This is a genomic window from Streptomyces sp. NPDC057486 (assembly GCF_042802415.1).
GTDB lineage: Bacteria > Actinomycetota > Actinomycetes > Streptomycetales > Streptomycetaceae > Streptomyces > Streptomyces yanii.
Genome location: NZ_JBHVEE010000011.1, coordinates 1 through 111,389 on the forward strand (window position 1 = coordinate 1; position 111,389 = coordinate 111,389).

The window sequence follows — 111,389 nt, forward strand, 5'->3', positions numbered from 1 at the left end:
GTTGATAGGCCAGATGTGGAAGCCCGGTAACGGGTGGAGCTGACTGGTACTAATAGGCCGAGGGCTTGTCCTCAGTTGCTCGCGTCCACTGTGTTAGTTCTGAAATAACGAACGGCCGTGTTGTTGTCCGGTGTTGGTTAATTTCATAGTGTTTCGGTGGTCATTGCGTTAGGGAAACGCCCGGTTACATTCCGAACCCGGAAGCTAAGCCTTTCAGCGCCGATGGTACTGCAGGGGGGACCCTGTGGGAGAGTAGGACGCCGCCGAACAATTATTCCGGGAAAGCCCCGCACCTCTGGTGCGGGGCTTTTCTGCGTTCACGGGGCCGTGTTCAGTCCGACGGCGACCATACGTAAGGGGTCGTCGTGGTCACTGCGTGAAAGCCGAGGCGGCGCAGGATCGGTGCGCTGTTGTCGGACGCGTCCACCTGCAGATATGGCACTCCGCGGGCTGCCGCAATTTCGGCGCGGGCAGCGACCAGAGCGCGGTAGATACCGCGTCCTCGCCAGGTGGAGAGCGTGGAGCCGCCCCACAGGCCGGCGAATTCGGTTCCCGTCCTGAAGACCAGCCAGGCAGCGGAGACAAGTTCGCCGTCTGCCTCGGCGACCAGGACGGTGATGTCGTCCGGGGCAGCGGCTATCCGGCCCACCAGGTCGTCCCCGATCATGCTCAGGTCCTGGCCCCAGATGACCGACTCCATCGCCGCTATGCGGTGCATGTCCGCGGCTTCGGTGACCCGGCGGAGTGCGACGCCGTCCGGGAGCACGGGCGGTGACGCCATGTCCTTCGTGAGGCCGATGAGGATGGTCTCCTCGTCCTCCGCGGTGAACCCGGCGGCGCGCAGGCGGTCGGTGAGGTCCGCCGGACGGTCGTGGCCTCGTATCTTCCACTCCACCGCCTCTCCCCGGGCAGCGAAGTAGTCACGCTGACGGGCGATCAACTCGTCGAGTTCGGCGCCCCGGATGCCCAGGTCGCGCGGGGCGCTGATGAAACCGCGGAACTGGCCGACGGTCCGTGTCAGGGGGCCGTCCTGTTCGTGGCTGACCCCTGCCGGGGGGTGGGGCGGCACGCCGCGCATCTGCTCGTCATAGGCCGCGAGCAGGCCATTCATGTCTGTCACGCGAGTAGACAGTACGAGCTGGTGCGGGCCCGGGAGCACGAATTCGATTGCCCGAGGACGGGATGCCGGACAGGATCGGTGGATGGACTATGTGATTCGCCCTGTACGCGCCGAGGAATGGCCGCTGGTCAAGGACATACGGCTCGCCGCCCTGCAGGATCCCGCGGCTCCTGTGGCGTTCCTGGAGACGTACGAGCAGGGCGTGGCTCAGCCCGACGAGTTCTGGCAGGGGCGCGCGGCCGGTGGGGCGGAGTCCAGTGGCGACGAGACACGTCAGTTCATCGCCGAGGCCACCGACGGGAGGTGGGCCGGCACGATCAGCGTGCTCATCGAGCGGCCGGACGAGGACCTGCGGTTCGGTGCGCCCGCCAAGGTTCACCAGGCCCATGTGGTCGGGGTCTTTGTGCGGCCCGAGGCGCGGGGCAGCGGGCTGGCCGACCAGTTGTTCCGGGCCGGGGTCGACTGGGCGTGGTCGCTGGGAGAGCCGCGGATCGAGAGGGTGCGTCTCTATGTCCACGAGAACAACCCGCGGGCCAGTGCGTTCTACCGTCGGTTCGGTTTCGTACCGACCGGGGAGACCCTCGCCGAGCCGGACGATCCGACGGTGTTCGACCAGGAGTACGAGATCGTTCGTCCGCTCTGATGGCTTGACGCACCGGATCGGCCGGCTGTCGTCCCGAGCGGTCGGGCTTTCCGGCAGCCTCGGTACCCGTCACATGACTCCTGGTGACTCCTGGTGCCGTGGGGGGCACTGGAGCGGGGACGACCAGCGGGCCCGGGCCTGTTCCTTCGAGCGGAGCAGGACGAGCGTCGGCAGGCCCTGGTCCTGGCCGGTCGACAGCAGTTCAGGGAGTTGGGGGAGCGGTGCCACAGCCGCGACGTCGTCGAGGATCAAGGCCATTGGTGGGTCGAGCCGACCGTCGGTTGACCGTGCGGCCAAGCGGCGGCCGTGCTCGACCACGTGTGAGGCGAGGGCGGTGAGGAGGGGCATCGCACCGGGTGCGGAGCGAGGATCCTCGATGGGTTCACCGACCACATAGAGCGTGCCCCCTTCGCCCGCAAAAGATTCCAGTACCAGCGAATCGGCCCGGTTCGGTGTGCAGGCCTCGCGGATGTGGACCGAGGAGAGTGCGGCGAACGCCCGTACCGTCAGCTCCTGGGCCATTTCCCGGCGTTCGGGGTGACCGGTGAGCGCGGACTCCAGCAGGCCGGCGAGTCCGGAGGACGCCTTGGGATGGGTACGGAGCAGGCGTACGGGTTCATGGGCGCTGCCGCTGAGGGCCCAGCGGTGGACCTGGCGGAACGGGCGACCGTCTATGGCGGCGGCGTGCAGCCAGCACTGGAGCAGGGTCTCCGCGGTCTCGGCCGTCATCGCGTCGATACGGGCCTGCGGCCGGACCGGGGCGAGGAGCGCGGCGGCGCGAGCGGCTGCCGTATCGGGCTGTTCGCATCCGGCGGTGGGGGACCAGTGGAGGCGGGCCGGGGTGTCACAGAGGTGGCCGGGGTCGTAGACGAGGACCGGGCCGAGTTTGGCGCGGGCGTCCTTCGTCTCCGCCCAGACGGTGGGGTCCGAGGTGATGACGAGGGCGGGTCCGTCCGCCTCCCGGATCGCCTGGACGACCGTGGGCCGGCGGGTGGCGGCTGGGCCGTAGACGACGAGAGGTGTGCGAGGGGAAGGGACGGCCGGCGCGAGGAGAGTGGGCGCGGGGCTCTCGGCGGATTCGGCCGGTGCCGGGCCGGCTGCGACAGCGGGGGCGGGTGTGGGCACAGGCGCGGGCGCAGGTGCGGGGACGGAAGCTTCCACCCCTGCGGGCTCCTCGCGCCTCGCGTGCGCCGTGCGTCTCGCGTCGTTCTCCACGTCCCGCGCTTCGACGGTCGGTGCGAAGCGCTCTTCGCGGCGCTCCTCCCGCCGATGTGCTCGTACCATGCGCCAGCGGGCCACCACGCCCATCACGAACACTGTCAGCACCATGAGCACCATGAGTTCGCCTATGAACAGGCCCCAGAACAGCCCGTACCCGGAGAGCTGGTCCGCCGGTGTGTCGGGCCAGGCTGCCGGGATGTCGTGCGGGGACGCCGCCAGCCGGCGCATGGCAAGCGGCGTCTCGGTGAAGGTGACGCCCTTCGGCCACGCGCCGTGCGTGAACAGTCCGGACAGACCGGTGGCCGTCCAGGCCAGGAGGGCCAGCCCGAGCAGGAAGCCCAGCAGGCCGACCAACAGACCGTCCGGGATGCCGCCGGTGCTCGGACCGGTCTGCTGCTCTGTACGCCCTGCCATGTCATGCCACCGTTGACTCGGACGACTCGTTCAGTCGTTGCTGGTGCTCGATGCGGGCCGCGCGCTGTTCGGTCTCCAGCTCTGCGGCCCGTACGTCCTCCGGCAGCAGATCGACTGCGGACGACTCGGTCATCGCGCGGTCGGTGAAGACCAGTGGCCGTTCCGCCTCGGTGATCAGGTGTTTGACGACCTGTACGTTCCCGTTGACGTCCCATACCGCGATGCCGGGGGTGAGGGTGGGGATGATCTCGACCGCCCAGCGGGGCAGGCCGAGTACGCGCCCGGTCGCTCTGGCCTCGTCGGCCTTCTGCGCGTAGATCGTCCGGGTCGACGCCATCTTGAGGATCGCCGCCGCCTCGCGTGCCGCGGCCCCGTCGACCACGTCGCTGAGGTGGTGGACCACGGCGACGAACGACAGCCCCAGCCGTCGGCCGAACTTCAGCAGCCGTTGGAAGAGCTGGGCGACGAACGGTGAATTGATGATGTGCCAGGCCTCTTCGACCAGGAAGATGCGCTTCTTCCGGTCGGGCCTGATCCAGGTGTGTTCCAGCCAGACGCCGACGATCGCCATCAGGATCGGCATCGCGATCGAGTTCCGGTCGATGTGCGAGAGGTCGAAGACGATCAGGGGCGCGTCCAGGTCGATACCGGCGGAGGTCGGGCCGTCGAACATGCCGCGCAGGTCACCGTCGACGAGCCGGTCCAGGACGAGGGCGACGTCGAGACCCCAGGCGCGCACGTCGTCTATGTCGACGTTCATCGCCTCGGCGGACTCGGGTTCCGGGTGGCGCAGTTGCTCGACGATGTCGGTCAGTACGGGTTGCCGCTCGTTGATCGTCTGGTTGACGTAGGCGTGCGCGACCTTCAGCGCGAAGCCGGACCGTTCGTCGAGGCCGTGGCCCATCGCGACTTCGATGATCGTACGGAGCAGGGCGAGCTGGCCCGTCGTGGTGATCGACGGGTCCAGCGGGTTGAGCCGGATGCCGCCGTTCAGGGCCGCGGTCGGGTCGAGACGGATGGGGGTGAGGCCGAGCTCCTGGGCGATGAGGTTCCACTCGCCGACGCCGTCCTCGCCCTGGGCGTCGAGGACGACGACCTGGCGGTCGCGGAAGCGGAGCTGACGGAGCACGTACGTCTTCTCCAGCGCGGACTTGCCGTTGCCCGACTCGCCGAGCACCAGCCAGTGCGGGGCGGGGAGCTGCTGGCCATACAGCTGGAAGGGGTCGTAGATGTACCCCTTGCCGGAGTACACCTCGCGGCCGATGATCACGCCGGAGTCGCCGAGACCGGGTGCGGCGGTGGGCAGGTACACCGCCTGGGCCTGGCCGGTGGAGGTACGCACGGGCAGTCTGGTCGTCTCCACCTTCCCGAAGAGGAAGGAGGTGAAGGCATCCGACAACGCGGACAGCGGATCTCGCATGGCGTGACTGCCCTCTCGGTTAGCGACGGATGCCGGTGGCGAACGGCAGGGTGTTCACAAAGGCGCGGTGGTGCTCGCGGTCGCACCACTCCAGCTTCAGGTACGACTTGCCGGCCGAGGCCCGGATCGTCCGCTTGTCACGGGCGAGGGACTCGGGTGATCGCGACGACACGGTGATGTACCCCACGAGGTTCACTCCGGCCGCGCCGCTCGCGAGATCTTCACCCCGCTGGTCGAGCCTGCCGTGGGCGGCGATGTCGCGCGGGTCGACGGTCCGGTTCATCTTGGCCTGGCGGCTCGCCTCGGCCTCGTCGTTCGTCTTCTCCGTGAGCATCCGCTCGATGGCGACCTCGGTCGGTTCGAGGTCCATGCAGACCGCGACCGTACGGATGACGTCCGGGGTGTGGACGAGGAGCGGGGCGAGGAAGTTGACGCCGACGGGCGTCATCGGCCACTCCTTCACCCACGCCGTGGCGTGGCACCAGGGTGCACGTGTCGCCGATTCACGGGTCTTGGCCTGCAGATACGTCGGCTCGACCGCATCCAGTTCGGCGGGCCAGGCGTTGCGCTTCGTCATCGCCTGGATGTGGTCGATGGGGTGGTCGGGGTCGTACATCGAGTGCACGAGGGAGGCGAGCCGGCTCTGGCCGAGCGGCTGACGCACCCGGATGTCGGCTTCGGCGAGGCGGGCGCAGATGTCGGTCAGTTCGCGCGCCATGACGACGGCGAGCCCCGCGTCCCGGTCGAGCTTGCGGCCTGCCTGGGGGCGGGCGGCGCGGGCCATGGCGTTCGCCTCGGCGGCCAGCTCGCGGTTGAAGTGCATGCACGCGACGAGGTAGGCGCGGTGCTGTTCGCTGGAGGTGGAGACCATCGACTGGAGCTGGTCGTACGACTCCTGCAGCCAGCCCGGGGCCGTCTTGTCGCCCCGCTGGGCGACGTCCTTCGCGTGCGCGTCGGGGTCGGCGGGCAGGGTGCGGGCCAGCATCTGGATGCGGGTCACGAAGCCGTCGCCGTTCGCCACGTGCTTGAGCAGCGTGCCGAACCGGTCGACCAGCGCCTCCTGGTCCTCGCTGTCGCGGAGTCCGACGCCGGGACCCTCGATCTCGATCGCCGCGGTGACGGTGCGGCGGTCGGCGTGCAGCAGTACGGCGATCTCGTCCGGGCCGAAGGGGGCGGAGAGCCAGTTGATCCGGCCGATGCCGGGGGGCGGCCCGACCTCGACCTCGCGGCCGTCGCCCCGTACGCCCGCTTCCATGGCGGAGGAACGGTAGGTCGCGCCGCGGCGCACCGACCGCTTGAAGCTGCGGTTGATCTCGAACCATTTGTAGAAGGTGCGGTGCTTGTACGGGACGTACACGATCGCCAGCGCCAGCAGCGGGAAGCCCGTGAGCAGCACGATCCGCAGGGACAGGACGGGGACGATCAGCCCGCTCATCATGCCGAGGAACGCGCCGACGATGATCAGTGCGATCTCGCCGGTTTCGCGGTTCTTGCCGACGATCGCGTTCGGCCGGGCCCGGCCGATGAGATACGTACGGCGGGGCGCGACCGGATGGGCCTGGGTCGTCAACGCCCTCCACCTCCTGTGCTGTTGTTACCTGCATTGCCTGTACCGCCGCCCCGGCTGGCGCGGCTGCTGTGCGGGGTGCCGGAGGCGGGGCCCGATCCGCTGCGGGGCGGAGGTGCGGCGGAGGGGACAGATCCGCCGCCGACCCCGCTCCCGCCGGTGTTGCGGGAGCTGTGCGCGGCCACACCGCCGCTGACCGGGTTGGCGGGCCTGCCGCCGCTGTTGCCGCCGCCCTGTCCGCCGTTGTCGCCGCCGCTCCGGCTGCTGTGGGTCTTGATGCCCTGGGAGACGAGGGCGGCGGGGGAACTGATCAGGGCTGCGGCCTGGGCGCCGTCGGTGGCCTGCTTGCGGTTGGTGCGGGCGCCCTGGATCTCGTCGCCGAAGCCCGGGACGAAGCGGTAGATCATCGCCGAGGCGAAGATTGCCAGGAGGATGATGGCGAGCCCGGAGACGACGGCGGAGAACGCGTTCGGTCCCCCGTCGGAGGAGAGCGCGCCGGCCAGCCCGAGCACGATGACGATGACCGGCTTCACCATGATCACCGCGATCATGATGCCCGCCCAGCGGCGGACATGACCCCACATGTTCTTGTCGACGAGCCCCGAGTAGACGACGACGCCGAGCAGCGCGCCGACGTAGAGCAGGGCGGCCCGGATCACGAGCTCCAGCCAGAGCACGCCCGCGGCGAGGATCGACACGAGCGAGACGACGATCAGCATGATCGGCCCGCCGCCGATGTCGGAACCCTTGCTCAGCGCCTCGGCGAAGGAACCGAAGAAGACATCGGTCTGCCCGCCGGAGGACGACGCGATGACATCGGTGACCCCGTCGGTCGCCGACACGACCGTGTAGAGGATGAGCGGCGTGAAGGCGGACGCGAGGACGGTCAGCCAGAGGAACCCGACAGCCTCGGAGATCGCGGTGGCCACCGGAACGCCACGGATGGCGCGCTTGGCGACGGCGAGCAGCCAGAGGACGAGGGTGAGCACGGTGGAGGCGGCGAAGATGACCGCGTACTGCTGGAGGAACTTGGGGTTGGTGAAGTCGACGTTCGCCGTGCCTTTGACTGCGTCGCTGAGCTTGCCGACGATCCAGGCCGCGGCGTCGGCGCAGCCACGGGCGAGGGAGGAGAGGGGGTCGAGGGCGTTGGCGGCGTCGTCGGGGGAGGTGGTTTTGGGGGCGCCTGCGTCGCCGTTTTCGCAGTAGTCCTTGGCGAGTCCGACGATGAGGTCACAGGCGTTGTTGGTCTTACTCGGAGATGGGCTCGGGGTCGGACTCGGTGCTGCGGTGGCACGGGACGCCAAGAGGACGATCGTGGCTGGGACGCTTCCCAGAACGGACGTGACAGAGATCGCACGGGAGCGACGGCTAGCGGGCATAGGTAAAGCCTCCGTACTGCTCAACCGCACCGGCGATGTCGTCTGCAGTCGATGCCCGATTGTCCCCGCTGACCGGTGTTGGGCCTTCTGTCTGGTTCGACGACTCGATCTTCCAGTCGTTCCCGACCCATTTCAGGTTCTCGGTGATGGTGAACCAGGTCTCAGTGACGGGCTTGGTGGAGCCTTGACCGGCCATCCCGACGAGGCCTGTGCACCAGACCTCGACGGTGGCTGTGTCCCCGGTCTGTTTGGTCACCTTGGTGCCCACAGGCACGGTCCGGGAGACGAACGTCAGTCCCTTGGGGGTGCTGCCGTCTTCGTTCAACCCGACATTGGCGAAGAGGCTTGCGGAGTATGCCTTGTCCATGTCGGCTTGGAGGCGGTCGACCACAGCCGGGTCGTGAGTGGCTTGCAGGATTCCCCGGCGTGCGGCGGCATTGAACATGTCGGCAGAACCGAGTGCTACGGCGTAATTAGTTGCAGCGCTCTGCGCACCCTGAGCATCGTGCGCGAACCCCGACGCGATCGTGCCGTTCTTCCCCGTCACCGGCTTCGTGCCCGTCGCCGCGGTAGGCGCCGAGCCCGCCTTGCTGCCGCCGCCGCTCCCTTCCGACGCCCCGCCGTCGTTCCCGCCCCCGCCCGTGTTCGCGAACGCGATAGCCGCGATGAGGAGGACGACCACGCCGACCACCATGACCAGGGACCGTGAACTGCGGGCCGGCCGACGGGAGCCGCCGTAGCCGTCGCCGCCCCCGCCGTCGGGGAATCGTGTACGGGTCTGGCGTGTTCCGCCAAGGGTGCTGTATCCATCGTCCGTACGGCCTGTGCCCGAGTCGCTGTAGCCGTGATCGTCGCCGGCACTCATGCTGCGTAGGCCCCCTCAACCGTGTGCGATTCCGCGTAGTACGACGGTAGCCGTGCTGGTTCCCGCGCGGACGCGGTGTGGTGACTCGACATCAGGGAGACGCAACCTCTGCCGGTGGGCACGACGGACGGATGGGGTGGAAGCGGAACGGAGGCGGCGGCAGCCTTCCGGGCAGGCTGACGGACGGCTAGATGGCCATCCCGTAGACGATGGTGAACAGGGTTCCCAGTGATCCAATGATGAACACACCGGTCAGACCGGCAACGATCAGGCCCTTGCCCTGTTCTGCGCTGAACGTGTCGCGCAACGCCGTCGCGCCGATGCGCTGCTTGGCTGCTCCCCAGATGGCGATGCCGAAGCAGAGCAGGATGGCAACGGCCATGACGACCTCGATCATCACTTTGGCTTCGTCGCCCAGGGCTCCGAACGGCCCCCACTTGGGAGCGATGCCGTTGATGATGGTGCTGATGCCGCCCTTATCAGTGTCAGCTGCCAGGACCATGTAAGTCACCGCCCCTGTTGGGTAGTTCACTGCCCCTGCCACGTGGCACGGGTCGCTCTCTATCTTCGCTGATGAATCTGCCCAGGTGGGACGACTTGGCACCTCTCTTTCATGGGATCTCGCACGTTTGACCGGTCCGACCGCCCTGACCTGCGGATCGAATCGGTGTGTGACCACATATGTATGGTTACTCTGTGTATCACGGAGGGTGACTCTGGGCAATCATCGTCTTCTCGCCACCCTGGCCGAAGCCTGCCCCCGGTCCCTTCTCGCGCCCATCGGAGCAGGCGGGTTGAGGGTCAGTCAGAGGACGGAACGGCAGGGTCCCGGCGGGCGGGGCGGTGTCGTCCAGCTCTTCGGTGGCCGGAAGTCGCACCAGGAGCCGTCGAAGGGAAAGGTTCCGGCCTCGACCAGTCGTGCGACTCTGGTGCCCTCGGCGCGGATCGCGGCCGCTTCATCGGCCGACCAGTAGACGGGGTGGCCGGTCTTCTCGGCGAAGGATTCCTCGTCCTTCCACTGCCAGGACCGGTCAGGTGCGACGTTGATGTCGAGCTCGTGGTCGGCGATGTCGATGTCGTCGCCGTGGTGGACGCGGCGCTCCAGATTCACGTACCAACCGCGGAACTTTCCCCTGCGGCCGAAGAGCCACAGTACGGAATGTGCGGCGCCGGTGGGCTGATAGAAGAGGGCGCTGCCCATCGGCCACCGATCGGGGACCACCGGATATCCAGTGGCGGGTCGGTCGTCCGGGGCGATGTCCCGGAGATGTGCGCCTCCCGGGAGCTCTGTGCGCCACATGGGCGCGCCCGTCTCCATCCATATCAGCTGGCCCTCGTCCGTGCGGTCGACGAGACGTACGGGCACCGAGGCACTCAAGTGGCCGCCGATGAAGAAGTTCCAGTGCAGAATCCGGCCCGGTACGTCGTCCGTGGTGTTGATCAAGCGCGCGAGACGGTTCATGGATCAATCCTTGCTGCCGGGACCCGATGGTGGGGATGTGGTCATTTGTTCCCGGTCAGGAGCAAGTTCAATGCGCGGAGAGGGTGGTGACGTAACGAAAGCCCGTCGGTGGGACGGGCGGCGAGCAGTGAGGAGCAGGCCGGCTCTTGCCGTCCGACAGGCAGGAGCGTGAGCGGTCAGGTCGGGGTGACCGGGCCCTCGCCGGCCGGCTCCGCGAAGTGGTCGAACTCGCCGGCCATGACGCCCTTGGTGAAGGCCTCCCATTTCGTCCGGGTGGTCGTGACGATGGTGGACGGGTCGCCGGTCTCGCGGAGGTGGACGAACCCGTCCGCGCCGAAGGCGATCTCGATCCAGGGCCCGGGGCCGTCCTCCCCCTCAGGGGCGGCGCGGACCCACGTGAGGTCGGCGGGTATGCGCTGGTCAGCCAGCTCCGCCTCCGAATCCACCAGGGCCGCGTCTCACCGGGAGAATCGCCCTGAGCCGTCGCGTCCGTCACGGGGCGGTGTCTTCAAGCACTTCCCCCAGATCCCGTACGAAGCGAAGGCCCGGGCGGCCGCCCAGCCGGACCTCGCCGGTGGGTATGAATCCGGTGCGGGCCAGTACGGCTCGTGACCCGGCGTTGTCGAGGGTCGTGACGGCCCGCAGCGTCGTCAGACGGTACTCCGCGGCAGCACGGGCGCAGATCTCACGGACGGCGGCCGTGGCCAGTCCTTGTCCGGCGCTCTTCTCGGCGATCCGGTATCCGAGTTCGGCCGAACCGTCCGCCACGTCGACCAGGTTGACCCGCCCGACCACCGCACCGCCGGCGTCCACCAGCACATGGAGGAAGTGCAGCCCTGAAGCCTGTTCCGCTAGCAGTTCGTGATGGCGCGCATCGAAGTGGGCGAAGTAGTCGTCGCCACGGTCGGGAATCGACGCGGCGAAATAGGTTCGGTTCTCCTGCTCGAACGCAAGAAGAGCCGGGGCATGGTCGACACGAAGACGCTGCAGTTCAGCCATGCAGGGATCGTACTGAGCCGGATGCGCGATGCCGGGTGCGCTGGACGCGGGATCTGTCGGGTGGCCCTGCGGCCCCCGACCCCGTCGAGATCCGCGAAACCACGTGCGCCTGCGGCCTGCAAGTCGTCCTCGACGGCCCGGCGATGCGGCTTCCGCCCGACTGAACCCGAACCCGTGAGGTCGGGTTACGCAGGTGGCGGTGGGCGCCAGATGTTACTGCCCCCGGTCCTCAAGGGCGGAGGGCGCTTGAGGACCGGGGGGTCGGGACGGTGTGGTTGCGGGGCTTCCAGGGCGGGTTGCCGGGCGCCCACACCGTGCTGGTGTGCGGCTCAGCCCGCTGCCTCGGGCTCGGAGGCCCACGTTCCCAAGGAGATCTCGGCGGTGATGCCCGGTCCGAAGCCGGCCATGATGCCGCGCTGGCCGTGCAGGGTCGACGCCTCATCGAACATGCGGGCCAGGGCGTCGAGTACCACCGCGCTGGCGATGTTGCCGTACTCGGTGAGCGTGGCCCGGCTGAAGCGGAACGCTTCGGGCGGCACATCGAGGAAGCGGCTCAGGTCGTCCAGGATGCGCGGACCGCCGGCGTGGATGATGTAGAAGTCCAGCTTGCTGGCGTTCCACTGGTGCTGATCCGCGAGGGCGCTCAGGGCCGGCGCAAGCGGCTCCATGGTTCCGGGCACGCGCTTGTCGAGCTGGAAGTGGAAGCCCGTGGACCGGACCGCGTAGGAGATCCATTGCTCGGTGTCCGGGATGATGTACGACCCGTTGCGTTCCAGACGGACTCCGGTGCCGCCTTTGCCCCGTACCACGGCGGCGGCGATCCCGTCGCCGAACAATCCGTTGGACAACAGGGACCCCACGCCCAGATCGGTGGGCTGGTAGCACAGCGAGCAGAACTCGCAAGCTATGACGAGCACGTTGGCGTCGGGGTACGCCGTGCAGAAGTCGTGGGCCCGGTTGACGGCTGCACCGCCCGCTGCACAGCCCAGCTGGGCGATCGGCATCTGCCGCGTCTGCGGCCGGAAGCCCATCGTGTTGATGAGCCACGCGGTCGGCGGAGGCATCATGAAGCCGGTGCAGGAGACGTAGATGATCAAGTCGATCTGCGACGGCTCGAGTTCCGCCTGGTCCAGTGCCTGGCGGACAACAGCCGGGACGCGGGCCTTGGTCTGCGCCTCGTAGACTTCGCTGCGCGCATCGAACCCCGGGTGCTGCAGCACCTTTTCGATCGGCTGGATCAGGTGTCGTTTCTGAACCCCGGTGTGTTCGATCAGACGCAGGACCAGAGGGAGCTGCGGATGGTCACCGTGCAGCCGTTGTGCCAGTTCGAGGGTTTCGTCGTTGGTGATGACGTACTCGGGAACTGCGATTGCGGGCTTGCAGAGTACCGCCATGGATCTCCTCCTAGCGGACGATGAACCACACGGCCGAGCCCTGACCGGATGCGGGGGCAGGTGTCGGCCGACGGTAGCCACTGCGGCACCGTGCGTGGAGCGGCGCGCGACAGACCTTTTGGTCGCGGCGCCGAATTCCGTGCCCCTGGGACGGGCATGGACGGGCCGATCGACGAATGCGCTGAATTCTCACCGTATGGGCGGATGAATTTCGGTCGCACCTGATCGGCCCTGGAGATCACGCTACGACAGGCGGATGAGGGTCGCACGTCGGACGGAACGCGCTGTGCGGGAGCCCCGGATTGTCCTGGGATTTTGCCCCCTGAGGGCCAATGGGGGCACCGCTGACCACCTTGTTCGTCCTCGGCCACGGCGAGCGGACCGCCCGTGGCCGGCCCTGCCCGGCGCGTGCACGACCGGCCTGCCGATGGGCCGCCCCACGCCGGGAGACGCACGGCTGCGGGCGACGGTCACCGATCCCGTGGACCGGTGACCACAGGGTGGAGCGGCCGCCCCTCGCCGTCGCACGGTGCGAGCCACGAAGCCGGGTACGGGGCGCCCTGCTGCCCGGACGGCATCGATTCACCCGCTCGGCGGCGCCCGGGCTGCGCGCGGCGGCCCGGGCCTTCCCGCGCTATGGCCGGACCCGGGCCGGAGCGCGATGGGTCTCCATGGGCGCCGCCTCAGCGGTGGCCCTGACCACGTACCGCGGTTGCACGTAGAGCCTGGTGCCTCATTGCTGATGATCTTTGCGCGATGTCGCGTCGCGGTTGCCCTTCGCTGCAGGTCAGGGCACGCGCTCCAGCGACATCACGCGGCGAAACTCAGTAGAGGACCTCGCAAAATGGGCGCCCGGCCCGCGGCGCCCATTTTGCGAGGTCCTCTGACTCGGGTATCGACGTCACCAGGCGACTGGCAGTGCGAGCGGATAGCGCCAGATCGACGTCGTGTTCCAGGCCACTTCCTCGGCCGGCTTTGCCAGCCGAAGGTTGGGGAAGCGTTTCAGGAGGGTTCCGAATGCGACGTGGAGCTCCGTGGCGGCGAGCGGGGCGCCGAGGCAGTGGTGGCCACCCCAGCCGAAGGTCATGTGGGACGGACCTGTGCGTTCCAGGTCCAGCTCGTCAGGCCGGTCGAACTTCCGGCCGTCCCGGTTGGCCGTCAGGTAGGAGACGTGCACGATGTCTCCCGCTCGGATCTTCACCCCGCTCAGTACCACGTCCTCGGTGGCGACGCGGGGAATGCCGACGCCCTTGCGGAAGGGGATGAAGCGCAGCAGTTCCTCGATGGCCTGCGGGAGCATCTCGGGGCGGGCGCGCAGCGTGGCCAGCTCCTTGGGGCGAGTGAGCAGGGTGTATGCGATGTTCCCGATCTCATACGTGGTGGTGTCCTGGCCGGTGATGAGCAGGACCATGGCCATGACGGTCAGTTCTTGATCGTTGAGGAGCTCGTCCCCGTCGCGGGCGGCGGCCAGCGCGCTGATCAGGTCATCGCCCGGGTTCTGGCGCCGGTGCGCCGTCAGCTTCGCGAAGTAGGCGCGGAGATCGGCCTTGGCGCGGACCGCGTTCTCCCGGTTGTCGATACCGACGTCCATCATGGTCCGTGCGTGGGCGCGCAGTTGCGCGTCGTCGCCCTCGGGGATGTCGAGGACCTCGCAGATGGTGGTCAGGGGCAGGGGGGCCGCGAGGTGCTCGAAGAGGTCGGCGGGGGAACCGTGCTCCTCCATCCGGTCCAGCAGCTCATCGACGACATGCTGGGTACGGACCCGCATGCGTTCCATGTGGCGCGGCGCGAAACCCTTCGAGATCAGGCTGCGCAGGCGGCTGCTGGCCGGCGGGTCCATCACATTGATCGCCTCGTCCTGAACGATGGGTTCAGGGGTCATCCGCGGGAAGTTCCGGCCGATGATGGCTCTGCGGCTGAATCGCCGATCGGTGGTCACTGTGCGTACGTCGTCGTAGCCGGTGACGAGCCATGCTTCCCCGTCGCCGTGGGGCAGCTGGATGCGGGAAACGGGTGCTTCGTTCTGCAGCTGCTTGAGCAGCGGATCGAATTCGAGGGCCTCGGCATAGTCGAATGGACAGTTCCGCGGCGTGGAGACTGGTTCCATACGGAGCTCCAGAAATCGGATCTGATGGATGATTCGTAACGTACTGGGATGAACAGGTCATCAGTACCCGATCGTCTTCCGAGGCACGCGCCGCTCCGGGGCAATTGGGCCATTGGAATTGACCGCCCGGTGATGCGGAAGGCTCTGCCCGCGGAAGGGGCGGGGCGTGCCGGTGCCGCACGATTGGTGTGCCTGGCACCGGTGACACCCAAGGGCCCGGGAGCGGGTACCCGAGGGCAACCCGCTCCCCACCCGATCTTTCTCAGCTGGTCGGCACGACGTTGGTGGCATCCACTGCGGGGCGCAGCCCTCGGGCGAGCTCGACGGCGTCGCCCACGGCCCAGAAATGGGTGAAGAACAGGCGAGGGTTCTCCGTCAAGTGGTGGTTGTGCAGCTCGACGAGCTTGATCCCGCCGCGCCGCAGGGCCCCCAGTACGTTCTGGACCTCCTCGGCGAGCATGACGCAGTCGCCGCTGAGCGCGGCCCGGCCGCCCCCCAGCGGCTGGAAGGTGAACGCGCTGGTCGATCCCAGACCGGGAGGCAGCACCAGGTGGCCGTCGCAGATCGTCTCGCGGCGGGCGAAGACGACCTTGTAGACCACGCCGTCGCTGGAACCCTTGGCTCCCAGCGCGGCCTCGATTCCGGCAATGTCGAGGTCGCTGGTGACCGGCGGGCCGGTCGGAACTGCCGGCGGGGTCCCTGTGAGGTCGAATCCCGCGCGCAGGCCGCGCGCCAGGGCCACTGCGTCGTGGCCGTGTCCGTGGACGTGGGTCCACCAGATGTCGGGTGATTGGCCGAGCAGATGCTTGTGGAGCGCGGTCTGCGCGATCCCGTGTGCCTGAAAGGCGTCGGTCACCTGCTGCAGTTCGGCCTCGGTGACTGCTACGTCGCCCATACACATCGTGCTGCCGTCGGCGTAACGGACGAAGGCCACGTGCGTGCCCAGGGCGAGCGCCGGTGTGATGGTGATGCCGTCCGAGACCACGTGAAGATCCCCGCGGGGGAAGGGCGTGTGGTAGGTCGTTCCCCGCAGCATGTTGCCTCTGCGGCCCAGCGTGTGTGCGACGTCCGCCCAGTCCGCCTCGGTGGTGGGCACCGGCTTGACCCGCCGGTGCCTCCGGTTCCAGGGCATCCCGGTCATCCCGGCCGGTACGGGTTCTGCGGCGGCCGCCCCTGCCCCGGCTCCGGCCAGCATCGGTGCCAGTGCCGCTGCGGCCAGCACGCGCCGCCGCGACGTAGTCACCTGTGTGCGCGTCTCCTGCTGTCGATCTTCAGCCATCATCTGATCGCCTCCATGGCGAGATGAAAGCATGCGAAACCGCAAGAAAGCGGATGCTTCGTCATGAGGCGGGTCCGGATGGACCAAGCGCGCACCGTCGTGCGGCGGGATCCTTCAGTGCGACGGCTGCCCGAGCCCCCGGTACGGGATGCGGCTTGCCCAGGGGATCACTGCGGAACAGAGCGAGCGGCTGGCGCGGGCGCCGGGGACATGGTCCGAGGGAGGGCCCGCACCGGCTTCTCGATGAGGTGGGTGCAGGCCATCGACTTCACACCTGGTTCTGCCTGGTCGGCACCGTCTTCGTTCGGCGATGTGACCACAGGGTGTGCCTCTCGTGAATCGGTGGCCGGCAGAGCGATGAGTTCCCCGGGGCTGCTCGGTACGTACGAGTGTCCATCCCGGAGAGAAGAGGAAGACCGTGATCGAGAACATCGCCACTGCTGCTTCGACGCAGTCCGAGGCTGCCGTACGAGAGGTGCTGCACATCGGCGAGGACGCCGCCGTGGTGATCAGCCGCAGCGGAATCCTGTCGGCGGGCGAGTCCACAATCCCCGCCGACCGCTTCGTACTCGCCACATGGGTCCTGGCAAAGGAGGCCGGCCAGGGGGCGGGGGAGGGATGGTTGGTCGCCGCTTACCACAACTGCCCGGCAGGCAAAGCCTGATCACACGTCCTCCGGCGGCCCATCGATCGGGTGAAATCCCGCTGGGGCGGGGCGGGGCTTCGGCCTTGCAATTCAGGGCCGAACCCCCACCCCGAGGGCCGACGCGCATGGCATGTCGGGTGCGCCGTCTTTGGGACAGTGCCGCTCCACGATCAAGGAGCGGGGTGAGCGGCGTGGCCGTGGTGAGCGGGCAGAGGCTGAGCGATCTGGGCGGGGTGGGCGGAGCTGGTGGCGGTGCGGGTGGTGGTGGCCGGGATGAGCTGAAGCACGGCGACGGCGCCTGGTTGCAGGCCGCCGGGGGAGCCGAGTCGCTGCACACGTTGCTGGGGCCGGTAAGGACCGAGCTGGAGACCGCGCACGAAGGGGTCGTGACGGGGACCGCCGGGCTGGAGGCGCTGGCCGAACTCCGTGCCGTACGCGAGTCGTGGCAGCGACGGATCGAGGCCGCGCGCGGCGAGTGCGGGAGCCTCGCCGGGAGACTGCGCGCCGTCGCACGGGCCCAGGGCGTCACGAACGAGACCGTGAAGTCGTCCTTCGCACGGGTCGCGTCGAGGACCGGTGGGCAATGACCTCGAAGATCACGTGGGCCCAACTGCGCGACATGAACTGCGCCGAACTGGAAAACGCGGCCGACGGATGGGGCCGGGCCAGCAACCTGGCCGACACCGGCCGGGACCGCGTCGACAAGCAGCTGTTGAACGGGTTGCGCGAGACGCAGCAGGGCGAGGCGGCCGACGCGGCCGTAGGGCGGCTGCGGCAACTCAGCCGGAACTTCCAGTACGTGTACACGGAGTGTGGTCTGCTCCGCACGACGCTGAACAGCATGGCTCACGAAATCAGTGGCCAGCAAAGGGCGTTGCAGGAAGCGTTGGACGACGCGGAAGCCCTGAAGTTCACCGTGCACCCGGACGGGTCGGTGACCTACCCGGAGGCCGGCGAGGGGCTGATCGACGGCAGGCTGATGCCGGGCGGCACGGCGACCGGGGGAGGAGTGCCGGGGCTGCTGTCGGCCTCGGGACTCGTCGCCCCCAACCCGAACGTTGCCAAGGCGCAGGACATCGCCGACCGGGTGGTCAAGGCCCTGCGGACAGCGGCCGACATCGACTGGCGGTACACGCGGATCCTGCGGAAGCTGAAGGCCGAGGAGGGCCTGAAGGTCCCCGACTCGACTTGGACGGACGCGGCGACGGACGCGGCAGCGGTACGGAACGCGGCGGGTGCCTACCTGAACGAAGCCATCCCGCGCGACGCGAGCCCGGCCGAACGCAAGGCGTGGTGGGCCGGGCTGACACAGGAACAGCGGGAGGAGTACCTCGCTGTGTACCCGGACCAGATCGGCAACCTGGACGGAATCCCGGCGGTCGTACGGGACGCCGCCAACCGGGACAACCTGCAACTGCTCATCGGAAAGCTGGAAGGGCAGGAGGGGGACAGGGCGGAGACGCAGTTGGCGGGATTGCGGGAGATTGACCGGCAGCTGCATGACGGCCGGAAGCCGCCGATGTTTCTGCTCGGGATTGGGGACGAGGGGAATGGGCGGGCGATTGTCTCATACGGGAATCCGGATACGGCTCGGAATGTGTCGGCTTATGTGCCGGGTTTGAATACGTCGCTGGATGAGGAATTCGCTAAGGGAGATCTTAAGCGTGCTCGTGACACGGCGATCGGCACCATTGAGCAAGAAGCTGCCAGCGCGGCAATCGTCTGGCTTGGTTATGACGCGCCGCAGACACCGGATGGCTTCGGGAGTCTGGCAGTGATGGGCAACGGCAGGGCCGAGAAGGGTGGACATGCGTTCAATGGTTTCATGAGTGGCCTTTTGGCTACGAACGAGAATGAGAACCCACACCTGACGGCCATTGGGCACTCTTATGGTTCGCGCACGGTAGGTGCTGCCACACAGCAAGGTAACGGAATCCCTGGCGTGGACGACATCATCTTGGTCGGCAGTCCGGGGGTTGGAGTGGACCACGCTGAGGACCTTGGGGTCGGAAAAGATCACGTCTTTGTCGGGGCGGCTGAGAATGACGTGGTGACCAAGCTCCCTTCCAAGCAGCAGGTAGCTGTCGGTGTTGTGGGATTGATCGCTGGAGGACCAGTCACTGCCTACGTGGCCGGGGATCTCGCCGATCCGGGGGATGACGACCTTTGGTTCGGCAAGGACCCGGCGAGTGAAGCGTTTGGCGCGAGGCGTTTTCCCGTGGATGAGGGTCCGGAGTTGATCAGCGGGGAAGGCATCTCGATCGATGCGCACTCTCAGTACTTCGACCCGGAAAGGGACGCGGTGTCAGCGAAAAGCATCACCCTGGTCGCTGCGGGGCGCTCTGAAAAACTCAAGATCGAGGAGTACCGATGAGGCTTCGTGTCTTAGCTGCGGCAGCGGGGCTGTTGGTCTCTGTGCCGATCTCCGGCTGCGTAAATGGCGAGAAAAGGGAAGATATGAACATGCAAGAGGCGGCCGACCGTGCTGACGGCATCCTTGACGCTGTTTTGAAAGTAATTGAGCCGGAAGTTCAGTGGGCGCATGGTCCGACCACCACGGGAAGCTGTGATGTGACTCGAAGGCGCGCAGTTATGACGATTGTGTCGGCCGGGCGTCGCGGTAGTTTTCTGGGCGTGGTGGATCGCTTCTGGCGTAAGAGCGGCTACCGAATCAAGGCAATCAATAATGACTTGGATGTCCCCGCCATCTTTGCCCAGACGCAGGACGGCTTCGGCGTCACCCTCAGCATCGGCGGCAAGGGCCAAGCCTTCTTCGAAGTCGACAGTCCCTGCGTGAAGGAATCGGAGGTGGCGGAGTCAACCACCCCGCCCAACGGTCCCGCGTACGAGGACGTCTATCCCCTCCCCCGCCCCAACGTGCACTCCGACTTCTGGTCCGCCGGAACACCCTGACGTCACATCAGAACAACGTGGCCTGAACCTCCAGACGCATCGCGCACTTTGAGTCTCGCATTGGGCCCTGGGGCCCATGCCCCGCCCGGTGCCCGTGTGGTCGCATACGTGGAGTGGCGGATCTGTCACTGCTCACTGCACCCACTCACGAGGTAGGGGGATTCGCCGTGTCTGGCATACGAGGGTTAGCGGTTCCGGGTGGCGTTGACCCGGATGCTGTCGTGGTCCATCCGGGCAGGCAGCCCCTGCCGAGCACGTTGCAGGCAGTGCTGATCCTCGTCCGTGTGCTCTTCGTGGTCACCGTCGTGGGTGCGATCGACGTGCTGTCGGTGGCGTCCTCGGTCGATGCGGTGGACGGCCGGCTGCTGGGGATGCTGCTGTACGCGGTGTTGCCAGGCACCGCCGGATTCGTGCTGTCGCTGTACGTCCGGACCGGCGGTGCGTGGATCCGGCGTGGACTTCTCGCCGTCCATGTCTGGCTCGCGCTCGGTGCGCTGGCGACGTTGAGCGGGGACGGTGGCAGGCAGGGTGTGCCCCAACTGGTGGTGCCGGTCGTCGTCGTTGGCCTGCTTCTTCGTCGGAGTCTACGCGCGTGGTTCGATCTGGACCCTGAACAGCGCGCCGCGCAGAGGCCGTTCATTCTCGCGCGGGTGATCAGGGCCCGTCGTGACCGTGGTCAGACCGCGATGGAGTACCTCGGCGCGGTCCTGGTGGTCGTGGCCCTTGTCGGTGCGCTCATGGCGACGCAGATCGGCGGGCAGCTGACCGGTGGGATCCGGAGTGCGATCTGCCAGCTGACCGGTAGCGCCTGCCCGGCGGCGGGCAGCGGCGTGGTTGCCGGCCATGGCACCGATGGCGGTGGTGCCTCTGGTGGTGGCGGTACGGAGTCCGGCGGTGTGGACTCCGGGGGGTCGACCGTGGCCGGAGGGGCTTCCTCGTCCGGTGGGTCGGGCGCATCCGGGGGGACGGACGCGGGGGGCTCCGCAGCATCCGGCGGATCGGACTCCGGTGGATCGGACTCCGGCGGTTCCGCAGCGTCGGGTGGTTCGGACTCGGGTGGCACGGATGCCTCGGGCGGGTCCACCGCGTCCGGCGGAGACGGCGGCAGCGCCACCCAGGCCGCCCAGGGTGGCGACGGTACGAGCGCCGGCGGTCACGCATCGGACGGCAGCTTCTTCACCGGGCTCGTCGGCGACGGTCTCTGGGGCGATGTCAGCGGTGCCGCTGACGCCGTCCTCCACCCCGTCGCGAACGGCAGGAACCTCGGCAACCAGGTCGCCCAGTACGCGCAGAACGCAAGCAACAAGTGGTCCCAGGGCGACCGTGCCGGTGCGGCGGGGGAGCTGATCAAGGGGGCCACCGGGGTCGGTGGCGTCGGCGCCGGGCTGCCCGGTTCCGGCTCCCGTGTCGGGGCGGCCGTCCAGGCGGACCAGCGCGACTATCTGAACGCCCGCATCCCGCGCAACGGCACTGCTGCCGGACGCAAGGCGTGGTGGGACGGTCTCACGCAGGACCAGCGTGACCAGTACCTCGCCCTTTCCCCGGATCAGATCGGCGGCCTCGACGGGATCCCGGCGGCGACCAGGGACGCGGCCAACCGGAAGAACCTGACTCAGCTGATCGGGAAGCTGTCGGGGCAGGACGACGCGAAGTCGCAGAAGCAGCTCGCCGGACTGCGCGAGATCGAGCGGCAGTTGAAGGAGAACGGGAAGCAGCCGCCGATGTACCTGCTCGGCATATCGGACGAGGGAAACGGCCGGGCGATCGTCTCGTTCGGGAATCCGGACACGTCGAAGAACGTGTCGGCGTATGTGCCCGGGCTGAACACCTCCCTGGACGAGGAATTCGCGAAGAACGATCTCAAGCGGGCTCGCGACACGGCCATCGGCGCCCAGGGGTACGAGCAGTCCAGTGCGGCGATCGTCTGGCTCGGCTACGACGCGCCGCAGACGCCCGACGGGCTGAGCAGCCTGGCGGTCATGGGTACGGGGCGGGCGGAGAAGGGCGGCGTGGCGTACAACGAGTTCATGAGCGGGTTGGTCGCCACCAACCAGAACAAGGATCCGCATCTGACGGCCATCGGGCACTCGTACGGTTCGCGGACCGTGGGAGCCGCTGCGCAGCATGTCGGCGGAATCCCGGGGGTCGACGACATCATTCTGGTCGGCAGCCCGGGGGTGGGCGTGGATCAGGCCGTGGATCTCGGGGTCGGTGCCGGACACGTCTTCGTCGGCGCCGCGGCGAACGACCCGGTGACCAAGCTTCCGTCCAAGCTGCAGTCCGCCGTGGGTGTGCTGGGGATGCTGGTCCTCGGTCCTGCTGGTGCATACTTCGCCGGGGATCTGGCCGACCCGGGGGACGACGATCTCTGGTTCGGCAAGGACCCGGCGAGCAAGGCATTCGGCGCCAGGCGCTTTCCTGTGGGTGACGGGCCACCGGTGGTCAGTGGCTCCGGCCTGAGCTTCGAGGCCCACTCTCTCTACTTCGATCCGGTCAGGGACGCCGTCTCGGCTGACAGCATCGCTCTGATCGTGTCGGGACATGCCGACAGGCTCAAGATGGAGGCACAGCGATGAAGCGACGGTTCCGGATCGTTGCGGTGGCCCTGGCCCTCGGCTTCTCCCTGTCCGCGTGCGGGAGCGACCACCGGGTACAAGGGGATGTCGGAGGGAAGAAGGGGCGCATGGACATGCAGCAGGCCGCCGAGCGGTCCGACGGCATGCTCGACGCGGTGCTGAAGGCCATTGATCCCGAGGTGCAGTGGGCGCACGGGCCGACGACTGCGGGGTCGTGCGATGTGACCCGCAGGCGCACCGTGATGACCATCGTGTCGGCGTCGCGCCGGGCGGAATTCCTGGATCAGGTGGAGAAGTTCTGGCGGAGGAGCGATTACCGGATCAAGGCGATCAACAATGACGCGGAGTTCCCGGCCGTCTATGCCCAGACGGACGCCGGGTTCGGTATCAGTGTCAGCTTCCGCGGAAAGGGGCAGGCGTTCTTCGAGGCGGACAGTCCCTGCGTGAAGGAGTCGAAGGTCGCCGATTCCACGTCCGAGCCGAACGGTCCGGCGTACGAGGGTGTCTACCCCCTGCCGCGTCCCAACGTGCACTCCGACTACTGGTCCGCCGAGGCGTCCTGAAGGTGTGTCAGTGAAGTGGGTTCGTGTTCGACTGCGCGATCGGTGACCCCGGTGAGCCCGCCTGTTCTCCGAACAACTCGCACACAACCGCGAAACCGGCCTTGAACCCGCCCCGGATGGGGGATGGTTGAGGGGTGCGGAAATTCTGGGTGGTCGGTGGGATCGGCATCGGGGTCGCCATGTGCTTCGTGGCGCTGCTCGTCGTCGGTACGTACTCCGCTGCCGCCGGCCTCGGCAGCGCCGGCAGCAACGCGGCCGTCGGGTTGGCGAAGGGGGCCGTGCCGGCGAAGTTCCAGCCGCTCGTGCAGAAGTGGGGCAACCTCTGCTCGGCCATCAACCCCGCGCTCCTCGCCGCGCAGCTGTACCAGGAGAGCGGGTGGAACCCGCGGGCCCAGAGCAAGGCTGCCGCGCAGGGCATCGCGCAGTTCATCCCCGGGACCTGGTCCGGGCACGGGATCGACGGGGACGGGGACGGGGACCGGGACGTATGGGATCCGGCCGACGCCATCCCTTCCGCCGCCAGCTACGACTGCGAACTTGCCGGCTATGTCAAGAAGGTGCCGGGGGATCAGACGGACAACATGCTGGCCGCCTACAACGCCGGTGCGTACCGGGTCATCAGGTCGGGTGGCGTACCGAAGATCGCGGAGACGCAGAACTACGTCAAGATCATCCGTTCGCTGGAGAAGAGCTTCGCCCGGCCGGTCGGGCGGGTCGAGCCCTCGCGGCAGGCGGCCGGGGCGATCTACTTCGCGCAGAAGAAGCTCGGTACGAAGTACCTGTGGGGCGGGAACGGCACGGCTGAGCAGGGTGGACGGTTCGACTGTTCCGGGCTGACGCAGGCCGCGTACCGGACCGTGGACATCGAGCTGCCGCGCGTGGCGAACGACCAGTACAACGCCGGGCCGCACCCCTCGCGGGACGAGTTGCTCCCCGGTGACCTGGTCTTCTTCTCGGACGACCTGACCAACTCCCGGGCAATCCACCACGTCGGGCTGTACGTCGGCGGCGGGTACATGATCAACGCGCCGTACACCGGGGCCGTGATCCGTTTCGACAAGATCGACACGCCCGACTACTTCGGTGCGACACGCGTGACGAAGGACGGCGCCGCGGCACTCCCGACCGCCCAGCCGACGGCGTGACGGGGAGTCGGCCGTGGCCGGAACTCTCCGTGAAGCCTGGGCCCTGAGCTGCGGCGATGAGTCTCTCTTCGATAACGTCATGGTGATCATTCGGTGGAGAGTGGAACGTACACACGGAGAGCGTCGTTCCCTGGACTGGGACAGCATGCGCACTGACCATGCGACGCTGACCGGCACAGTCGCGTACCTGACACAGCAGTGATCGAAGTAGTGGTCGAACCGAATACGGGGGTTCGTCAATTGCGGTGCACACGGGTGTGCGCCGCGGCAGCAGACAAGGCAAGGGGCCGCAGCAGATGGCTGGACTCGCACTGGATGGGTCGAACCCCGACGTCAGCCTGCTCTACGACATCAATGGGCTCGCGAAGTCCGCTCCGACCTGGTTCGACCGGGTCATGGAGTTCGTCGGCGAGTACGGGATCATGCTCGGCATGGTCCTCGTGGTCCTGTGGTGCTGGTGGAGCGTCCGCCGGCGCGGCACGGCCGAGGACTCGGTGACTGCGGTCGCCGGGATCGTCTGGGCACCGCTCGCCGCCGGGATCGCGCTGCTCGTCAACATTCCGATCCGGGGCTTCGTGGAGCGTCCGCGCCCGTTCCGCGACCACCAGGGCCTGGATGTCCTGGTGTCGGGAAAGAACGACTTCTCGTTCGTGAGCGACCACGCCACGATGGCGATGGCCCTCGGCGTCGGGCTGTTCGTGGCCAACCGGAAATTCGGGCTCGCCGCGATCGCCCTCGCGCTGGCGGAAGGGTTCTGCCGGATCTACATGGGGGTTCACTACCCGACCGACGTCGTCGGCGGATTCGCGCTCGGCACAGCTGCCGCACTGCTGCTCGCCCCGCTCGCGATGGCGCTGCTGACGCCGATCGTCGCCGCCGTCTCGCGGTCGGAGCGGGTGGGGTGGCTCGTGCGGTCGCGGCAGCCCGTGCCGGCCGCGGCCGAGGGGCGCCCGCTCGGGATCCCGGAGCCGCGCCCGCGGTCGGGCAGCGGTGGCGAGAAGGATCTGGCCGCCTGAGTGGTCCGAGGGAGAACCGGGGGCGTCCGCGCCCCCGGTTCTGCGTTACAGCGCCTGCGGGAAAGTGAAGAGGCGTTCGGGGTCGTACTGCTTCTTCACCCGGGCGAGCCGATCGGTGGCCGTTCCGTAGTAGGCCTGCCGCCAGCCGGTCAGCGTCGGGTCCGAGTAGTTCTGGTACGCCGCCCCGGACGCGTAGCGCCGCAGCGCCCCGTGAGTGTTTTTCAGCCAGTCCTGCTGGGCCGTGCCCGCCGTGCCGGGTCGCCAGGCGGCGATGTACTGGGCGAGCATGCGTGAGCGGCGGTGGACGAACGCCGTGGCCTGCGGGTCGACCCGGTTGATCGCCCCGCCGAGCGCGGTGAGTGCGATCGATCCGCCGCCGCCGCTCGGGGTCACGCGGATCCGGGTGAACGCCTCGGCCCGGTCGAGCAGAGCCCCGATGCCTGCCGGGGACAGGGAGTGGTCGAAGAAGTCGGACGCGGCGGCGTACGTCTCGCGCTGGAGCGCGCCCTGCGCGGTGCGGCCGGGTGTCGTACCCGGCAGATGGCACTGCGCGTCGCTGATGCCGGAGCAGCCCGCGTACACCAGCATCGCCTCCTCGTAGCCGCGGCGGCGCAGCGACACCGAGGACGCCGATGCGCCGATCCGGTCGGCGAGCCGGTCGACGGCGTTCTGGAGGTCGCCGTAGGTCCCCAGGCTGAACGCGGCGACCGACACGGTCGGGTTGCCGCCGCCGGGCCCCGCCGCGAGATGGGCGGAGGACCAGATCTCGTCCGGCTGGTCCGGGCCCCATTCCTGCCAGGCCGCGACGACCGACCGGGCGCGCGACCACGGCCACGACATGTACGCGGTGACGGTCTGCGGGGCCGGGCGGGTGCGGAACGTCAGCTCGGTGACCACGCCGAAGTTGCCGTTGCCCGCGCCGCGGAGTGCCCAGAAGAGGTCGGGGCGGTGCTTGGCGTCGGCGGTCACGGTTGTGCCGTCGGCGGTGACGAGCGTTGCCGCGGTGAGGCTGTCGCAGGTCAGGCCGTACGCGCGGGACGTGACGCCGTGGCCGCCGCCGAGCGTGAGACCGGAAATGCCGACCGTGGGGCAGGAGCCCCCGGGGACCGTCAGACCGTGCCGGGCAAGACCCCGGTAGACGTCGATGAGTTTGGCGCCCGCGCCGACGGTGCCGTCCCGGTCGACCCGGGAGAGTGACGAGACGTCAATGACCAGGCGCCCGTTGCCGCTCGACCAGCCCGCGTAGGAATGGCCGCCGCTGCGGATCGAGACGGGGGTGGAGCTGCGGCGGGCGAAGGCCAGGCACTCGCGGATGTCCGCCTCGTGACGGACGTACGCGACGGCTGCCGGTTTCTGGCCGTCGAAGCGGGTGTTGTAGAGCTGGCGGGCCGTCCGGTACGCCGCGTCCTCGGGGCGCACGAGGGTGCCGTCGAGGCTCTTGGCCAGGGCGGGCCAGTTCGCCTTGTCGGTTGTGGCGGACGGTGAGCCGGCTGGTGTGGGCGACGTGCGGGGGGCGGTGGCCGAGGTGGCGGCCGAGGAACCTGTGCCGGTGCCTCTGCAGGCGGTGGCCGTGGCGCCGGCCAGGGCTGTTGCCGCGCCCGCGGTGAGCAGGGTGCGCCGGTTCGGCAGGTTCATCGGACCTCCGGGTCATGGCCTCGCGGGGCGATCGGTCGGGCGACCGTCGGGTGGATCGGTTGTCAGTGATCCGTGGTGCGTGATCCGTGATCCGTGATCAGCGGGCGGTGCGGTGTTCCTCGGCGTCGGTGCGGGCGCGGTCGCGGGAGCGACGGGCCGGGCCGGTCCACCCGCATCCGCAGCGCGCGATGCAGAACGAGCCGCGTTCGATGGTGAAGGGCTCGTGGGCGGGGGGCGTCGGCGGGGTGGCGGGAGCGGTCGGCGTGACCTCCGCGGTGTGTTGGTCGTACACGCGTCCACGGTACTGGGGACGGGCACCCGTCCGTGGGGCCCCCGAGGACGGCGTGACGGGCGACACGGGTGGTCGTTATGCGGGGCGGGTGGGGGGGCTCGGGCAAGCGGTACGTCGTTGGGGGTTGGCAGGCGATGGTGGTGCAGCAGCACAGGTCCGGTGGCAGGGCGCGCGCTGTCTGCGCCCTCGCCGTGGTGGGCGTGATGGCGGCGGCCGCCGGATGCTCGGACAGCGGTGGCCGGGACGGGATCGATGCCGGCGGCCGGAGCGTGGTGGACGAGCGGGGTGGGGGCGATTCCCTCGATGCGATCCACCGGGCGGCGGCGGTGCTCGCCGGGACGGGGGACGGGAATCGGCCAGGGAGCCGCGACGTCGCCGGGAGCGCCGAAGTGCGTACGTCGATGGAGACCGCGGCGGGCGGGACCCGGGTGACGATCACCGGCCGGGGGACGTACGACTTCCGCAGGCAGCTCGGCCGGCTCACCGTGGTGCTGCCGAAGGACGCCGCGGGCGAGTACGAACACCGCCCCATCACCGAACTTCTCGCCCCCGGTGCGCTCTACATGAAGAACCGTGGTGCCGGAGTCCCCGTCGGCAAGTGGGTCCGGGTCGACACGACGGCCCTGGAGGACGGCAATCTCGTCACGGGCGGGGTCACCGATCCCATGGCGGCCGCCGAACTGCTGCGCGGCGCGGACACGGTGACGTACGTGGGGGAGAGCGAGCTCGCCGGAGTCATGGTCCGGCACTACCGGGGGACCGCGGACCTCGGACGCGCGGCGCGGGCCGCCTCGCCGCAGTCGCGTGGTGCACTGGCCGCGGCGGCGAAAGGGTTCCGCACGGGCGCGGTGCCGTTCGACGCGTATCTGGACGAGGCGGGGCGGCTGCGGAAGGTGCGGCACCGGTTCACCTTCGCCAACGAGGGACCGGCGGTGCAGGTGGTGTCGACGACGCTGCTGTTCGGGTTCGGGGTGTCCGTGAATGTGCAGCTTCCGGACGATCGCGACATTTACACCGGGCGGATCGAGCAGGGCGGCGGTAGCGGCGGAGGAGACGGCGGGCCGGGCGCGTAGGCATCCGGCGGGGCCGAAATGGTCCGTCCGTGCCATGCGCGGCGCGTGGTCCGCTCCCTACGCTAGGAAGTCGGCGACGGCAGTGAGAGGTGACGTACGTGGTGACGCTCAGCACTCGGACCGTTCAGGACCATGTGGCCCTCGCCGAGATCGAGCTATGCGGTGAGCTGATGATCGCGGCGTCGGCCGCGATCGGGGAACGGCTCAGTGCGGACCGTATCGACGAGGTGCTCAACGTCGGGGCGGGCACCGAACGCACCGCCGTCCCCCGGCAGGGCGACCACCGGGGTTGACGGACAAAAGCGCACGTCAGGCGGTTCCTCGGACAGTGTCCCAGGCGATGCGACCGCACACGGTGCGACCTCCAGCGGTGCCGCCTCAGGTACGGAGCAGGCGGGCGATGGCCTTCGTGGCTTCCTCGACCTTCGCGTCGATCTCCCCGCCGCCCTTGACCGCCGCGTCGGCGACGCAGTGGCGCAGGTGTTCCTCGAGGAGCTGGAGCGCGAACGACTGGAGGGCCTTGGTGGACGCCGAGACCTGCGTGAGTATGTCGATGCAGTAGACGTCCTCGTCGACCATCCGCTGCAGACCGCGGATCTGGCCCTCGATCCGGCGCAGCCGCTTGACGTGGTCGGCCTTCTGGTGGTGGTAGCCGTGTATGCCGCGGTCGTGGTCGGTGAGGATCTCCGCCGTTTCCTCGGTGGGTTCCGTCGACTCTGTGGTCTCGGTGGTGGTCATTGCTGCCTCCCGTTTTCCCTTTACCCTGCGCTTTATATACCCCGGGTGGGTATATCCTAACGAATTCAGCTGAACCGTGACCGGGGGCCCGTGCTGATCACCGTGTCCGATGCGCGACACTGAAGAATGCCGGTTAGCCGTGGCCGGATGATGCGCCTAGCATCAGCCTGACCGAAACCAAAGCATCCCGAGGACCCCACGTGCGCTTTCGTCTGACCCCCAGGGAGACGAGCTTCTACGACATGTTCTCCGCATCCGCGGACAACATCGTCACGGGCTCGAAACTCCTCATGGAACTGCTCGGGGCGGACTCTGCCTCCCGAGTCGAGATCGCGGAACGTATGCGGGCAGCGGAGCACGCAGGGGACGATGCCACCCACGCGATCTTCCACCAGCTGAACTCCTCTTTCATCACGCCGTTCGACCGCGAGGACATCTACAACCTCGCATCGTCGCTCGACGACATCATGGACTTCATGGAGGAGGCCGTCGACCTGGTCGTGCTGTACCAGATCGAAGAACTCCCCAAGGGCGTCGAGCAGCAGATCGAGGTGCTGGCGCGGGCGGCCGAGCTGACCGCCGAGGCGATGCCCAACCTGCGCACGATGGACAACCTCACCGAGTACTGGATCGAGGTCAACCGCCTGGAGAACCAGGCCGACCAGATCCACCGCAAGCTGCTCGCCCATCTCTTCAACGGCAAGTACGACGCCATTGAGGTGCTGAAGCTCAAGCAGATCGTGGATGTGCTGGAAGAGGCGGCCGATGCGTTCGAGCACGTCGCCAACACGGTGGAGACCATCGCGGTCAAGGAGTCCTGAACCACGTGGACACCTTTGCGCTGATCGTGACCATCGGTGTCGCGCTCGGCTTCACCTACACGAACGGCTTCCACGACTCGGCGAACGCCATCGCCACCTCGGTCTCCACCCGGGCGCTGACCCCGCGGGCGGCCCTGGCGATGGCCGCGGTGATGAACCTCGCCGGTGCCTTCCTGGGACAGGGAGTCGCCAAGACCGTCAGTGAGGGCCTGATCGCGACGCCCGAGGGGCAGAAGGGGATGGGAATCCTCTTCGCCGCCCTGGTCGGCGCGATCATCTGGAATCTCGTCACCTGGTATTTCGGTCTGCCCTCGTCGTCCTCGCACGCGCTGTTCGGCGGCATGGTCGGTGCGGCGCTGGCCGGCGGAACGCTGGTGCACTGGAACGGGGTGCTCGACAAGATCGTCATCCCGATGTTCGTCTCGCCGGTCGTCGGTCTGGTCGTGGGCTATCTGGTGATGGTCGCGATCATGTGGCTGTTCCGGAAGGTCAACCCGCACAAGGCCAAGCGCGGATTCCGCATAGCGCAGACGGTCTCGGCGGCGGGCATGGCGCTCGGGCACGGTCTGCAGGACGCGCAGAAGACGATGGGCATCGTGGTGATGGCGCTGGTCATCGCCGATGTCGAGAGTCCGAGCGACCCGATCCCGGTCTGGGTGAAGCTCGTCTGCGCGCTGATGCTCTCGCTGGGTACGTACGCGGGTGGCTGGCGGATCATGCGGACGCTCGGCCGGAAGATCATCGAGTTGGACCCGCCGCAGGGATTCGCGGCGGAGACGACCGGGGCGTCGATCATGTTCGGCTCGGCCTACCTGTTCCACGCGCCCATCTCCACGACGCATGTGATCACCTCGGCGATCATGGGTGTGGGGGCCACGAAGCGGGTCAACGCGGTGCGGTGGGGGGTCGCGAAGAACATCGTCCTCGGGTGGTTCATCACGATGCCGGCCGCGGCTCTGGTCGCTGCCGCGAGTTACGGGGTCGTCGTGCTGCTGTTCGGGTGAGCGGGGTGGGCTCTGCCGGGGTTGTCCGGTGGCCGCTCCGTCCTCAGCTGCCGGACGCACCTGAGACGCCCCGACGGGCTTGAAGTGAAAGGGGTCCGCCCCCGCTCCCTTGTGAGGAGCGGGGGCGGACCCTTTGCCTTGAGGGTGGCACCGCCATGCAGCACCCCAAAGGCCGTCCTTGATCACCCGAAGCGGCCGGAGATGTAGTCCTCCGTCGCCTGGACCGACGGGTTGGAGAAGATCCGTTCCGTCTCGTCTATCTCCACGAGCTTGCCGGGCTTGCCGACCGCCGCGAGGTTGAAGAACGCCGTGCGGTCCGAGACGCGGGCCGCCTGCTGCATGTTGTGCGTCACGATGACGATCGTGAAGCGTTCCTTCAGCTCGCCGATCAGGTCCTCGATGGCGAGGGTGGAGATCGGGTCCAGGGCGGAGCACGGTTCGTCCATCAGCAGCACATCCGGCTCGACCGCGATCGCGCGGGCGATGCACAGGCGCTGCTGCTGACCGCCGGAGAGGCCGGAGCCGGGCTTGTTGAGGCGGTCCTTGACCTCGTTCCAGAGGTTGGCGCCACGGAGGGACTTCTCGACGACGTCCGCCAGCTGGCTCTTCTTGTACGAACCGTTCAGCTTCAGGCCCGCCGCGACATTGTCGAAGATCGACATGGTCGGGAACGGGTTCGGCCGCTGGAAGACCATGCCGACCGTGCGGCGCACGGTGACCGGGTCGACGTGGGACCCGTACAGGTTCTCGTCGTCCAGAAGGACCTTGCCCTCGACGCGGCCACCGGGGGTGACCTCGTGCATCCGGTTCAGGGTGCGAAGGAAGGTGGACTTGCCGCAGCCGGACGGGCCGATGAAGGCGGTCACGGAGCGGGGCTCCACGGTCATCGAGATGTCCTCGATGGCGAGGTGGGAGCCGTAATAGGCGGACAGGCCGCTGACGTCGATGCGCTTGGCCATCTGAATCACTGCTTCTTTCGTGCCGCGTCAGCGGCCGGTCTTCGGGGCCTTCCAGCGGGCGATACCGCGGGCCACCAGGTTGAGGATCATGACGAAGGCGATCAGGACCAGAGCGGCGGCCCAGGCACGGTCGTACGACGCCTCGCTGCCGATCTTGTACTGCTCCCAGATGTAGAAGGGGAGCGACGACTGCGCGCCTTGGAAGGGATTGGAGTTGATCAGCTGGCTGCCGAAGACCAGCAATATGATCGGTGCGGTCTCGCCGGCGATCCGGGCGATGGCGAGCATCACACCTGTGGTGATACCGCCGATCGCGGTGGGCAGAACCACCTTCAGGATGGTGCGCCACTTCGGGACGCCGAGGGCGAGTGATGCCTCGCGGAGCTCGTTCGGGACGAGCTTGAGCATCTCCTCGGTGGAGCGGACCACGACCGGGATCATCAGGATCGTGAGCGCCAGCGAACCCATCAGGCCGGACGGCTGGAGCTGCGCTATCAGCATGATCGACAGGATGAAGAGACCGGCGACGATGGACGGGATACCGGTCATCACGTCGACGAAGAACGTCACGGCCTTGGCGAGCGCACCCTTGCCGTACTCCACCAGGTAGACCGCGGTCAGCAGGCCGATCGGGGCGGAGATCAAGGTGGCGAGGCCGACCTGCTCCAGGGTGCCGATCAGGGCGTGGTAGACACCGCCACCCGGCGCCGTGCCGAGCACACCGGCCATGGAGTGGGTGAGGAAGTAGATGTCCAGGACCTTCGCGCCGCGGCTGACCGTGGTCCAGATCAGCGAGGCCAGCGGCACGACGGCGAGGAGGAAGCACACCCAGACGACGCTGGTGGCGAGCCGGTCCTTGGCCTGGCGCTGGTTCTCGACGACCGACGTCGTGACGTACGAGATGACGATGAAGAGCACCGCGGAGAGCAGGCCCCACTGGATGCGGCTCTGCCAGCCCGCCGCCGCGCCGATGCCGACGCCGAGCACGATCGCGGCACCCGCGAAGGCGGCCGGGGCCCAGCGGGGGAGCGACCGGCTGCTGAGGCTGTTGCGCGAAGCGGCCGCTGTGGGTGCGGGGCGTTCCTGTATGCCGGTGTTGGCTGCCTGGCTCATGCGTTGGCCCCCGAGTACTCCTTGCGGCGGGCGATGATGAGCCGGGCCGCGCCGTTGACCAGCAGGGTGAGGATGAAGAGGACGAGCCCGGAGGCGATCAGGGCGTCGCGCCCGAACTGGTCGGCCTCGTCGAACTTCGCGGCGATGTTCTGGGCGAACGTTCCGCCGCCGGGGTTGAGCACATGCGCCGAGATGACGAAGCTCGGCGACAGGACCGTGGCGACGGCCATCGTCTCGCCGAGTGCGCGACCCAGGCCCAGCATCGACGCGGAGATCACGCCGGAACGGCCGAAGGGGAGCACCGAGAGGCGGATGACTTCCCAGCGGGTGGCGCCGAGAGCGAGGGCGGCTTCCTCGTTCATCTTCGGGACCTGGAGGAAGACCTCGCGGCTGACGCTCGTCACGATCGGCAGGATCATGATCGCGAGCAGAATGCCGACGGTGAAGAGCGAGCGGGCGACGCCGACCTCGGTCTTCTCCAGGACGTACGTCCAGCCGAAGAACTGGTCGAGCCAGAGGTTCAGCCCCTCCAGGTACGGGACCAGGAAGAGGGCGCCCCAGATGCCGTACACGATGCTGGGCACTGCCGCGAGCAGATCGACGACGTACGCGAGGGGTGCGGCCAGCTTGCGCGGCGCGTAGTGCGAGATGAAGAGGGCGATACCGACAGCGATCGGAACCGCGATGACCATCGCGATGATCGAGCTGACGATCGTGCCGAAGAGCAGGACCGCGATACCGAAGACCGGCTTGTCGCCGACCGGGTTCCAGTCCAGCGTGGTGAAGAAGTTGCCCTCGTCCTTGGAGATGGCGAGGGTCGCGCGGTACGTGAGGAACACGGCGATCGACGCCATGATCACGAGCAGCAGAATGCCTGAACCCCGTGAGAGGCCCAGGAAGATTTTGTCGCCCGCGCGTCCGGCCGGCTTGGGCCTTGCGCGCTTGCGCTGCACCGGGGGTACCGGTGGCGTGTTTATCGGTGTGGTGGAAGCCATGGTCTTTCCGGTCTGTGTGGGGGAGCGACACGCTCCCCTGGCGGCGGTGCACCGGATGGGGGGGTGATGCCGGCGGGCCGGTCCGGAGGGGTGCACCGGGCCGGCCTGCCGGGTGTTGCTGGTGGAGCTGGGTTTCAGCTGGTGTTACGGGTGTTGCTTCTGGTTACGAGAGGGACGCGATGGTCTCGCGGACCTTGGCGTTGATCTCGGTCGGGATCGGCGCGTAACCGGCGTCGGTGAGGAGCTTCTGGCCCTCGTCACCCGCGGTGTAGTTCAGGAAGGACTTGACCGTGGGGAGCGTCTCGGCCTTGTTGCCCGTGTCGCAGACGACCTCGTAGGTCACCAGGACGATCGGGTACGCACCCTCGGCCTTGGTGGTGTAGTCGAGGTCGAGCGCCAGGTCCTTGCCGGTGCCCTTGATCTTGGCGGCGGCGATGGCCTTGGAGGCGTTCTCCGAGGAGGCCTTGACCGGGGCGGAGCCACCGGTGTTGATGTCGACCGTGGAGATGGACTGCGACGAGGCGTACGAGAGCTCGAAGTAACCGATCGAGCCGTCGACCTGCTTCACCTGGGCGGCGACACCGGCCGAGCCGGACGCGGCCTGGCCACCGGGGGCCGGCCACTTCTTCTCGGGCTCGTACTTCCAGTCGTTCGGCGCGGTGGCGGCGAGGTACTTGCCGAGGTTCTGCGTGGTGCCGGAGTCCTCGGAGCGGTGGAAGGCCTGGATCGCCTTGTCCGGAAGCTTCGCGCCGTTGTTGAGCTTGGCGATCGCGGGGTCGTTCCACTTCTTGATCTTGCCGTCGAAGATCTTGGCGAGCGTGGGGGCGTCCAGCGTCAGGCTGTCGACACCCTCGAGGTGGAAGCCGATCGCGATGGGGCCGCCGACCATCGGGAGGTTGATGCCCTGGCCGGTCTTGCAGATCTTCTTCGAGTCGGCGACCTCTTCGGGCTTCAGCGCCGAGTCGGAGCCGGCGAAGCCGACCGTGCCCTGGTTGAAGGCGATGATGCCCTCACCGGAGGACGAGGACTTGTAGTTGATCTCTACGCCCTTGCAGCCCGCCATGTAGTCCTTGACCCAGAGGTCCATGGCGTTCTTCTGCGCGCTGGAGCCGGAGGCGAGGAGCTGGCCCTTGGCGTCGTCACACTTGATGTTCGACGCGGCGCTCGTCTTCTCGCCGCTGCCGCCCGTGTCGCTGCCGCTGTTGTTGTCCGAACCGCACGCCGTGAGGACCAGGGCGCTGGAGACGGCGAGGGCACCGAGCGCGGTGGCACGAAGCCGGTTCTTGCGCTGAAGCTTCACTTTCGGGTTTTTCCTTCCAGGAGCCGCCGAGGTCTTGTTCGTTCTACGACGGCGTGCGATGTGGTGGGTGGTGCGGCGTTTCGCCGCGCACCGTGCACTGCCGAAATTAGGCAGAACAGGTGAAGCGGCTTACGGGGGAGAGTGAACAGGAGGTGAACCGTGGCGGGCGGCCTGGTTCTCGTCGCCGTGGCGCGGTGCCCATGGGCTGGGCGGGGCGGGCGTTGCGTGGTGCGGTGCCCCGGTCCGGGGTGGCCGGTTCCGTCCTCAAACGCCGGACGGGCTCGATGGGTGCGTCTGGCCCCTGGTGGCACCGTTGCCTGCTCCGGTGGGGAGGGGCCCCGCCCGCCCCACCACCCGGCAGGGGCGGCGGCGCCCCCGGGACACGGCGCCGAAAATCCAGCCCGTCCGGCGATTGAGGACGGAACCCCGCGCCCCGGACCCGGGTGCGAAAACCGCACCGCCCCCCGCGGTGCCCCGCACCGCCCCTCACCCGCTGATCAGCAGCGCGTCCAGCAGGTCGCGGTCGCGGGGCTGGGTGAGCTGGGTGCGGGCCGCTTCCGGGTGGAGCCAGAGGATGCGGTCCACCTCGTCGTTGGGGACGAACACGCCGTCCGTCGCCTCGGCCGCCCAGTACAGGACTTCCTTGGGGCGGCCGTTCGCGAGATACCGGACGGTGGGCAGCGGGGGCCCCGGTATGCAGTGGTGACCGGTCTCCTCCAGAACCTCGCGCAGGGCGGCGTCGATCGCCGGTTCGCCGCGCTTGAGCTTGCCCTTCGGATGTGACCAGTCGTCGTAACGGGGCCGGTGGACCAGGCAGATCTCCAGCTCTCCGGAGTGCTCCGACCGGCGCCACAGCACACACCCCGCGGCCTGCACGGTCCCGCCGCTCATGGCGCGGTCACGGCCGCCGTCGTGTACGGCCAGGTCTCCCGGAACACCCCGCGGGCCGCTTCCACCTCGTGCCGCTGGTCGGCGTGGAGCACCCCCAGGGCGTAGGCGGTGGCCGGCGCGATCCTCGGCGTACGGGCCGCCGATGCCGCCGCCGCGGCTGCCTCCGCCGCGTCCCGGTGCAGGTCGAGCGCGTGTCCGGAGGCGGCCAGGACCGGGTCGGGGGCGCCGCGCACCACCTCGTGGGCGTACCGGTGCAGTCGCAGCAGAAGGCGGGCCTGGTGCCAGGGCGCGTCGTGCGCCTCGTTGTAAGGCTCGACCGCCTCGTCGGAGGGGAGCGCGGCCACCGCACCGAGCAGCCGCTGCTCGGCCCGGTTCGCGGGCCCGTGCAGCATTTCGGCGGCCGGGGCCGTGGACGCGGCGGAGAGCGGGACCTCGGAGGCGAGCAGGGCGACCGCGTCGGCGACCGCGTGGAACCGGGACGAGCCGAGCGCCTGGAGGGCCGCCGAGTGGGCACGGGTCCTGGCGAGGGTGAGCTGTCGTTCCAGAAGCGCTCCGGCCCGGGCCGCACCGACGCCGAGTGCGGCCCGTTCCTTGGCCTGCGCGGCGTCGTGCAGGGTGACATCGATATCGGCGCCGGCGGTCCGCTGTGCGCGGGGCGGCGGCAGCGGGGTGCCGGACAGGGTGTGCAGCGCTTCGAGGAGCCGGGTCAGCCGGGTCGCGTACGCGTGCTCGCGGGCCAATGTGCCGGAGAGCCAGGCCAGTTCCGTACGGAGCTGCTCGGCCCAGCCGGGTTCGAGTGCCGACCGGAAGGTGTGGAGGGTGCCGCTGATGCGGCGGGCCGAGCGGCGCAGTGCACCGGCGGCCTGCTCGGCGGCGAGTGTCCCGGCGTCCGTGGGAGCGCTGTTCTCGCGGTGCAGACGCAGGCTGCGAAGGAAGTTCGCGGCCTGTTCCTGCAGGTAGGGGGCGAGGACCGCGCCCGCGGACACGTCCGTCCGGGTCGTCGTCTGGTGGTCAGGGCGTCGCACGCCGGCGCCTCCGGGCGTCAATGAGCATTTCCTGTACGTGCCGCAGCGGTTGGCCGTCCGCGTCCGTGGCGTGCCGGGTCCAGTTCCCGTCGGGACCGAGGTGCCAGGAGGAGGTGGTGTCGGACATACCGGTCTCCAGGAGCCGGCTGAGTGCGGCACGGTGGGCGGGGTCGGTGACCCGGACCAGTGCTTCGATCCGGCGGTCGAGGTTGCGGTGCATCATGTCGGCGCTGCCGAACCACACTTCGGGTTCGCCGCCGTTGCCGAACGAGAAGACCCGGGAGTGTTCGAGGAAACGGCCCAGTATCGAGCGGACCCGGACGTTCTCGGAGAGGCCGGTGACGCCGGGGCGGATCGCGCAGATGCCGCGTACCCAGATGTCCACCGGAACGCCCGCCTGGGCGGCCCGGTAGCAGGCGTCGATGATCGCTTCGTCGACCATCGAGTTGACCTTGAACCGTACGTAGGCGGGACGGCCGGCCCGCTGGTGCGTGATCTCCTTGTTTATCCGGGAGATCAGCCCGTCGCGCAGGGACTTGGGGGCGACGAGGAGCCGGCGGTACGTCTCGCGGCGGGAGTAGCCGGAGAGCCGGTTGAAGAGGTCGGAGAGGTCCGCCCCGACCTGCGGGTCGGCGGTCAGCAGGCCGAGGTCCTCGTACAGCCGCGCGGTCTTGGGGTGGTAGTTGCCGGTGCCGACGTGCGAGTAGCGGCGCAGCGTGTCGCCCTCCTGGCGGACGACGAGGGAGAGCTTGCAGTGCGTCTTCAGCCCGACGAGGCCGTAGACCACATGGCAGCCCGACTCCTCCAGCTTGCGCGCCCACTTGATGTTGGCCTGCTCGTCGAAGCGGGCCTTGATCTCGACGAGTACGAGGACCTGCTTGCCGGACTCGGCGGCGTCGATCAGGGCGTCGACTATCGGCGAGTCGCCCGAGGTCCGGTACAGCGTCTGCTTGATCGCGAGCACGTCCGGGTCGCTCGCCGCCTGCTCCAGGAAGGCCTGGACGGAGGTGGAGAACGAGTCGTACGGGTGGTGCAGCAGCACATCGCGTTCGCGCAGCGCGGCGAAGATGTCGGGCGCCGAGGAGGATTCGACCTCGGCGAGATCGCGGTGGGTGCCCGCGATGAACCTGGGGTACTTCAGCTCCGGGCGGTCCAGCGACGCTATGCCGAACAGCCCGGTGAGGTCGAGCGGTCCGGGCAGCGGGTAGACCTCGGCGTCGGACACCTTCAGCTCGCGGACCAGCAGGTCGAGGACGTACGGGTCGATGGACTCCTCGACCTCCAGGCGCACCGGCGGGCCGAAGCGACGCCGCATGAGCTCCTTCTCCAGGGCCTTGAGCAGGTTCTCGGCGTCGTCCTCCTCGACTTCGAGGTCCTCGTTCCGGGTGACCCGGAACATGTGGTGGGCGAGGACCTCCATGCCCGGGAAGAGCTCTTCCAGATGCGCCGCGATGACGTCCTCGATGGGTACGTAACGCTGCGGCGACGCCTCCAGGAACCGGGTCAGCAGCGGCGGCACCTTGACGCGGGCGAAGTGGCGGTGGCCGCTGACCGGGTTGCGTACGACGACCGCGAGGTTGAGCGAGAGGCCCGAGATGTACGGGAAGGGGTGCGCCGGGTCGACGGCCAGCGGCGTCAGTACGGGGAAGACCCGCTGCCGGAAGAAGGTGAACAGGCGGGCCTGTTCCTTCTCTGTCAGCTCCGGCCAGCGGATCAGCTGGATGCCCTCGTCCGACAGTGCGGGCGCGATGTCCTGCTGGTAGCAGGCGGCGTGCCGGGCCATGAGCTCGCGGGACCGGGTCCAGATCAGATCGAGGACCTCGCGGGGCTGCAGCCCGGACGCGGAGCGGGTGGCGACGCCGGTGGCGATTCGGCGCTTGAGACCGGCCACCCGGACCATGAAGAACTCGTCCAGGTTGGAGGCGAAGATCGCGAGGAAATTCGCTCGTTCGAGGAGGGGCGTCGCCGGGTCCTCGGCGAGCTCCAGAACCCGTTCGTTGAATGCGAGCCAACTGCGCTCCCGGTCCAGGAACCGGCCGTGCGGCAGCTCGCTGCCGTCGACGTCGGGTTCGTACACGTCCACGTCGGCGTCGAGATCGGGATCGAGGTCGGCGGCCATGGAAAGACCGGCTCCCGCGTAATTCGGGGAGGCGACGGCATGCGGCCGGTGCGCGGCGAGAGAGCCGACCGACGGCTGCACGGCGGGCTGGACCGGGACCTCGGAGCTGGGCAACTGGCTCATGGCCCTATTGTTCCGCGCTGAAGGCGCCTGAGGCGCGTCGGAAGGGGCGGAGATCGCGGAAAACACGGGGTTTCTGCCGGGATTTCTCCCGTTCCGGGGGGTCGGCACAGCTGGCTGCATCCTGAGAGGGTCGCAAGCGCGTCTGAATGGCCGGTAACGGCGACATGACGTGCAGGAAGCGGTGTGCGGTGCGGGTTGCGGTGTCGCGCCGCGTGTGCGGGGTCCGGGCCGCCCCCTCTGCGGCCCGGACCCGGACGATCGGGGCGGTTCAGCCGTGCTGTCGGCGCAGTACCCGGAAGGCGAGGGCGACGGCGGCGGCGGCGAGGACGAGCAGAATGCCGGTCTCGACCAGCTGGAGCGGCCAGAAGTGCGAGGCGGGGTGGTAGTCGAGGTAGCGGAACGCGACGTCGTGGCCGGCCAGGCAGTCCTTCAGATCGTCGGCCGAGTTCAGGCACAGGTCGGCGGGCAGCCGCTTGCCTCCGGTGGTGATCCACCCCTGGCCGGTGCCGGCAGCCGCATCGGGGAATCGGTAGGCGCCATCGAACCGGAAGGTGTCCGTACGGACCGGCCACAGGCTGTTGCGTACGGTGTTCAGGGCCACGACCAGCGCGCCGTACGCGACCACCGTCACGATCATCGCGGCGACCGTGCGCCGCAGCACAAGCGCGGCGAGCGCGCCGAAGGCGAGCATGCACAGGGCGTAGCCCACGGGGACGGTGCCCATCGCGCCATACGCCTCCCGCTCGTGCCACTCCAGCGCGTAGTGCGTTTCGTTCCGCTGCGCCCAGGCCCAGGCGGAGGCGGCGGACAGGACGGAGACTACGGCGAGTGTCAGGACGGCGGGCACGGCGAGTTGTGCGGCGAGCCAGCGCGCGGGTGACACGGACTGGGTCCAGGACAGCTTGTACGTGCCGCTCTCCAGCTCCCGGCCGATCACCGGACCTGCGACGAAGATGCCGATGAGGGCGGGCAGCAGGAGCATCAACAGGTCGGCGTACTGGAGCACGCGGCTGAACTGGAATTCGGCGTCGAGGAAGTGACGGACGCTGTCGCCGCATCCCCGGGTGACGTTCCGGACCGAGCAGCCGGTGCCCGCGAACGTGTCGGAGACGGAGCTCGTCCACAGGTAGGTGCCGACTACGGCGGCGATCCCGGCGAGCGCGAGGGCGCCGACGGTCCACAGGGTCCGGCGGTGCCGGCGTACGACGACCCGGGCCGGGCCGTGCAGGCTGAGGGTGCTCATCGAGCCGCCACCGCCTCACGGGCCGCGGTCTCGCCGTGCGTCGCGCTCGGCGTCAGCAGCGCGGGCGCGTCCGGTGACCGAAGGTGTGCCAGCAGCAGGTCCTCCAGTGACGGTTCCGCGATCTCCCAGGCCGCCTCGTCCACCGGGCCCTCCCTCCGTACCAGTGCGGTCAGCCCGCGCCCCGTCGTGCGGGACTCGACGACGGTGTGCGGTGCCAGGTCCTGTACCGGACCCGTGAGCAGGGCGTGTGCGCCGAGGATGTCCTCGGTCTCGCCGCCGAGACGGACGCGGCCGCCGTCGACGAGCAGCAGGTAGTCGCAGGCACCCTCCAGCTCGGTGAGGATGTGCGAGGACATCACGATGGTGGTGGCGTGCTCGGCGGCCTCCGCCATCAGGACACCCATCAGCTGGTGCCGGACGAGCGGGTCGAGGTCGGCCATCGGCTCGTCGAGCAGCAGCAGTTCGGCGCGCTTGCCGAGCGCGAGGGCGAGCGCGAGGCGGGTGCGCTGGCCGCCGGAGAGCGTGCGGACCCCGGCGTCCCTCGGGAGGTCCCCGATGACGCGTTCGGCGGTGGCCGGGTCCCAGGTGGCGGGGTTCAGCTCGGCGCCCGCCCAGAGCGTCTCGGCGACCGTCAACTGCGGGTACAGCGGCTTGTCCTGGGCCACGAAGGCCATCCGGGTCCGCGCCTCGGCGGGCGTGGCACCCAGGATCCGCAGGGTTCCCTCCGTCGGCCGCAGGAACCCCGCGGCGAGGGAGAGCAGGGTGGACTTGCCGGCGCCGTTGGGCCCGACGAGCGCGCACACGCGCCCCGCGGGCAGCCGGAACGAGCAGTCGCGCAGCGCCCAGCCACCGCTTTTGCGCCCGTACTTCATGCCGAGGCCGGTCGCCTCGATCGCAGCGCCTGTCATGTGCGGTCGTCCCCCTTGTACGTGCTGTCCAGTACGGCGGCGAAGAGCGCTGCCATGTCGTCGCGCTCCAGCCCCGCCGTGCGGGCCCGGCGGGCCCAGTCGGTGAGTTCTCCCCGCAGGGGTGTGTCCGTGGTGGCCGCGGTGCCGAGGGTCCGGCGCACGAATGTGCCCATCCCGCGCCGGGCCTCGACCAGCCCCTCGCGCTCCAGCTCGCGGTACGCCTTGAGCACGGTGTTCGGGTTGATGGCGGTGGCCTCGACGACCTCACGTGCGGTGGGCAGCCGGTCGCCGGGCTCCAGCAGTCCCAGGCGAAGGGCCTGTTTGGTCTGCTGGACGATCTGGAGGTACGTGGCGACGCCGCTGCGCCGGTCGATGCGGAAGTCGATCGCTGCGGACTCTGCCATGTTCACCCCTTTCACTAATTGAGTAGTGAAAGGGTGTCGGAAGGAAGGGGCGGCGTCAAGCGACGCCGCCCCGGAGGATGGTGTGAGGGCTCAGGACTCCGCGCGGTACATCAGGTCCACCTCATGGGTGGCGAAGCCCATCCGCTCGTACACCGTCAGCGCCGCAGGGTTGTCCGCGTCGACGTAGAGCATCGCGGTCGGCAGCCCCTCGGCGGCGAGGTGGCGCAGCCCGATCGCGGTGAGCGCCTTGCCGAGACCGCCGCCCTGCGCGTCGGGCCGGATGCCGACGACGTACACCTCGCCGAGTTGCTCCTCGGCGTGCACCTTCGTCCAGTGGAAGCCGACCAGCTCGGTCACGCCCTCGGTCTCGCGCTCGGCCAGGAAGAACCCCTTCGGGTCGAACCAGGGCTCGCCCTTGCGGTCGTCCAGGTCGCGCTGGGTGAGCGACCCCTGCTCGGGGTGGTGGGCGAACGCGGCACTGTTCACGGCGAGCCAGGCGGCGTCGTCCTGGCCGGGCACGAAGGTGCGGACGGTGACACCCGGCGGCAGTACGGGCTCAGGGATGTCCAGCGGGCTCAGCGGGCGGCGCAGCTGGCGCAGCTCGCGGAAGAGGGACAGCCCCAGGACCTGGGCGAGATGGCGGGCGGCGGACTTCCCGCCGTGCGCCCATACGCGCAGCCGCTTCCCGGTCGCGGCGAGCAGCGCGGCGCCCAGCGCGCGCCCGTGCCCCTGCCCGCGGTACGCGGGATGCACGACCAGCTCGGCCGCGGGCGCCTCGACGGGGTCGGTGTCCTCGAGCTGCGCGTATCCGACGAGGGTTCCTGTGCTGGTGAGCAGAAAGTGCCGTACGCCCTCCCGGCGCCCGCCCCGCAGCTGCAGTCGCCCCTGTTCGGAGACTGCGGGCCTGCCGTCGGCGCGGGTCGCCTCGCCGAGCAGGTCGAGGACGGCTCCGGCCTGGTCGGGAGAGAGCTCGTCGAGCGTCTGGATCTCGCGTCCCGGAGCGGGGAGGGGTACATCAGTCGTCATGCGTACGAGCGTACGGCGGGGCGGGGTGCTGGTGGGGCGGAGCGGGGCGTTGCGGCCTCGATCGGCGGTGTGCGGTGCGGGTCGGACAGCCATCGCGGGGTGAGCGCGGCCGGCGGCCGGTCCCGGCCCGTCGGCCCTGGCGTACCGGCCCGCGGCGACCTGCACGCCGTGACGTTCCTGCCCGCATATGGGTGCCGTACGGGTGAAGTGCGGTGATAGATGCCCTTACTGACCACAAGGCAACCAGTTCGTAACTCGAAACACCTGTCGCGCTACGCGCGTTGACTCTAGGCTGCGGGCCGAACCCTCCCGCTGAAATTCACAAGGGGACCGATGTCAGCGACACCGCACAAGAACCGTGCGTCCCGGCGGTTGCTCGCCGCCGCGGCCGGTCTGGCCACCGTCGGCGCACTCGTCGCCGCCATGCCTGCCGATGCCCAGAGCCGCGATCAGGGCCATGGGAACCAGTCGGCCAGTACTGTCGACGTCCAGCTGCTCTCCTTCAACGACCTGCACGGCAACCTGGAGCCGCCGGCCGGGTCGGCCGGCACGGTCACCGAGAAGCAGGCCGACGGTACGACGAAGACGATTCCGGCCGGCGGTGTCGAGTACCTCGCGTCCTCGCTGCGCACCGCGCGTCAGGGCCACCCCTACTCCATCACCGCGGCCGGTGGTGACATGGTGGGCGCGAGCCCGCTGCTGTCCGGTCTCTTCCACGACGAGCCGACCATCGAGGCGCTCAACAAGATCGACCTCGATGTGACGACGGTCGGCAACCACGAGTTCGACGAGGGCGCCACCGAGCTGGCCCGTCTGCAGAACGGCGGCTGCCACCCGGTCGAGGGGTGCTACGAGAAGGGCACGACGTTCAAGGGCGCCGACTTCCCGTATCTCGCCGCCAATGTGACGGACGAGAAGACCGGCAGGCCGATCCTCAAGCCGTACACGGTGTGGAAGAAGAACGGCGTCAAGATCGGCTTCATCGGCGTGACCCTGGAGGGCACGCCGAACATCGTCACCGCCAACGGCGTCAAGGGCCTGAAGTTCCACGACGAGATCGAGACGGTCAACAAGTACGCCAAGGAGCTCGACCGCCAGGGCGTGAAGTCCATCGTCGCGCTCATCCACGAGGGCGGGGCCCCCGCCTCCTCCTCGTACAACTACGACTGCGACAGCCCCGGCGCCGGTGACGGCATCTCCGGGCCGATCGTGGACATCGCCAAGGGCATAAGCCCGAAGGTCGACGCGCTGGTCACGGGCCACACGCACCAGGCGTACGTGTGCACCGTGCCGGACCCGGCGGGCAACCCGCGCCTGGTCACCTCGGCCTCGTCGTTCGGCAAGCTGTACACGGACACGACCCTCACGTACGACCGCCGCACCCAGGACATCGTGCGTACGTCGGTGAAGTCGTCGAGCTCCTCGAACCCGACCTCGGCGAACCACGTCGTCACCCGGGACCAGCCCAGGGCCAGCGACATGACGGACCTGATCGCCCGCTGGAACACCCTCGCCGCGCCCATCGCGAGCAGGCCGCAGGGCTACATCTCCGCCGACATCAACGGCCGCGGTTCCACGGCCCCCGAGAAGCCGCTCGGCAACCTGATCGCCGACGCGCAGCTCGAGGGCCTGGCCCCGGTGGACAAGGGCGGGGCGGTCGTCGCCTTCATGAACCCGGGCGGTATCCGCGCGGACCTGGTGTACAAGTCGACCGGCAGTGAGGGCGACGGGGTGGTGACGTACGGGGAGGCCTTCACCGTGCAGCCCTTCACCAACATGATGAACGTCGTCGACCTCACCGGCGCCCAGCTGATCACCGCACTCCAGCAGCAGGTCAGCGGCTCCAACGAGGCCAGCCCGAAGATCCTCCAGGTGTCCAAGGGGCTCACCTACACGCTGGACATGACGAAGACCGGCGCGGCTCGCGTCGTCGTCGACACGATCAAGCTCAACGGTGCGGCGATCGACCCGGCCAAGACGTACCGCGTCGCGATGAACGAGTTCCTCGCGGGTGGCGGTGACGGCTTCGCGGCGCTCGGCCAGGGCACCAACAAGCTGGTCGGCGCCTCCGACCTGGACCTGTTCAACGCCTACCTGTCGGCCCACTCGTCGGCGGCGGCGCCGCTGGCCCCGCCGGTCACGGACCGGATCACGGTCGTTCAGTAGGTCCTGAGGGACACGCAGTGCCCGTGCGCGGGTGAGTGAGCGGGGCGGTGGGCCGGATGGGCCCACCGCCCTGGTGTCATCAGGGGATCCGAAACGGTCTCGCCTATGGTCGCAAGAATGACTGAAGATGCAGACAAGGGCCTGGTCACCGTGGCCAGCACCAGGCCTGTCCGCGAGACGATCGACCGGCTTCAGGAAGCGATCACAGCAGCGGGCTTCCATGTGTTCGCGCGGGTCGACCATGCGGACCACGCCGCCCGTGTGGGGCTGGAACTCCGTCCGACCGAGCTGCTCATCTTCGGCAAGCCCGAGGGCGGCACGCACCTGATGCAGGACAAGCAGACCGCCGGCATCGACCTTCCGGCGAAGGCGCTGGCCTGGCAGGACGCCGCCGGGGTCACCTGGGTGACCTGCAACGACGCCTCATGGGTCGCCGCGCGCCACGGGTTGGGACCGGCGAGCCAAGCCGGTGTCGCGGCGCTGGAGGCGAGCACGGTGGCCGCCGTACGCCAGGCCACGTCACCGGCCCTCGACGCCCTTTAGGTCCTGGCGTCGCACTCTTCCCGTTGTGACGTGTGCCCGCCATGCTCCGAAGGCTGATCCCCCACAGCCGACGGAGGCACCCACATGCAGACCCGTACCGGCACCCGCAGAGGAGGGGGGCGGCTCAGGGGTTCTCCGGAGGCGGCTGCGGGGCGCCCGGCAGGCGGATCCATGCCTCCGTGCCGCCGCCCGGCGACGGGCGCAGCGCGACCTCGCCGCCCGCCTGCTGGACCGTGCGCGCCACGATCGACAGGCCCAGCCCCGAGCCCGGCAGCTGGCGGGCGGACGGGGAGCGCCAGAAGCGTTCGAAGACGTACGGGAGCTCCTCGGCCGGGATGCCGGGGCCCTGGTCCACCACGGTCAGCTCGCCGCCGTGCAGGGCCACGGCGATCGTGCCGTGCTGCGGGCTGAACTTCACCGCGTTGTCGAGGACATTGACGACCGCCCGCTCCAGCGCCGCCGGTTCGGCCCTGACGTACCAGGGTTCGAGGTCCGCGGTGATGGTCAGCTCGGGGCCGCGGAGCCGCGCCCGCTCCAGCGCGGCGGAGGCGATGTCGTGCAGGCCGACGACCTGGAGCGGGCCGGGCTGGGCCGCGTCCGGGCGGGAAAGTTCCTGGAGGTCGCCGATGAGCGCCGCCAGCTCCGTCATCTGCGCGGTGACCGACTTCATCAGCGCCCTGCGGTCGTCCGGCGGGATCGGCCGGCCGGTCTCCTCGCTGCGGGCGAGCAGTTCCACGTTCGTACGCAGCGAGGTTAGCGGGGTCCGCAGCTCGTGCCCGGCGTCCGCGATCAGTTGGGCCTGGCGGTCGCGGGAGCTGGCGAGGGAAGTGGTCATCGAGTTGAAGGAGCGGGACAGCCGGGCGATCTCGTCCTCGCCCTCGACCGGGATGCGGAGCGAGAGATCCTCGGTGCGGGCGACATGCTCGACGGCCTCGGTGAGCTCGTCGACGGGGCGCAGGCCGGTGCGGGCGACCCAGAGGCCGGCGGCGCCCGCGCCGATGACGCCGATTCCGGATAGGGAGAGGAGGACGGCGGCGAGCTGGTTGAGGGGGTCGGTGACCTGGTCCATCGGCACCGCCACGGAGACGGCAGTCCCGGGCTGGCCCAGGGGGTTCTCGTGAACGGCCGAGGTGTAGACACGCATCCTCGTGCCGTCCTTCGCCCTGGTCGTGTGCACCGTGTCCCGCTGCACTCCGGCCGCGACGGCGCGGTCGGCGCGCTGCACCGGGATCGGCGACTTCCCCGGTGAGGTGCAGGCCTGCGTGCTCGTCGCCGATACGAGCTGCACCGTGAAACCCAGGGGGGGAAGGATGCGCAGGTTCGGCGGCAACTGGCCCGCGCAGTTGAGTCTGAGCGCGTCCACGTCGGCTTGCCCGACCTGGGTTCGTCTCAGGCCGTTGTCGAGCTGCTCGGTGAGCCGGTCCCGCGTGGTCACCCAGCAGGCCAGGGCCACGGCCGCCACGGCGACGGCCACCACGACGGTCACGAGCGACGCCAGTCGCGTCCGGATGGGCAGCGCGCGGAACCGCCGCACGGGGCCCGTCACCCCTCACCCCCGCCGGCCCGCAGCGCGTACCCCACGCCCCGCACGGTGTGCACGAGCCGCGGTTCGCCGCCCGCTTCCGTCTTGCGGCGCAGGTACATCACGTACACATCCAGGGAGTTGGAGCTCGGTTCGAAGTCGAAGCCCCAGACCGCCTTCAGGATCTGCTCGCGGGTCAGCACCTGGCGCGGGTGGGCCAGGAACATCTCCAGGAGCGTGAATTCGGTCCGGGTCAGCTCGACGCGACGCGAGCCGCGGGTGACCTCGCGGGTGGCGAGGTCCATCCGCAGGTCGGCGAAGGACAGCACATTGTCGTCGGGGACGCCGCCGCCCGCCGTGGCCGCGTACGAGCTGCGGCGCAGCAGGGCCCGGATACGGGCGAAGAGCTCGTCCAGTTCGAAGGGCTTGACCAGGTAGTCGTCGGCGCCGGCGTCGAGTCCGGTGACGCGGTCGCCCACGGTGTCGCGGGCGGTGAGCATCAGGATGGGCGTGGTGGTGCCGGTGGCGCGGAGGCGGCGGGCTGCGGTCAGACCGTCCATCCGCGGCATCTGGATGTCGAGGACGATCAGATCGGGGGCGTACGACTCCACCCTGGTCAGCGCGTCGAGTCCGTCGACGGCGACCTCCGTGCCGTATCCCTCGAACGCGAGACTGCGCTGCAGGGCCTCGCGCACGGCCGGCTCGTCGTCGACGATCAGGATGCGCTGCGGATCGTCTTCGGCGGGGCTCATCGCTCGTCGTCCTCTTCTCTCTGCTCTGCCGTGATGCTGTGTTCTCAGCCTCGCACGGCCGTGGCGCGGCGGCGGGCGGCGCGGCGTCGCCGGCCGGTGGCGCGGGTGGTCGCACGGACCTCCGGCGAGCGCCGCGCCACGGCGGCGAACTCCGTCGCGAGTATCAGTGGCAGCGCGAGGGCGGCCGGGCCGGTGGGGGTGTCGGACGGGTGGTTCATGGCTGATCTCCTCAGGAGCTGTTGCCGGACCGCAGGGTGTCCAGGTCGGCCTTGAGCGTGTTCACCGGGATGGCGAAGCCGAGGCCGACGCTGCCCGCGCTGGAGCTGTTCGATCCGTCGGACGAACTCGCCGAGTACATGGCCGAGTTGATGCCGACGATCTCGCCGTTCATATTGATGAGCGCGCCGCCCGAGTTGCCGGGGTTGAGCGAGGCGTCGGTCTGGATGGCCTTGTAGGTGGTGGTGGAGTCGCCGGTGTCGCCGTTGAACTGCTGCCCGCCGAACTCGAACGGCCAGTCGCTGCGGCCCCCGCCCTGCTGCCCCTGACCGCTGTCGCCGTCCTTGGCGACGGTGACATCGCGGTTCAGCGCGGAGACGATGCCGCTGGTGACGGTGCCGGTGAGGCCCTCGGGCGAGCCGATCGCGACGACCTGGTCGCCGACCTTGAGCGAGGAGGAGTCGCCGAGCGTGGCCGTCTTCAGCCCGCTCGCCCCCTCCAGCTTGATGAGAGCGAGGTCCTTGGCGGCGTCGGTGCCGACGACCTTCGCGGTGTACGTCCTGCCGGTGCTGAGCGTCACCTTGATCGTCGAGGCGCCCGCGACGACATGGTTGTTGGTGACGATCTCGCCGTCGGAGGTGATGATCACGCCGGACCCGGTGGACTCCCCCATGTTCGAGCTCGCGCCGATCTCGACGATCGTCGGCGACACCGCCTGCGCCACTCCGGCGACGGTGCCCGCGCTGCTCTGAGAGACGGTCGTGCCGCTGACCGCACTGCTGGTGCCGCTGCCGCTGCCGCTGGAACCGGAGTCGGTGAACTGACCTATGGCAGTGGCGGTGACACCGCCGACGACCGCCGCCGCGACGGCCACGGCCGTCAGGAGGGCGACCGGCCGTCCGACCCGGCGCCTGCCGCGCGCGGGCGGCTGGGGTGCGGGCTGCGGCAGCCCGTGGAAGTCGCCGTGGCCGTCGTCACCGCCGCCGCTGTGACCGCCGCCGCCGCCGGGCCACACGGTCGTCCCGGGGCCCGTGGCGATCGGCTGCGTGGGCCGGTACGAGGGCGGCGGCGGGTAGGCCGCGTCGCCGTTGCCGTACGAGGGGTACATCGGGTACTCGCCGCTCGGGCGCTGGCTCTCAGTCATGTCTACGACTGTGTCCAGCGAACATGAGAGAACCCTGAGCACGCCCTGAGAAGCCCGACAGAACCGCGTATGCCCCATATAAGGACCAGGGGGAACGTCGTACGGCTGGGCGGAAGGGCGGGCGCCCCGGGCCGGGGAAGTGCCCCGGTTACCGGTCCGCCGGCTCCCCGCACCCGCACGAGCGCCGCACCACCAGCGCCGACGGGAACTGCTTCAGCCGCTCCCGCCGCGAGCCCGAGACCCGCAGCGAGTCGTCGAGCACCAGATCCACCGCGGCCCTGGCCATCGCCGGGCGGTCCGAGAAGACCGTCGTCAGCGGCGGATCGGTCAGCCCCGCCTCCTTCACGTCGTCGAAGCCCGCCACCGCGAGCTCCCCGGGCACATCGATCCGCAGTTCGCGCGCGGCCCGGAGCACCCCGATGGCCTGGTCGTCCGTCGAGCAGAAGATCGCCGGGGGCCGGTCCGGACCGGCGAGCAGTCCGAGCGCCACCCGGTAGGCGTCGTAGCGGTTGTACGGGGCCTGGAAGAGCCGGCCCTCCGTCGAGCGCCCCGACTCGTGCATGGCCCGCCGCCAGCCCTCGACGTGGTCCGCGACCGGGTCGCCGACCGCCGGGGTGGACTCCATGCCGCCGAGGCACGCCACGTACGCGTTGCCGTGTTCCAGGAGATGCCGGGTGGCGAGCTGCGCGCCGCCGATGTCGTCGGTGACGACCGCGACGTCGTCGATCGCCTCGGGCCGCTCGTGCAGCAGCACGACCCGGGCGTCCCATGCCTCCACCTCGGCCGCGGCCCGCTCGCTGGGTCCCTGGCTGACGAGGATCAGTCCGGAGACGCGCATGCCGAGGAAGGCGCGGAGGTAGTGGACCTCGCGCTCGTCGCGGTAGTCGGAGTTGCCGACGAGAACCATTTTTCCGCGCTCGGCGGCAGCCTGTTCGACCGCGTGCGCCATTTCCGCGAAGAAGGGCTGACGGGCGTCCGGAACGATCATCCCTATGAGGTCGGTCCGCCGCGAGGCCATCGCCTGGGCGACCCGGTCGGGCCGGTAGCCCAGCTCCTTGATCGCGGCGAGTACCCGCTCGCGCGTGGCCGGGGCGACCGGCCGGGGTCCGTTGTTGATGACGTAGCTGACGACCGCGGTCGACGTCCCCGCCAGTCTCGCCACATCATCCCGCGTCACCTTGGCCACGCGCGGCAGTCTACGCGGATGGACCTACCTGTTGGCAGGCCGGACCGGGGCATCTTCCATGACCTCGGGCACGGAGGGATGCTCCGAACGGGTGAGTGGTTCGGCGGCCGCCTTCGCCGCCTGGGACTTCGCCGCCTGGGACTTCGCCTCCTCGGCGGCGCGCTCCACCTTCTCCGGTGTGACGAAGCGGTAGCCGACGTTGCGGACCGTGCCGATCAGCGACTCGTGCTCGGGGCCGAGCTTGGCGCGCAGCCGCCGGACGTGGACGTCGACCGTCCGGGTACCGCCGAAGTAGTCGTAGCCCCAGACCTCCTGCAGCAGCTGGGCGCGGGTGAAGACCCGGCCCGGGTGCTGTGCGAGGTACTTGAGCAGTTCGAATTCCTTGAAGGTCAGGTCGAGGACCCGGCCCTTCAGTTTCGCGCTGTAGGTCGCCTCGTCGACCGAGAGATCACCGTTGCGGATCTCCATCGGGGAGTCGTCGGAGGTGAGCTGCTGCCGGCCGGTGGCGAGCCGCAGCCGGGCCTCGACCTCGGCCGGTCCCGCGGTGTCCAGCAGCACGTCGTCGATGCCCCAGTCGGCGGTGACGGCCGCGAGACCGCCCTCCGTCACGACGAGGATCAGCGGACAGCCCGGTCCGGTGGACCGCAGCAGCTGGCACAGCGACCGCACCTGCGGCAGGTCGCGGCGGCCGTCGACGAGGATGACGTCGGCACCCGGGGTGTCGACGAGAGCGGGTCCCTCGGCGGGGGCCACCCGCACGTTGTGCAGCAGGAGGCCGAGGGCGGGAAGCACCTCCGTCGACGGCTGAAGAGCGTTGGTGAGAAGCAGCAGTGAACTCATCGCCGCCCACCTGCCCGGGTCGTCGGTCGATGATCGTGCACGATTTTCTTGCCTTGCTCGCCCATTACGTCGGTCCTCCTCGTTCCCTGCGAGAGGGGCACTCCCGGGTGGGGCCCGGGGGAGATCTGCGGCACTTCTTCGTACGTTTTCCGTGCTGCTGCCGTACGACGGTTGTCATACGTGTTTTACGGTGCGGTCCCGCGCCCTGCGACCGCTGAGCTTGTCGAAACGTCGTCGTAACAACGCGCGTAAAGCACAAAAGGACCCGGGGGCTGCATTGCCCGGATCCTCTTCCCAGCAGAATAGCCCACATGAGTTCTGTGTCCGAGAGTCCGATTCGGGGTTCTTCTGTTCGCTTGATCACGCCGGGAGCCCGGCGCACCACATTGCGGACGGATGACGGGCTGCCGATCGAGGCGGTGTACGAACCGTGTACGACCGGTGCCGCCCCCGGCGCCGATGACGGGGACGCCGGCACGGCGATCGTCGTCGCGCACGGATTCACCGGTTCGGTGGACCGGCCGGCCGTGCGGCGCGCGGCGGGGGTGTTCGCCCAGCGTGCGGCCGTGATCACGTTTTCCTTCCGGGGGCACGGAGGATCCGGGGGCCGGTCGACGGTCGGTGACCGCGAGGTGCTGGATCTGGCGGCCGCGGTGGCGTGGGCGCGCTCGCTCGGACACCGGCGGGTGGTGACGGTCGGGTTCTCGATGGGCGGGTCCGTGGTGCTCCGGCACGGGGCGCTGTACACGGCTCCCGGGACCTCTCCGGACACGGCACAGCTCGCTCGTCCCGTCCCCGCGCACGGGGGGCGCATCGCAGCGCACGCGGATGCGGTGGTGGCCGTGAGTGCTCCCGCCCGCTGGTACTACCGGGGCACGGCCCCGATGCGGCGCCTGCACTGGGTGGTGACCCGGCCCACCGGTCGGCTGGTCGGCCGGTACGGCTTCCGCACCCGGATCGACCGCAAGGAGTGGGACCCCGTGCCGCTCTCCCCGGTCGAGGCGGTCCCGCTGATCGCCCCGGCGCCGCTGCTCATCGTGCACGGCGACCAGGACCCCTACTTCCCGCTCGACCACCCCCGCATGCTGGCCGACGCGGCACAGGGCGGTGCGGAACTGTGGGTGCAGCGCGGCATGGGCCACGCCGAGAACGCGGCGGACGAGAGCTTGCTCACCCGTATCGCGGACTGGGCGGTGGCGGAGTGATTCATCATGGACAGCTGATGCGAGACGAAGGGAGCGTCGCCATGCCAGCGGGAACCATCCGCTACTGGGCCGCCGCCAAGGCCGCCGCCGGGACCGCGGAGGAGCCGTACGCAGCCGCGACGCTCGCCGAGGCGCTCGACGCGGTGCGCGAGCGGCACCCCGGTGAGCTCACCCGGGTGCTGCAACGGTGCTCGTTCCTGATCGACGGTGACCCCGTGGGGACCCGCAGCCATGAGACCGTACGCCTTGCCGAGGGCGGCACGGTCGAGGTGCTCCCGCCGTTCGCAGGAGGGTGAACCGCAGCACATGAGCAACAGCGATCAGCAGTATCCGTACGGACAGCAGTCCGGGACCGGTTACGGATACGGAAACGGCCAGGAACCGCAGTCGTACGGGCAGCAGGTCCCGTACGACCCGAACCAGGCGATCCAGGACCCCGGGGTCGCACAGACCTGGGAGGGCCAGACCTGGGACACCCAGTACCAGCCGGCCGTCCAGCCCACGCAGCAGCCGCAGCAGCCCGAGTACGGGCAGCCGCAGCAGTATGCGCAGCCTCAGTACGAGCAGTCCTACGCCCAGCAGTACGAGCAGCCGCAGCAGGGGCAGCCCTATGCCCAGCAGTACGAGCAGCCGCAGCAGGGGCAGCCCTATGCCCAGCAGTACGAGCAGCCGCAGCAGGGGCAGCCCTACGCCCAGCAGCACGAGCAGCCCCAGTACGAGCAGTCGTACCCGGCGCAGGCCCCGCAGCAGCCCGTCGCGGCCGCCGCCGGTCCCGCCGCCGACGCCGGATATCCGATTCCGCGGGGCGCCTCCGGCTCGTACCCGCTGCCCCCCGAGGTCCCGGCGGCCGCCCCGGCCGCCCCGGCCGCCCCGGCACCGGCCGCGGCGGCCGCGCACGACGCCTCCGGCTACAGCGCGCCCACCACCCTGGGCAACAGCCGCATCACCGACGCCCAGCGCGCCCGCGCCGAGGGACGTTCGCCGATCATCGCGCCGGGGATGCAGCCTGCGGCGATCACCGCGGGGCTCGGGCTGCTGCTCGCCCTCGGCGCCGCGATCGGGCAGTACGCGCTCTTCGTACCGCTGGTGCTCCTCCAGGCCGTGACCGCCGCCGGCTGGTTCCGGCTCAACGGCATGTGGCCCGCCCGGCAGGGCATCGCGCTCGCCTTCGCCGGAGGGTTCGTCGCCGATGTCGTGCTGCTCGTCGCGGGCCGGGACAACGCCCCGGCGGCGATCCTCGGCACCCTCGGCATCTGGGTGCTGCTCACCGTCGTCCTGCAGCTGCGCAGCCGCGCGGGCGCCGACGAGCGGATGTACGGGCTGATGGCCACCGTCGCCTCGGCCGCCCTGGCGATCCTCGCCGCCGGGCATCTCGCGGCGGTGCCGGACGCCGTGACGGTCGGCTGTGTGGCTGTCGCGGTCGCCGTGCTCGCCAGGGCGCTGCCGGTGCCCGGACCCGCCTCGGTCGTGGTGGCGCTGCTCGCCGCCGCGGGCGCCGGTGCCGCGGTCGGTGGGCTCACCGGCCTGGGCGCGAAGGGTGCCTTCCTCGGGTTCGCGGCCGGTGGCTGCGCGCTGATCGGGCTGCGGGTGGCGAGCTACGACTACCCGTCACGTTTTGTGCACATGACGGCCGGGGTGGCGCTGCCGCTCACCGCCGCCGCCCCCGCCGTGTATCTGATCGGCCGCGCGATCTCCTGACCCGCGGGACCGCCGCGGACCGGGAACCGCGGAGGGGCCCGGGCTCGTCGATCACCCCGGGCGTGCCGTGCGGCCACAGTGGGCTCACGGGCGCCAGGGGGTCCGGGCGGACGGCAGGGCGGGGGGAAGAACGGGCATGCGTGCACTGCGAATACTGCTGGTCGTCGCGGTGGTCCTGGGCGGCATCTTCATCGTCGTCGACCGGGCCGCGGTGTACTTCGTCGAGTCCGAGGCCGCGGGCCGGATCGAGGTCAGCGGGGGCACGGTCGACTCGACGGACGTCTCCATCAAGGGTTTCCCCTTTCTGACCCAGGTCGCCGGATCGGCACTCGACCAGGTCGACATCGAGCTCACCGGCATCGAGACCGCCGCCGGTGGGCGCAGGGTCCGGATCAGCGAGATGAAGGCCGAACTCCACGACGTCACGCTGGCCGACGGCTTCGCCGCCGCCACCGCCGCCCGGGCCACGGGCACGGCGACCGTCTCGTACGAGGACCTGACGCACGCGGCCGACGACGGCGTCGTCGTCGAGTACGGCGGGAACGGCAAGGTGAAGGTGACCGGCGCCGTCGACATCCTCGGCCGCACCCTCACGCGCAGCGTGACCTCCACCGTCACCCTCGTCGACGGCCGCACCGTGCGGGTGCACGCGGACAAGGTGCCGGGCGAGGGCATTCCCGGACTCGAAGGCCTGGTGCGCAGGAAGACCGACTTCGAGCGGGAGATCGGCGCCCTGCCGAGCGGGCTCAAGCTGCAACGGATCGAGCCGACGAAGGACGGTCTGGAGATCTCGGTGACGGGATCGGACATCCGGCTCGCGGGATAGATGAACCGCGTGCAGGCTGGGTAGGACGTTCCACAGCCGCTGCGCCACATAGTGAGACGGACTCGTCCGACCCGCAGATGACTGAACGGCGCGCTTCGCCCGGCGCCGGTCCGGGCGACACCGCAATCCGTCAACTGTCCCAAACTACGGACGATCGTGTCTCACGATGCGACATGGCGGTGACATGTCCGCCCGCACGTCCCTACGATCGGTCCCATGCAGTGCTCTATCAGCGGTCTCCGTCAGCGGGGCCAGGCGGATCTCACGAAGCGGCGGGCAGTAGACCTGTGCCGCGTCGCCGCCATGCTCTGTCGCACTGTCTGAGCGGGATCGTCGCATCCCGCGTTCACCCGGCCCTTCGACCACTGTCAGGGCCCATTCCCGTGCACGTGTGTCCGCGCAGAAACGCGCCCCGTACATCCGCACCCCGCACCATCTCGCCGCAGACTGCCCCGGAGGAGAACAGAATGAGCCGCAGTGACGTCCTCGTAGACGCCGACTGGGTCGAAGCCCACATCGACGACCCGAAGGTTGCTCTTGTCGAGGTCGACGAGGACACCTCGGCGTACGAGAAGAACCACATCAAGAACGCGATCCGGATCGACTGGACCAAGGACCTCCAGGACCCGGTCCGCCGTGACTTCATCGACCAGGCCGGCTTCGAGAAGCTCCTGTCCGAGAAGGGCATCGGCAACGACACCACGGTCGTGCTCTACGGCGGCAACAACAACTGGTTCGCGTCCTACGCGTTCTGGTACTTCAAGCTCTACGGTCACCAGGATGTCCGCCTGCTCGACGGCGGCCGCAAGAAGTGGGAGCTCGACTCCCGCGACCTGGTCGACGGCGACCAGATCCCGTCCCGCCCGGCCACCCAGTACAAGGCCCAGGCCCAGGACCAGTCGATCCGCGCCTACCGCGACGACGTCGTGGCAGCGATCGGCAGCCAGAACCTGGTCGACGTCCGTTCGCCCGACGAGTTCAGCGGCAAGCTGCTCGCCCCGGCGCACCTCCCGCAGGAGCAGTCGCAGCGTCCGGGTCACGTCCCGACCGCGCGCAACATCCCGTGGTCGAAGAACGCCAACGACGACGGCACCTTCAAGTCGGACGACGAGCTCAAGGCCCTCTACGAGGACGAGCAGGTCGACCTGTCGAAGGACACCATCGCGTACTGCCGCATCGGTGAGCGCTCGGCCCTGACCTGGTTCGTGCTGCACCAGCTGCTCGGCCAGGAGAACGTCAAGAACTACGACGGCTCGTGGACCGAGTACGGCTCCCTCGTCGGCGTGCCGATCGAGCTCGGCGCCAACAAGTAACTCCGCGCGACCTGGACCACCCCGACCCCGACCAGAAGGACAGAACACCATGTGTGGAGCAAAGGCCGGCGGCCCCGACGCTTCGACGATCAAGCCCGGTGAGACCACGATCCAGGGCAGCGTGACCCGCGACGGCGAGCCGGTGACCGGTTACGTCCGTCTGCTGGACTCGACCGGCGAGTTCACCGCCGAGGTCCCGACCTCGGCGACCGGACAGTTCCGTTTCTACGCGGCCGAGGGCACCTGGACGCTGCGCGCCCTCGTCCCGGGCGGCAGCGCCGACCGCACGGTCGTCGCGCAGACCGGCGGCCTCTCCGAGGTGGCCATCGCCGTCTGATCCGCGGCACAGATCGGCCGGAGGGCCGTACCCCAGGGGGTTGGACGCCTTCTGAACCGGGGTACGGCCCTTCGCGCCGTCCACAGGGTGTGCGCGGGCCCGTTCGTGCCCGGCGCACGGGCCGGGATCGGGCCTACGCTTGAGCTATGTACGCCCGGCGCCGTCGCCGCTACTTCCTGATGATGGGCGGATGCATCGTCCTTTTCGTCTCCGCCTGGGCCTTCGTGCGGCTGTGGTCGGTGCCCGTCGCCGTCGGAATGTGCGTGGTCGCCATGGTCATCCCGCCCGTCGCGGCGATGGTCGCCAACCGGCGGGGGCCGGAGGACCGTTGGTGGGACGATCCGTCCGGCGACCCGAAGTCGGACGAGTGGTGGGACGAGCTCGACGGCAAGAAGCGCCGCCAGTAGCGCAACTGTCCGCCGTCGCCGGGAAGAACCGTCAGTAGACGAGGGCCTGGACGCCGTCCGCCATGACCTCGCTGACGAAGATCTGGGCGCCCGCGATCCGTACACCTTCCAATACGTCGTCCTCGGTGATGTCGCGCCGCGCCGCGCACTGGGTGCAGAGGGTGATCAGGCCGCCCGCCTGAATCGACTCGATCAGGTCCGGCAGCGGTGCGGCGTGCGGAAGTTCGAACTCGGCGGCGCGGCCCGGCAGGGCGAACCAGGAGGATTCGCCGGTCAGCCAGAGCGAGACCTCCACGCCGCTGGCGACGGCGACGGCCGCCACCGTGAATGCCTGCGAGCAGCGCTCGGGGGAGTCGGCACCTGCGGTCACCTTGATCACGAGCTTCTTCTGCATATGCCGAACTGTAATCGTCGGCCGCGCAACCTCACCCCACTGCCATGGGTCAGTTGGGTGCGCAGGTAACGGAATCTGCGCCCGAGGTCTCGTGGGGGGACCCATTTTGGAACCGAAAGACACCATTCCTGGCGGGGCGGCCGAGCCTCCCGTGCAGGTCGAGGTGGCGGTCCAGGCCGTAGAGCCGCCCGCAGCACCACCCGCAGTCGTTCCCGATCCTGTTGTCGGCCCCGAGCCAGGTCCCGTTCCGGCACCGGTCAGGCCGCGGCCCCGTGGCCGTACGACTCTGCTGATCGCCGCTGCCGCGGTGCTCGGGATCGCCGGTGGCACCGCCGTCGGTTACGGCGTGCAGGCCGACCGCGCCCCGACCCCGCTGCCCGCCCTGTCGCAGCCGAACCTGGCCTACCCGGCCAAGGCGCTGCCTGCGGACCAGGTCCCGGACCCGCTGCCCGTGTCGCAGGACCGGCAGCGGAAGACGGACGGCGACCTGCGCGAGCTGCTCGTCAGCAAGCCCTCGGGGGCGCGCAACACCGGGTTCTTGTTCCCGGCCAAGGGCTGGATGTCCCTGGACGCGTACGCGCGGGAGTTCAAGAGCGAGGACTACATGTTCGAAACGCTCGCGGAGGCCGACGTCCGCCGGATCGCGGCCGCCGACTGGCTGCAGGGGCGGCACCGCGATGTGAGTATCCGCCTCGTGCAGTTCCGCTCCGGTGCGGAGCTCGGGGCGTCCGACCATGCGAACGATCAGCTGGGTTACATGCCCTACGCCAAGGACGGCGCGGGCAACGAGGGCGATCCGATCAAGGGCAGCGGCAACGGCCGCTACTTCCTGTACAAGGCGGTGAACAAGCCGGGTTACCTGCCCGTCTACCAGGCGCGGGCCATCGCCCAGCGCGGCGACGTCATGTTCGACATCAATATCTTCGACACCGCGCCGATCAGCAAGAAGGACATCCGAACCCTGGCCGAGCGACAGCTGGAGCGGCTGTGAACGACGACGTGACACCCGACACCGCCCCGCCCGCCCCGAAGGGCCGGGCCCGGCGCGTGGTGCTCGCCGCGCTCCCCGCGGTCCTGGTCCTCGGCGCAGTCGGCGGTGCCGCCGCCTACACCAAGGTCACCGTGGACAGCGCCGACCGCACGGTCACCACCGAGGTCTGGGGCGGGGGCGCGCACAAGCCCGCGAAGGACCCCGCCGGGGACGTCGGCCGGGGCAGGGCCGACACCGAGCTCAGCAAGCTGCTGCTGCCGGTCCCGAAGGGCTACCGTCTCGGCCCGGACATGGGCGACTACGGAAACGACGACGAGATCAGCGGCAAGAAGGCCACGGCCCAGATGAAGGAGAGCGGCCGGGGGATCGCGGGCAAGCAGCGCCGCGAACGGGACCGGCGCATCGACCGGCTCCACCTCCAGGGCATCGCGCAGCGCTCGTACACCTCGGACGACAGCGATCTGACGGTCGAGATCCAGATCGTGAAGATGAAGGACAAGAGGGCCGTCCATGACCTGTACGGCTTCCAGACGGAGCTGATGGACACCTACGGCGACTTCCGTGCGGGGCCGAAGATCGAGGGCCACAAGAAGGCCAGGTGCTTCCGGGAGCCCGTGCGGACCAAGGTGAAGCTCGACGGCCTGTCCTGCCTCGCGTACGACGGGGAGCTGTTCCTCACCGTCGACGCCTACGGCACCAAGCCGTTCAGCGCGTCCGACGTCGCCGATCTCGTGAAGGACCAGCTCGACCACATCGAGTCCCCGGGGGAGTACGTATGACCGAGCAGACGGCGACGCCGACCGCCGCGACCGAGGAGCCCGCTGTCCCGGAGCAGGAGCTTCCGCCGACGGGAGCGGAGCCCGTAGCGGCCGCCGAGCCCCCGGCGGCCCCCGAGCAGGCACTTCCGGTGGCGGAGCCCGTACCTGCTCCGAAGCCGTCCCGACGCGTCCTGCGGGCCGTCGCCCGCTGGACCGCCGCCGTGCTGGTGCTCGGCGGTCTCGGCACCGGTACGGCCCTCGGCATCACCTCGATGGAGCGCACCGACGTACCGGGCCTGGCCACCGAGGGCGACGGACGCTGGGACTACCCGGAGCTCAGCCTGCCCGCGCTGCCGGCCGGTTCGCCGCGCCCGTTCAACGAGGCCAATGTCGCCGAGGTCCACCACGCCGACCTGCGGAAGCTGCTGATCCCCGCCCCGGCCGGAGCAACGGCGGACAAGAAGCTGACGGGCGGCTGGGTGAGCACGGCGCAGTTCGTCGGCGAGTTCCGCAAGGACAAGCGCGGCGAGCTCACGCAGCTGCTCGACGACTCGGCCCTGCGCCACATCGCGGCGCGCGGCTGGACCATGCCGGACGGCACGAGGTCCAGGGTCTATCTGCTGCAGTTCAACTCGACGGCGTACGCCCAGGGGCTCCGGGACGACACCTATGTGAGCAGCACCCCGGGCATACCGCTCGACTGGCCGACGGACCTGCAGATGGACGAGAGCTGGAACGGCGGCAAGGTGCCGGAGACCGTGGTCTACGCGTTCGGCGAGACGAAGACCGGGAAGGGACGGATCCACGAGGCCTACATCCAGGCCGGTGACACGCTCGCCCTGGTCATCCACTCGCAGCAGGGCGAAAAGATCGCCGAGCAGATCCCGTTCCGGCAGACACTGATCCTGCAGAACCAACTGCTGGGCTGATCCGCACGCCGGGGAGCCCCGCTTCCCCGGCACGCCCCGAACCGTCGCGCCGGGCCCCTACCCATTAGGCTGGGGCTCGGCCCCGTACTGCCGCCATACCGCTCGTTATCGCTCGTCCGAGGAGCTCCCGTGCTTGAGGCATTCTTCTCCACCCTGCTGGTCCTGGTCTGCGTCGGTGTTCTCGCCTTCGCCGGCCTGACCGTGAAGAAGCTGTACCAGGGCCAGCGCTGACCCGAGTCCGCACCACTCACCACTCCCTCACAGATCGTCTGAGCCGCTCATGATCGAGATCCCGTCCGACCTCCACCCGGACCTCGTCCCGCTTGCCTTCCTGCTCGGCAACTGGGCGGGCGCGGGCGTGTCCGACTTCCCGGGCGCCGAGAAGTGCAACTTCGGCCAGGAAGTCACCTTCAGCCACGACGGCCGGGACTTCCTGGAGTACGTCTCGCACTCCTGGGTGCTCGACGCCGAGGGCAACAAGGTCAAGCCGCTGGAGACCGAGTCCGGCTACTGGCGCATCGACAAGGACCGCAAGGTCGAGGTCGTCATGGTCCGCGACCAGGGCGTCATCGAGATCTGGTACGGCGAGCTCGCCCACCAGAAGCCGCAGATCGACCTGGTCACCGACGCGGTGGCCCGGACCGCGGCCTCCGGCCCGTACAACGGTGGCAAGCGCCTCTACGGCTATGTGAACAGCGACCTGATGTGGGTCGGCGAGAAGGCCACCCCCGACGTGGAGCTGCGCCCGTACATGTCGGCGCACCTGAAGAAGGTCGTCACCCCGGAAGAGGTCGAGGCGATGGCGAAGAGCCTCGGCGACCTGCCGGACGACGGCATCGCGTTCTTCAAGTAGCCGCACGCATCCAGGTACGCGCACGATCTGCGGTCAGGTGCTCACCCGGTCCTACACTGGGCCTGTGGTGAGCACCGACTGGAAGACCGATCTTCGGCAGCGCGGCTATCGGCTGACGCCGCAGCGGCAGCTTGTCCTGGAAGCCGTCGACACGCTGGAACACGCGACGCCCGACGACATCCTCGCCGAGGTGCGCAGGACGGCGTCCGGTGTGAACATCTCGACCGTCTACCGGACCCTGGAGCTCCTGGAGGAGCTCCAGCTGGTCAGCCATGCCCATCTGGGGCACGGCGCGCCGACGTACCACCTGGCCGACCGCCACCACCACATCCATCTGGTCTGCCGGGACTGCGCGGACGTCATCGAGGCCGATGTCGATGTCGTCGCCGAATTCACCGCGAAGCTGCGGGACAGCTTCGGCTTCGAGACCGACATGAAGCACTTCGCGATCTTCGGCCGCTGCTCCGGCTGCACGGCGAAGAAGGCGGACGGTGAGCCGGGCGATCGTGCGGCCGATCGGCCCCGGCCGCCCGCTTCCGCGCAGTAGACCGAGTCGTACGCTGGTCGCATGAAGAGCCCCCTGCTGTCCCTGCCCGGCGCCGTCCCCGCCGAGGGCTGCGACGAAGGCGTCGCCGCGCACTACGGCGACCTGTTCCGCGAGCAGCGAGCCCTCGCCGACGGCACCGGCCTCGTCGACCTCTCGCACCGCGGCGTCGTCACCGTCACCGGAAGCGACCGGCTGGCCTGGCTGCACCTGCTGATCACCCAGCACGTCAGCGAACTCGCCCCGGGAGAGGCCACCGAGGCGCTGATCCTCACCGCGCACGGGCACATCGAGCACGCCCTCTATCTCGTCGACGACGGCGAGACGGTGTGGATGCACGTCGAACCGGACACCCAGGGCGACCTGATCGCCTATCTGGAGTCGATGAAGTTCTTCTACCGGGTGGATGTCGCCGACCGCACCGAGGACTTCGCCGTCGTGCACCTTCCGGCCGGCTCCATCGCGGAGGTCCCCGAGGGCATCGTCGTACGGGAGGCTCCGCACGGCCGTGACCTGTTCCTGCCCCGCGCCGACCTGGAGACCTACGCCGCCGAGAACGGTCCGGTGGCCGGCATCCTGGCCTACGAGGCGCTGCGCGTCGAGGCTCACCGCCCCCGGCTCGGCTTCGAGACCGACCACCGCACCATCCCGCACGAGCTGGGCTGGATCGGCACCGCCGTTCACCTCCAGAAGGGCTGCTACCGCGGTCAGGAGACCGTGGCCCGGGTGCAGAACCTCGGGAAGCCGCCGCGTCGGCTGGTCTTCCTGCACCTGGACGGCAGCGACGTGATCCTGCCCGGGCACGGCACTCCGGTGCGGCTCGCAGCGGACGGGGCGGAGGGACGTCAGCTCGGCTTCATCACGACGTCCGCCCGCCACCACGAGCTGGGACCGATCGCGCTGGCACTGGTCAAGCGCAACGTGGCGGTGGACGCGGAACTACTCGCGGGGGACACCGCGGCGGCCCAGGAGACGGTCGTCGAGCCGTAGATCTGCTACGCGCGGCCGTCTACGGACGCGCACGGCCGAACCCGGCTCAGACCTCGATCAGTACGGTGAACGGGCCATGGTTCGTGAGCGAGACCCGCATGTCCGCTCCGAACCGGCCCGTCTCCACCTGCGCGCCCAGCGCCCGTAGCTGCGCGACCACCTCGTCGACCAGCGGTTCGGCGATCTCGCCGGGCGCCGCGGCGTTCCAGGTGGGCCTGCGCCCCTTCCGGGCGTCCCCGTAGAGAGTGAACTGCGAAATCACCAAAAGCGGCGCATTCACATCGGAGCAGGACTTCTCGCCCTCCAGAATGCGCACCGACCAGAGCTTGCGGGCGAGCTGCGCCGCCTTCTCCGCGGTGTCCCCGTGGGTGACTCCGACCAGCACACACAGCCCCTCGCCGACGATTTCGCCGACCACCTCGGGCCCGTTTCCGTTGCCCGCGCCGTCGGCCACCGTGACGCTCGCGCCGTCCACTCTCTGTACCACTGCACGCATACAGACCAACCTATCTTGGGCTGAACGGGTACAGAGCACCTGCGTAGGCACGGTGTGGGGTGGCACCATGCACGGAAGGCGGTGTGCCGACGCACCGGTCGAGGGGATGGACAGAGCATGAGTACATATGGAGCCGGGCAATCCCCCGGTGTCGTACCGGTCACGCGCGCCGTCGCCGGTACCAGTACTAGCACCAGCACCATGCGCCCGCCCGTGCAACGGACCGGTCACTGCCTCGACGACGGCCTGCCCGGGCCCTCGCAGCCGGAGCTGGGCACCCTGCGCCTGCCGGAACTGCGCGCGCTGCGTCGTGACGCGCAGCGCGATGAGGCAGACCTCAGTTACGTACGCCGTCTGGTCCAGGGGCGGATCGACATCCTGCGGGCCGAGCTGGCCCGCCGCCGGGACCCCGAGGCACCGGTCGTGGACCGGCTCTCCGAGATCCTCGCCGACACCCCGTCGCGGCACCGCTCGTCCGCCCGGCACGTGACGCTGACCACGCCGCGGAGCGACGAGTTCCGCCGGCTGGCCGCCGAGACACTCGCCGAGGTCGAACTCTCCGACCTCGACGCCCGTACCGACGAAGAGCTGCACACCGCGATGGGACGGCTCGTCCGCTACGAACAACAGGTCTCCCGCCGCCGTCACCGGCTGCAGTGCACCGCGGACGATTGCAGTGCGGAGATCGCCCGCAGGTACCGTGACGGGGAAGCACAAGTAGACGACCTGCTCGCCTGAAGCGATCCTTCCGGGGCAGGTCCCTCGCACAACCCCGGAAGGCCGCCACGATGAGCTCCACACCCTTCATATCCCCGGCGGCCCCCGCGCTGCCCGTTCTGGCCGAGGTCGTACGGTCCGGCTTCGTCGAGGGCCACCACCGGGGCTCGCTGGTCGTGCTGGCCGCCGACGGCAGTGTGGAGCAGGCGCTGGGGGACCCGGCCGCGGCGGTCTTCCCGCGCTCCTCGAACAAGCCGATGCAGGCCGCCGCCGTGCTGCGGGCCGGGCTCGACCTCTCCGGTGAACGACTGGCCCTGGCCGCCGCGAGCCACTCGGGCGAGGGGTTCCACCTCGATCTCGTACGCAAGATGCTCGCCGAGCACGGACTGACGCCGGACGATCTGCAGACCCCGCCCGATCTGCCGCTGGACCCGCAGGAGGCGGAGACCTATCTCGCCGCGGGCGGCGTCCGCGAGCGGATCACCATGAACTGCTCCGGCAAGCACGCGGCGATGCTCGCGGTGTGTGCACGCAACGGCTGGGACCAGGCGACCTATCTGGACCCCGCCCACCCGCTCCAGCAGCTGGTCCACCGGGTGGTCGAGGAAGCGGCGGGCGAGCCGGTCACGGCAGTGGGTACGGACGGCTGCGGGGCCCCGCTGATGGCGATCAGCCTGGTCGGTCTGGCGCGGGCGTTCCGCTCGTTCGTGCTGGCCGGGGAGGGCACCGCGGAGCGCCGGGTGGCGGATGCGATGCGCACCCACCCGGAGTACGTCGCGGGCACCCGGCGCCCCGACACGTGGCTGATGCGCGAAGTGCCGGGCACGCTCTCCAAGATGGGTGCGGAGGCGGTCCAGGCGGTGGCGCTGGCGGACGGCCGGGCGGTGGCATTCAAGATCGCCGACGGCGGCGGACGGGCGCTCGGCCCGGTGCTGGCCAGGGCACTGGAGCTGCTCGGCGTCGACGGGCCGGTGGTGGACCGGATCGGCCGGGCGCCGCTGATGGGCGGCGGCGCGGAAGTGGGCGTGATCCGGGCGGCGTTCTGACCGTCCGGGTCTCCCCGGGAGCCCGGAAAACCTGGCGACATCCCCCGTCCCGTATGCCTAGCGTGGGGCGCATGAGTCCTGAGGTCCGTACCGTCACCGCGTCCGAGTTCCCCAGTTGGCTGAGCGCCGTGAACACCGGCTTTCTGCGGCCGCCGACGGTGACGGACGGGGAGGTCGCGAGCCGCCTCCCGCACACGGATCTGGCCCGTACCCAAGGGGTGTTCGACGACGGGCGGTGCGTGGCGTCGTTCCGGTCCTTCGCGCAGGAGCTGACGGTCGTCGGCGGCGCCACGGTGCCGTCCGACGCGGTCACCAACGTCACGGTGTCGCCCACGCACCGCCGGCGCGGGCTGCTCAGCCGGATGATGGCCACGGACCTGGCGGCGGCGAAGGAGCGCGGCGACGTCGTCGCGACGCTGATCGCCGCGGAGTACCCGATCTACGGGCGGTACGGGTTCGGCCCGGCCACCTGGACCACCGAGTGGGAGATCGACATCCCCCGGGCCGGCCTGGACCCGCGCTGGTCGGGCCCGTCCGCGGCGGACGGCGGCCGGATCGACCTGGTGGACGGCGCCGAGGTGCGCAAGCTCGGCCCCGCCCTGCACGACCGGCTGCGCGCCAGGCAGCACGGCGTGGTCAGTCGCGGAGACCGCTGGTGGCAGCTGAACACCGGCGAGGACGTGCCGGTGCCGGGGTCATGGACGGAACCGTTCCACGCGGTGTACCGCAACGCGGACGGCGAGGTCGACGGCCTGCTCGTCTACCGCGCCGACGACAAGTGGGGCGATGCGAAGCAGCCGCTGAACCGGGCGTCCGTCGTCGGTCTGATCGCCGAGACCCCGGCGGCGGAACGGGCGCTGTGGCACTTCGTCTGCTCGATCGACTGGGTCACCACGGTCCGCTCCGGCTACCGTGCCCCCGACGACCTGCTCCCCCTCCTCCTCCCGGACCCGCGCGCGGCCCGCACCGTCACGCAGGCGGACTGGATGTGGGTGCGGGTCCTGGATGTCGTACGAGCCCTGGAGGCGCGCACCTACGCCGTCCCGGCCACCCTGACCCTGGACGTCCGCGACCCGGCCGGCCTCGCCGGCGGCCGCTTCCGCCTGGAGGCCTCCCCGGACGGCGCGTCCTGCACGCCGACCGCGGAGAGCGCCGATCTGGCCCTGGACGTGCGGGAGCTGGGGACGCTCTACCTCGGCGACGAATCGGTACTCCGGCTCGCGGCGCTGGGCCGGATCGACGAACTCACGCCGGGCGCGGCGGCGGTGGCGGACCGGGTCTTCCGGGCGGGGCGGCGCGCCTGGTGCCCGGATGTGTTCTGACCGCGTGCCACGTATGCCCTCCTAGGATGGATCCAAGGGCGGATCTCCGCTCCGGGCGGGGGACGTCGCCGGCCCGGGGGCCGCGGTCCGGGGGCGGCGCGGGAGGTGGTTCAGGTGACTGGAACATACGGTTCGTCGGGCGGTACGGGCCTGCCGGCCAGCATCGAAGCCGCCTGGGGGTTGCGGGAGCGCCCGGTCAAGGGACCGAAGCCCGGCCTGAGTCTGGCCCGCATCGTGGACGCCGCGGTGGCGGTGGCCGAGTCCGAGGGGCTCGGCGCGGTCTCGATGGGGCGGGTCGCGAAGGATCTCGGCGCCTCGACGATGTCGCTCTACCGCTATGTATCGGCCAAGGACGAGCTCTACGTCCTGATGCAGGAGGCGGCCCTGGGGCCGCCGCCCCCGCTGCCCGCGCTGGAGAGCGGCGCGGGCTGGCGGGAGGCGCTCCGGCAGTGGGCCTGGGCGCAGCGCGAGGTGTTCCACCGCAATCTGTGGATGCTCCGTATCCCGGTCGTGGGTCCGCCGGCCAGCCCCAACAGTCTCGCCTGGTGGGAGCAGGGCCTCCAGGCGCTCGACGGCACCGGTCTCAGCGAGAGGGAGGGGGTCTCCGTGATCCTTCTCGTCGCCGGTTTCGTGCGGAACGAGGCGCTGCTGAGAGGGGACCTCGCCGCCGCCGTCGAGGCGCGGGGCGTCTCACCACAGGAAGTGATGAACGGGTACGCGCGGACACTGGACCGGCTGATCGACCCCGCGAGGCACCCGGCACTCTCGCGGCTGCTGGCGTCCGGGGTGCTGGGCACGCCGGACGATCCGGACGACGAGTTCGCATTCGGACTGGATCGGGTGCTGGACGGGGTCGAGGTCCTGCTGCGGGGCCGGCCCGGGCGGGCGGAGCCCGGACCGGGCAGGGGCGCGGGCATGGATGCGGCGTTTCCGGATCCCCGGCCCGTCACGCCTTCCGCGTGCTGAGCAGCACCTTGCCGAGCAGACCGCGCCCCTCGATCGCCGCATGCGCCTGCGCCGCCTGCTCCAACGGGTAGACCTGCCCGATCACCGGGCGCAGCCGCCCGGCCGCAGCCTCGGCCAGTGCGTGTCCGGCCAGGCGTACGTGCTCCGCGTCCGTCAGCTGCACATCCGCGATGGAGCGCAGCGAGACCGAGCGCCGCGCAGCCTCCTCGGTATCGATCCTGGCGAAAGTGCCGGTCGGCGCCCCGTGGGCGGAGAAGCGGCCGCCGTCGGCGACCAGCGCGAAAGCTGCCGCGCCCATCATGCCTCCGACGCCGTCCAGAACCACGTCCGCAGGGCCGCCGGCCTTCTCCAGGGCCGCACGGGCGTGCTCCGCCCACTCCGCGTCCGCGCCGTCGACCACGTCATCGGCGCCCAGCTCCCGTACCAGTTCCGTCTTCCGCTTGCCTCGCGCCACCGCGACGACGTGCGCACCGGCCGCGTGCACCAGCTGGACGAGCAGGGTGCCCATGCCGCCGGAGGCCCCGAGGACCAGCACGCGTTCGCCGGGTTCGGGGGCGGTCGCCTCCAGCAGCGCGGCGGCGGTCACCCCGTCGTGGATCAGGGCGGCGGCCTCGCGCAGCCCGAGCCCGTCGGGCACCGGTACCAGGTGGTCCGCGGGGGTCACGGCCTGCTCGGCGTAGCCGCCCGCGAAGCCGAGGGAGGCGACGACCCGGCGGCCGGTCCAACGCGCGTCGACGCCCGCGCCGACCGTACGGACCGTGCCGGCGATCCCGCCGCCCGGCACGTACGGCGGGACGACCGGGAAGTAGTCGCGGAACGCGCCCGACCGGATCTGGGTCTCCACGAAGAGCGTGTCAACGTCACTCACGTCGATCACCACCTCGTCGGGCCCCGCCACCGGGTCGGGCCGCTCGGCCGGAACCAGTACCTCCGGACCGCCCAGCTCCCTGACCAGCGCCACACGCATGCGGATCACGCCTCTCCTTGTTCGGGCGGCCGGCCGTCCGGTGCCCGTCCTCCCACTCTCGGACGTCAAGTCCGGTTGAGGTCAAGGGCGTACGCTTCGTGGTCATGAACGGAGAGAAGGCCCGACCCGGGACCGCGGCCGAGCCGCTGATCAGCCTGCGGGAGCGGAAGAAGCAGCTGACGTACCAGGCGGTTTCCGATGCCGCGATCGCGATGTTCCTGGAGAGGGGCTTCGACAAGGTCTCGGTGGCGGAGGTGGCGGCCGCCGCCGACATCTCCAAGCCCACGCTGTTCCGGTACTTCCCGGCCAAGGAGGACCTGGCACTGCACCGGTTCGCCGACCACGAGGACGAGGCGGCGCGGGTGGTCGCGGCCCGCCCGGAGGGCGAATCGCCGCTGGACGCCCTGCACCGCCACCTCCTCGACGGCCTGGAGCGGCGCGACCCGGTGACGGGGCTCTGCGATGCGCCCGAGGTGCTGGCGTTCCACCGGATGCTGTACGGGACGCCGTCGCTGGTGGCCCGCATGTACGGCTACCAGAGCCGCTCGGAGGCGGCGCTCGCGCGTGCGCTGGGCGACGGGATGCGGGACCGGCTGGCGGCGGGGCAGATCATTGCCGTGCAACGGATCCTGGCGCTGGAGAACTGGCGGCGGATCGATGCCGGGGAGAGCGCGGACGAGGTGTACGGGGACGCGGTGCGGGCGGCCGAACTCGCCTTCGTGCAGCTGAGGTCGGGGATCGAGGGGGACCGGTAGGGCGGGGGCCCCGCGCGGCCCGTCCGGCCGGTCCGGCTCGTCCGGCTCGTCCGGCTCGGGCAAGGGGGGCGTCCCCGGGGTGCAGTGGCGGCGTCAGCCGAGCGGGGAGGCGTGCCCCGGCCGGCACCCGGAAGGAACGCTGTTGCCGCTGATGTCGAAATCCCCGCAGGTGAGAAAGACGTGGTTGAACTTGCCGAGGGCGTAGGCCAGTCCGCCGACGATCACGACGACACCGACGACCGTCCGGCGCTGGCGGTCGGTGAGTTCCGTCTCCCCGAACAGCAGGAGCTGCAGCAGCACCCAGGCCAGCAGCGGGGTGCCGATGATGCTGATGATGCCGCCCGCCAGGAAGAGCGTCTCTCCCGGCCAACTGCCTCTGCGAGGCACGATGGCGGCGATGACGAGCCACACGGTGGGCAGGGCCAGGCAGGACCAGTACACCCAGCCGTGATGCTGCCGACGCGTGGGCACCAACAGGCCGGTCAGTATCACGGCGGTCGACACCGACCAGAGGGTGAGCATCTGGTCGTAGAAGATGACGTTGTAGGCGCCGAGCGTGAAGGCGGGCTCCCAGACCGCCAGCGCTCCACCGCCCGCGATCACGGCGGTCTTCGGTACCACCTGGCCGACGCTGCTCCGGCTGAGGGGCGCGGGCCGTGCGCCTCCGCTCGCGCCTGCGGAGCGGGTGGCGTCGTCATCCATGGGAACCCCTCTCCGAAATAGGATATTTCCGTACACATTACTCAGGACGAGGGTGGGCGTCCGGCTGACGAACACGGTCGGAAGCGACGTGCTGTCCGTGGTCGTCGGCGGCACCCACTCACCCGAACTGCGCCTGAGGATCGACACGCTCCTGTCCGCCCTCGCCGCGACGGCGCTCTGAGCGTCCGCCGGGAGTCAGCCCACCTGCTCCGCCAGGAAGTCCTCCCAGGTCCGCGCACCCACGGAAGTCCTCTTGCCGAGCGACAGGTTCTCGCCCGCCCGGTACGCGAGCCCGGCCTTCCCCGGCACCCGGACCGGCATCATCAGCCGGTGCTTGCCGCGCAACTGCAGATATCCGCGGCTCAGTTCGGCCACTCCGTACACGTTCGGCCCGGCCAGGTCGGGCACCAGGCCGGCCGGCTTGCCGAGCGTCAGCTCCACGAGCCGGGCCGCCACCTCGCGCGCGTCGACCGGCTGGAACCGGAGTCCGCCGGGCACCGGTATCACCGGCAGCTTCGTCATCTTCTCCACGACGGTCAGGACCAGGTTGTTGAACTGGGCGGCACGCAGCGTGGTCCAGGGAAGGCCCGAGTCGGCCACGGCCTGCTCAGCGCCCAGCTTGGACCTGAAGTAGCCGATCGGCATCCGGTCCGCCCCGATGACCGAGATGTACACGAGGTGCTGGACTCCGGCTCGCGATGCGGCCCGCACCAGGTTCCGGGTCGCCTCGTCGTCTCCCTTGGGACCGCCCGCGAGGTGCAGGACCGTTCCGGCCCCGGCCACCGCGGACTCGACGCCTTCGTCCTTGAGCAGGTCGCCGGTCACGTACTCGACGCCGTCCCCGGACTTGTGGCTGTGCCGGCTGAGGACCCGTACGTGACACCCGGCGTCCCGCAGGAGCGGTACGACGAGGCGGCCGAGCGTGCCCGTGCCGCCGGTGACCAGAAGAGGTGAGGTGGTCATGGTCGTCTCCAATTCGTTCGTCCGGGAGCCGATCTCCCGGACACAATCAGCGGGGTTCTGCGGGTCTGTTGATATGACCCGCCATGGGGAAGGAATGTGACCGGATGGACGAGCACTCAGGGCTGACGGAGCGTTTCGAGGGGGACCGGACCCGTCTGCGAGCCGTGGCGTACCGAATGCTCGGCTCGGTGAGCGAGGCCGATGACGCCGTTCAGGAAACCTGGTTGCGCCTCCATCGCACCGACGTCAGCGGCGTCGAGAACCTCAGCGGGTGGCTGACGACGGTGACGGCACGGGTGTGTCTGAACATGCTGCGGGCGCGCGAGTCCCGCCGCGAGGATCCCCTCGCGGCGCTCGTGCCCGAAACCGGCGTGGACCGGGAGGACGGGCGCGACCCCGAGGAGGAGGCGCTGCTCGCGGACTCGGTCGGACTGGCGCTCCTGGTAGTGCTCGACACACTGACGCCGGCCGAGCGAATCGCCTTTGTGCTGCACGACCTGTTCGCCGTGCCCTTCGACGAGATCGGCCCGATGATCGAGCGTTCCCCCACAGCGGCCAGACAGCTTGCGAGCCGCGCCCGCCGCCGGGTCAAGGGGGCCACCCCGGTGCCCGAAGCGGACCTGGCCCGCCAGCGTCACGTGGTCGACGCCTTCCTCGCTGCCACCCGCGGCGGAGACTTCGACGCACTGGTCCGGCTGCTCCATCCGGACGTCGTCCTCCGTGCCGACCCGGCGGTCGTGCCGACCCCCGAACCGATCGTCGTCCGCGGCGCCCGCACCGTCGCCCAGGGCGCGATGGCCGCCATGGGCCGGGCCCGGTTCACCCAGCCCGGGCTGGTCGATGGCGCGGTGGGTCTCATCATGGCCCCGCTCGGCCGCCTGGCCCTGGTGCTCGGCTTCACGGTGACGGCGGACGGGATCACCGAGATCGACGTGATCGCGGACCGGGGCCGCCTCAGCCAGGTCGATATCGCCGTGCTCGACGCCTGATCCGATGTCCATGCCCGGTGCCGCACCGAGTCGCCCGCGCGAGATGCGGGAACGGCGACGGCGCCGGGCCGGGCACGCCGGGGACGGGCGGGGCCGCTGTGCCGCGGACGGCGGTCGGCGGTCCTGCCGGGCCGGGTCGCGGTGGACAGCCCTTAGGGGAGAAGCGCTCCCGCTCGGGCCTCGCAGGCTTCCGCGTGACGGGCCCGTTACGACACCTGGGACACATGCCGGTGGCGGGTCGCGGGCCGATGCGGCTGGGTCACCTGGCGACGGTTCGGCGTGCGGCCCGGGCCGCTGATCAAGGCGGAGCATCTCGAGCTCCGCGGCGGCTGCGGAGGTGGCGTGGGCCCGCGGCCCCTTTTCGCCGGACGGCCCGGACGCACCGGCCTGTCGGCCTTAAGCTGGCCCGGTGACGCTTGAGGACCTCGTACGGCTGCGCCGCGCCCGGGACACGATGGACCGCGACTATGCGGAGCCCCTCGACGTCCCGGCGCTGGCGCGCGTCGCCCTCATGTCGCCCGGACACTTCTCCCGCAGTTTCCGGGCCGCCTTCGGGGAGACGCCGTACAGCTACCTGATGACGCGCCGTGTCGAGCGGGCCAAGGCACTGCTGCGGCGGGGCGACCTGAGCGTGACGGAGGTCTGCTTCGCAGTCGGCTGTACATCGCTGGGGTCGTTCAGCTCGCGCTTCACCGAGCTGGTCGGCGAGAGCCCGAGCGCGTACCGGGCCCGCAGCCACGACGAGGGCGCGGCCATCCCGGCCTGTGTCGCCAAGATCCATACGCGACCGGTCAGGAACGCGCCGGCCAGGAGCGGAGAAGCGGAAACCGCCGCCCGCCCGTAGCGTCGAAGGCATGAACATCAAGCTTTCCCAGTGCTTCATCGCGGTCGACGACCATGACAAGGCGCTCGCCTTCTACCGCGACGTTCTCGGCCTGGAGGTACGCAACGACGTGGCGTTCGAGGGGATGCGCTGGGTGACCGTCGGCTCACCCGCGCAGCCGGACGTGGAGATCGTCCTCGAACCTCCGGCCGCGAACCCGAACGCCTCGCCGGCCGACAAGCGGGTGATGGCCGAGCTGCTGGCCAAGGGCATGCTGCGCGGCGTGATCTTCTCCACCGACGACTGCGACGCCACTTTCGAGCGCATCCGGGCCGCGGGCGGCGAGGTGCTCCAGGAGCCGGTCGACCAGCCCTACGGCGTCCGCGACTGTGCCTTCCGCGACCCGGCCGGCAATCTGCTGCGCTTCAACCAGCCGCGCGGTCGGTGACATCCGCGCGCCCTGGAGCGCGCTTCGGCTCCTGCCGTCTCCGGTGTCACGTTCCGACGGCCGGAAGGCGCGAGCGCGACCACCCGCGCTCGCATCCGGCGCCTTGGCTCGCGGTCTCCGCCCATCCGCGCCTCCGCGCCGGACGGCCCGGGTCGCGCGCCCCGACCCCGCTGCGCCCGCTCGTGACTGCCCACGCGGGAAACCTGGGTGACGCGGCGTCAGGAGGCGTGCGACAGGTGGCAGGACGGATCAGGAATCGAGAAGCGTCGGGCACCGAGCCGCAGCTACCGTGACGGCCATGGACATCACCATTCACACGGCCTCCCTTCCGCATGACGACCCGGACGCCGCTCTGACCTTCTACCGCGACACCCTCGGCTTCGAGGTCCGCAGCGATGTCGGACACGGCAAGATGCGCTGGATCACGGTCGGCCCCGTCGATCAGCCCGGCACTTCCATCCTCCTGGCGCCGCCGGCCGCCGACCCCGGGGTCACCGAGGACGAGCGCCGCACCATCGTCGAGATGATGGCCAAGGGCACCTACGGCTGGATCCTGCTGGCCACCCGGGACCTCGACGGCACCTTCGAGAAGGTGCAGGCCGCCGACGCCGAGGTCGTCCAGGAGCCGACCGATCAGCCCTACGGCGTTCGCGACTGCGCCTTCCGCGATCCCGCGGGCAACCTGATCCGCATCCAAGAGCTTCGCTGAGCCGTTCGACAACCGATCTGCTCCCGGTGGCCGGCGTCTCAACCACTGCGAAGAATGCGGCGGTCGGCGCTTTGGTGCTCCCACGTCCCGGCGAGTCGACCACCGGCCCCCACCTGGCCGCCGTCCGCTCCACCCTCAGCCTGTACCCAGGTGTTCGCACACATGGATGAAAGGAGTTCTCTCATGTGTCATCCCGCGTGGATGCGCGCACTCACCGCTGCGCAGCGCCTGAGCGACCTCGCGCGACTGCGCCGCGTCCGCGACCGGATCGACCGGGAGTACGCGCAGCCGCTCAACGTCGAGGTGCTTGCCCGCGGCGCGAACATGTCGGCCGGACACCTCAGCCGGCAGTTCCGGCTCGCCTACGGCGAGTCGCCGTACGCCTATCTGATGACGCGTCGCATCGAGCGCGCGACGGCGCTGCTGCGGCGCGGCGACCTCAGCGTCACCGAGGTCTGCTTCGCGGTCGGCTGCTCATCGCTGGGCACTTTCAGCACCCGCTTCACCGAGCTGGTCGGCATGGCGCCCAGCGTCTACCGGCGCCGCGCGGCGGGCGCTGCGGCGGGCATGCCGTCGTGCGTGACGAAACAGGTGACCAGACCGGTCAGGAATCGAGAAGCACCGGCGGTCGAGCCGCAACTAGCGTGACGGACATGACCTCCATCGAATCCGTCACCCTCGAGGTGGCCGACCCCACGGCCGCCAACCGCTTCTACACCGCCTTCGGTTTGGGCACTCAGCTGCGCCTGCGGGCCTCGGAGGCGCCGACGACCGGCTTCCGTGGGTTCGCGCTGTCGCTCACGGTGTCCCAGCCGGCCACCGTCAACGGCTTCATCGGCGCCGCCCTCGACGCCGGTGCCACGCCGCTGAAGCCTGCCTCGAAGTCGCTCTGGGGCTACGGCGGTGTCGTACAGGCCCCGGACGGGACGATCTGGAAGGTCGCCACGTCGGCGAGGAAGGACACCGGCCCGGCCACCAGGGAGATCGAGCAGATCGTGCTCCTGCTGGGAGCCGCGGACGTGGCGGCGAGCAAGCAGTTCTACGTCGACCGCGGCCTCGCCGTGGCGAAGAGCTTCGGCCGCAAGTACGTCGAGTTCGCGGCTTCGTCGTGTCCCGTCAAGCTGGCGCTGTACGGGCGCCGCGCCCTCGCCAAGGACGTCGGCGTTCCTGCCGACGGCACCGGATCGCACCGGCTCATGCTCGGCAGCGATGCCGGGTCTTTCACCGACCCGGACGGGTTCGCCTGGGAGGCCGCGTCGTCGGCACCCACGCCCTGATCCGTCACTGCCGGGGGCCGGGGGCCGGGGGCCGGGGGCTGTCGCCGTCGTACGGATGCGTTCGCCGGGTGTCCACCCGGCCCATGAGACGGGCGGTGTGTGCGAGGCCGTCAGGGCGTCGGAGGCCGTACCGTCCGTGAGGCCCGCGGCCTCGACGGACCGACCGATGACCGACGGATCCCCTCCCTCGGAGGAAGGGAGATCCACGATGTGACTGGAGGAAGCATGACAGGCACGCCGCCGCGTGGGCTCGAGGAGAGGCTGCGGGACACTCGCGCGAGACTGGAGAGCGACGTCGACCTCTGGGTCGCGACGCAGGGCTCCCCGGGCGTCCACCTCATCCCGCTCTCCTACCTCTGGGAGGGGACCGCGTTCCTCATCTCGACCCCGCGTGCCTCGGTCACCGGCCGCAACCTGCTCGCGGACGGCCGGGTGCGGCTCGGCATCGGGCCGACGCGCGACGTCGTCGTCGTCGACGGTATCGCCGAGCCGGTGGACATCGCCGACCTTGCGCCGGAGACGGGTGACGCGTTCGCCGCCAAGACAGGCTTCGACCCGCGCGGACTCGATGAGCCCTATCAGTACTTCCTGATCCGGCCGCGGCGCATCCGGGCCTGGCGGGAGGCGAACGAGCTGCAGGGACGAGACCTCATGCGCGACGGCCGCTGGCTCGGCTGACCGCCGCACGGGAACGCCGGCTCCGTACCCCTGGCCTGGCTCTTCCTGCGGAACGCGGTGTTGCTGCGTGACGTTGCAGGGTTTCAGGTGGTCGGCCTCTTCCCCCCGGCACCGTCGCTGCTCCCCCCCGGACAACAACCGACCGGTTTCGAGTCGACGTGGGCCGCTGCGCGAGAGAACCGGACGTCGTCAGCGCCGTCTGGCCCCACGACCGTGTCATCCTCTCCGCCGACGGCGGGTCCCACAAAGGACTGGCAGGAGGGACGTGGTGGCACATTTTCCACTCCGAGTAGTCGGAACTCCGCGCAGCCGGATTCTCTCCCTCCGGCCGGACCCGGCGGTCGACACCAGCAGCGACCTCACACTCTGGACCCGATCTGAGCTCCGTTTCGACGACTGAGCGGGCAGCGGGGCAGCACGCGAGAGGGCGACAGACGGACCGGGCGGAACTCGCCGCGATGCCGGGCGGCCGGACCACGGCCTGCGAACCCGCCGGAGCGGCGCTTCTCCACCGTCGACGTCCTCACCCGGCTCGAAGCCGCTCAGGTCAGGATCGGCTGCATCTTCTCATCGGACCGGACGTGGGCCTTCATGCTCTTCCTTGCCGATGGCACCAGCACAGTCCTCACCTGCACGGGAGTCCGCCAAGCCGAGCGGTGACGGTTGGCCTGCTCAAGGGACAACTGTCCTGTCCGGTCTCGCTGAGGTTGAGGCAGGTTGATGCTCTGACCTGGGGTGCCTCAAGTTGAGTGAGACGCTTCTGGAGATTCCGTCTCGGTCAAGATGAGGTGTCTGGCCTTGAGTGAGGGGGCGTGTTGGCTGGCTCGGCCGGTGGGTGGTGCGCTTCGTGGGCGTCGATGAGCTCGTCCAGATGTGCCTCTGCCCAGGCGCGTGCCGCGTTGAGCGGGTCAAGGAGACTCCGGCCGAGCGACGTGAGTTCGTACTCGACGTGGCGGACGGGTCCTGCATGAACGGTTCGGACGAGGAAGCCGTCACGTTCCAGCGCCCGGAGGGACTGTGTGAGCACCTTGGATGTGATGTTCCGCAGTGGGACCCGTAGCTCGGAGAACCGGCGGGGGCCGTCCTCAAGGCACTGGATGATCATCCCGGCCCATTTGTCTCCCACTCGGAACGGCACCAGGTCAGAGGGGCAGAGCGGATCGAACATCTCTGGGTCCAGGGGCTTGGTCACAGCGCCACCGTAGTGCGGTATCCAGGAGGAAACCATGAATGTGGCTACCTTGCTCGGGCATGTCAGCGGACAGATCTTCTTGAGGCGCGAGCGAGGTAATCCATGGGCAAGGTCCTTGTTTTCGGTGCAGGCGGGCGAGTCGGACGGGCGGCTGTCAGCGAGGCACTCCGCCGGGGGCACCACGTCACCGCAGTCGTCCGGAACGCCTCCAGGCACCCGGACATGGAAGGCGCGGGAGTCCGTCTGGTGAGCGGTGATGTCACTGACGCAGACGCTGTCGCCGATCTCGCGGCCGGGCATGACGCCGTGATCATGGCCGCCTATGATGCCGGCGCTCAGCCGGACGTCTTCTTCACAGCCGCCGCTCGCGCTCTCCTCGATGGGCTGGCACGAGCGGGGGTGGGCCGGTTGGTCGCTGTCGGCCTGGCGGCAACACTGGAGACCAGTGAGGGGACGCCTTTGATGGATACTCCCGGTTTTCCGCAGGAATACCGGCCCGTCTGTCTCGGTCACGCGGCCGGGACAGCTGTGCTGCGTTCCTCGGCGACTTCTCTGGACTGGCTGATCATCAGCCCGGCTGGTGACTTCGATCATGCCGGGGTGGGCTCTGGCCGCTACTCCACTTCAGACGTCAACATGGCCAGTCGCATCTCCCACGACGACTTCGCGATCGCCCTGCTCGACGAGATCGATGCTCCTCGTCACCACCGCACGCATGTCGGTGTCGAAGGGGCCTGATCCGAGCATGAAGCTGGCCGCGCATGCTCCAGAGCGAGGACGTCGATCATCCGGCTTGCGCGGTGTGTGACAGGGGTTCGTCCTCCCAGGTCAGATCGGCGACGATTTCCACCAAGCCGACGAGGCCGTTGCGGAGCCACGGGAGTGTGATGCCCCGGGGGCGGTGGTCCAGGTGGAAGGCTTGTTCGAACTCGATTTGGGTGGTGCCGGTGAGGTGCGCGACTTTGCGTTCGGTCTCAGGTCGCTGTGCCTGGGAGATGATCAGTTTCGTGAACCTGGCGACCTGGGGGTAGTTGGCGGCCCGGTGGAAACGCTGGGACCGGATGAGGTCGAAGCGGTCCGGGAGGGTTTTGGAGTCCGGCCGGTAGATGCGCGCAAGCACGGAATCCCGGTCGCCACGCACCAGTGCCCGTCGGTCTATCTCTCGCCAGAACCGCTCGCAGTGGCGGTAGGCGGTTCCCAGAGCGAACGTCCCGTGCCGACGTTCCAGCCGGTCAAGGAGGCGCTGGGCGCGGACGACTTCTGGAGTGTGGGAGAGGTCGATCTGCTCGAAGACGTTCGCGCGACCGCAGCTGAGCCAGCGCCGGTGACGGATGCAGACGTTGTCGTGAAGCCCGCGGAGGTAGACCTGGATGGGCTGGCCGTTGTTGCCGGAGCGCTCGCTGCAGAGATCGCAGGCGGCGCGCGTGTTGAAGATGAAGACGTCGGACGGAGCGACGATGTCGGGTGCGTGGTGCCGCAGTTCGGGAAGTGCCCAGAGCAGGGTGGTGCGGGGCTGGCCGCTGAGGATTTCCAGCCGTTCGAGTTCGTTGAGGGGGCATTGGAGCCAGCGTGAGGGGTTGCGCATGGTGCGGAACTCGGTCTGGTTCGCGGTGGCCAGACGGTTGCGGTAGGAGTCGAGGGTCTCGTTCGCGAACGGAGTGACCGGATGCGGCAGCGGACGCAGCATGGCCGGGACGAAGGGCAGCGAGGTGACCGGGGCGGGCCCTCGGCGTCGGCCGTTCATCCGGCTGCCCTTCCGCGCCGGGCTTCGCCGCGGAAGGCCCTTTCGCTGGCGTGGTCGACGTGGATCGTGTCGAGCTGGCGGCGGGTGATGCGTTCGCTGCCGTCAAGGATCGCGGAGATGGCGGCGGCCCGGATCAGGTGGGAGAGACCTCCGATCATGCCGCCGGTGCGCTGGTGGAGGTAGGAGTGCAGGCCGGCGAGGGTCTCGGCCTTGTGCTGGTGGAGCCGGAGCGTGGCCTCCATCGTCGCCACCAGACCCTCCCACTCGGAGTTGAGGGGGAACGGCCCGGTGTGCAGGAGCGTGCACCGGCCGGCGATCTGGTCACCTCGGATGCCGGTGAACAGCCCGGAGTGTTCGACGTCGATCCCCGCATAGATGAAGGTCGCGGGCAGGTGCTCGGTGAAGTACTTGAGATGGTCCGACAGCTCCTCGCCGGCGGTGGTGGCCAGGTTCATCAGATGGATCTCGTCGACCAGGACCAGGTCGGTGCGGGCCTCGATGAGGACCTGGCAGACGGCGCTGGTGATGTCGACGGTGTTGTGCCGGGGAGAGATCACCGGCAGGCCGAGGAACCGGGCGAACTCGATGGCGAGCTTGCGGGGCGAGCCCTTGGGCGGCGCCGTGACGTAGACGACCGGGACCCGCCTGGAGTCCGGGTAACGCTGCCGGGCGCGCAGTTCGTGCAGCCTGCCGAGCTGCCGAAGGGCGGTGGTCTTCCCGGTGGTCCGTTCGCCCGAGATGATCAGGCCCCGCCGGGCGCCGTGCTCCCTGCGGTTCAGCAGCCTTCCCTGGTGGGCGACTTCCTTGACCGTGGACGTCCGCACGACTTGCAGTTCGGAGTGGTAGTCGATGCGCCGCTCGTTGTAGGCGTTGCGGACCCGGTCGCCCATCACCTCCCAGCTGCGCGCGGAGGCGAGCCGGAAGGTGGTGGTGTCCGTGTCGACGAAGTGCCGCCAGCCCGCCAGGGTCGTGGGCGGTTCGATGCGTTCCTCGTCGGTAGGTGTCATGCCGTCGTCGGAAGGGTTCACCACCATCGCTTGGCCTCCTCACGGGCGTCGAAGATGCCCAGCGGCACCACCTTGGCCAACTCCTCGGTCTCCTCGGCCTCTTTGGAGCCGTGAGCCGTTTCGTCCGGTGGCGGCTCCTCGTGTCCGGGCGGTTCGGGCCGGGGCCAGGCTGCGGTGCTGGTGGCCCGGGTGCGGGCGGCGGCCTTGCGGTCGCGCCGCTCGTCCGCCCGGTTCTTCCTCTTCTGCCGTCGGGCGGGGCGGTCGCCGGGGCCGTCGGTTGCCCGGTCCAGGAGTTCGGCCGCGGCGCGGGCGACGGCTTCTTCATGCGGCTTGCGCTGTTCGCGTTCGGCCAGCACCTGGTGGGCCCGGTCGAAAATCAGCTCGCCCATGGGGACGGGAGAGGTGCGCAGGTGGCGCCAGGTCGCGGTGATCCAGCCGCCTTCGCGGTGGTCGCGTACCCAGACGCGGGAGATGTCGTAGGGGTCGTAGTGGACCTCCCAGAGCCTGCCGTCCGGACCGGCGCCGGAGGGCTGGCGCCGGTAGGGGCCGAGTGCGCGGGCGTCGTAGGTGCGGTTGTTGATCCTCACCCCGCCAGGTCCGATGACCCGCCGCTCGCGGGGCATGAGCTGGATGTACTCCTCCTGGGCCAGGGCGACCGGCACGTATCCCGCCGCCGAGACCAGCGCGGCGTACTTCTCGTTCGGGCTCAGTGGGCGGTCCGGCATCAGCGGGTCCCGCAGACCGTCGTGCGGTCTCGTCTGCCAGACGGCGACGGACCACTCCTGTAAGAGTTCCTGGAGTTCGTGGATGGACCAGGCCGCTTGCGCGGCAGGGTCCTTGCCCCGCATCTCGGCGCTGCGGCCGGTGTAACCGGCAACGTACTGGGCGAACATCGTCGAGACCGAGCCCAGCGTCCGCTCGATGTGCGGCTTGTCGGTCGGGGTGTCGGGATGTGAGGGCTGGAACGAGATCCCCAAGTGGCGGCAGGCGTTGCGGAAGTTGTCCGAGATGTATGCCTTCCCGCGGTCGCTGACCACCGTCTCCGGGACGATCACCGGCTTAGCGGCGGCCTGGGCCAGCCGCTCGTCCAGCGGCAGTAGCGAGGCATAGGGCAGCACCGACCGGGACATGCGCAGTGCGTCCGACCAGCCCGGCCGCACTGGCTCCGGCGTCATCGCCCGGGCCAGTAGCAATGCGGCGTCCACCGCCTTCGTCGACGGCCGCAGCACCACGGCCGCCAGGGTTCTCGTCGCCAGGTCCACCAGCCCGGTCAGTTCGCAGCGGTCCACTGTCCCGTCGTCGTGGACGACCAGCACGTCCAGCGGTGTGGAGTCGATCTCCATCACTTCGCCCGGACGCGCTGCCGCCAGCTGCCCGAACATCCGCTTCGGCTGCTTGCCCAGCGAACGGCGCGTGCGGGCCGAGCCCATCAGATGCCGTCCCGTCGAGACCGCCTGAAACAGCCGGTAGAAGGCAGCCCGCGACGGCATCGCCACCATCCCGACACCGTGCTCGTCCGCCAGCAGGCGTTCGACCTGGCGCCGCAGCACCTGCGCGGACACGGTCGCCTCATCGGTCCGGCTGCTGACGACCTTCTCGATCGCCGCCACCACCCGCGGATCAGCCCGGCCCGTCCCCGTGGAGGGCTTGACCAGCCGCCGGTCCACCAGCCCTGCCACCCCCTCGCGCTCGAAACGGGCGCGTAGCCGCTGGAGCGTGCTCAGGGCCACCTCCTCGCCGGCCTCCCGGAGTTCGGCGAGTTTGGTCAGCTCCCGCTGCCGCACCGAGCGCACGTCCGGGTCGTACTCGGCCCTCACCGGCGTGCCGGGATCGGCATCCGGGTGGCCGGTCATCAGTTCGGTCAGATGCCGCTGCCACCACCTGACCCGTTCCGCTTCCTCCTCGGGCAGTCCTTCCAGCACCCCTTCTTCCGGCAGCGGCGGGCGGGACGGACCTGTGCCGAGCACGGCGAACCCCTCGGACGCGAGCAGATGGCCCAGCAGCACGACACTCGCGGCCTGGGCATCGTCGACCAGCCGCACCGCCGTCCCGTGCAGAGCGACGACGCTGTGCTCACGTCCTTCGTAGCGGACCCGATCACCCAGCGACAGAAGCCGCGGACGTGCTGGCATCGCTCCCCACCTCTCCCTTCGCCACCGGCGCCGGCCGCACCACCGTCGCCGCCGACAGCCGTTCGCCGACCAGATCCACGGTCAGCTCCCGGTGCCAGAGCAGATGGAAGAGCACCGGCAGCACGGCGATCGGATCTCCGACCGCCCGGACCCCGGCAAGCAGGCCCTGCGGCAGGGCGAACACCGCCCGCAGACACTCCGCCACCGGCTCACGCCGCACCCGTGGGTGCCGGTAGCCCGACAGCCAAGGCAGATTCGCCGCCAGCACCGGACCGATCACCCCGACCCGCTCGTAGCCCCAGCCCACCCGGGTGCAGGCCGCCGCCGTAGCCGCGAACTTCGCCGCGTCCTCCGGCTCGACCAAGTCGTCCGGACGCACGTCCAGCACCACGGCCCTGCCGTCCCGACGGCGTACGAAATAGTCCGGCGTGTGCCTGATCCGCCGACGCCCGCCGCCGTACCGCCACGACAGCCGAAACGGCTGGGAAGCCACCCCGATCACCTCCGGGTCGGCATCCAGCCGCATCAAATGGCTGAGCTCCACCCATGACTCGTAACCCACCAGCTCGGCGCTGGTCGCAGCCCAGTACCAGCCGGGGAAATTGCGCTGCCCCCGGTACGACGGAAACCCCCGAACCTGCCCGACCGCCTCGAAGCACACAGGCCACACCACCTCAAGCGGCCCACCATGTGACTCGCCCCGGCCGTCGACGTACTCCAGCCAGAAGTCCCCTGCCTCCACCAGCCACCCCCCACTTGGCGCGCTGACCGGCCGTAACGACCGTAGAAGGCACAGATGGCCCGTACCTCACATTGACCGAGACACCTCGCCAGATGCCCGAGATTGAGCGAGACGTGCGAGCAGATGCCTCATGAAGACCGGGACTGCCTCAACTCCGCAGAGACAGGACATGTCCTGCTCGGTCACATGGGTGAGCCTGAGCACGATAGTTGTCGTTAACCTCCCACCCCGACCTGGCCCTTCTCGAAGCACTGAGCACGATATCTGTCGCCGAATTCGCATCGTTGTTGACGTGTTCCGTGCTTTTTGCGGGCAAGTTGTCGCCAACTTCGAAGATCGCTCCTCCGGCGGCATGCGTACGGCTTACCTGGGGCTATGAGCGATATCCGGGGCTCCTTGTGGTCCCACAGCTGTACGTGGACAGATCTGCTGGTCCCTGTCTCGCTGGACGCGGGGCGGGGCGACCTGGACCTGTCCGATGGCTGGACGGATCGGTGGACCGCGACGTGGAAGTACGCCGGGGACGAGATCACGGGCCCGGTCCGACACCTGGGGCAGGTGCCGGTGGCGAGCCGCGGGCCGATGCGGGGGTTCACCTGGCGGCGGGAGCAGCGGCACAGGCCCGGTCTGGAGTCACTGGTGTCGACGGGGCGCCTGCACGGTTTCGAGAGCCTCGAAGAGGACCAGCTGCTCGTGACCTTGGACTTCGCCGGGGACCTGGTCGAGGTGCTGTCGCAGCCGCTGCGTATCCGGTTCCGTACGGCGGAGAAGTGGCGCAACCACACCCCGGACTTCTTCGCAGTCACGCGGGTGGGGAACTGGCTGATCGACGTGCGGCCCCGAGACCTGATCGAGCCCGAGGACCTGGAGTCGTTCGCGGCCGCGGAGGAAGTGGCGTTGGTCTGCGGGTGGCACTACGCGGTCGCGGCCGAGTGGCGTCCGCATGTGCGGTCCACGCTCGGCGCGTTGTACGGGAAGCGCCGTCCGAAACGCGACGTGCTCGGCATTCAGGCCGATCTGCTTGCTCATGCCGAAGAGGGCGTCATGTTCGGAGAGTTGGCGTCCGCGCAGACGTACTGGCCGGTGGCACGGGCCCAGTTGCTGCACCTGTTGTGGCATCGCAGGCTCGGGATCGACCTTGCTCAGCCGTTGACGGACAGCTCGCGGGTGGTGCTGGCGGGAGGCATCTCATGATGGGGGCGTCGGCACTGGATCTCTCGCCCGGAGCGGGCGTGGTGCTCGACGAGGTGGAGTGGCTGGTCGAACGGCAGGAGCCGCATCTGGGGCGGGTCCACCTGGTGCGTGCAGACGGCGAGCGCCAGCGGGCGAGCTTCCGCTTCCTGGTCAACCACCCGCGTTGTCGGCCGTCGTCGCGTACAGCGGCGGAGGGCGCCAACCGTGGGCGGCAGCCGGCTTCGTGGAGTGATGTGAAGCCGGAGAAGCGGCCCTTGATGGAGCAGCGCTTCGCGCATCTGATGGAGGTCAACTGCGGCTTCCGCAGTGGTGATCCGTTCCGTCCCGAGCCGGGGGAACCGCACCCTGAGTACGACCCGGACCGTACGACGCTGACTGAGCGGCGCGCTGCGAAGGCCGCTGAGTTGTCGGCGCTGAGGCCCGAAGAGGCCAAGTTGCTTCTGGGCGTCGCGCACGTCGGGGTGCGCACGCTGGAGCGTTGGGAGCGCAGGCGCAGGAAGTACGGGATCGTGGGCTGCGCCGATCACCGGTGGCTGCGGGCGAGCGGGGGACACCCGAGCGTCAGCGAGGAGGTTCGCGAGGCGATCTTCGCGGTCAGGGCGGAGACGCAGCACCACCGGTCCCGGGTGAGCGCACGCACTCGCGAGATCATGATCCGTCGCTATGTGCGGGAGACATTCGAGAACGAAGACGAGGACGGGGACGAGAGCGAGAAGATCGAGGTCCCCAGCTACCACACGCTGCTGCGGGTGTGGAAGGAGTGGTTCGGGCCGGGCGGCGCCCGACAGAAGTACGAACGCTCGGCCGAACTGCCCACCAAGAACGGGCATGTGCTCGTGACCCGCCCCGGCCAGGTCGTTGCGCTGGACACGACGATCCTGCCGGTGATGGTCCGCGAGAACGTTTTCGGTGACCCGGTCACCGTCCACCTCACTTTGGCGCTGGACGTCTACACCCACTCTATCTGCGCGTTCCGGCTCACTCTGGTGTCGGACTCCTCGGTGGACGTCGCGATGGTGCTGCGCGACGTCATGCTGCCGCTGCCCATGCGGGAGGAGTGGGGCGAGGACATGGAGTGGCCCTATCCGGGACTGCCAGCCGCCATGGTCTCCGAGTTCGCCGGGTACGAGGTGGCCGGGCTGCCGTTCTTCACCCCCGAGACCGTCACCTCCGACCACGGTTCCGTCTACCGCAATCACCATCTGGTGGATGTCCAAGAGGCGATGGGCTGCCGGATTCTTCCGGCGCGCGTGCTGCGCCCGCAGGACAAGAGCGCGGTGGAGCGTGTCTTTGGCAGTATCCGCTCGCTGGTGTTCGAGAAGCTGGCCGGTTACACGGGGGTTGACGTCTCCGATCGCGGCGCGGACCCGGAGAGCGACGCGGTGCTGACCCTGGCCGAGATGGAACACTTCATCGCGACCTGGGTCGTGAAGGTCTGGCAGAACCGCAGGCTCGGCGAGTTCGCGCCCAGCTGGGATCCCGGCGGTGACCACAGCCCCAACACCCTGTTCGCCGCCTCCTTCGCCCAGGAGGGCTTCGACCTGGACATTCCCTCCCCAGAGACGTACTACTGCTTCCTGCCCGAGCACCACGTGAAGCGGATCCACCGGCGGGGCGTCAAGGTCAAGGGGCTCTGGTACGACGCCGAGTTACTGCACCAGCCCGACATGAACTCCGCGCGCGGGGGCCGTTACAAGCAGCACTGGGTCATCCACCGCGAACCCCGCGATCGGCGGGTGGTGTACTTCCAGGATCCCGACACCCATGAATGGCACGAACTGCGCTGGACGGGCCTGCCGCCGGAGGGCGAGATGCCGGCCTTCGGTGACGCCCGGGTCGAGGAACTCCTCACCCGCGTACGGGAAGCAGGCCTCAAGCCGCGCTCTGACATCGAGCTCGTCCCCAAACTCCTGGAGATGCTGGGGGCCGTCGATCCGGTCGCGAAGTGGCCGTCCCAGCTGACCAAATCCCAGCGGACGCAGCACGCGCGGGAGATCACCCAGGCCCAGGCGGCAGCCGCGGACCGACCGCAACAGCCGCCGAAGCCGAACAAGCCACCGCGCCTGGCTGCCCTCGGCGCACTGGATGCGGAGCCGTCGTGGCGGGAACGGGCCCGGGAGGCCACCGAGAGCCTGGACGCGCATCGGCGCCGACGGCGTGAGACGGCCAAGCCAGCGCAGCAGCCGTCGGCACCCGCCCCGCTGGGATCGAGCCGCCGCGGCCGCAACCTCTTCGTCATCGCCGACGACGATGACGGATCCGACGAACCGGACCCGCAGCCGACGGAGGAGACGTGAGATGAGCAACCTGCCCCCGGAGCCGCCGAACGCTCCCGTGCCGTTCCTGCGCTTCGGCCCGAGGCCGGACCGGACCCGGTATGAGGGTTGGCAGGAGTTCCGCCGGACACGGGATCTGTTTGTGCCGGTCAGGAAGATCTCCTTGGCCGAGTACGGGCTGATGAGCCCGCGCAAGAAGTCCTTGTATGACCTGCACCGCGCGGCCACGCACGTCAACATGCAGATGCTGGACACCCCGATGAGCGAGGTGGTCACCACGCTGATGCGTTCGCGGATCCAGAACAACGCGATGCGTATCGGTCCGAGCACTCTGGACGGGCTGATGATCAACGGCGGCGGCTACCAGGGCAAGACGGAGACCGCCTGCCGCACCGCCGCCGAATTCGAGGACACCTGGCGCGACCTGTACGAGCAGTACCCCGAGTGCTACCTCGAGCCGATGCCCGGCACCCGGGACCTGATCGCACCGGTCGCCTACTGCCAGACCCCGGTGAAGGCCACCCCGATCGGCCTGTGCGAGGCAATTCTCGACTACTACGGCGCCCCCTACGGCAAAAACCTGCGCGGCATGATTCGCAACGCCCGCGAATCGATCAAGGCGCACGCCACCACCGTCCTGATCATCGACGACATCACCCGCCTGAAGATGCACCGGGAGGACGACCAGGACACCCTCGACCTGATCCGCGGCCTGATGGACTTGGACGTCACGCTCGTCCTCATCGGCGTGAACATTCCCCGCTCCGGCCTGCTCAGGGAGGGCTGGCACGACCCCCGCACCAACCAGTGGGTCTACGCACCACTGAAGAAGGGCAAGAGCTACAACCCCGACGCCTCCACCCAGACCGAGCGCCGCTTCGACCTGGTCACACTCGACCCCTTCGACTACAGCAGTGACGCGGGCATAGCGGCCTTCATCGACCACCTCGTCGGCGTCGAGAACCAGATTCGACTCTTCAACGCCGGCCCCGGCACGCTGTCCCACGGGCTGATGCCCGAGTACCTCTACCGCCGAACCCACGGCATCGTGGGTCTTCTGCGGCGCCTGATCGAGGACGGGCTGACCAAGGCCATGGAGAGCGGCTTGGAGAATCTGACCATCGACCTCCTCGACGAGATCACCATCAACCTGGGCAACATCCCCGGCAAGGACGGCGCACGCGACGCCGAAGCCGGAGAAATCCCCGACGTGGACACTGCCCCGCAGCCGAAGGCGAAAGCAGCCCGGAAGACCCCGAAAGCCCGGAAGGGGCGCAACACGGTTTTCGACGACCGCGGCACACCTCCGGCGGCCGAGGCATGACCCTGCGTCCCCTGCCCCGCAGCCTTGACCCACTCGAAGACGAAACCCTTGTTGGCTTCATTCTCCGCCTCGCCCGTCACAACGGCACGACCCCGGAGCAAGCCGCAGCCCGTTTGGGGTTGATGGACGGACCGGCTGAGACCCCCGGCGTCGTCTCGCCCTGGCTGCTGGTGGACATGGACAAGCCACGCCTTGCCCGGGCGGCACGCGCGGCACATTTGACCGTGGCGGAGGCCGACAAGTTACTGCTTGCTCCCATGGGGCATCGATACGGTCTGGTGAGCAGGAGATACCGGCCGTGGACGAGTCCCCGGCAGCTGGACCGCCCCAATCGATGGATCCTCGTACGGACCTCCCAGTACTGCCCATCCTGCCTCGCGGGCGACGGAAGTCCGCAAGAGGCTCTGAACGGCGGTGCCTGGAGACGGGCATGGCGCCTGCCGGTGGTCTTCGCTTGCGTTCGGCACCGGCAGCTCCTCCATCGGGCCTGTCCCGCTTGCCGCACCCCTGCTCAGTTCGCCCGCACCGGCCTGATCGCTCGCCCGGGGATGGAAGAACTCCACACGGCCCAGTGCCGATCGCCATCCGCTCCGGGCTCGGGCGGGGTCCGCCTGTCGGTCTGCGGGGCCGACCTCTCCCGCGTTGGTCCAGCTCGTATCCCGGAGGACGCCGACTCGCTCAAGGCCCTGCTGGCCCTCCAAGGACGCCTCGACGAACTGCTGGCCACCAACGGGCCGCCGACCGTCTTGAGTTGCGGCCGACTCGTGCCGGTCGCCCAGTACTTTATCGACTTGCGGGTGGTGGCCACGTTGATCCTCGCCTCCTGGCCAGAGGCAAGCCGTTTCGCAGCGACACCCGCCCTGGCACAGGCGATCGAACGGGAAGCGGTGCAGCGAATGCGCGACGGCCGACGCCGCACGCGGCGGGCCGGATCGAAGAGCCCATACGGGATCAACTCGCTGCTCTCGCCTATGGAGTCCGCCCTGACCATGGGCGCGGTACTGGGCATCGCTGTGTCCGTGCTCGAAGCCCGCGACAAGAACTGGACAGAGCGAGTGCTACGCCCGTTCTACGCTGCCGCCCTCGCATTGAACCGGGACACCTTCCGGCGCCTTGCACGCCTCCCCGGAACATCCCTTGCGCTGCAGCAGGTGCTCGGAGTCGCAAAGGGGACAGCGGACACTCTGAGCCCCGAGATCTACGTCCGCGGTCCACGAAACGGCTGACCATGCGCTCCCTGCCCCGCAGCCTCGATCCGCTGCCCGACGAGACGATCACCGGATTCGTGCTGCGCCTGGCCCATCGGCTGGGCACAACCCCCGCAGAGATCCTGCTTCGCACCGGTCTGGCACCCGGCGGCAGTCCTGGTCTGCCCACCCGCCTGCCCCTGAGCTTCCAGTACCACTTGGACGACGCCCACCTCACGGTCTTTGCCCGCGCCACCCTCCTGATGCCCGCCGAGGTCGCCGACATGCTCCTCGCTCCGCTCGGGCAACGGTATGGGCCGCTGAACCCCGCGTTCACGCCACGCAACACCCCAGCCCGGATGATCTACGACAACCCGTGGGTGCTGACCCGCTCCACGCGCTACTGTCCGCCCTGCCTCACCGGGAACGGCACTCTCATTCAGGACCGGCACGGCGGTCCCTGGCAACGGCTGTGGCGCCTCCCCATGATCTTCCTCTGTGTCCGACACCAACGGCTCCTCGCCCACCAGTGCCCCGGTTGCGGCGCATTCGCGCAGTCCCCCCACGCAGGTAGCGCCATCGCCCGCCTGTCGGACGATGCTCTGAACCCGTGGCAATGCCGGTCGGCTGAGGCGCGTTCGGCACCGGCCGAGCATCCCGCACATGCCTGCGGAGCCGACCTGACTCGGGAGAGTGCCCCCGCCGGGGAACTCGATTCGGCCACTATGGCCGCGCTTGTCCAAGTGCAACGACACCTTGCGGGCTTGCTCGCTGAGGGAGGCCCTGAAAGCACAACGAGCGCGGGGGCGCCGGTCCCCGTCGCCCACTATTTCGCAGATCTGCGCGCGACGGTCGCCATGATCTTCCGGTCCTGGCCCGAAGCCCGCCCGTACGCAGGCACATCGTTCCTGGCCGCCGCGCTCGACGCCGAACATGCTTCCCGCACCGCGCAGGCCCAGCCCCTGCTCAACACCGCCGGGAAGAAGAAGAGTTCCAAGCCCTACACCGCGCCGCCGTCCGACTCCCTAGCCACGGGCGCGGTTCTGCAGATCGCGACGCGGTTGCTCCGAGCTGCGGATTCCTGCGAAGCGCGAGAGTCGATGGCCCCGCTCGTTCACAAAATTCGCGATGCCGACCGTGCGCTCAGCATCTACTTGTGCCGTGCTGCCTGGATCTCAACGCCCATGAGGACTGCGGTTGGCGACTGCTGAAACGCGGCTGACGTCATGCCCCATGAACAGTGACGTCGCCTCAGGACACCGCCACTTCTGGATTGTCGGGATGTTTGTTGATCCACGCCAACCCAGTGACATCGAGGTGGTGGCGGGCTCGCGTGACGGCCACGTAGGCCAGGCGGGGGCTCCGCCTCGTCGACGGGGTTGGGAATAGGCCGGCCCTAGGCGTTGACCTCGTCGGTGTCGGCAGGCGGGGTGAAGTCGCGGGCGATGCGCACCCGGGCCCATTCTCGGCCCTTGGCCTTGTGCGCGGTGCAGACGGTGACCTGGGCTGCGGTCGCAGGGGTGAGCTGGTCGACGGCTTGGAGGATGGCATCCGGTCCGTGCCCATCGATCAGGTTGACGAAGGGCTGCAGGTCACGGCCCGCCGGATCGCCTGTGGTGTCCTGTCCAGCCTCGTCCTTCCGGACCGGACCGGAGCGGTGTCGGGGCACGGGGCAACGCGGCCGCTGTCGGCCGGGTGGCGTGATCAGGCCAAGGTAAACAGATTCGCCCCGCTTCGCCGCCCTGTGCCCATAGCCTTGAGGGCTGGTCTCGCAGCGTCGCTGTCGGCCACGGAGGCGACCGGTTGGGAGGGAGCTCGCAGGCGATGGACGGGGGACGCGTAGCGGCACGCGGGTTTCAGTACCAGTACCTGCGCACGCTGGAGCAGTTGGTCGCCGTGATTGACGATCCGGACGTTGCAAGTGTCCGAGTCGAGGGCCCGCCGGTCGGCGAGGGAGCGGTCGACCAGGTCGACTTCGACGTGGTCGAGACGGACGGAGCCGTACGCACGGCGGTCCAAGTCAAGAGCCGGGCCGCCGGCGGTTCCATGAGCGGGGCCATGGCGCTGGGCATCCTCATCCAGATGGTGCAGGGCGGCCCGCCGGCCGACAGGTACCTCCTGCTGACCAACGCCCGGCCGGGCGCCAAGGGCGACCGGCTCGAACATGCCCTGTCTGCGGGCGCCGGACCACAGGCACTGCGGGAGGCGTTGATGGATCTTTTCCGGGATGCGCCGCAACGCCGCGAACAGTTGAAGGGGCTGGACGGTGCCGGGGTGGCCCGGCTGGCCCAGTGCCGGCTCGAATATGACGCGCGTGACGACGAGGAGATCCGCGAAGAACTGCGCAACCGCCTGCGCGCGGTCCGCAACCGGAGCCGCCAGGGCCTGGGAGACCAGTCCGCCGGGCTGCTGAGCGGATACCTTATGTCCGAGGTGCTGGACCGGGCCGCCGATGTGACAGGCGACCGGGCCGTCTTCTCGGTCGCTGAGCTGCGTTCCCTGGTGCTCGTCGACACGGAGACCCTGACACGGTCGCTGGGCGCACACGACTGGGGCCTGCTGGCGGGACAGATTCCCGACATCCCGGACGTGCGCCGACCCGCGCTCATCGATCCGCTGCTCGACGCCTTTCCCCTCGGCGGCAAGAACGCGACCCGCCGCGCCACCCTGGTCGGGCCGTCGGGAATCGGCAAGTCCAGCGCCGCCGCGCTCTACGTCTCCGAGCGGGCTGATGCCTACGACTTCATCGGCTGGATCGACTGCGAAACCGGCTCATCCACGCTCGCCTCCTTCCAGCGCGTCCTAGCCGTAATCGGCTCGGATTCCGCGGCCCGGAGCCAGCAGGTGCGGGCCGATGAGGCGCAGCATGAGGTACAGCGAGCCCTCGGACATCTGCCCGGCCGATGGCTGCTTATCTTCGACAACGTGGGCACGGCGAGGGACGTCGAGCCGTGGATTCCCCGGGCGGGCCGGGGAGATGTCATCCTCACCACGCTGAACGCGGCCACGAACCCGGGCCCAGGCCAGGTGGTGCAAGTGTCCGCGATGGAGCGCGGGGAGTCCGTCCGTCTGCTCGCCCGGCGCCTGAACCTGAGCGAGACAGAGGTAGCACTCGGCGCACTCGCCCTGGACCGCTTGGCTGGCGAACTGGGCGACTGGCCACTGGCCTTGGAGCTCGGGGCCTGCTACCTCTACAGCTGCGGCCTAGGACTCGACCAGGTCGACCACTATCTGAGCGCCCTGAAGGTCCGCTCCTTCGCCGACGAGGACTCGGTTCCTCCCGGATATCCCCAAACCCTCGCCGCCGCCCTGAACATGTGCATCGACAGCCTTCAGGAACGCGTCCAGCCGGGAGTCGTGCCCGATGTCGTCGAGGTCGCCCTGCAGATGTTCTACGCGGCCGCGTACCTGGCGTCGCAGCAGATCCCCGCACACCTCCTGCTGGCAGCGGCGATCGCCACGACCGAGGGTCTCGATCCCGACCACCACGGCCCGGTGCTCGTGTCACCGGAGACGCTCAACATCGGCGAGGCGCTGCGCGAGCTCTCCCGCTTCTCCCTCATCAAGAACGACCTGCCTCTGCCGCCCACGTACGGGCAGACCCTTCCGGGCGGTGACCGCTCGCTCACCATCAACACGGTGAGCCAGGAGCTGATGCGCGAACGCCTCAACCGGCACCCGGCTCTGCCAACCGCGATCGATCAGCTGGTCGGACATGTGGAGCGCTGGCTCAGCGGCCCCCTGCAGCTCGGCGAGTTGGAACGTGTGCGGGTTGTGCAGTCGCACGCCGAGATGCTGCTGTCGCACATCGATCACCTGGAGCTCCCCGGCGAGCGAGCGGCTCTCATGTGCGGAAATCTTGCCGCCTCCTACTACCTTCAAGGCGACATGGCGCGAGCCGAACAGCTCTACGAACAGGAGCTGAACTACCTGGAGCGGGCCGGATCACCCAACGACGCACTGGTCGTCCAGACCCGGTTCGCCCTGGCCGCCATGGCCATCCAGGCGTACGAGCTCGGCTCCAACAGCCGACCCTCGTTGGAGACCACCGTGGACGGTGCCGTAGCCCATCTGGAGTTCGTGCTCCACCAGGCGAGATCATGGGCCGTGGAATACCCCAAGGCCGCCAAGAAACTCGCCCTCGATTCACGGCTGTTGATCCGGAACTCCGCTATCCCGGGTGAGGCGTCGCAGCGATTGTCCCTCCTTGAGGAGGCGTTCACCGATCTGCAGTCGAGGATCGAGCCGACCTCCTATTCCGCGAACCAGCAGACGCTGGCCAAAGCAGAGGAATCCCTTCAGAACGATCTCTATGCCGAAGCGGAGTCGCACTGCCGGGAACTCCTGAACCAGGGGATATCGGGCCCCCTCGAAGCAGAGGCCCGGCGCCGCCTCGTCGAGGCCCTTGCCGGGCAGTCGAAATGGGGTGAGGCCATCGCCGAGGTCGACTACTGGAGACACGATCCAGTCGCCCCCAGGCTCTACCGGCACGCGATCATCGACCTGATCCGGAACGTCAGTGTCCGCTGCGCCACCGCTTTCGGCGAAGGCGACTCCGGGGCCCTCGTGCTCTTGGACCGAACGGTCGACTGGCCCGACCTCGACGAGTTCATTGCCATGGGCTCCGATGCCGATCAGCATGTGATCACAAGAGCCCGCTCGCTGCGAGACCTGATCCACAAGGCGCTCGAGGGCAGGAGGGCAAACCGGGCGTGAGGTTGCCGGTGCGCGAGCCGACACGACTGCGCGAGGAGCCCACTGCCGTTGGCCCCGGCCTGTCCTGGACCGCCAAGCCAGGCGGCCGCCCCACGCCGAGCAACTGGCCATGGTGGAAGGGGACGTGCCGGGGGTAGTTCCTGCGGCGAGGCCCTGCACGTGCTCGATGTCGTTGTGGCCGTCCATCAGGGGGAGCCCCTGGGGCCATCGGCGAGGGGAGACAAGACGGTGGTCGAGCGGATCTGGCTGGACGTGCCGTATGCGGAGAAGGACCAGGCCAAGAAGGCCGGGGCCCGGTGGAACCCGGCCGCCAAACGCTGGTACGCGCCCTGCGAGGGCATGACGATGCTGGAGCCGTGGGCGGCAGCCCCGGATGTGGCCGACCTGCTGCCCGGTGAGGATCGCACGCTGGGCAACGGGCTGTTCGTCGATCTCGTGCCTTCCAGCTGCTGGTTCACCAACGTCCGCTCCTGCGTGAGCCCTCGGGACTGGAAGCGGCTCTGCCGGATGATCACCCGGCGGGCGGGCGGGCGGGCGGGGATGCGGTGCGAGGCGGGCGGCGCTGGCGAGGACCGGTAGACGAAGCGGTGGCTGGAGGCCCATGAGCGGTGGATCTACGACGACAGGTCCCGCACCCAGCACCTGAAACGGCTGATCTGCCTGTGCACCGACTGCCACACCGTCACCCACTACGGATACGCGCAGGTCCGCGGCCTGGAGTCGAAGGCCTTCGCTCACCTGACCAAGGTCACCAAGATGAACGGTGTGACCGCCCTGCGCCACATCGACTCCGCATTCGCGCTTTGGCGCAGGCGCTCTGCCACCACCTGGAAGCTCGACCTGAGCATCCTCACTGACGTCGGCGTCACCATCAAGCGACCGCCCAGGGTGGCCGAGCGGCCCGGGGTCGCCTCGGCCACGCTCGCTGCCGAACACAGCGTCCCGGGGTCTGCTCCCATCCGCGAGGACGCGGGGGAGATCGTGGCGCGGATCGCCATCGAACGTGGCATCGCCCTGCCCACCTCCTCCGCCGAAAGTCCCCGGTCATCGCCTCCCCCAACGGCCCGTACGGCCGTGACGCCCGGCCCGCACGAGGAATCTCCCTCGCTACTGCGGCGTCTCTCGGCGTGGTCGCTGACGCCTTCGCGGTAGAAGATCCACCGGTAGGCGGTCAGTACGGCATCGAACTGGGTATGGCTCTCCGGCTCGACCGCCACGAGCCGGGCCGCTGCGGTCAGGAACTCCTCGGGCGTACTGGTGATGGAGGCCGCAGTGAGCACGACTTTTGCCTGATGATCTTCAAGGGTGCAACCAAGCCCACCCGGAACCCGCTAGCGTCCAGGTGATGCGCATGTCGGTGTCACTGGTGCTCCTCGGCGAGGAAGGCCCGGACATCGGCCGCGAGGGAAGTCATCTGCTCGCCGGCCTCCAGCCAGGTGGTCACCGAGGCGCCCCAGCCGCCTGCGGCCTGCGTCCACGGCCGCAAGGCCCAGGTCAGCCCGACATAGCCACCGGACCGGAAGGCCGCCGACACCGTAAGGTCACGGTCGTTGGTCTGCCAGCTCCGTTCGCCGTCCCATCCCTGGTAGTCGGTGGCGAGCTCTTCCAGGAACGCGGTGAGGTCGTTGTCCCAGATCCAGGCGACGACCTCGTCGACGCGAGCGGTCAGGCCGGGAGCGCGCAGTTCGACGGCATAGTGCACGGAGTCTGCGTCGAAGCTGAACCGGTCGCAGAACGTCACGCCGACGAACGCGTTGTCCTGGCAGCGGATGGTCACACTGGCCTCATCGTCAGTGCAGACGTCTGGTGTGGTCATGGGCGGAACGCTAGGTCAGCAGCCCGTTCAACGTCATTTGGATTCGCTGTCGGTGGGATGGAGAGCGGCTTCGGTGACCGCACGAACGCGCTCCATGGAGATGCCAGTGTGAGCGCCCGGCGCCCTCTGGCGAGGTAGCCGCAAGAAACCTGATCAGGCGTCAAATTGCGACGGACTGTTACGCAGTGGTACTGGAGTGTGATACGGGTAGGGACCTTCTATTCAGATGTCGGGATAGAAGTGGCGGGGGACGTGCCCTAGCGCGGGGCCGGATCGGGGGCGTAGATGGACGATGCGGCAGGCGTGGGCGTCGGGGCTGAAGGTGTCAGAGCGCCCGCTGAGCCGGATGGGCCGGACGGTTCAGGGCACGCACTCTTCGAACTGACCCCGGAGGAAGACAGCGGCTCGGACACGTTGGGCCGTTACCGGTACCAGGCGGAGGTAGCCGCACGAGAGTGTCTCGCCATGCTCACCGAGGAAGCAATTGACTTCGTCGTCTGCGAGTGGCACGAGGACTTCGTCGTGGCGTGGGCCGATGGGTCAGTAGAACTGGTATCGGTCAAGCATCGCGAAGAGAATCAGGGCACCTGGTCGCTTACGGAGTTGTGCAAGAGCGGCGGCCTGACCCATCTCTTTGACCGCTGGTGCGCATGCGAGTGTGCCGCCAATGTCCGACTCAGACTGGCGACGAACGCGGCGCTGAGTCCGATCAAGGGTAATGCCGGCACACTGGCTCGGATGTGCGGCCCGGAGCCAGAGCTCACGGATGGGCTGCCCTCTATGGCGGAGACAATCGCCCGCCAGATGCTCAAAGTCCGTTGGAAACAGCCCTATCCCAACGTGCCGGAAACACCCCAGGTGAGCAAGCTCGCTGACATTCAGGTGCCAACGGGGTTCGTGGAGAGGGTTCTTCGTTTCCTCGCAGTCCTGGAGATCTCCTGCGATCCGCCCCAGCGCGCACACATCACCGACGTCAACATCCAACGGCTTCTGGTACCTGCCGTCGAGCAACTGCAGCTGGCGCATGTCGACCTTGAGAGCACCTACCGGGCCGTCGTGGACCGGATCGAGCGTGCCAACCGTGATGAGAGCGACCGCAGCCAACTTGCTGTCTACATCGCCGACCCGAGCCGTGTCCGTCACAGTACGCGGATGCAGCAGCGCATCGGCCGGCGTAGCATCACCCGCGAGATCGTCCGCCAGGCGATCGCGTACACGACGGTTCAGCTGCCCACGTTTCCCCGAGGTCAGACGCCCGTGCTGGCACCGGGAGGGGCAAAGCTCGGCCGCAAGCTGCGCCGAGGCCTGGTTCCCTTGGACGAGGCGGCGTTCGCCGAACGGCTCCGCTCCGCGTGGTACACGACCTGGTCCGAGCGCCGCTCCGGCCTGGCCGGGGATGAAACGGACCTTTTGAACCTGTCCATGGACGTGCTGGAGATAGCCTTCGAGTGCCGACGCCATGCGCGCGCTCAGGTCGCCGAGGGCAGCGAGTTCGGCAACAGGATGAACGACCTGCTGGCCGAGAAACTGAAGGTCGACGCTCTGCCGTCGCCGCCGCCGTTCTTGCTCAGCAACCTGCATTTGCGAGGGCTGGCCTACCAGTTGTGCGACGAGTGCCTCTTCTTCTTCTCCGAGAATTTCAACACGGATGAGGAGGCCTCATGACCCATAGCGCCGACTTCGAGACCGCCGTAGTGCGCATGCGGACTCAGAGGCGGCAGGCAGAGCAGCGAGAGGTCCACTACCACGAGGCGCGCATCCTCCTGCTCATCTCGCAGTTCACCACCCCCAAAGGGGGGCTCGACGGCCTGACCAAGCTCGCCAAACTCGACTTTCTGCTGCGCTATCCAGCGATGCTGGAACGTCTCCTGCCTGCTGGCGAGGCGTCGTGGCCGGCAGGAACCGCCCCCACACCACCCGAGCGCCTCGCGGTCGAAAGCCGTATGACCCGCTACAAGTACGGGCCCTGGGACCAGCGCTACTACAGCGTCCTCGGCTCACTCGCCGCCCGCGGCCTGATCGTCTACAGCAACAGCGCCAGAGCCGAATTTCGCGCCACGCCGCAAGGCGCCTCCGCCGCGGCCTCTCTTGCCGCAACGCCGGAATGGGCCGTTGTCGCCAGCCGCATCAAGCTGCTTAAGCGGCATTTCAACAAGTCAGGATCGGCCTTGAAAAACCTCATCTACGACCGTCTGCCCGACGCCGTCGACCGGCCCTGGCGGACGGAGATCTGACATGGCCGTCCACCTGCGCATCGTCGCTTTGACCGTCACGACCGCCGAGGCGGAACGGACCTACCGCTTCGACCGTCCGGCCACCGTGATCACCGGCCCCATCGGCACTGGCAAGTCCAGTCTGCTGATGCTCTTCAAGCACGCCCTCGGCGGCAGCGCCATGCTCACCCCGGCGGTCCGCGATCACGTCCTGTCGGTCCAGGCCGAGATCGTGGCCGGCGACGAACGTGTCGTCCTTAGGCGGACTATTGAGGGAGACACCGCTGACACCGTGGATCTCCTCGATCCACACTCCCTCGCTCTGGAACGCACCCTGCCTCTGCGGGCCTCGGAAGGCGTCACCACGCTCTCCGACCACCTCTTGGACGCGCTCGGCTTCCCGCGCGAGCAGATCGCCGCACGGCGAGAAGGAGCAGCGCGGCCGCAGAACCTCACCTTCAACGACCTATACGCCTACGTTTACCTCCAAGCACGCGAGATCGACCGCCAGGTCGTCGGTCACCTGGACAGCTGGTTTGAGACCAAGCGCAGAGAGCTCTTCCGCCTGATGTTCGGGCTCACCGACAGTGCGCTCATGGAGCTCAAGCGCACCAGGAACCAGCTCTTGGACACACTGAAGGCCAGAACCGCCGAGCACGACAACGTCAGCTCCTTCCTGACAGCCTCTGACCCCCGTAGCGACGACGAACTGCGGGCCGAACTCACTCAGCTGCGCGACACCCTGGAGCGGGCATCGTCCGCCCTGGCCAGCCTCCGCACCGAACTTGAGGAACAGACCGCTGCCGACACCGCGCTGCGTGACGAGCTACAGAGCGCCGTCCGCGCCGCCCGGCAGACCGAAGAAGAAGTGTCCGCGGCCGCCGACCTAGTGGAGGCGCGGCATGCCGTCGTCGCTCAGGTACAGCTCGACCTCTCCCGTCTCGCACGGTCGGTCACGGCCATCGACCAGCTCTCCCCCTTCGAGTTCGTCGTCTGCCCGCGGTGCATGCAGTCGCTGGCGGCCCGGGCCGTCGAGGATGGTCACTGCCTCGTCTGTCTCCAACTTGACCCAGTTGAGGCCGACGTCGACCCGGCTGCCATCGAAGAGACACGCACGGCCCTGCAGCAGCAGCTTGAGGACGCACAGCGCATCCAGCAGTCGGATGAGGCGCACCTGCAGACCATCCAGGAGCGGTCGCAGCAACTCAGCTTCGCCGTCACCAGCCTGCGCCGAGAGCTCGACGCCCAGACCCGTGATGCGGTCGCCCCGCGCTTCGACGCCATCGCCGAGGCCAGCTCCCGCGTCGCTTCGCTCAAGGCCAGCATTGATGCCATCACCCAACTGCGCGAATCCTGGGCACGGGTGCGCACCATCGACGCGGACATCCGCTCGCTTAAGGCCGAGCGACGGCAGGTCAACAAGGACATCAAGGAGAAGTCCGAGCAGCTCAAGGCCAGCCAGACTCTGCTCGGTGACCTCAGCACCGAGTTCAGCCAACTGCTCACCAGCTGGAACCTGCCCTGGGTCGACACGGCCGTCATCGACCGCGACACCTACCTGCCGGTGGTCAACGGACGGCCCTTCGAGTCCCTGCAGGCCTCCGGCGGGGGCATCGCCACCTCCGTCAACCTTGCCTACAGCCTCACGCTCCTTGCCTTCGGACTCGACCACTCCAACGTCCTCGTTCCATCGCTCCTCGTGATCGATTCACCGCGCAAGGCCTTCGGCAACAACGCCTCTGACCGGCAACGCGCGGCCGAGATCTACAGCCGCTTCAGGACGCTGGCTGACGCATATGGCGAACGCTTGCAACTGATCATCGCCGACAATGACCCCCCGCCCATCAACAGCGACTCCTTCGGCAAGGTGGAGTTCGACTACGAGAGCCCCATGGTGCCCGGTGTAGATCATCCCGGACCTGATCAGGTCACTCGCATCGAAAGCCAATCGGATAGCTAGAGGTTGTCTCGTATGGGTGAGCGTTATCCGGGGAGAGCCAGATTGTGAAGCCGGGAAACCCCGAGCATGGCCTGGTGAACACCATTGTCCTTCTAGCTTGGTGGCGCGGATGGCTTAACGGTGTTGCGGGATGCCTCATGAAAGGCTATTTATGGTGAAGTTATTTATGGACGAGTCGGGAAACGGAAACGCTTCTCAGTCATTGATTGTAGGTGCGGTTGAACTCGGTGACGATGCAGAAGACATCGAGGAAAGAATCCAGGATCTGTACAAACGCCTGGTCGCGCGGCGCAGCTTGACTGGATTTGGCAGCTTCGAAGATTTTCGCAAGGATGGTTTTCACAGCTCGAACGATCCGACAGAGATCTCCGTCCCATTTCGAGAGCTTATGCGGACTGCCTTCTTCAGGGTGTACATGGTCGTCACTGATCGAACGAGCTTCCCCCGCAAGGCCGAACCCGAGCTAATCGAGTTCATGTATGTAAGGTTGTTGGGTGATTTGTTGATTCGGCATCGCCATGAACCCGAGTTTCTTTGCTACATAGAACAGAGCGAAGAAATGGCATCGATCATTCGTCGACTTCCCGATGCCGTCGTCAGACGGGCCCGCAAAAAGGCCGGTAGAGATGCCTCGTTGCCACGGCCGAATATCTCAATGGTTGCTAAGCGTGATTACATGTCTACGGCCATCATTGACTATGTTATGGCAGACGTGGCCAGATGGCTCCAAAAGGACCGCACCACGAACCCGAAAGATTTCGCTTATAGAGCATTTCGTGAGATTGAACCGTCCATTTCCATGCTCTATTCGTTCGAGCTTGGTCGCATTTCTAGTCGAAAGGACCCTCTTCATTGATGTGTGATATAGTCCCGCGCGAGGTAGGGCCGCGGTCAACGTTGTGCGCGAGTTCGCGTGCGTTGCCTGATAGCCCTTGCACGGGAGTGTGGCCCTACCTCGTGACGCGCCACCGCAGGAGGTCCAGTGCCCTTCTCAGTTGATCAGCTGGCTGAGCAAGCTGGCTTATCGCTTGAAAATCTAGAATGGCTATCCGCGCACCTGCCTGCGGGTGAAGGGCTCTTCTACGTCCAGCGAAGGCACCGCAAGAAGCACGGCGGAATACGAGAAGTAGTCGAGCTGAAGTCGCCATTCAACGCCATTAGCAAGAACTTGCATCGGAGCTTTACGAGCCGGTTCTCGTACAAGGCGCCCAACCATGTTCACGGATTTGTTCGCGGGCGCTCCACGATCAGTAATGCCAGTCAGCACCTTGCGAAGAGGTGTGTATTGCGCATGGATCTTGAGGATTTCTTTCCGTCCATTGGTGCCGCAACAATAAGGGCTTCATTGCGAGAGCAAGGCTACGAAGAGAAAGCTGCGGAGCTTGCTGTCAGTCTCGTTACTATCGGCGGCAAGCTGCCAATCGGGCTTAGCACGTCGCCCCTCTTGTCCAATTTGTCTTTCCTGAGCACGGACCACTCCCTTGCCGAGTATGCGCGGTCGGAGGGCCTGTCGTTTACGCGCTATGTGGACGATCTCACTTTTTCTGGCGACGTCACTGACCGCCACTCAGTGGATATCGCTCGCATTCTTGATGAAGCTGGCTGGTCGGTAAATACGCGCAAGACCACTTTCATGCGGCGCGGTGGTCCGCAATATGTTACCGGTTTGTATGTCGGAGAATCGGATGGGCCGCGGATTCCGCGCAGTCTAAAGCGTAAGATGCGGTGGATTTCGCACGTGATATCGAAATTCGGATACGACGTCTATATGACAGAGTTTGGCGGCGAGGCCGAGGGGATGTATCCGCGTCGACTGTTGGGCTGGGCGTGCTATATCGCCGCAGTCGAGCCAGACGTGGGTTACCCACTACTGCGAGCTTTCGATGGACTGGTTCTAGAGGGGGATGAAGAGGATCTAGTGCTCTGACCGCATACGTTCACCGGGTTGCTGGTCGAGGCGGTTGGATGTGTGGTGACGTCCGATCCGAACCGCTGGGGGTGTGGTGGCCGAGCCTGTCCGTGTGCGCAGGTTGACCGACCAGGAGGGGCAGAAGCTGCAGCAGATCGTGCGGCGGGGCAGCACCAGCTCGGTGCGCTACCGGCGCGCGATGATGTTGCTGGCGTCTGCCGGCGGGAACCGGGTGCCGGTGATCGCGCAGCTGGTGCGGGCCGACGAGGACACCGTCCGCGACGTGATCCACCGGTTCAATGAGATCGGCCTGGCCTGCCTGGACCCTCGGTGGGCGGGAGGCCGCCCCCGCCTACTCAGTCCTGACGACGAGGACTTCGTTGTCCAGACGGCCACCACCCGCCCGACCAAGCTCGGCCAGCCTTTCACCCGCTGGTCCATCCGCAAACTTGCCGCCTACCTGCGGAAGGTACACGACCGGGTCATTCGCATCGGCCGGGAAGCCTTACGCGGCCTGCTCGCCCGCCGAGGCGTTACCTTCCAGCGCACCAAGACCTGGAAGGAGTCCCCGGACCCCGACCGCGACACGAAACTGGATCGGATCGAGGAGGCCCTGGACCGCTTCCCCGACCGAGTGTTCGCCTTCGACGAGTTCGGCCCTCTGGGTATACGGCCCACGATGGGCTCGGGCTGGGCCGCCGCCGGACACCCCGAGCGGCATCCCGCCACCTACCACCGCACTCACGGGATCCGGTACTTCCACGGCTGCTACTCGGTCGGTGACGACACCCTGTGGGGCGTCAACCGCCGCAAGAAGGGCGCCGCGAACACGCTGGCCGCGCTGAAGTCGATCCGGGCCGCCCGCCCCGACGGAGCCCCGATCTACGTGATCTTGGACAACCTGTCCGCCCATAAGGGCGAGACGATCCGCCGCTGGGCGAAGAAGCACCGGGTCGAGCTGTGCTTCACCCCGACCTACGCGTCCTGGGCCAACCCGATCGAGGCCCACTTCGGGCCGCTGCGGCAGTTCACCATCGCCAACTCCAACCACCGCAACCACACCGTCCAGACCCGGGCCCTGCACGCCTACCTGCGATGGCGCAACAAGAACGCCCGCCACCCCGACGTCCTGGCCGCTCAACGCCGCGAACGTGCGCGTGTCCGCAGTGAGAAAGGCATCCGCTGGGGCGGACGACCAGTCGCTGCGGCGGCGTGAACGACGCCGGGAGTGGGGACCACCGGCCCGGTCACCGGATAGCGTGTCGGCCGGAGGACGGCCCGGGGTTGCACGGCGCCACTCCCCTGTTCACATGCGCTGGAGGAACTGTTGACGGGCTGGCGGCGATTCGAGCTCCTGCAGGGGGCTAAGACCGAGTACCGGGAGATTCGCCAGGAAGGCATCCGCTGCTTCCTCCGCTGGGGCACGATAGGCACCAGCGGCAAGGCGAGCACGTCGACGCTGGACGACGAACAGCATGCCAGCCGCCACGCTTCCCGCAAGATCAACGAATGGCTCCGCAAGGGCTTCGCCGAGGTCGAGCGGCCGTTTGACGTCGCCGAACTTGACCAGCAGACGCCCGTCCTCGACGTGATCAAGTCAAGCACCCGGCCGCATGCCCCGGTCCCCGAGTATCTGCCAATAGATGGCTTTGACGAGACGTACCACCGCAGCCATGCCCCGGATCACCCGATGGGATTCCACGAGTACTTCGTGCTGCGAGACCAGGGACGCAGCGCCGTTCGCTTCACCGTGCGCGGACAGTGCCATGACCCCGCGGCCGTGTCGTCCTTTCTGGCCGTCCTCGGCGCCGGGCGCGACCTGCCCTTCGACGGGCAATCCCACCACAAGGTGCCGCTGTCAATGCCGGTGGGACCCTTCAGTCACGCCTTGTTTTGCGCGCCGGCACTCGGGCAAGCCTGCATCGCGTATCCAGCCATCGCCGCTCGCGTCGCGACAGCCTTCCCAATCTTCGACTGCGAGATCGGCGACGCGGATCCGGAAGTCCTCGTCGACGCGCGAATCCGCGGCCACGGTGCACTGCCCTACAGCGACTGGAGCCGTCAGCCACAGCCGGTCGTCGACCTCAGGTTCGATGTCCAGCCGTCCAACTACCGCCGGACGCAGACCTTCAAGGTCTTCAGATCCGCAGACCTCAAGGCGCTCTTGGACGTGCTCCCGACTGCGGCATCCCAGAGTTGGCTGGAGGTCCGCTCCTTCCGAGGCGAGACCAGGCGTTTCACACCCGAGACCGCCACACCATTCTCCGAAGTCACCTCCTTCCTCCACGGCTGAGCCCGCCTGGAGCCTCGTCCGCGAGCGCACACGACGCAGCTCCGGCATGCCTCATCAAAGACAGGGCCGACCCGGTGAACGTATGCGGTCAGAGCACTAGACGGGTACCACGAGGATCTAAACGACCTGCCCTAAAGCGTGTTGCGCAACGGGGATCACGCTCAGATCCGGCCACCCGCGACCAGATCAACTGCCGGCCTGTGTACCGTCACGGCGACCCGGTGCAGCCGCCCCTCCCGTATGGCCTCCCGGCGGCTGGCCGCCCCCAGCACGCGATCTTGACCATCGACACGCTCCACCAGTTCATCCACGACGCACACCCTGGCAGAGCCCACCGACAACGCCGCTTCTCGGCGACTCGCGGAGGCCGTCCCCAAAGCACCTGCACCAGGGAGCCGCACGCGGACGACGGCAGGTGTCGTGCAAATACGACACCTATCGTGCTCGGTCACAATGGGGCCGCACGTGGTGCGGAACACTTTTGCAAGCGCGCGCTTGCAAAAGTTAGCAGCGGTGGCGCACTATCGAGTCATGGCATCACTCAACGTCGGCAATCTCGGTGAGTACCTGCGCGAGCAGCGTCGCAATGCACAGCTGTCGCTGCGGCAGCTCGCCGATGCCGCCGGTGTGTCCAATCCGTATCTCAGCCAGATCGAACGCGGGCTGCGCAAGCCGAGCGCCGAGGTGCTGCAGCAGGTCGCCAAGGCCCTGCGGATCTCCGCCGAGACCCTTTACGTACGGGCCGGGATTCTGGACGAGCGGGAGCGGGAGGAGCTGGAGACCCGGGCGGTCATCCTGGCCGATCCCTCGATAAACGAGCGGCAGAAGAACGTGCTGCTGCAGATCTACGACTCCTTCCGCAAGGAGAACGGGTTCGAGACCGTCCCGGGGGACCCCGGTGACGAATCCGGCCTCAGCGTGGACGGCACGGATGCCGATACAGCTTCAAAGCCTTCACCACCCTCACACTGAGTCTGATGATCCGGGAGGACCACAGTCATGGCCATCACCGATGACCTGCGCAAGACCCTCACCGACCCGACCCCCCTCTACTTCGCCGCCGGTACGGCGGACCTCGCCGTAGAGCAGGCCCGGAAGGTTCCGGCCCTGATCGAGCAGTTGCGTGCCGAGGCGCCCGAGCGCATCGAGGCCGTGCGCAACACGGACCCCAAGGCCGTGCAGGAGAAGGTGACCACGCAGGCCAGGGAGGCGCAGGCCACCGTGCAGGCCAAGGTCTCCGAGGTGCTCGGGTCGCTCGACACCGATCTGAAGAAGCTCGGCGAGTCGGCCCAGGACCTGGCGCTGCGCAGCCTGGGAGTGGCCGCGGAGTACGCGGTACGGGCCCGGGAGACGTACGAGAAGGTCGCCGAGCGCGGCGAGCAGACGGTGCGGACGTGGCGCGGCGAGACCGCCGAGGAGATCGTCGAGATCGCCGTCGTCGTCGAGCCGCGGCGGGAGTCCCAGCCCAAGCCGAAGCCGAAGACGGAGCCCGCGGCCAAGAGCGAGCCGAAGACCGCTCCCAAGGCGGCGACCCGCACGTCGCCCACGCCCGCCAAGAAGGCGCCCGCGCGCAAGCCCGTGGCGAAGAAGACCACGCCGCCGACCGCCAAGTAGCACTGCGGACGGTGTGTACCGGGGCTCGGGGCGGGCACCTTTCGGGGTGGCCGGCTCGTTGTCCCGGTACCTTGGCCGCGAGGCGCTCATCCACTTATTAGGCGGTGCACACCATGTTGCTCACAGGATTCAGCACGCTCGTCTGGCTGCTTTACATGATCATGCTCGTCCTGGCCGTGGTCGCACTGTTCCTGGCCGCGACGGCCCGCGAGGACGCGTACCGCGCCGCGGACAAGCAGAAGAAGTCCTTCTGGCTGATCATTCTCGGCATCACCGTTGCCGTGAACCTCTTCGTGCCGATGCTGTTCCTGCAGCTCGCGGGCGCGGTCGCGTCGATCGTCTTCATGGTCGACGTACGACCCGCGCTCAAGGCGGTCTCCGGCGGCGGTGGCCGGCGCGGCGGTTCCAGCAGCGACGGGCCGTACGGGCCCTACAACGGCGGGCGCTGAGCGTTCGCCGGTGACGGCGCCGATCCGGGGCGGGGGCGGGGGAGCGACCTGCTCCGGCTCCGGCCCCGGTTGCCGCTCCGGTCGCGGTCGAGCAGCAGGACCGCCACGTCGTCGGTCAGTTCACCGCCGTTCAGCTCCCGGACCTCGGCCACGGCGGCTTCCAGCAGTGCCTCTCCGGTGAGCCCCTCCGCCAGTTGACGGTTGATCATCGAGACCATGCCGTCCTGGCCGAGCCGCTGCGTCTCGTTCGCCCCGACGCGGCCTTCGATCAGACCGTCCGTGTACATCATCAGGCTCCAGGAGCCACCCAGTTCGACCTGTTTGCGCGGCCAGCGGGCACGCGGCAGCAGTCCAAGGGCCGGGCCGCCGTTCTCGTACGGGAGCAGCTGTGCCGCTCGTCCGTGGCGGGCGATCAGCGGCGCGGGGTGGCCCGCCAGGCAGAGACCGGCGCGGCGCCCGTCGGCAGAGATGTCGACGGTGCAGAGCGTCGCGAAGATCTCCTCGCTCTCCCGCTCGTGCTCCAGGACCTGCTGGAGCGTGGAGAGCAGCTCGTCCCCGCAGAGGCCCGCGAGCGTCAATGCCCGCCATGCTATGCGCAGTTCGACACCGAGCGCCGCCTCGTCCGGGCCGTGGCCGCAGACGTCGCCGATCATCGCGTGAACGGTGCCGTCGGGCGTACGCACCGTGTCGTAGAAGTCCCCGCCGAGCAGCGCGCGGCTGCGTCCTGGGCGGTAGCGGGCGGCGAAGCGGAGGTCGGAGCCCTGGAGGAGGGGGGTGGGCAGCAGCCCGCGTTCCAGCCGGGCGTTCTCCTGGGCGCGCAGTGTCGACTCGGTGAGCTGGTGCTGCGCCACGTCGGCGCGCTTGCGTTCGACCGCGTAGCGGATGGCGCGGGTGAGCAGCCGTCCGTCGAGCTCTCCGCGGAAGAGATAGTCCTGGGCGCCGACGCGCACCGCCTCGGCGGCCAGCTCGGTGTCGTCCTCCGCGGTCAGCGCGAGGACGGCGTGGCGCGGCGCGATGCGCAGGACATGCTTGAGGGTGGCGAGCTCGGCAGGCCCCTCGGCGCCCTCGCCGGTGCGTGTCTCGCTGCCGGGTGGCAGAGCCAGGTCCAGCAGGATGCAGTCGACGTCGTCCGTGAGGAGCCGGGCCGCCTCGGTCAGGTTGCGGGCGGTGCGGATGCGCACCCGGGTGCCGGCAGCGGCCGGGAGCTCGGGGACGGTGAAGGTGCCCGCAGGGTCGTCCTCGATCACCAGGAGGGTGAGGTCGGCGACGTGGGTGGTTTCCACAGCGGGAACGGCTCGCTGCTGCGGTACGGGTACGGGCATCGGTTCGGTTTCCTTCCCTCCCCCCGAGGGCGCGGCGGAACGACGATCGACGACCCGCCAGACCGGGACGATAGCGGTACCGGACAGGCGAACGGAATGGCGCACGGCCACCGACCCCTGGCATATGCGGAGCCATAAGCCGCGTCCCGTCACGGATCCGGCGCGATGTGCCCGCCCGGGGCCGGGTAGGGGGTCATGACAAACATCACCCTGTGGCGGGGCCGGGGGTGGCGTGGCTCACGGCGCGGGCGCGTGGTTGCGTGGTCCGGGTCGCTGGACGGGGGGTGGCCGGTGCGGGGGCCCTCACTTGTCCGGGCGGACCACCCCGAGGATCTCCATCGAGCCCGCGCCCGCCAGCGTGACATTCCGGCCCGGGCGCGGTGCGTGCACGATCGCGCCGTCGCCGATGTACATCCCCACGTGGCTCGCGTCACCGTGGTAGATGATCAGGTCGCCGGGGCGCATGTCCTTGATCGCGATGTGCGGGAGCTGTCGCCACTGTTCCTGCGAGGTGCGCGGGATCGGACGTCCCGCCGCCGCCCACGCCTGGGACGTCAGCCCGGAGCAGTCGTACGACCCCGGGCCTTCGGCCCCCCATACGTACGGCTTGCCGATCTGCGACGTCGCGAAGGCCACCGCCTTCTTGCCGCGCTCGCTCGCCTCGCGGTTGATCTCCTTGAGGGCGCCGGAGCCGAGCCAGGCGGTCTGTGCCCGGTACTCCGCCTCCTGCTCCAGCTCGAGGAGGCGGGCCCGCTCCTCCTTCTCCAGCTGTGATTCCAGCTTCTTCGCGGCGGCGATCTGCGCGTTGATCTGCTTCTTGGCCTTGGCCTGCTTGATCCGGTTGGCCTCGAGCTTCTTCCAGTTGGTGCTCGCGTCCTTGGTGTACATCTCCAGGTCCGCCTGGGTCCTGGTCAGTTCGCCGAGAACCCCCTTGGCCGCCTGCTGGCCCTGCCAGACCCGGTTCATGCCGTCCATGAACATCTGCGGGTCGTTGCTGAGCATCAGTTGCGCGCCCGGCGGCAGCCCTCCGGTCCGGTACTGCTCGCGGGCCTGGGCGCCCGCCTTGCTCTTGAGGTCGGCGATCTTCGCCTGTCCCTCGACGATCGCCTTCGCCAGTTCGACGATCTCGCCGGACTGCTTCTGGGTCTGCTCCTCGGCGAGGTTGTACGCATCGGTGGCCGTACCGGCCTTGAGGTAGAGGGCTTCTATCTCCTTGCGCACCTCTTCGAGGCTCTTCTTCGGCGCCGCGGGGGAGGCGGTGGGGGGAGGTGGTGCGGGCGCCGCGAATGCCTGGGTCGGCGCGGTCAGTACGGTCAGCGTGCAGACCAGTGTGATCGCGGCAGCGGCACAGTGGCGTCGGTTCACGAGCTCCCCCTCCGAACGGATCTGATTAACCGTCAGTAACTTTTCGTGACGTCGAGATCGTGCCATGCCCTACCGAAAAGCAACAGAGGCATACAGGCCCTGTCCTGACGGGCACTCGGGTCACACGGGTCATGCCGGTCGTGCAGGGATCGCTCCCCCTCGTCTGGGACGAACGACGCCCCGTCCGCGTTCCCGGGCGCCCCTCGGAGCACTCCTGTTCAGGGCCTGTCGGGTTCGGGCCGCAGCGCCGCCCATTTCACCGTGACTTCGCCCTGCCGCCACCGCCGTACCCCGTCCGTCAGCGGCCAGTCGCCCGAGAGCGAACGCACCGCGGTGATCCAGCGCTGCCGCGCGCCCAGGGAGGCGTACGGCGCCGCCGCGGCCCACGCCCGGTCGAAGTCGCGCAGGAATGCGTGGACGGGCTCGCCCGGCACATTGCGGTGGATCAGTGCCTTGGGGAGTCGTTCCGCGAGATCGGAGGGGCGGTCCAGGGAGCCGAGGCGGGTCGCGAACGTGACCGTGCGCGGGCCCTCCGGGCCGAGCGCCACCCACACATGGCGGCGCCCGATCTCGTCGCAGGTGCCCTCCACCAGCAGCCCGTCGGGTGCGAGCCGGGCGCAGAGCCTCTGCCAGACCGCGGCGACCTCGCCCTCCTCGTACTGGCGCAGCACGTTCGCCGCCCGGATGAGGGTGGGGCGGCCGGCCAGCGGGATCTCGAAGCCGCCGTGGACGAAGGTGAGCCCCTCCTCCTCGTACGGTTTCGCCGCCGCGACCCGCTCCGGGTCGATCTCGATGCCGACGACCGCCGTGCGCGGTTCGGCGGTGCGCAGGCGGTGCAGCAGTTCCACGGCGGTCCAGGGCGCGGCCCCGTACCCGAGGTCGACGGCGACGGGGGCGTCGGAGCGGCGCAGGGCCGGGCCGTGCGTGGCGGCGATCCAGCGGTCCATGCGGCGGAGCCGGTTCGGGTTGGTGGTCCCGCGGGTCGCGGTGCCGATGGGGCGCATGACAGCGAGCCTAACGACCCCCGGGGCGGCGACCTGCAGGACTGTCGCGTCCGGGCGGGGGCGGTGACTCGCCGTGGCCGAGCGTAATGATTTGGTAAAGCGGAAATGAAAGGACGTATTCCGCTGTTCCAGCCTTTCGAAGGGGCTCCGTGTCCCTTCGGCGTCATGCCCCGAGCGAGGAGGACCGGACGACGTGAGCCAGTACGTCTCTCGGCTCGGCAGCGGCCGTATGGCGCCGCGCCTCAGGTTCCCCGGCACCTTTTCCGGCAGCCATCGCAAACCCCGCCGGGTCGCGATGCTCTCCGTCCACACGTCCCCGCTGCACCAGCCGGGCACGGGCGACGCGGGCGGCATGAACGTCTACATCGTGGAGCTGGCCAATCGGCTCGCCGCGATCGGCATCGAGGTGGAGATCTTCACCCGGGCCACCACGGGCGCACTGCCCCCGGCGGTCGAGCTGTCGCCCGGCGTCCTGGTCCGGCATGTCGACGCGGGACCCTATGAAGGCCTGGCCAAGGAGGACCTGCCCGCCCAGCTCTGCGCCTTCACGCACGGCGTGATGCAGGCCTGGGCCGGCCAGCGGCCCGGCTACTACGACCTGGTCCACTCCCACTACTGGCTCTCCGGCCATGTCGGCTGGCTCGCCGCGCAGCGCTGGGGCGTTCCCCTCGTCCACGCCATGCACACCATGGCGAAGGTGAAGAACGCCGCGCTCGCCGAGGGCGACACCCCCGAGCCGGCCGCCCGGGTCATCGGTGAGACGCAGATCGTCAGTGCTGCGAACCGGCTGATCGCGAACACCGCGGAGGAGGCGGACGAGCTCGTCCGCTTCTACGAGGCCGATCCGGCGGCGGTCGCCGTTGTCCACCCCGGGGTCAACCTCGACCGCTTTCGCCCCGCCGACGGGCGCGTCGCCGCCCGGGCCCGCCTCGGACTGCCGCAGGACGCCCTCATCCCGCTCTTCGCGGGTCGCATACAGCCGCTGAAGGCCCCCGATGTGCTGCTGCGCGCGGTGGCCGCACTGCTGGACCGGAACCCCTCGCTCCGTTCCCGGATCGTCGTTCCGGTGGTCGGCGGCCCCAGCGGCAGCGGGCTCGCCAAGCCGGAGGGGCTGCAGAAACTGGCGGCGCGGCTGGGGATCGCCGATGTTGTGCGGTTCCACCCGCCGGTCGGCCAGGACCAGCTCGCCGACTGGTTCCGGGCGGCATCCGTGCTGGTCATGCCCTCGTACAGCGAGTCCTTCGGCCTGGTCGCCATCGAGGCGCAGGCGGCGGGCACCCCCGTCGTCGCGGCGGCCGTGGGCGGGCTGCCGGTGGCGGTACGGGACGGGGCGAGCGGCTTCCTGATCCCCGGGCACGACCCGGAGGCGTACGCACAGGCGCTGGCCCGGTTCGCCGAGTCGCCGGAGCTCGTCGCCCGGATGGGCGGGGCGGCGGCCGCGCATGCGCAGGGCTTCGGCTGGGACACGGCCGCGTCCGCGACCGCGGACGTGTACACGGCGGCGATGCACGAACACCGCCGTCGCGTCCGCATGCACCACGTCTGACGCACCCGCCACCACGGCCTGCGCGCACCCGCGCCGGGGCGACGTACGCCCGCACCCCGCCTCACGTACGCTCACCCCATGGCTGACGTATCCGCCGAAGCGGCAACAGCGCAGGTCATCGAGGCGACGCTGAAGGACGCCGGGCTCGAATGGGAGAGCCCCGACCGCGGTACCTACGTGGTGAAGCTTCCCGGCACCCGCAAGCTGTCCACCACCTGCTCGCTCATCGTCGGCAAGCACTCGCTCTCCCTCAACGCCTTCGTCATCCGCCACCCGGACGAGAACGACGCGGCGGTCCACCGCTGGCTGCTGGAGCGCAACCTCCGCCTCTTCGGCGTGAGTTACGCGATCGACCGGCTCGGCGACATCTATCTCGTCGGCCGGCTGCCGCTCTCGGTGGTCACGCCCGAGGAACTGGACCGGCTGCTCGGCACGGTCCTCGAGGCGGCCGACGGCTCCTTCAACACGCTGCTGGAGCTGGGCTTCGCGAGCGCGATCCGCAAGGAGTACGCGTGGCGGGTGTCGCGCGGCGAGTCCACACGGAACCTGGATGCGTTCACGCATCTGACTCAGCGGCCCGTCAACTGACCTCCCTCGCCTGAAGATCCCCACCGCACAAGTCTTTCGCGGCGCCAGGGGGCCGTGGCATGCTCACCGCCGACGCAGACATGAACGTAGTTCACGTGCATGAAAGGCGGGTCGGTTCGATGGCTTCTGTGGGGAACATCAGCAGGCGAGGACTCCTCGGCAGCGCGGCCGCCGTGGCCGCAGCCGCGGCGACCGGCGCGATCGGCGCGGGCACCGCCCGGGCGGCGGCGCAGAACGCGCGCAGCGGTCACGCCCCGGGCGACGCCTCCCCCCTCTGGCGGGAGTTCACGGCCGCCCCCTTCACCCACGCGCAGATCCCCTTCATCGGCCGGGCCGGATACCGGGGCGGCTCCGAGCTTCCCCGCCGCCGTCACGTCGTCGCCGACGTCCTGGACCACGGCGCCGTACCCGACGGCTCCGCCGACGCCGCCCCCGCGATCAACCGTGCCATCGCCGCTGCCGGAGAGCGTGGCGGTGGCACGGTGCTCATTCCCGCAGGCACGTACCGCATCGACGACCTCATCCGGATCGGCCACAGCAATGTGGTGGTGCGCGGCGCGGGCAGCGGGCGCACCAAGCTGTACGCGACCAGGAATCTCACCGAGCTGATCGGCTTCTACGGCAGCCGCTACGGCGGCGACAAGTCCGGCTGGTCCTGGGCCGGCGGCCTCATCTGGCTCTGCCCGAAGGAACGTTGGGCCTCGCTCACCGACGCGATCAGGGCGAAGGCCTGGCCCTTCGAGGGCTGGACCGGCAACAGGCGCGACGAGTGGCAGACCCTGACGACGGTCGCCCCCGCCCGTCGCGGCGACCGGACGATCACCGTCCGGGACACGACGCGGCTGGGGCGCGGCGACCTCGTCCTGCTCCGCCTCGCCGACGACGCCGACCACACCCTCCTGGAGCACATGGCGGGCGGCGGCCCC

At 69.0% G+C, this 111,389-nt stretch carries 111 protein-coding genes, 2 rRNA genes and 3 pseudogenes (1 of these 116 running past the window's edge); 67 read left to right on the forward strand and 49 right to left on the reverse strand.

Annotation, left to right across the window (positions count from 1 at the left end; genetic code table 11):
• Positions 1-73 (forward strand): 23S ribosomal RNA (locus ACFU6I_RS08010); the annotation flags it as partial.
• A gap of 79 nt (positions 74-152) precedes the next feature.
• A 5S ribosomal RNA gene (gene rrf, locus ACFU6I_RS08015) occupies positions 153-269 on the forward strand.
• Positions 270-331: 62 nt separating this feature from the next.
• Here the strand turns inward: rrf and ACFU6I_RS08020 are convergent.
• Positions 332-1,111 (reverse strand): GNAT family N-acetyltransferase, encoded by a 780-nt coding sequence (locus tag ACFU6I_RS08020; RefSeq protein ID WP_384363084.1) that lies wholly within the window; start codon positions 1,109-1,111, stop codon positions 332-334.
• A gap of 91 nt (positions 1,112-1,202) precedes the next feature.
• On the opposite strand from ACFU6I_RS08020, the gene ACFU6I_RS08025 reads away from it, so the two are divergent.
• Positions 1,203-1,763, forward strand: a complete 561-nt coding sequence (locus ACFU6I_RS08025; protein WP_384362883.1) for a GNAT family N-acetyltransferase — start codon at positions 1,203-1,205, stop codon at positions 1,761-1,763.
• Positions 1,764-1,832: 69 nt separating this feature from the next.
• On the opposite strand, the gene ACFU6I_RS08030 is transcribed toward ACFU6I_RS08025, so the two are convergent.
• From ACFU6I_RS08030 to ACFU6I_RS08085, 12 genes are all read right to left on the reverse strand, one after another.
• The gene (locus ACFU6I_RS08030) at positions 1,833-3,398 is read right to left on the reverse strand and encodes a type IV secretory system conjugative DNA transfer family protein (RefSeq protein WP_384362885.1); all 1,566 of its coding nucleotides are present in this window, start codon (positions 3,396-3,398) and stop codon (positions 1,833-1,835) included.
• A 1-nt stretch (position 3,399) separates the two neighbouring features.
• Complete coding sequence (locus tag ACFU6I_RS08035) at positions 3,400-4,818, reverse strand: ATP-binding protein (protein WP_327245198.1); 1,419 nt, start codon at positions 4,816-4,818, stop codon at positions 3,400-3,402.
• A gap of 19 nt (positions 4,819-4,837) precedes the next feature.
• Entirely contained in the window at positions 4,838-6,388 is a 1,551-nt protein-coding gene (locus ACFU6I_RS08040) for an SCO6880 family protein (protein ID WP_384362887.1), read from the reverse strand.
• Positions 6,385-7,764: a hypothetical protein gene (locus tag ACFU6I_RS08045; RefSeq protein WP_384362889.1), complete on the reverse strand. Its 1,380-nt coding sequence runs from the start codon at positions 7,762-7,764 to the stop codon at positions 6,385-6,387. The genes ACFU6I_RS08040 and ACFU6I_RS08045 overlap by 4 nt, the downstream gene beginning before the upstream one ends.
• Positions 7,754-8,629 carry a hypothetical protein gene (locus tag ACFU6I_RS08050; protein ID WP_384362891.1) on the reverse strand — a complete coding sequence of 292 codons (876 nt, stop codon included), beginning with the start codon at positions 8,627-8,629 and terminating at the stop codon, positions 7,754-7,756. Before ACFU6I_RS08050 ends, ACFU6I_RS08045 begins: the two co-directional genes overlap by 11 nt.
• 187 nt (positions 8,630-8,816) lie before the next feature.
• Entirely contained in the window at positions 8,817-9,131 is a 315-nt protein-coding gene (locus tag ACFU6I_RS08055; protein ID WP_030924923.1) for a hypothetical protein, read from the reverse strand.
• A 303-nt stretch (positions 9,132-9,434) separates the two neighbouring features.
• A complete protein-coding gene (locus ACFU6I_RS08060) occupies positions 9,435-10,091 on the reverse strand; it encodes a DUF402 domain-containing protein (RefSeq protein WP_384362893.1) in 657 nt (218 codons plus the stop codon).
• A gap of 176 nt (positions 10,092-10,267) precedes the next feature.
• Positions 10,268-10,537: a DUF397 domain-containing protein gene (locus ACFU6I_RS08065; RefSeq protein WP_384362895.1), complete on the reverse strand. Its 270-nt coding sequence runs from the start codon at positions 10,535-10,537 to the stop codon at positions 10,268-10,270.
• 46 nt (positions 10,538-10,583) lie between these two features.
• On the reverse strand, positions 10,584-11,090 hold the full coding sequence (locus ACFU6I_RS08070; RefSeq protein ID WP_384362897.1) for a GNAT family N-acetyltransferase: 507 nt from the start codon (positions 11,088-11,090) through the stop codon (positions 10,584-10,586).
• Positions 11,091-11,419: 329 nt separating this feature from the next.
• A complete protein-coding gene (locus tag ACFU6I_RS08075; protein ID WP_384362899.1) occupies positions 11,420-12,484 on the reverse strand; it encodes a type III polyketide synthase in 1,065 nt (354 codons plus the stop codon).
• Between the two features lie 901 nt (positions 12,485-13,385).
• A complete protein-coding gene (locus ACFU6I_RS08080; protein ID WP_384362901.1) occupies positions 13,386-14,591 on the reverse strand; it encodes a cytochrome P450 in 1,206 nt (401 codons plus the stop codon).
• A 262-nt stretch (positions 14,592-14,853) separates the two neighbouring features.
• Complete coding sequence (locus ACFU6I_RS08085) at positions 14,854-15,834, reverse strand: DUF1259 domain-containing protein (RefSeq protein ID WP_384362903.1); 981 nt, start codon at positions 15,832-15,834, stop codon at positions 14,854-14,856.
• A 454-nt stretch (positions 15,835-16,288) separates the two neighbouring features.
• Here ACFU6I_RS08085 and ACFU6I_RS08090 point away from each other — a divergent pair, with 454 nt between their 5' ends.
• The 8 genes from ACFU6I_RS08090 to ACFU6I_RS08125 all read left to right on the forward strand — a co-directional run bounded on the left by ACFU6I_RS08090 (position 16,289) and on the right by ACFU6I_RS08125 (position 24,729).
• Entirely contained in the window at positions 16,289-16,534 is a 246-nt protein-coding gene (locus ACFU6I_RS08090) for a hypothetical protein (RefSeq protein WP_384362905.1), read from the forward strand.
• A gap of 164 nt (positions 16,535-16,698) precedes the next feature.
• The gene (locus ACFU6I_RS08095) at positions 16,699-17,103 is read left to right on the forward strand and encodes a hypothetical protein (RefSeq protein ID WP_384362907.1); all 405 of its coding nucleotides are present in this window, start codon (positions 16,699-16,701) and stop codon (positions 17,101-17,103) included.
• A complete protein-coding gene (locus ACFU6I_RS08100; protein ID WP_384362909.1) occupies positions 17,100-18,890 on the forward strand; it encodes an alpha/beta hydrolase in 1,791 nt (596 codons plus the stop codon). The genes ACFU6I_RS08095 and ACFU6I_RS08100 overlap by 4 nt, the downstream gene beginning before the upstream one ends.
• Positions 18,887-19,429, forward strand: a complete 543-nt coding sequence (locus ACFU6I_RS08105) for a hypothetical protein (RefSeq protein WP_384362911.1) — start codon at positions 18,887-18,889, stop codon at positions 19,427-19,429. Before ACFU6I_RS08100 ends, ACFU6I_RS08105 begins: the two co-directional genes overlap by 4 nt.
• A gap of 266 nt (positions 19,430-19,695) precedes the next feature.
• Positions 19,696-22,005 (forward strand): alpha/beta hydrolase, encoded by a 2,310-nt coding sequence (locus tag ACFU6I_RS08110; protein WP_384362913.1) that lies wholly within the window; start codon positions 19,696-19,698, stop codon positions 22,003-22,005.
• A complete protein-coding gene (locus ACFU6I_RS08115) occupies positions 22,002-22,568 on the forward strand; it encodes a hypothetical protein (RefSeq protein WP_384362915.1) in 567 nt (188 codons plus the stop codon). The genes ACFU6I_RS08110 and ACFU6I_RS08115 overlap by 4 nt, the downstream gene beginning before the upstream one ends.
• A gap of 134 nt (positions 22,569-22,702) precedes the next feature.
• A complete protein-coding gene (locus tag ACFU6I_RS08120; RefSeq protein WP_384362917.1) occupies positions 22,703-23,713 on the forward strand; it encodes an NlpC/P60 family protein in 1,011 nt (336 codons plus the stop codon).
• A 296-nt stretch (positions 23,714-24,009) separates the two neighbouring features.
• Positions 24,010-24,729 carry a phosphatase PAP2 family protein gene (locus ACFU6I_RS08125; protein WP_384362919.1) on the forward strand — a complete coding sequence of 240 codons (720 nt, stop codon included), beginning with the start codon at positions 24,010-24,012 and terminating at the stop codon, positions 24,727-24,729.
• Between the two features lie 45 nt (positions 24,730-24,774).
• Here the strand turns inward: ACFU6I_RS08125 and ACFU6I_RS08130 are convergent, their stop codons facing one another.
• Both ACFU6I_RS08130 and ACFU6I_RS08135 read right to left on the reverse strand, forming a co-directional pair.
• Complete coding sequence (locus ACFU6I_RS08130) at positions 24,775-26,364, reverse strand: FAD-binding oxidoreductase (RefSeq protein ID WP_384362921.1); 1,590 nt, start codon at positions 26,362-26,364, stop codon at positions 24,775-24,777.
• 97 nt (positions 26,365-26,461) lie between these two features.
• Positions 26,462-26,656 carry a hypothetical protein gene (locus ACFU6I_RS08135; RefSeq protein WP_345512443.1) on the reverse strand — a complete coding sequence of 65 codons (195 nt, stop codon included), beginning with the start codon at positions 26,654-26,656 and terminating at the stop codon, positions 26,462-26,464.
• Positions 26,657-26,790: 134 nt separating this feature from the next.
• Between ACFU6I_RS08135 and ACFU6I_RS08140 the strand changes: the two genes are divergently transcribed.
• Positions 26,791-27,729 carry a hypothetical protein gene (locus ACFU6I_RS08140; RefSeq protein WP_384362923.1) on the forward strand — a complete coding sequence of 313 codons (939 nt, stop codon included), beginning with the start codon at positions 26,791-26,793 and terminating at the stop codon, positions 27,727-27,729.
• Between the two features lie 89 nt (positions 27,730-27,818).
• Positions 27,819-28,022, forward strand: coding sequence for a hypothetical protein (locus ACFU6I_RS08145; RefSeq protein WP_384362925.1), 204 nt, complete (start codon positions 27,819-27,821; stop codon positions 28,020-28,022).
• 85 nt (positions 28,023-28,107) lie between these two features.
• Here the strand turns inward: ACFU6I_RS08145 and ACFU6I_RS08150 are convergent, their stop codons facing one another.
• Positions 28,108-28,467, reverse strand: a complete 360-nt coding sequence (locus tag ACFU6I_RS08150) for a metal-sensitive transcriptional regulator (RefSeq protein ID WP_384362927.1) — start codon at positions 28,465-28,467, stop codon at positions 28,108-28,110.
• Positions 28,468-28,667: 200 nt separating this feature from the next.
• Between ACFU6I_RS08150 and ACFU6I_RS08155 the strand changes: the two genes are divergently transcribed.
• On the forward strand, positions 28,668-29,288 hold the full coding sequence (locus ACFU6I_RS08155) for a DUF47 domain-containing protein (RefSeq protein ID WP_266983291.1): 621 nt from the start codon (positions 28,668-28,670) through the stop codon (positions 29,286-29,288).
• Positions 29,289-29,293: 5 nt separating this feature from the next.
• Positions 29,294-30,292: an inorganic phosphate transporter gene (locus tag ACFU6I_RS08160; RefSeq protein WP_345512439.1), complete on the forward strand. Its 999-nt coding sequence runs from the start codon at positions 29,294-29,296 to the stop codon at positions 30,290-30,292.
• A gap of 182 nt (positions 30,293-30,474) precedes the next feature.
• On the opposite strand, the gene pstB is transcribed toward ACFU6I_RS08160, so the two are convergent.
• From pstB to mshD, 11 genes are all read right to left on the reverse strand, one after another.
• Positions 30,475-31,251 (reverse strand): phosphate ABC transporter ATP-binding protein PstB, encoded by a 777-nt coding sequence (gene pstB, locus ACFU6I_RS08165; protein WP_384362929.1) that lies wholly within the window; start codon positions 31,249-31,251, stop codon positions 30,475-30,477.
• Positions 31,252-31,278: 27 nt separating this feature from the next.
• Complete coding sequence (gene pstA / locus ACFU6I_RS08170) at positions 31,279-32,364, reverse strand: phosphate ABC transporter permease PstA (protein ID WP_384362931.1); 1,086 nt, start codon at positions 32,362-32,364, stop codon at positions 31,279-31,281.
• On the reverse strand, positions 32,361-33,359 hold the full coding sequence (gene pstC / locus ACFU6I_RS08175) for a phosphate ABC transporter permease subunit PstC (protein WP_345512436.1): 999 nt from the start codon (positions 33,357-33,359) through the stop codon (positions 32,361-32,363). The genes pstA and pstC overlap by 4 nt, the downstream gene beginning before the upstream one ends.
• Before the next feature lie 163 nt (positions 33,360-33,522).
• Complete coding sequence (pstS, locus tag ACFU6I_RS08180; protein WP_384362933.1) at positions 33,523-34,659, reverse strand: phosphate ABC transporter substrate-binding protein PstS; 1,137 nt, start codon at positions 34,657-34,659, stop codon at positions 33,523-33,525.
• A 486-nt stretch (positions 34,660-35,145) separates the two neighbouring features.
• Positions 35,146-35,550 (reverse strand): NUDIX hydrolase, encoded by a 405-nt coding sequence (locus ACFU6I_RS08185; protein ID WP_384362935.1) that lies wholly within the window; start codon positions 35,548-35,550, stop codon positions 35,146-35,148.
• Positions 35,547-36,575 (reverse strand): CHAD domain-containing protein, encoded by a 1,029-nt coding sequence (locus ACFU6I_RS08190; protein ID WP_384362937.1) that lies wholly within the window; start codon positions 36,573-36,575, stop codon positions 35,547-35,549. The genes ACFU6I_RS08185 and ACFU6I_RS08190 overlap by 4 nt, the downstream gene beginning before the upstream one ends.
• Positions 36,562-38,817: an RNA degradosome polyphosphate kinase gene (locus ACFU6I_RS08195; protein WP_384362939.1), complete on the reverse strand. Its 2,256-nt coding sequence runs from the start codon at positions 38,815-38,817 to the stop codon at positions 36,562-36,564. Before ACFU6I_RS08195 ends, ACFU6I_RS08190 begins: the two co-directional genes overlap by 14 nt.
• 268 nt (positions 38,818-39,085) lie before the next feature.
• On the reverse strand, positions 39,086-40,060 hold the full coding sequence (locus ACFU6I_RS08200) for a hypothetical protein (protein ID WP_384362941.1): 975 nt from the start codon (positions 40,058-40,060) through the stop codon (positions 39,086-39,088).
• On the reverse strand, positions 40,057-40,968 hold the full coding sequence (locus tag ACFU6I_RS08205; protein ID WP_384362943.1) for an ABC transporter ATP-binding protein: 912 nt from the start codon (positions 40,966-40,968) through the stop codon (positions 40,057-40,059). The genes ACFU6I_RS08200 and ACFU6I_RS08205 overlap by 4 nt, the downstream gene beginning before the upstream one ends.
• Complete coding sequence (locus ACFU6I_RS08210; protein ID WP_384362945.1) at positions 40,965-41,372, reverse strand: GntR family transcriptional regulator; 408 nt, start codon at positions 41,370-41,372, stop codon at positions 40,965-40,967. The genes ACFU6I_RS08205 and ACFU6I_RS08210 overlap by 4 nt, the downstream gene beginning before the upstream one ends.
• Before the next feature lie 90 nt (positions 41,373-41,462).
• Positions 41,463-42,398, reverse strand: a complete 936-nt coding sequence (mshD, locus tag ACFU6I_RS08215) for a mycothiol synthase (protein WP_384362947.1) — start codon at positions 42,396-42,398, stop codon at positions 41,463-41,465.
• A 333-nt stretch (positions 42,399-42,731) separates the two neighbouring features.
• Between mshD and ACFU6I_RS08220 the strand changes: the two genes are divergently transcribed.
• Together ACFU6I_RS08220 and ACFU6I_RS08225 are read left to right on the forward strand one after the other, a co-directional pair.
• Positions 42,732-44,564: a bifunctional metallophosphatase/5'-nucleotidase gene (locus tag ACFU6I_RS08220; protein ID WP_384362949.1), complete on the forward strand. Its 1,833-nt coding sequence runs from the start codon at positions 42,732-42,734 to the stop codon at positions 44,562-44,564.
• Between the two features lie 117 nt (positions 44,565-44,681).
• Positions 44,682-45,107: a DUF302 domain-containing protein gene (locus ACFU6I_RS08225; RefSeq protein WP_384362951.1), complete on the forward strand. Its 426-nt coding sequence runs from the start codon at positions 44,682-44,684 to the stop codon at positions 45,105-45,107.
• Positions 45,108-45,231: 124 nt separating this feature from the next.
• On the opposite strand, the gene ACFU6I_RS08230 is transcribed toward ACFU6I_RS08225, so the two are convergent.
• From ACFU6I_RS08230 to ACFU6I_RS08255, 6 genes are all read right to left on the reverse strand, one after another.
• Positions 45,232-46,653: a sensor histidine kinase gene (locus tag ACFU6I_RS08230; protein ID WP_384362953.1), complete on the reverse strand. Its 1,422-nt coding sequence runs from the start codon at positions 46,651-46,653 to the stop codon at positions 45,232-45,234.
• Positions 46,650-47,381 carry a response regulator transcription factor gene (locus ACFU6I_RS08235; RefSeq protein ID WP_384362955.1) on the reverse strand — a complete coding sequence of 244 codons (732 nt, stop codon included), beginning with the start codon at positions 47,379-47,381 and terminating at the stop codon, positions 46,650-46,652. The genes ACFU6I_RS08230 and ACFU6I_RS08235 overlap by 4 nt, the downstream gene beginning before the upstream one ends.
• A 44-nt stretch (positions 47,382-47,425) precedes the next feature.
• A complete protein-coding gene (locus tag ACFU6I_RS08240; protein ID WP_384362957.1) occupies positions 47,426-47,599 on the reverse strand; it encodes a hypothetical protein in 174 nt (57 codons plus the stop codon).
• An 11-nt stretch (positions 47,600-47,610) separates the two neighbouring features.
• Positions 47,611-48,741, reverse strand: coding sequence for a S1C family serine protease (locus tag ACFU6I_RS08245; RefSeq protein ID WP_384362959.1), 1,131 nt, complete (start codon positions 48,739-48,741; stop codon positions 47,611-47,613).
• 148 nt (positions 48,742-48,889) lie between these two features.
• The gene (locus ACFU6I_RS08250; RefSeq protein WP_327245163.1) at positions 48,890-49,927 is read right to left on the reverse strand and encodes a LacI family DNA-binding transcriptional regulator; all 1,038 of its coding nucleotides are present in this window, start codon (positions 49,925-49,927) and stop codon (positions 48,890-48,892) included.
• A 24-nt stretch (positions 49,928-49,951) separates the two neighbouring features.
• Positions 49,952-50,767: a response regulator transcription factor gene (locus tag ACFU6I_RS08255; protein WP_384362961.1), complete on the reverse strand. Its 816-nt coding sequence runs from the start codon at positions 50,765-50,767 to the stop codon at positions 49,952-49,954.
• Positions 50,768-51,078: 311 nt separating this feature from the next.
• Here ACFU6I_RS08255 and ACFU6I_RS08260 point away from each other — a divergent pair, with 311 nt between their 5' ends.
• The 8 genes from ACFU6I_RS08260 to ACFU6I_RS08295 all read left to right on the forward strand — a co-directional run bounded on the left by ACFU6I_RS08260 (position 51,079) and on the right by ACFU6I_RS08295 (position 56,553).
• Positions 51,079-51,972, forward strand: coding sequence for an alpha/beta hydrolase family protein (locus ACFU6I_RS08260; RefSeq protein WP_384362963.1), 894 nt, complete (start codon positions 51,079-51,081; stop codon positions 51,970-51,972).
• A 41-nt stretch (positions 51,973-52,013) separates the two neighbouring features.
• Positions 52,014-52,268 carry a MoaD/ThiS family protein gene (locus ACFU6I_RS08265; protein ID WP_030925031.1) on the forward strand — a complete coding sequence of 85 codons (255 nt, stop codon included), beginning with the start codon at positions 52,014-52,016 and terminating at the stop codon, positions 52,266-52,268.
• Positions 52,269-52,278: 10 nt separating this feature from the next.
• Positions 52,279-53,670, forward strand: coding sequence for a hypothetical protein (locus ACFU6I_RS08270; RefSeq protein WP_384362965.1), 1,392 nt, complete (start codon positions 52,279-52,281; stop codon positions 53,668-53,670).
• Between the two features lie 136 nt (positions 53,671-53,806).
• Positions 53,807-54,496: a DUF2993 domain-containing protein gene (locus tag ACFU6I_RS08275; protein ID WP_384362967.1), complete on the forward strand. Its 690-nt coding sequence runs from the start codon at positions 53,807-53,809 to the stop codon at positions 54,494-54,496.
• A 216-nt stretch (positions 54,497-54,712) separates the two neighbouring features.
• Positions 54,713-54,820: a putative leader peptide gene (locus tag ACFU6I_RS08280; RefSeq protein WP_351392369.1), complete on the forward strand. Its 108-nt coding sequence runs from the start codon at positions 54,713-54,715 to the stop codon at positions 54,818-54,820.
• 143 nt (positions 54,821-54,963) lie between these two features.
• Complete coding sequence (locus tag ACFU6I_RS08285) at positions 54,964-55,809, forward strand: sulfurtransferase (RefSeq protein ID WP_384362969.1); 846 nt, start codon at positions 54,964-54,966, stop codon at positions 55,807-55,809.
• Positions 55,810-55,858: 49 nt separating this feature from the next.
• The gene (locus ACFU6I_RS08290; protein ID WP_018490348.1) at positions 55,859-56,146 is read left to right on the forward strand and encodes a DUF1416 domain-containing protein; all 288 of its coding nucleotides are present in this window, start codon (positions 55,859-55,861) and stop codon (positions 56,144-56,146) included.
• Between the two features lie 146 nt (positions 56,147-56,292).
• On the forward strand, positions 56,293-56,553 hold the full coding sequence (locus tag ACFU6I_RS08295) for a DUF3099 domain-containing protein (protein WP_345512414.1): 261 nt from the start codon (positions 56,293-56,295) through the stop codon (positions 56,551-56,553).
• Between the two features lie 31 nt (positions 56,554-56,584).
• Here ACFU6I_RS08295 and ACFU6I_RS08300 read toward each other — a convergent pair whose 3' ends face one another.
• Positions 56,585-56,947: a DsrE family protein gene (locus ACFU6I_RS08300; RefSeq protein ID WP_345512413.1), complete on the reverse strand. Its 363-nt coding sequence runs from the start codon at positions 56,945-56,947 to the stop codon at positions 56,585-56,587.
• 106 nt (positions 56,948-57,053) lie between these two features.
• Here ACFU6I_RS08300 and ACFU6I_RS08305 point away from each other — a divergent pair, with 106 nt between their 5' ends.
• From ACFU6I_RS08305 to ACFU6I_RS08330, 6 genes are all read left to right on the forward strand, one after another.
• Positions 57,054-57,938 carry a hypothetical protein gene (locus tag ACFU6I_RS08305; protein ID WP_384362971.1) on the forward strand — a complete coding sequence of 295 codons (885 nt, stop codon included), beginning with the start codon at positions 57,054-57,056 and terminating at the stop codon, positions 57,936-57,938.
• Complete coding sequence (locus ACFU6I_RS08310) at positions 57,935-58,717, forward strand: hypothetical protein (RefSeq protein ID WP_384362973.1); 783 nt, start codon at positions 57,935-57,937, stop codon at positions 58,715-58,717. The genes ACFU6I_RS08305 and ACFU6I_RS08310 overlap by 4 nt, the downstream gene beginning before the upstream one ends.
• Positions 58,714-59,625 carry a hypothetical protein gene (locus ACFU6I_RS08315; RefSeq protein ID WP_384362974.1) on the forward strand — a complete coding sequence of 304 codons (912 nt, stop codon included), beginning with the start codon at positions 58,714-58,716 and terminating at the stop codon, positions 59,623-59,625. The genes ACFU6I_RS08310 and ACFU6I_RS08315 overlap by 4 nt, the downstream gene beginning before the upstream one ends.
• Positions 59,626-59,905: 280 nt before the next feature.
• Complete coding sequence (locus ACFU6I_RS08320) at positions 59,906-60,478, forward strand: FABP family protein (protein ID WP_345512408.1); 573 nt, start codon at positions 59,906-59,908, stop codon at positions 60,476-60,478.
• Positions 60,479-60,542: 64 nt separating this feature from the next.
• Positions 60,543-61,025, forward strand: a complete 483-nt coding sequence (locus ACFU6I_RS08325; protein WP_384362976.1) for a Fur family transcriptional regulator — start codon at positions 60,543-60,545, stop codon at positions 61,023-61,025.
• A 21-nt stretch (positions 61,026-61,046) separates the two neighbouring features.
• Complete coding sequence (locus ACFU6I_RS08330) at positions 61,047-62,012, forward strand: YgfZ/GcvT domain-containing protein (protein WP_384362978.1); 966 nt, start codon at positions 61,047-61,049, stop codon at positions 62,010-62,012.
• Positions 62,013-62,058: 46 nt separating this feature from the next.
• Here ACFU6I_RS08330 and dtd read toward each other — a convergent pair whose 3' ends face one another.
• Positions 62,059-62,508, reverse strand: coding sequence for a D-aminoacyl-tRNA deacylase (gene dtd / locus ACFU6I_RS08335; RefSeq protein WP_384362980.1), 450 nt, complete (start codon positions 62,506-62,508; stop codon positions 62,059-62,061).
• A gap of 117 nt (positions 62,509-62,625) precedes the next feature.
• Here dtd and ACFU6I_RS08340 point away from each other — a divergent pair, with 117 nt between their 5' ends.
• From ACFU6I_RS08340 to ACFU6I_RS08355, 4 genes are all read left to right on the forward strand, one after another.
• Complete coding sequence (locus ACFU6I_RS08340) at positions 62,626-63,246, forward strand: ABC transporter substrate-binding protein (protein WP_384362982.1); 621 nt, start codon at positions 62,626-62,628, stop codon at positions 63,244-63,246.
• A 50-nt stretch (positions 63,247-63,296) separates the two neighbouring features.
• Positions 63,297-64,271 carry an asparaginase gene (locus tag ACFU6I_RS08345; protein ID WP_384362984.1) on the forward strand — a complete coding sequence of 325 codons (975 nt, stop codon included), beginning with the start codon at positions 63,297-63,299 and terminating at the stop codon, positions 64,269-64,271.
• Positions 64,272-64,342: 71 nt separating this feature from the next.
• Positions 64,343-65,593, forward strand: a complete 1,251-nt coding sequence (locus ACFU6I_RS08350; protein ID WP_384362986.1) for a GNAT family N-acetyltransferase — start codon at positions 64,343-64,345, stop codon at positions 65,591-65,593.
• 114 nt (positions 65,594-65,707) lie between these two features.
• The gene (locus ACFU6I_RS08355; protein ID WP_384362988.1) at positions 65,708-66,559 is read left to right on the forward strand and encodes a TetR/AcrR family transcriptional regulator; all 852 of its coding nucleotides are present in this window, start codon (positions 65,708-65,710) and stop codon (positions 66,557-66,559) included.
• On the opposite strand, the gene ACFU6I_RS08360 is transcribed toward ACFU6I_RS08355, so the two are convergent.
• Positions 66,540-67,526 carry a zinc-binding dehydrogenase gene (locus ACFU6I_RS08360; RefSeq protein ID WP_384363086.1) on the reverse strand — a complete coding sequence of 329 codons (987 nt, stop codon included), beginning with the start codon at positions 67,524-67,526 and terminating at the stop codon, positions 66,540-66,542. The two genes, ACFU6I_RS08355 and ACFU6I_RS08360, sit on opposite strands and share 20 nt — an antisense overlap.
• A 104-nt stretch (positions 67,527-67,630) precedes the next feature.
• On the opposite strand from ACFU6I_RS08360, the gene ACFU6I_RS08365 reads away from it, so the two are divergent.
• The gene (locus ACFU6I_RS08365) at positions 67,631-68,281 is read left to right on the forward strand and encodes a TetR family transcriptional regulator (RefSeq protein WP_384362990.1); all 651 of its coding nucleotides are present in this window, start codon (positions 67,631-67,633) and stop codon (positions 68,279-68,281) included.
• A 93-nt stretch (positions 68,282-68,374) separates the two neighbouring features.
• Here ACFU6I_RS08365 and ACFU6I_RS08370 read toward each other — a convergent pair whose 3' ends face one another.
• Positions 68,375-68,983, reverse strand: a complete 609-nt coding sequence (locus ACFU6I_RS08370; protein ID WP_384362992.1) for a hypothetical protein — start codon at positions 68,981-68,983, stop codon at positions 68,375-68,377.
• A 52-nt stretch (positions 68,984-69,035) separates the two neighbouring features.
• Here ACFU6I_RS08370 and ACFU6I_RS08375 point away from each other — a divergent pair, with 52 nt between their 5' ends.
• A complete protein-coding gene (locus tag ACFU6I_RS08375; protein WP_384362994.1) occupies positions 69,036-69,164 on the forward strand; it encodes a hypothetical protein in 129 nt (42 codons plus the stop codon).
• A gap of 14 nt (positions 69,165-69,178) precedes the next feature.
• On the opposite strand, the gene ACFU6I_RS08380 is transcribed toward ACFU6I_RS08375, so the two are convergent.
• The gene (locus ACFU6I_RS08380; protein ID WP_384362996.1) at positions 69,179-69,946 is read right to left on the reverse strand and encodes an SDR family oxidoreductase; all 768 of its coding nucleotides are present in this window, start codon (positions 69,944-69,946) and stop codon (positions 69,179-69,181) included.
• Positions 69,947-70,050: 104 nt separating this feature from the next.
• On the opposite strand from ACFU6I_RS08380, the gene ACFU6I_RS08385 reads away from it, so the two are divergent.
• The 8 genes and pseudogenes from ACFU6I_RS08385 to ACFU6I_RS08420 all read left to right on the forward strand — a co-directional run.
• Entirely contained in the window at positions 70,051-70,935 is an 885-nt protein-coding gene (locus ACFU6I_RS08385; RefSeq protein WP_384362998.1) for a sigma-70 family RNA polymerase sigma factor, read from the forward strand.
• A gap of 409 nt (positions 70,936-71,344) precedes the next feature.
• Entirely contained in the window at positions 71,345-71,779 is a 435-nt protein-coding gene (locus ACFU6I_RS08390; protein ID WP_384363000.1) for a helix-turn-helix domain-containing protein, read from the forward strand.
• A 10-nt stretch (positions 71,780-71,789) separates the two neighbouring features.
• A complete protein-coding gene (locus ACFU6I_RS08395) occupies positions 71,790-72,206 on the forward strand; it encodes a VOC family protein (protein WP_345512391.1) in 417 nt (138 codons plus the stop codon).
• A 298-nt stretch (positions 72,207-72,504) separates the two neighbouring features.
• The gene (locus tag ACFU6I_RS08400) at positions 72,505-72,915 is read left to right on the forward strand and encodes a VOC family protein (RefSeq protein ID WP_384363002.1); all 411 of its coding nucleotides are present in this window, start codon (positions 72,505-72,507) and stop codon (positions 72,913-72,915) included.
• A gap of 183 nt (positions 72,916-73,098) precedes the next feature.
• Complete coding sequence (locus tag ACFU6I_RS08405; RefSeq protein WP_384363004.1) at positions 73,099-73,563, forward strand: helix-turn-helix transcriptional regulator; 465 nt, start codon at positions 73,099-73,101, stop codon at positions 73,561-73,563.
• Positions 73,564-73,568: 5 nt separating this feature from the next.
• Positions 73,569-74,192: a glyoxalase gene (locus tag ACFU6I_RS08410; protein ID WP_384363006.1), complete on the forward strand. Its 624-nt coding sequence runs from the start codon at positions 73,569-73,571 to the stop codon at positions 74,190-74,192.
• Between the two features lie 225 nt (positions 74,193-74,417).
• Positions 74,418-74,870 carry a pyridoxamine 5'-phosphate oxidase family protein gene (locus ACFU6I_RS08415; protein WP_384363008.1) on the forward strand — a complete coding sequence of 151 codons (453 nt, stop codon included), beginning with the start codon at positions 74,418-74,420 and terminating at the stop codon, positions 74,868-74,870.
• Positions 74,871-75,052: 182 nt separating this feature from the next.
• A pseudogene (locus ACFU6I_RS08420) lies at positions 75,053-75,270 on the forward strand (hypothetical protein); the annotation flags it as partial.
• Positions 75,271-75,648: 378 nt separating this feature from the next.
• Here ACFU6I_RS08420 and ACFU6I_RS08425 read toward each other — a convergent pair.
• Positions 75,649-76,062 carry a winged helix-turn-helix transcriptional regulator gene (locus ACFU6I_RS08425; protein WP_384363010.1) on the reverse strand — a complete coding sequence of 138 codons (414 nt, stop codon included), beginning with the start codon at positions 76,060-76,062 and terminating at the stop codon, positions 75,649-75,651.
• Between the two features lie 102 nt (positions 76,063-76,164).
• Between ACFU6I_RS08425 and ACFU6I_RS08430 the strand changes: the two genes are divergently transcribed.
• Complete coding sequence (locus ACFU6I_RS08430; protein ID WP_384363012.1) at positions 76,165-76,800, forward strand: NAD(P)-dependent oxidoreductase; 636 nt, start codon at positions 76,165-76,167, stop codon at positions 76,798-76,800.
• Between the two features lie 46 nt (positions 76,801-76,846).
• On the opposite strand, the gene ACFU6I_RS08435 is transcribed toward ACFU6I_RS08430, so the two are convergent.
• The 4 genes from ACFU6I_RS08435 to ACFU6I_RS08450 are packed head-to-tail and all read right to left on the reverse strand — an operon-like array spanning position 76,847 to position 81,687.
• Positions 76,847-77,806 carry a hypothetical protein gene (locus tag ACFU6I_RS08435; RefSeq protein ID WP_384363014.1) on the reverse strand — a complete coding sequence of 320 codons (960 nt, stop codon included), beginning with the start codon at positions 77,804-77,806 and terminating at the stop codon, positions 76,847-76,849.
• On the reverse strand, positions 77,803-78,840 hold the full coding sequence (locus ACFU6I_RS08440; RefSeq protein WP_384363016.1) for a TniB family NTP-binding protein: 1,038 nt from the start codon (positions 78,838-78,840) through the stop codon (positions 77,803-77,805). The genes ACFU6I_RS08435 and ACFU6I_RS08440 overlap by 4 nt, the downstream gene beginning before the upstream one ends.
• Positions 78,831-80,945 carry a Mu transposase C-terminal domain-containing protein gene (locus ACFU6I_RS08445; protein WP_384363018.1) on the reverse strand — a complete coding sequence of 705 codons (2,115 nt, stop codon included), beginning with the start codon at positions 80,943-80,945 and terminating at the stop codon, positions 78,831-78,833. The genes ACFU6I_RS08440 and ACFU6I_RS08445 overlap by 10 nt, the downstream gene beginning before the upstream one ends.
• Positions 80,911-81,687 carry a TnsA-like heteromeric transposase endonuclease subunit gene (locus tag ACFU6I_RS08450; RefSeq protein ID WP_384363020.1) on the reverse strand — a complete coding sequence of 259 codons (777 nt, stop codon included), beginning with the start codon at positions 81,685-81,687 and terminating at the stop codon, positions 80,911-80,913. The genes ACFU6I_RS08445 and ACFU6I_RS08450 overlap by 35 nt, the downstream gene beginning before the upstream one ends.
• A 375-nt stretch (positions 81,688-82,062) precedes the next feature.
• On the opposite strand from ACFU6I_RS08450, the gene ACFU6I_RS08455 reads away from it, so the two are divergent.
• Genes ACFU6I_RS08455 through ACFU6I_RS08475 form a run of 5 tightly spaced genes read left to right on the forward strand, consistent with a single transcriptional unit; the run spans position 82,063 to position 88,879 of the window.
• The gene (locus tag ACFU6I_RS08455; protein ID WP_384363022.1) at positions 82,063-82,881 is read left to right on the forward strand and encodes a TnsA-like heteromeric transposase endonuclease subunit; all 819 of its coding nucleotides are present in this window, start codon (positions 82,063-82,065) and stop codon (positions 82,879-82,881) included.
• The gene (locus ACFU6I_RS08460; RefSeq protein ID WP_384363024.1) at positions 82,878-85,178 is read left to right on the forward strand and encodes a transposase; all 2,301 of its coding nucleotides are present in this window, start codon (positions 82,878-82,880) and stop codon (positions 85,176-85,178) included. The genes ACFU6I_RS08455 and ACFU6I_RS08460 overlap by 4 nt, the downstream gene beginning before the upstream one ends.
• A 1-nt stretch (position 85,179) precedes the next feature.
• A complete protein-coding gene (locus ACFU6I_RS08465) occupies positions 85,180-86,481 on the forward strand; it encodes a TniB family NTP-binding protein (protein WP_384363026.1) in 1,302 nt (433 codons plus the stop codon).
• Complete coding sequence (locus tag ACFU6I_RS08470) at positions 86,478-87,707, forward strand: TniQ family protein (RefSeq protein ID WP_384363028.1); 1,230 nt, start codon at positions 86,478-86,480, stop codon at positions 87,705-87,707. Before ACFU6I_RS08465 ends, ACFU6I_RS08470 begins: the two co-directional genes overlap by 4 nt.
• A gap of 2 nt (positions 87,708-87,709) precedes the next feature.
• Positions 87,710-88,879 (forward strand): TniQ family protein, encoded by a 1,170-nt coding sequence (locus tag ACFU6I_RS08475; RefSeq protein WP_384363030.1) that lies wholly within the window; start codon positions 87,710-87,712, stop codon positions 88,877-88,879.
• Between the two features lie 40 nt (positions 88,880-88,919).
• Here the strand turns inward: ACFU6I_RS08475 and ACFU6I_RS08480 are convergent.
• Positions 88,920-89,277 (reverse strand): annotated as a pseudogene (locus tag ACFU6I_RS08480) (3'-5' exonuclease); the annotation flags it as partial.
• 215 nt (positions 89,278-89,492) lie between these two features.
• Between ACFU6I_RS08480 and ACFU6I_RS08485 the strand changes: the two are divergent.
• From ACFU6I_RS08485 to ACFU6I_RS08495, 3 genes are all read left to right on the forward strand, one after another.
• Entirely contained in the window at positions 89,493-92,384 is a 2,892-nt protein-coding gene (locus ACFU6I_RS08485) for a hypothetical protein (protein ID WP_384363032.1), read from the forward strand.
• A gap of 159 nt (positions 92,385-92,543) precedes the next feature.
• Entirely contained in the window at positions 92,544-92,963 is a 420-nt protein-coding gene (locus tag ACFU6I_RS08490; protein ID WP_384363034.1) for a DUF5710 domain-containing protein, read from the forward strand.
• Between the two features lie 177 nt (positions 92,964-93,140).
• Entirely contained in the window at positions 93,141-93,536 is a 396-nt protein-coding gene (locus ACFU6I_RS08495; protein ID WP_384363036.1) for a hypothetical protein, read from the forward strand.
• Positions 93,537-93,744: 208 nt separating this feature from the next.
• On the opposite strand, the gene ACFU6I_RS08500 is transcribed toward ACFU6I_RS08495, so the two are convergent.
• Positions 93,745-94,200 (reverse strand): DUF6228 family protein, encoded by a 456-nt coding sequence (locus tag ACFU6I_RS08500; RefSeq protein WP_384363038.1) that lies wholly within the window; start codon positions 94,198-94,200, stop codon positions 93,745-93,747.
• Between the two features lie 285 nt (positions 94,201-94,485).
• On the opposite strand from ACFU6I_RS08500, the gene ACFU6I_RS08505 reads away from it, so the two are divergent.
• The 7 genes from ACFU6I_RS08505 (at position 94,486) to ACFU6I_RS08535 (ending at position 102,575) form a co-directional block, all read left to right on the forward strand.
• Positions 94,486-95,865, forward strand: coding sequence for a dsDNA nuclease domain-containing protein (locus tag ACFU6I_RS08505; RefSeq protein WP_384363040.1), 1,380 nt, complete (start codon positions 94,486-94,488; stop codon positions 95,863-95,865).
• Positions 95,862-96,434 carry a hypothetical protein gene (locus ACFU6I_RS08510; RefSeq protein ID WP_384363042.1) on the forward strand — a complete coding sequence of 191 codons (573 nt, stop codon included), beginning with the start codon at positions 95,862-95,864 and terminating at the stop codon, positions 96,432-96,434. Before ACFU6I_RS08505 ends, ACFU6I_RS08510 begins: the two co-directional genes overlap by 4 nt.
• Position 96,435: 1 nt before the next feature.
• Positions 96,436-98,373 carry an AAA family ATPase gene (locus ACFU6I_RS08515; RefSeq protein WP_384363044.1) on the forward strand — a complete coding sequence of 646 codons (1,938 nt, stop codon included), beginning with the start codon at positions 96,436-96,438 and terminating at the stop codon, positions 98,371-98,373.
• 166 nt (positions 98,374-98,539) lie between these two features.
• Complete coding sequence (locus ACFU6I_RS08520) at positions 98,540-99,229, forward strand: hypothetical protein (RefSeq protein ID WP_384363046.1); 690 nt, start codon at positions 98,540-98,542, stop codon at positions 99,227-99,229.
• A 126-nt stretch (positions 99,230-99,355) separates the two neighbouring features.
• Complete coding sequence (locus ACFU6I_RS08525) at positions 99,356-100,300, forward strand: reverse transcriptase family protein (protein ID WP_384363048.1); 945 nt, start codon at positions 99,356-99,358, stop codon at positions 100,298-100,300.
• 76 nt (positions 100,301-100,376) lie between these two features.
• Entirely contained in the window at positions 100,377-101,498 is a 1,122-nt protein-coding gene (locus ACFU6I_RS08530) for an IS630 family transposase (RefSeq protein ID WP_384363050.1), read from the forward strand.
• A gap of 111 nt (positions 101,499-101,609) precedes the next feature.
• On the forward strand, positions 101,610-102,575 hold the full coding sequence (locus ACFU6I_RS08535; RefSeq protein ID WP_384363052.1) for a WGR domain-containing protein: 966 nt from the start codon (positions 101,610-101,612) through the stop codon (positions 102,573-102,575).
• A gap of 197 nt (positions 102,576-102,772) precedes the next feature.
• On the opposite strand, the pseudogene ACFU6I_RS08540 reads toward ACFU6I_RS08535, so the two are convergent.
• Positions 102,773-102,895: pseudogene (locus ACFU6I_RS08540) on the reverse strand (NTP pyrophosphohydrolase); the annotation flags it as partial.
• Positions 102,896-103,106: 211 nt separating this feature from the next.
• Between ACFU6I_RS08540 and ACFU6I_RS08545 the strand changes: the two are divergent.
• The 3 genes from ACFU6I_RS08545 (at position 103,107) to ACFU6I_RS08555 (ending at position 104,638) form a co-directional block, all read left to right on the forward strand.
• Positions 103,107-103,547, forward strand: coding sequence for a helix-turn-helix domain-containing protein (locus ACFU6I_RS08545; RefSeq protein ID WP_384363054.1), 441 nt, complete (start codon positions 103,107-103,109; stop codon positions 103,545-103,547).
• Positions 103,548-103,574: 27 nt separating this feature from the next.
• Entirely contained in the window at positions 103,575-104,189 is a 615-nt protein-coding gene (locus ACFU6I_RS08550) for a hypothetical protein (protein ID WP_384363056.1), read from the forward strand.
• Between the two features lie 113 nt (positions 104,190-104,302).
• Positions 104,303-104,638, forward strand: coding sequence for a DUF2516 family protein (locus ACFU6I_RS08555; protein ID WP_266983191.1), 336 nt, complete (start codon positions 104,303-104,305; stop codon positions 104,636-104,638).
• Here the strand turns inward: ACFU6I_RS08555 and ACFU6I_RS08560 are convergent.
• From ACFU6I_RS08560 to ACFU6I_RS08570, 3 genes are all read right to left on the reverse strand, one after another.
• Positions 104,620-105,960, reverse strand: a complete 1,341-nt coding sequence (locus ACFU6I_RS08560) for a PP2C family protein-serine/threonine phosphatase (protein WP_384363058.1) — start codon at positions 105,958-105,960, stop codon at positions 104,620-104,622. The two genes, ACFU6I_RS08555 and ACFU6I_RS08560, sit on opposite strands and share 19 nt — an antisense overlap.
• Positions 105,961-106,263: 303 nt before the next feature.
• Positions 106,264-107,325, reverse strand: a complete 1,062-nt coding sequence (locus ACFU6I_RS08565) for a C40 family peptidase (protein ID WP_384363060.1) — start codon at positions 107,323-107,325, stop codon at positions 106,264-106,266.
• Between the two features lie 218 nt (positions 107,326-107,543).
• A complete protein-coding gene (locus ACFU6I_RS08570; protein ID WP_384363062.1) occupies positions 107,544-108,329 on the reverse strand; it encodes a class I SAM-dependent methyltransferase in 786 nt (261 codons plus the stop codon).
• Positions 108,330-108,522: 193 nt separating this feature from the next.
• Here ACFU6I_RS08570 and mshA point away from each other — a divergent pair, with 193 nt between their 5' ends.
• The 3 genes from mshA to ACFU6I_RS08585 form a co-directional block, all read left to right on the forward strand.
• Entirely contained in the window at positions 108,523-109,875 is a 1,353-nt protein-coding gene (mshA, locus tag ACFU6I_RS08575; RefSeq protein ID WP_384363064.1) for a D-inositol-3-phosphate glycosyltransferase, read from the forward strand.
• 78 nt (positions 109,876-109,953) lie between these two features.
• Positions 109,954-110,463, forward strand: a complete 510-nt coding sequence (locus ACFU6I_RS08580; protein WP_384363066.1) for a YbjN domain-containing protein — start codon at positions 109,954-109,956, stop codon at positions 110,461-110,463.
• A gap of 119 nt (positions 110,464-110,582) precedes the next feature.
• Positions 110,583-111,389 carry the 5' portion of a glycosyl hydrolase family 28-related protein gene (locus ACFU6I_RS08585; protein WP_384363068.1) on the forward strand. Its footprint extends 894 nt past the window's final position, so 807 of the gene's 1,701 nt are visible here — the first part of the coding sequence; its start codon is at positions 110,583-110,585; the stop codon falls past the right edge of the window.

Bases quoted from the DNA above. Each gene is read 5' to 3' on its own strand.
- ACFU6I_RS08555 (WP_266983191.1), top strand. From the start codon at position 104,303: ATGTTGCTCACAGGATTCAGCACGCTCGTCTGGCTGCTTTACATGATC.
- ACFU6I_RS08045 (WP_384362889.1), bottom strand. From the start codon at position 7,764: ATGCCCGCTAGCCGTCGCTCCCGTGCGATCTCTGTCACGTCCGTTCTG.
- ACFU6I_RS08235 (WP_384362955.1), bottom strand. From the start codon at position 47,381: ATGAGCCCCGCCGAAGACGATCCGCAGCGCATCCTGATCGTCGACGAC.
- ACFU6I_RS08365 (WP_384362990.1), top strand. From the start codon at position 67,631: ATGAACGGAGAGAAGGCCCGACCCGGGACCGCGGCCGAGCCGCTGATC.
- ACFU6I_RS08370 (WP_384362992.1), bottom strand. From the start codon at position 68,983: ATGGATGACGACGCCACCCGCTCCGCAGGCGCGAGCGGAGGCGCACGG.
- ACFU6I_RS08200 (WP_384362941.1), bottom strand. From the start codon at position 40,060: ATGAGCACCCTCAGCCTGCACGGCCCGGCCCGGGTCGTCGTACGCCGG.
- ACFU6I_RS08515 (WP_384363044.1), top strand. From the start codon at position 96,436: ATGGCCGTCCACCTGCGCATCGTCGCTTTGACCGTCACGACCGCCGAG.
- ACFU6I_RS08195 (WP_384362939.1), bottom strand. From the start codon at position 38,817: ATGAGCCAGTTGCCCAGCTCCGAGGTCCCGGTCCAGCCCGCCGTGCAG.
- ACFU6I_RS08300 (WP_345512413.1), bottom strand. From the start codon at position 56,947: ATGCAGAAGAAGCTCGTGATCAAGGTGACCGCAGGTGCCGACTCCCCC.
- ACFU6I_RS08350 (WP_384362986.1), top strand. From the start codon at position 64,343: ATGAGTCCTGAGGTCCGTACCGTCACCGCGTCCGAGTTCCCCAGTTGG.
- ACFU6I_RS08125 (WP_384362919.1), top strand. From the start codon at position 24,010: ATGGCTGGACTCGCACTGGATGGGTCGAACCCCGACGTCAGCCTGCTC.
- ACFU6I_RS08205 (WP_384362943.1), bottom strand. From the start codon at position 40,968: ATGACAGGCGCTGCGATCGAGGCGACCGGCCTCGGCATGAAGTACGGG.
- ACFU6I_RS08505 (WP_384363040.1), top strand. From the start codon at position 94,486: ATGGACGATGCGGCAGGCGTGGGCGTCGGGGCTGAAGGTGTCAGAGCG.
- ACFU6I_RS08080 (WP_384362901.1), bottom strand. From the start codon at position 14,591: ATGGAACCAGTCTCCACGCCGCGGAACTGTCCATTCGACTATGCCGAG.
- ACFU6I_RS08405 (WP_384363004.1), top strand. From the start codon at position 73,099: ATGTGTCATCCCGCGTGGATGCGCGCACTCACCGCTGCGCAGCGCCTG.
- ACFU6I_RS08295 (WP_345512414.1), top strand. From the start codon at position 56,293: ATGTACGCCCGGCGCCGTCGCCGCTACTTCCTGATGATGGGCGGATGC.
- ACFU6I_RS08400 (WP_384363002.1), top strand. From the start codon at position 72,505: ATGGACATCACCATTCACACGGCCTCCCTTCCGCATGACGACCCGGAC.
- ACFU6I_RS08265 (WP_030925031.1), top strand. From the start codon at position 52,014: ATGCCAGCGGGAACCATCCGCTACTGGGCCGCCGCCAAGGCCGCCGCC.
- ACFU6I_RS08055 (WP_030924923.1), bottom strand. From the start codon at position 9,131: ATGGTCCTGGCAGCTGACACTGATAAGGGCGGCATCAGCACCATCATC.
- ACFU6I_RS08210 (WP_384362945.1), bottom strand. From the start codon at position 41,372: ATGGCAGAGTCCGCAGCGATCGACTTCCGCATCGACCGGCGCAGCGGC.
- ACFU6I_RS08510 (WP_384363042.1), top strand. From the start codon at position 95,862: ATGACCCATAGCGCCGACTTCGAGACCGCCGTAGTGCGCATGCGGACT.
- mshD (WP_384362947.1), bottom strand. From the start codon at position 42,398: ATGACGACTGATGTACCCCTCCCCGCTCCGGGACGCGAGATCCAGACG.
- ACFU6I_RS08360 (WP_384363086.1), bottom strand. From the start codon at position 67,526: ATGCGTGTGGCGCTGGTCAGGGAGCTGGGCGGTCCGGAGGTACTGGTT.
- ACFU6I_RS08470 (WP_384363028.1), top strand. From the start codon at position 86,478: ATGACCCTGCGTCCCCTGCCCCGCAGCCTTGACCCACTCGAAGACGAA.
- ACFU6I_RS08020 (WP_384363084.1), bottom strand. From the start codon at position 1,111: ATGAATGGCCTGCTCGCGGCCTATGACGAGCAGATGCGCGGCGTGCCG.
- ACFU6I_RS08060 (WP_384362893.1), bottom strand. From the start codon at position 10,091: ATGAACCGTCTCGCGCGCTTGATCAACACCACGGACGACGTACCGGGC.
- ACFU6I_RS08345 (WP_384362984.1), top strand. From the start codon at position 63,297: ATGAGCTCCACACCCTTCATATCCCCGGCGGCCCCCGCGCTGCCCGTT.
- ACFU6I_RS08140 (WP_384362923.1), top strand. From the start codon at position 26,791: ATGGTGGTGCAGCAGCACAGGTCCGGTGGCAGGGCGCGCGCTGTCTGC.
- ACFU6I_RS08070 (WP_384362897.1), bottom strand. From the start codon at position 11,090: ATGGCTGAACTGCAGCGTCTTCGTGTCGACCATGCCCCGGCTCTTCTT.
- ACFU6I_RS08495 (WP_384363036.1), top strand. From the start codon at position 93,141: ATGAACGGTGTGACCGCCCTGCGCCACATCGACTCCGCATTCGCGCTT.
- ACFU6I_RS08580 (WP_384363066.1), top strand. From the start codon at position 109,954: ATGGCTGACGTATCCGCCGAAGCGGCAACAGCGCAGGTCATCGAGGCG.
- ACFU6I_RS08035 (WP_327245198.1), bottom strand. From the start codon at position 4,818: ATGCGAGATCCGCTGTCCGCGTTGTCGGATGCCTTCACCTCCTTCCTC.
- ACFU6I_RS08445 (WP_384363018.1), bottom strand. From the start codon at position 80,945: ATGCCAGCACGTCCGCGGCTTCTGTCGCTGGGTGATCGGGTCCGCTAC.
- ACFU6I_RS08315 (WP_384362974.1), top strand. From the start codon at position 58,714: ATGACCGAGCAGACGGCGACGCCGACCGCCGCGACCGAGGAGCCCGCT.
- pstC (WP_345512436.1), bottom strand. From the start codon at position 33,359: ATGGCTTCCACCACACCGATAAACACGCCACCGGTACCCCCGGTGCAG.
- ACFU6I_RS08500 (WP_384363038.1), bottom strand. From the start codon at position 94,200: ATGACCACACCAGACGTCTGCACTGACGATGAGGCCAGTGTGACCATC.
- ACFU6I_RS08255 (WP_384362961.1), bottom strand. From the start codon at position 50,767: ATGAGTTCACTGCTGCTTCTCACCAACGCTCTTCAGCCGTCGACGGAG.
- ACFU6I_RS08560 (WP_384363058.1), bottom strand. From the start codon at position 105,960: ATGCCCGTACCCGTACCGCAGCAGCGAGCCGTTCCCGCTGTGGAAACC.
- ACFU6I_RS08410 (WP_384363006.1), top strand. From the start codon at position 73,569: ATGACCTCCATCGAATCCGTCACCCTCGAGGTGGCCGACCCCACGGCC.
- ACFU6I_RS08185 (WP_384362935.1), bottom strand. From the start codon at position 35,550: ATGAGCGGCGGGACCGTGCAGGCCGCGGGGTGTGTGCTGTGGCGCCGG.
- ACFU6I_RS08475 (WP_384363030.1), top strand. From the start codon at position 87,710: ATGCGCTCCCTGCCCCGCAGCCTCGATCCGCTGCCCGACGAGACGATC.
- ACFU6I_RS08460 (WP_384363024.1), top strand. From the start codon at position 82,878: ATGATGGGGGCGTCGGCACTGGATCTCTCGCCCGGAGCGGGCGTGGTG.
- ACFU6I_RS08465 (WP_384363026.1), top strand. From the start codon at position 85,180: ATGAGCAACCTGCCCCCGGAGCCGCCGAACGCTCCCGTGCCGTTCCTG.
- ACFU6I_RS08275 (WP_384362967.1), top strand. From the start codon at position 53,807: ATGCGTGCACTGCGAATACTGCTGGTCGTCGCGGTGGTCCTGGGCGGC.
- ACFU6I_RS08430 (WP_384363012.1), top strand. From the start codon at position 76,165: ATGGGCAAGGTCCTTGTTTTCGGTGCAGGCGGGCGAGTCGGACGGGCG.
- ACFU6I_RS08270 (WP_384362965.1), top strand. From the start codon at position 52,279: ATGAGCAACAGCGATCAGCAGTATCCGTACGGACAGCAGTCCGGGACC.
- ACFU6I_RS08545 (WP_384363054.1), top strand. From the start codon at position 103,107: ATGGCATCACTCAACGTCGGCAATCTCGGTGAGTACCTGCGCGAGCAG.
- ACFU6I_RS08115 (WP_384362915.1), top strand. From the start codon at position 22,002: ATGAAGCGACGGTTCCGGATCGTTGCGGTGGCCCTGGCCCTCGGCTTC.
- ACFU6I_RS08030 (WP_384362885.1), bottom strand. From the start codon at position 3,398: ATGGCAGGGCGTACAGAGCAGCAGACCGGTCCGAGCACCGGCGGCATC.
- ACFU6I_RS08245 (WP_384362959.1), bottom strand. From the start codon at position 48,741: ATGACTGAGAGCCAGCGCCCGAGCGGCGAGTACCCGATGTACCCCTCG.
- ACFU6I_RS08440 (WP_384363016.1), bottom strand. From the start codon at position 78,840: ATGGTGGTGAACCCTTCCGACGACGGCATGACACCTACCGACGAGGAA.
- ACFU6I_RS08570 (WP_384363062.1), bottom strand. From the start codon at position 108,329: ATGCGCCCCATCGGCACCGCGACCCGCGGGACCACCAACCCGAACCGG.
- ACFU6I_RS08130 (WP_384362921.1), bottom strand. From the start codon at position 26,364: ATGAACCTGCCGAACCGGCGCACCCTGCTCACCGCGGGCGCGGCAACA.
- ACFU6I_RS08105 (WP_384362911.1), top strand. From the start codon at position 18,887: ATGAGGCTTCGTGTCTTAGCTGCGGCAGCGGGGCTGTTGGTCTCTGTG.
- ACFU6I_RS08415 (WP_384363008.1), top strand. From the start codon at position 74,418: ATGACAGGCACGCCGCCGCGTGGGCTCGAGGAGAGGCTGCGGGACACT.
- ACFU6I_RS08435 (WP_384363014.1), bottom strand. From the start codon at position 77,806: ATGAACGGCCGACGCCGAGGGCCCGCCCCGGTCACCTCGCTGCCCTTC.
- ACFU6I_RS08330 (WP_384362978.1), top strand. From the start codon at position 61,047: ATGAAGAGCCCCCTGCTGTCCCTGCCCGGCGCCGTCCCCGCCGAGGGC.
- ACFU6I_RS08550 (WP_384363056.1), top strand. From the start codon at position 103,575: ATGGCCATCACCGATGACCTGCGCAAGACCCTCACCGACCCGACCCCC.
- ACFU6I_RS08290 (WP_018490348.1), top strand. From the start codon at position 55,859: ATGTGTGGAGCAAAGGCCGGCGGCCCCGACGCTTCGACGATCAAGCCC.
- ACFU6I_RS08320 (WP_345512408.1), top strand. From the start codon at position 59,906: ATGATCGAGATCCCGTCCGACCTCCACCCGGACCTCGTCCCGCTTGCC.
- ACFU6I_RS08385 (WP_384362998.1), top strand. From the start codon at position 70,051: ATGGACGAGCACTCAGGGCTGACGGAGCGTTTCGAGGGGGACCGGACC.
- ACFU6I_RS08285 (WP_384362969.1), top strand. From the start codon at position 54,964: ATGAGCCGCAGTGACGTCCTCGTAGACGCCGACTGGGTCGAAGCCCAC.
- ACFU6I_RS08225 (WP_384362951.1), top strand. From the start codon at position 44,682: ATGACTGAAGATGCAGACAAGGGCCTGGTCACCGTGGCCAGCACCAGG.
- ACFU6I_RS08025 (WP_384362883.1), top strand. From the start codon at position 1,203: ATGGACTATGTGATTCGCCCTGTACGCGCCGAGGAATGGCCGCTGGTC.
- ACFU6I_RS08220 (WP_384362949.1), top strand. From the start codon at position 42,732: ATGTCAGCGACACCGCACAAGAACCGTGCGTCCCGGCGGTTGCTCGCC.
- ACFU6I_RS08240 (WP_384362957.1), bottom strand. From the start codon at position 47,599: ATGAACCACCCGTCCGACACCCCCACCGGCCCGGCCGCCCTCGCGCTG.
- dtd (WP_384362980.1), bottom strand. From the start codon at position 62,508: ATGCGTGCAGTGGTACAGAGAGTGGACGGCGCGAGCGTCACGGTGGCC.
- ACFU6I_RS08380 (WP_384362996.1), bottom strand. From the start codon at position 69,946: ATGACCACCTCACCTCTTCTGGTCACCGGCGGCACGGGCACGCTCGGC.
- ACFU6I_RS08395 (WP_345512391.1), top strand. From the start codon at position 71,790: ATGAACATCAAGCTTTCCCAGTGCTTCATCGCGGTCGACGACCATGAC.
- ACFU6I_RS08520 (WP_384363046.1), top strand. From the start codon at position 98,540: ATGGACGAGTCGGGAAACGGAAACGCTTCTCAGTCATTGATTGTAGGT.
- ACFU6I_RS08100 (WP_384362909.1), top strand. From the start codon at position 17,100: ATGACCTCGAAGATCACGTGGGCCCAACTGCGCGACATGAACTGCGCC.
- pstB (WP_384362929.1), bottom strand. From the start codon at position 31,251: ATGGCCAAGCGCATCGACGTCAGCGGCCTGTCCGCCTATTACGGCTCC.
- ACFU6I_RS08050 (WP_384362891.1), bottom strand. From the start codon at position 8,629: ATGAGTGCCGGCGACGATCACGGCTACAGCGACTCGGGCACAGGCCGT.
- ACFU6I_RS08485 (WP_384363032.1), top strand. From the start codon at position 89,493: ATGGACGGGGGACGCGTAGCGGCACGCGGGTTTCAGTACCAGTACCTG.
- ACFU6I_RS08455 (WP_384363022.1), top strand. From the start codon at position 82,063: ATGAGCGATATCCGGGGCTCCTTGTGGTCCCACAGCTGTACGTGGACA.
- ACFU6I_RS08260 (WP_384362963.1), top strand. From the start codon at position 51,079: ATGAGTTCTGTGTCCGAGAGTCCGATTCGGGGTTCTTCTGTTCGCTTG.
- ACFU6I_RS08075 (WP_384362899.1), bottom strand. From the start codon at position 12,484: ATGGCGGTACTCTGCAAGCCCGCAATCGCAGTTCCCGAGTACGTCATC.
- ACFU6I_RS08150 (WP_384362927.1), bottom strand. From the start codon at position 28,467: ATGACCACCACCGAGACCACAGAGTCGACGGAACCCACCGAGGAAACG.
- ACFU6I_RS08280 (WP_351392369.1), top strand. From the start codon at position 54,713: ATGCAGTGCTCTATCAGCGGTCTCCGTCAGCGGGGCCAGGCGGATCTC.
- ACFU6I_RS08340 (WP_384362982.1), top strand. From the start codon at position 62,626: ATGAGTACATATGGAGCCGGGCAATCCCCCGGTGTCGTACCGGTCACG.
- pstA (WP_384362931.1), bottom strand. From the start codon at position 32,364: ATGAGCCAGGCAGCCAACACCGGCATACAGGAACGCCCCGCACCCACA.